At 66.9% G+C, this 95581-nt stretch carries 93 protein-coding genes and 2 tRNA genes; 55 read left to right on the top strand and 40 right to left on the bottom strand.

Features of this window, described 5'->3' with window-relative positions; all coding sequences use genetic code 11:
- Window positions 1-115 precede the first annotated feature (115 nt).
- Window positions 116-1294, top strand: coding sequence for a glycosyltransferase family 9 protein (locus tag C7H84_RS26660; RefSeq protein WP_121861579.1), 1179 nt, complete (start codon window positions 116-118; stop codon window positions 1292-1294).
- Window positions 1295-1469: 175 nt separating this feature from the next.
- On the opposite strand, the gene C7H84_RS26655 is transcribed toward C7H84_RS26660, so the two are convergent.
- The 3 genes from C7H84_RS26655 to C7H84_RS26645 form a co-directional block, all read right to left on the bottom strand.
- Window positions 1470-2750 carry an O-antigen ligase family protein gene (locus C7H84_RS26655; protein ID WP_121861578.1) on the bottom strand — a complete coding sequence of 427 codons (1281 nt, stop codon included), beginning with the start codon at window positions 2748-2750 and terminating at the stop codon, window positions 1470-1472.
- A gap of 136 nt (window positions 2751-2886) precedes the next feature.
- Complete coding sequence (locus C7H84_RS26650; RefSeq protein WP_121861577.1) at window positions 2887-3729, bottom strand: glycosyltransferase; 843 nt, start codon at window positions 3727-3729, stop codon at window positions 2887-2889.
- Between the two features lie 145 nt (window positions 3730-3874).
- Window positions 3875-4627: a glycosyltransferase family 2 protein gene (locus C7H84_RS26645; RefSeq protein ID WP_121861576.1), complete on the bottom strand. Its 753-nt coding sequence runs from the start codon at window positions 4625-4627 to the stop codon at window positions 3875-3877.
- A 224-nt stretch (window positions 4628-4851) separates the two neighbouring features.
- Between C7H84_RS26645 and msbA the strand changes: the two genes are divergently transcribed.
- Complete coding sequence (msbA, locus tag C7H84_RS26640; RefSeq protein ID WP_240462102.1) at window positions 4852-6603, top strand: lipid A export permease/ATP-binding protein MsbA; 1752 nt, start codon at window positions 4852-4854, stop codon at window positions 6601-6603.
- A gap of 114 nt (window positions 6604-6717) precedes the next feature.
- Here the strand turns inward: msbA and C7H84_RS26635 are convergent, their stop codons facing one another.
- The 15 genes from C7H84_RS26635 to upp all read right to left on the bottom strand — a co-directional run bounded on the left by C7H84_RS26635 (window position 6718) and on the right by upp (window position 20241).
- Window positions 6718-7296: an FUSC family protein gene (locus tag C7H84_RS26635; RefSeq protein ID WP_121861574.1), complete on the bottom strand. Its 579-nt coding sequence runs from the start codon at window positions 7294-7296 to the stop codon at window positions 6718-6720.
- A gap of 35 nt (window positions 7297-7331) precedes the next feature.
- Window positions 7332-8600 carry an MFS transporter gene (locus C7H84_RS26630; RefSeq protein WP_121861573.1) on the bottom strand — a complete coding sequence of 423 codons (1269 nt, stop codon included), beginning with the start codon at window positions 8598-8600 and terminating at the stop codon, window positions 7332-7334.
- Complete coding sequence (locus C7H84_RS26625) at window positions 8597-9568, bottom strand: PRC-barrel domain-containing protein (RefSeq protein ID WP_121861572.1); 972 nt, start codon at window positions 9566-9568, stop codon at window positions 8597-8599. The genes C7H84_RS26630 and C7H84_RS26625 overlap by 4 nt, the downstream gene beginning before the upstream one ends.
- Before the next feature lie 303 nt (window positions 9569-9871).
- Window positions 9872-11014, bottom strand: coding sequence for a collagen-like triple helix repeat-containing protein (locus C7H84_RS26620; protein WP_121861571.1), 1143 nt, complete (start codon window positions 11012-11014; stop codon window positions 9872-9874).
- Between the two features lie 472 nt (window positions 11015-11486).
- Complete coding sequence (locus C7H84_RS26615) at window positions 11487-11822, bottom strand: 50S ribosome-binding protein YggL (RefSeq protein WP_121861570.1); 336 nt, start codon at window positions 11820-11822, stop codon at window positions 11487-11489.
- Between the two features lie 315 nt (window positions 11823-12137).
- A tRNA-Met gene (locus C7H84_RS26610) sits at window positions 12138-12214 on the bottom strand.
- 130 nt (window positions 12215-12344) lie between these two features.
- On the bottom strand, window positions 12345-13814 hold the full coding sequence (rng, locus tag C7H84_RS26605) for a ribonuclease G (RefSeq protein ID WP_121861569.1): 1470 nt from the start codon (window positions 13812-13814) through the stop codon (window positions 12345-12347).
- An 8-nt stretch (window positions 13815-13822) separates the two neighbouring features.
- Window positions 13823-14455: a Maf family protein gene (locus tag C7H84_RS26600; protein WP_121861568.1), complete on the bottom strand. Its 633-nt coding sequence runs from the start codon at window positions 14453-14455 to the stop codon at window positions 13823-13825.
- Between the two features lie 52 nt (window positions 14456-14507).
- Window positions 14508-14978, bottom strand: a complete 471-nt coding sequence (rlmH, locus tag C7H84_RS26595) for a 23S rRNA (pseudouridine(1915)-N(3))-methyltransferase RlmH (protein WP_034208007.1) — start codon at window positions 14976-14978, stop codon at window positions 14508-14510.
- A 20-nt stretch (window positions 14979-14998) separates the two neighbouring features.
- Window positions 14999-15448 (bottom strand): ribosome silencing factor, encoded by a 450-nt coding sequence (gene rsfS, locus C7H84_RS26590; RefSeq protein ID WP_121861567.1) that lies wholly within the window; start codon window positions 15446-15448, stop codon window positions 14999-15001.
- Between the two features lie 4 nt (window positions 15449-15452).
- Window positions 15453-16160: a nicotinate-nucleotide adenylyltransferase gene (locus tag C7H84_RS26585; RefSeq protein ID WP_205611462.1), complete on the bottom strand. Its 708-nt coding sequence runs from the start codon at window positions 16158-16160 to the stop codon at window positions 15453-15455.
- Between the two features lie 35 nt (window positions 16161-16195).
- Window positions 16196-17116 (bottom strand): oxygen-dependent coproporphyrinogen oxidase, encoded by a 921-nt coding sequence (gene hemF / locus C7H84_RS26580; protein WP_121861565.1) that lies wholly within the window; start codon window positions 17114-17116, stop codon window positions 16196-16198.
- Window positions 17117-17246: 130 nt separating this feature from the next.
- A complete protein-coding gene (purD, locus tag C7H84_RS26575) occupies window positions 17247-18527 on the bottom strand; it encodes a phosphoribosylamine--glycine ligase (RefSeq protein WP_121861564.1) in 1281 nt (426 codons plus the stop codon).
- Window positions 18528-18632: 105 nt separating this feature from the next.
- A complete protein-coding gene (locus tag C7H84_RS26570; RefSeq protein WP_121861563.1) occupies window positions 18633-19361 on the bottom strand; it encodes a YebC/PmpR family DNA-binding transcriptional regulator in 729 nt (242 codons plus the stop codon).
- A gap of 229 nt (window positions 19362-19590) precedes the next feature.
- Window positions 19591-20241: a uracil phosphoribosyltransferase gene (gene upp / locus C7H84_RS26565; protein WP_006481871.1), complete on the bottom strand. Its 651-nt coding sequence runs from the start codon at window positions 20239-20241 to the stop codon at window positions 19591-19593.
- A 259-nt stretch (window positions 20242-20500) separates the two neighbouring features.
- Between upp and C7H84_RS26560 the strand changes: the two genes are divergently transcribed.
- The 16 genes from C7H84_RS26560 (at window position 20501) to C7H84_RS26480 (ending at window position 37850) form a co-directional block, all read left to right on the top strand.
- Window positions 20501-21280 carry an SDR family oxidoreductase gene (locus tag C7H84_RS26560; RefSeq protein ID WP_121861562.1) on the top strand — a complete coding sequence of 260 codons (780 nt, stop codon included), beginning with the start codon at window positions 20501-20503 and terminating at the stop codon, window positions 21278-21280.
- 63 nt (window positions 21281-21343) lie between these two features.
- Window positions 21344-21736: a methylglyoxal synthase gene (locus C7H84_RS26555; protein WP_048249296.1), complete on the top strand. Its 393-nt coding sequence runs from the start codon at window positions 21344-21346 to the stop codon at window positions 21734-21736.
- 147 nt (window positions 21737-21883) lie between these two features.
- Complete coding sequence (locus C7H84_RS26550) at window positions 21884-22858, top strand: quinone oxidoreductase (RefSeq protein ID WP_121861561.1); 975 nt, start codon at window positions 21884-21886, stop codon at window positions 22856-22858.
- A 337-nt stretch (window positions 22859-23195) separates the two neighbouring features.
- On the top strand, window positions 23196-23288 hold the full coding sequence (kdpF, locus tag C7H84_RS26545; RefSeq protein ID WP_121861560.1) for a K(+)-transporting ATPase subunit F: 93 nt from the start codon (window positions 23196-23198) through the stop codon (window positions 23286-23288).
- Window positions 23285-25090 carry a potassium-transporting ATPase subunit KdpA gene (gene kdpA / locus C7H84_RS26540; protein WP_121861559.1) on the top strand — a complete coding sequence of 602 codons (1806 nt, stop codon included), beginning with the start codon at window positions 23285-23287 and terminating at the stop codon, window positions 25088-25090. Before kdpF ends, kdpA begins: the two co-directional genes overlap by 4 nt.
- Window positions 25091-25144: 54 nt before the next feature.
- Entirely contained in the window at window positions 25145-27229 is a 2085-nt protein-coding gene (gene kdpB, locus C7H84_RS26535) for a potassium-transporting ATPase subunit KdpB (protein WP_121861558.1), read from the top strand.
- Between the two features lie 28 nt (window positions 27230-27257).
- Window positions 27258-27839, top strand: a complete 582-nt coding sequence (gene kdpC, locus C7H84_RS26530; protein ID WP_121861557.1) for a potassium-transporting ATPase subunit KdpC — start codon at window positions 27258-27260, stop codon at window positions 27837-27839.
- 163 nt (window positions 27840-28002) lie between these two features.
- Window positions 28003-30846: a sensor histidine kinase KdpD gene (locus tag C7H84_RS26525; protein WP_121861556.1), complete on the top strand. Its 2844-nt coding sequence runs from the start codon at window positions 28003-28005 to the stop codon at window positions 30844-30846.
- A complete protein-coding gene (kdpE, locus tag C7H84_RS26520; protein ID WP_121861555.1) occupies window positions 30839-31537 on the top strand; it encodes a two-component system response regulator KdpE in 699 nt (232 codons plus the stop codon). The genes C7H84_RS26525 and kdpE overlap by 8 nt, the downstream gene beginning before the upstream one ends.
- 168 nt (window positions 31538-31705) lie before the next feature.
- Window positions 31706-31990: a DUF333 domain-containing protein gene (locus C7H84_RS26515; RefSeq protein ID WP_121861581.1), complete on the top strand. Its 285-nt coding sequence runs from the start codon at window positions 31706-31708 to the stop codon at window positions 31988-31990.
- Between the two features lie 172 nt (window positions 31991-32162).
- Window positions 32163-32483 carry a quaternary ammonium compound efflux SMR transporter SugE gene (sugE, locus tag C7H84_RS26510; protein ID WP_121861554.1) on the top strand — a complete coding sequence of 107 codons (321 nt, stop codon included), beginning with the start codon at window positions 32163-32165 and terminating at the stop codon, window positions 32481-32483.
- Window positions 32484-32722: 239 nt separating this feature from the next.
- A complete protein-coding gene (locus C7H84_RS26505; RefSeq protein ID WP_057929256.1) occupies window positions 32723-33340 on the top strand; it encodes a DUF4126 domain-containing protein in 618 nt (205 codons plus the stop codon).
- 107 nt (window positions 33341-33447) lie between these two features.
- A complete protein-coding gene (locus C7H84_RS26500) occupies window positions 33448-35952 on the top strand; it encodes an FtsX-like permease family protein (RefSeq protein WP_240462101.1) in 2505 nt (834 codons plus the stop codon).
- Between the two features lie 42 nt (window positions 35953-35994).
- Window positions 35995-36405, top strand: coding sequence for a group II truncated hemoglobin (locus tag C7H84_RS26495; RefSeq protein ID WP_121861552.1), 411 nt, complete (start codon window positions 35995-35997; stop codon window positions 36403-36405).
- A 99-nt stretch (window positions 36406-36504) separates the two neighbouring features.
- Window positions 36505-37236, top strand: a complete 732-nt coding sequence (locus C7H84_RS26485; RefSeq protein WP_121861550.1) for an alanyl-tRNA editing protein — start codon at window positions 36505-36507, stop codon at window positions 37234-37236.
- Window positions 37233-37850, top strand: coding sequence for a DUF924 family protein (locus C7H84_RS26480; protein ID WP_121861549.1), 618 nt, complete (start codon window positions 37233-37235; stop codon window positions 37848-37850). Before C7H84_RS26485 ends, C7H84_RS26480 begins: the two co-directional genes overlap by 4 nt.
- A gap of 86 nt (window positions 37851-37936) precedes the next feature.
- On the opposite strand, the gene C7H84_RS26475 is transcribed toward C7H84_RS26480, so the two are convergent.
- The 11 genes from C7H84_RS26475 to C7H84_RS26425 form a co-directional block, all read right to left on the bottom strand.
- Window positions 37937-39832, bottom strand: coding sequence for a glycosyl transferase (locus tag C7H84_RS26475; protein WP_121861548.1), 1896 nt, complete (start codon window positions 39830-39832; stop codon window positions 37937-37939).
- A gap of 235 nt (window positions 39833-40067) precedes the next feature.
- The gene (locus tag C7H84_RS26470; protein WP_121861547.1) at window positions 40068-40829 is read right to left on the bottom strand and encodes an SDR family oxidoreductase; all 762 of its coding nucleotides are present in this window, start codon (window positions 40827-40829) and stop codon (window positions 40068-40070) included.
- 26 nt (window positions 40830-40855) lie between these two features.
- Window positions 40856-41437, bottom strand: a complete 582-nt coding sequence (locus C7H84_RS26465; protein WP_121861546.1) for a TIGR00730 family Rossman fold protein — start codon at window positions 41435-41437, stop codon at window positions 40856-40858.
- A complete protein-coding gene (locus C7H84_RS26460) occupies window positions 41437-42189 on the bottom strand; it encodes a TetR/AcrR family transcriptional regulator (RefSeq protein ID WP_121861545.1) in 753 nt (250 codons plus the stop codon). Before C7H84_RS26460 ends, C7H84_RS26465 begins: the two co-directional genes overlap by 1 nt.
- A gap of 203 nt (window positions 42190-42392) precedes the next feature.
- Complete coding sequence (locus C7H84_RS26455) at window positions 42393-42929, bottom strand: diacylglycerol kinase (RefSeq protein WP_121861544.1); 537 nt, start codon at window positions 42927-42929, stop codon at window positions 42393-42395.
- Complete coding sequence (locus C7H84_RS26450; RefSeq protein ID WP_121861543.1) at window positions 42926-43960, bottom strand: glycosyltransferase family 1 protein; 1035 nt, start codon at window positions 43958-43960, stop codon at window positions 42926-42928. The genes C7H84_RS26455 and C7H84_RS26450 overlap by 4 nt, the downstream gene beginning before the upstream one ends.
- Before the next feature lie 30 nt (window positions 43961-43990).
- On the bottom strand, window positions 43991-44926 hold the full coding sequence (locus tag C7H84_RS26445) for a UDP-2,3-diacylglucosamine diphosphatase (protein WP_121861542.1): 936 nt from the start codon (window positions 44924-44926) through the stop codon (window positions 43991-43993).
- A gap of 292 nt (window positions 44927-45218) precedes the next feature.
- Complete coding sequence (locus C7H84_RS26440; RefSeq protein WP_121861541.1) at window positions 45219-45728, bottom strand: RDD family protein; 510 nt, start codon at window positions 45726-45728, stop codon at window positions 45219-45221.
- A gap of 6 nt (window positions 45729-45734) precedes the next feature.
- Window positions 45735-46493: a DUF3106 domain-containing protein gene (locus tag C7H84_RS26435; RefSeq protein ID WP_121861540.1), complete on the bottom strand. Its 759-nt coding sequence runs from the start codon at window positions 46491-46493 to the stop codon at window positions 45735-45737.
- Between the two features lie 26 nt (window positions 46494-46519).
- On the bottom strand, window positions 46520-46960 hold the full coding sequence (locus C7H84_RS26430; RefSeq protein ID WP_121861539.1) for a DUF3619 family protein: 441 nt from the start codon (window positions 46958-46960) through the stop codon (window positions 46520-46522).
- A complete protein-coding gene (locus C7H84_RS26425; protein ID WP_014896488.1) occupies window positions 46957-47520 on the bottom strand; it encodes an RNA polymerase sigma factor in 564 nt (187 codons plus the stop codon). Before C7H84_RS26425 ends, C7H84_RS26430 begins: the two co-directional genes overlap by 4 nt.
- 352 nt (window positions 47521-47872) lie before the next feature.
- On the opposite strand from C7H84_RS26425, the gene C7H84_RS26420 reads away from it, so the two are divergent.
- The 6 genes from C7H84_RS26420 to C7H84_RS26390 all read left to right on the top strand — a co-directional run bounded on the left by C7H84_RS26420 (window position 47873) and on the right by C7H84_RS26390 (window position 54890).
- Window positions 47873-49636, top strand: coding sequence for an acetolactate synthase 3 catalytic subunit (locus C7H84_RS26420; RefSeq protein WP_121861538.1), 1764 nt, complete (start codon window positions 47873-47875; stop codon window positions 49634-49636).
- Window positions 49637-49747: 111 nt separating this feature from the next.
- Entirely contained in the window at window positions 49748-50239 is a 492-nt protein-coding gene (ilvN, locus tag C7H84_RS26415; RefSeq protein WP_034207977.1) for an acetolactate synthase small subunit, read from the top strand.
- Window positions 50240-50344: 105 nt separating this feature from the next.
- The gene (ilvC, locus tag C7H84_RS26410; RefSeq protein ID WP_121861537.1) at window positions 50345-51361 is read left to right on the top strand and encodes a ketol-acid reductoisomerase; all 1017 of its coding nucleotides are present in this window, start codon (window positions 50345-50347) and stop codon (window positions 51359-51361) included.
- A 139-nt stretch (window positions 51362-51500) separates the two neighbouring features.
- Window positions 51501-52145, top strand: coding sequence for a phosphatidylserine decarboxylase (locus C7H84_RS26405; protein WP_014896491.1), 645 nt, complete (start codon window positions 51501-51503; stop codon window positions 52143-52145).
- A gap of 15 nt (window positions 52146-52160) precedes the next feature.
- Window positions 52161-53033, top strand: a complete 873-nt coding sequence (gene pssA / locus C7H84_RS26400; RefSeq protein WP_121861536.1) for a CDP-diacylglycerol--serine O-phosphatidyltransferase — start codon at window positions 52161-52163, stop codon at window positions 53031-53033.
- A gap of 312 nt (window positions 53034-53345) precedes the next feature.
- Window positions 53346-54890, top strand: a complete 1545-nt coding sequence (locus C7H84_RS26390) for a 2-isopropylmalate synthase (RefSeq protein ID WP_121861535.1) — start codon at window positions 53346-53348, stop codon at window positions 54888-54890.
- Between the two features lie 79 nt (window positions 54891-54969).
- On the opposite strand, the gene C7H84_RS26385 is transcribed toward C7H84_RS26390, so the two are convergent.
- From C7H84_RS26385 to C7H84_RS26375, 3 genes are all read right to left on the bottom strand, one after another.
- Complete coding sequence (locus C7H84_RS26385) at window positions 54970-56520, bottom strand: SulP family inorganic anion transporter (protein ID WP_121861534.1); 1551 nt, start codon at window positions 56518-56520, stop codon at window positions 54970-54972.
- A gap of 40 nt (window positions 56521-56560) precedes the next feature.
- On the bottom strand, window positions 56561-57202 hold the full coding sequence (locus C7H84_RS26380; protein WP_121861533.1) for a carbonic anhydrase: 642 nt from the start codon (window positions 57200-57202) through the stop codon (window positions 56561-56563).
- A 387-nt stretch (window positions 57203-57589) separates the two neighbouring features.
- Window positions 57590-58102: a hypothetical protein gene (locus tag C7H84_RS26375; RefSeq protein WP_121861532.1), complete on the bottom strand. Its 513-nt coding sequence runs from the start codon at window positions 58100-58102 to the stop codon at window positions 57590-57592.
- A gap of 189 nt (window positions 58103-58291) precedes the next feature.
- On the opposite strand from C7H84_RS26375, the gene C7H84_RS26370 reads away from it, so the two are divergent.
- From C7H84_RS26370 to C7H84_RS26230, 28 genes are all read left to right on the top strand, one after another.
- Window positions 58292-59551, top strand: coding sequence for a branched-chain amino acid ABC transporter substrate-binding protein (locus C7H84_RS26370; protein ID WP_121861531.1), 1260 nt, complete (start codon window positions 58292-58294; stop codon window positions 59549-59551).
- A gap of 118 nt (window positions 59552-59669) precedes the next feature.
- The gene (rpsO, locus tag C7H84_RS26365) at window positions 59670-59939 is read left to right on the top strand and encodes a 30S ribosomal protein S15 (RefSeq protein ID WP_006398792.1); all 270 of its coding nucleotides are present in this window, start codon (window positions 59670-59672) and stop codon (window positions 59937-59939) included.
- Between the two features lie 291 nt (window positions 59940-60230).
- The gene (gene pnp, locus C7H84_RS26355; RefSeq protein WP_121861530.1) at window positions 60231-62378 is read left to right on the top strand and encodes a polyribonucleotide nucleotidyltransferase; all 2148 of its coding nucleotides are present in this window, start codon (window positions 60231-60233) and stop codon (window positions 62376-62378) included.
- Between the two features lie 143 nt (window positions 62379-62521).
- On the top strand, window positions 62522-63541 hold the full coding sequence (locus C7H84_RS26350; RefSeq protein WP_121861529.1) for an NAD(P)H-quinone oxidoreductase: 1020 nt from the start codon (window positions 62522-62524) through the stop codon (window positions 63539-63541).
- Window positions 63542-63682: 141 nt separating this feature from the next.
- A complete protein-coding gene (tpiA, locus tag C7H84_RS26345) occupies window positions 63683-64438 on the top strand; it encodes a triose-phosphate isomerase (RefSeq protein ID WP_121861528.1) in 756 nt (251 codons plus the stop codon).
- A gap of 72 nt (window positions 64439-64510) precedes the next feature.
- Window positions 64511-64888, top strand: a complete 378-nt coding sequence (gene secG / locus C7H84_RS26340; protein ID WP_047898610.1) for a preprotein translocase subunit SecG — start codon at window positions 64511-64513, stop codon at window positions 64886-64888.
- A 110-nt stretch (window positions 64889-64998) separates the two neighbouring features.
- Window positions 64999-65083, top strand: a tRNA-Leu gene (locus C7H84_RS26335).
- 154 nt (window positions 65084-65237) lie between these two features.
- Entirely contained in the window at window positions 65238-65597 is a 360-nt protein-coding gene (locus C7H84_RS26330; RefSeq protein WP_006398798.1) for an NADH-quinone oxidoreductase subunit A, read from the top strand.
- 62 nt (window positions 65598-65659) lie between these two features.
- Window positions 65660-66139 carry an NADH-quinone oxidoreductase subunit B gene (locus C7H84_RS26325; RefSeq protein ID WP_006398799.1) on the top strand — a complete coding sequence of 160 codons (480 nt, stop codon included), beginning with the start codon at window positions 65660-65662 and terminating at the stop codon, window positions 66137-66139.
- 21 nt (window positions 66140-66160) lie between these two features.
- A complete protein-coding gene (locus tag C7H84_RS26320; RefSeq protein ID WP_121861527.1) occupies window positions 66161-66763 on the top strand; it encodes an NADH-quinone oxidoreductase subunit C in 603 nt (200 codons plus the stop codon).
- Between the two features lie 9 nt (window positions 66764-66772).
- Entirely contained in the window at window positions 66773-68026 is a 1254-nt protein-coding gene (locus C7H84_RS26315; RefSeq protein WP_121861526.1) for an NADH-quinone oxidoreductase subunit D, read from the top strand.
- Window positions 68027-68206: 180 nt separating this feature from the next.
- Window positions 68207-68692 (top strand): NADH-quinone oxidoreductase subunit NuoE, encoded by a 486-nt coding sequence (gene nuoE, locus C7H84_RS26310; protein ID WP_121861525.1) that lies wholly within the window; start codon window positions 68207-68209, stop codon window positions 68690-68692.
- Window positions 68689-69999: an NADH-quinone oxidoreductase subunit NuoF gene (nuoF, locus tag C7H84_RS26305; protein ID WP_006756904.1), complete on the top strand. Its 1311-nt coding sequence runs from the start codon at window positions 68689-68691 to the stop codon at window positions 69997-69999. Before nuoE ends, nuoF begins: the two co-directional genes overlap by 4 nt.
- Window positions 70000-70083: 84 nt before the next feature.
- Complete coding sequence (nuoG, locus tag C7H84_RS26300; RefSeq protein WP_121861524.1) at window positions 70084-72414, top strand: NADH-quinone oxidoreductase subunit NuoG; 2331 nt, start codon at window positions 70084-70086, stop codon at window positions 72412-72414.
- Window positions 72415-73482, top strand: coding sequence for an NADH-quinone oxidoreductase subunit NuoH (nuoH, locus tag C7H84_RS26295; RefSeq protein WP_121861523.1), 1068 nt, complete (start codon window positions 72415-72417; stop codon window positions 73480-73482).
- Between the two features lie 15 nt (window positions 73483-73497).
- On the top strand, window positions 73498-73986 hold the full coding sequence (gene nuoI / locus C7H84_RS26290) for an NADH-quinone oxidoreductase subunit NuoI (protein WP_006398806.1): 489 nt from the start codon (window positions 73498-73500) through the stop codon (window positions 73984-73986).
- A 105-nt stretch (window positions 73987-74091) separates the two neighbouring features.
- Window positions 74092-74742: an NADH-quinone oxidoreductase subunit J gene (locus tag C7H84_RS26285; protein WP_121861522.1), complete on the top strand. Its 651-nt coding sequence runs from the start codon at window positions 74092-74094 to the stop codon at window positions 74740-74742.
- 18 nt (window positions 74743-74760) lie between these two features.
- Window positions 74761-75066, top strand: a complete 306-nt coding sequence (gene nuoK / locus C7H84_RS26280) for an NADH-quinone oxidoreductase subunit NuoK (RefSeq protein ID WP_004185739.1) — start codon at window positions 74761-74763, stop codon at window positions 75064-75066.
- 17 nt (window positions 75067-75083) lie between these two features.
- On the top strand, window positions 75084-77144 hold the full coding sequence (gene nuoL / locus C7H84_RS26275) for an NADH-quinone oxidoreductase subunit L (protein ID WP_121861521.1): 2061 nt from the start codon (window positions 75084-75086) through the stop codon (window positions 77142-77144).
- Between the two features lie 18 nt (window positions 77145-77162).
- Window positions 77163-78653, top strand: a complete 1491-nt coding sequence (locus C7H84_RS26270; protein ID WP_121861520.1) for an NADH-quinone oxidoreductase subunit M — start codon at window positions 77163-77165, stop codon at window positions 78651-78653.
- Between the two features lie 36 nt (window positions 78654-78689).
- A complete protein-coding gene (nuoN, locus tag C7H84_RS26265) occupies window positions 78690-80144 on the top strand; it encodes an NADH-quinone oxidoreductase subunit NuoN (protein WP_205611461.1) in 1455 nt (484 codons plus the stop codon).
- Window positions 80144-80440 carry a DUF2818 family protein gene (locus tag C7H84_RS26260; protein ID WP_121861518.1) on the top strand — a complete coding sequence of 99 codons (297 nt, stop codon included), beginning with the start codon at window positions 80144-80146 and terminating at the stop codon, window positions 80438-80440. The genes nuoN and C7H84_RS26260 overlap by 1 nt, the downstream gene beginning before the upstream one ends.
- A 42-nt stretch (window positions 80441-80482) precedes the next feature.
- A complete protein-coding gene (locus tag C7H84_RS26255; protein WP_121861517.1) occupies window positions 80483-81073 on the top strand; it encodes an NUDIX hydrolase in 591 nt (196 codons plus the stop codon).
- 136 nt (window positions 81074-81209) lie between these two features.
- Entirely contained in the window at window positions 81210-81632 is a 423-nt protein-coding gene (locus tag C7H84_RS26250; protein ID WP_121861516.1) for a DUF1178 family protein, read from the top strand.
- Between the two features lie 54 nt (window positions 81633-81686).
- Complete coding sequence (locus C7H84_RS26245) at window positions 81687-82883, top strand: acyl-CoA dehydrogenase family protein (protein WP_121861515.1); 1197 nt, start codon at window positions 81687-81689, stop codon at window positions 82881-82883.
- Between the two features lie 19 nt (window positions 82884-82902).
- Window positions 82903-84036: an acyl-CoA dehydrogenase gene (locus tag C7H84_RS26240; RefSeq protein ID WP_121861514.1), complete on the top strand. Its 1134-nt coding sequence runs from the start codon at window positions 82903-82905 to the stop codon at window positions 84034-84036.
- A gap of 35 nt (window positions 84037-84071) precedes the next feature.
- Window positions 84072-84533, top strand: a complete 462-nt coding sequence (locus C7H84_RS26235) for a MaoC family dehydratase (protein WP_121861513.1) — start codon at window positions 84072-84074, stop codon at window positions 84531-84533.
- Window positions 84530-85006 carry a MaoC family dehydratase gene (locus C7H84_RS26230; protein ID WP_121861512.1) on the top strand — a complete coding sequence of 159 codons (477 nt, stop codon included), beginning with the start codon at window positions 84530-84532 and terminating at the stop codon, window positions 85004-85006. Before C7H84_RS26235 ends, C7H84_RS26230 begins: the two co-directional genes overlap by 4 nt.
- Before the next feature lie 57 nt (window positions 85007-85063).
- Here C7H84_RS26230 and C7H84_RS26225 read toward each other — a convergent pair whose 3' ends face one another.
- On the bottom strand, window positions 85064-85756 hold the full coding sequence (locus tag C7H84_RS26225; protein WP_121861580.1) for a glutathione binding-like protein: 693 nt from the start codon (window positions 85754-85756) through the stop codon (window positions 85064-85066).
- Between the two features lie 173 nt (window positions 85757-85929).
- Complete coding sequence (locus C7H84_RS26220; RefSeq protein ID WP_121861511.1) at window positions 85930-86721, bottom strand: enoyl-CoA hydratase; 792 nt, start codon at window positions 86719-86721, stop codon at window positions 85930-85932.
- Window positions 86722-86930: 209 nt separating this feature from the next.
- Here C7H84_RS26220 and C7H84_RS26215 point away from each other — a divergent pair, with 209 nt between their 5' ends.
- Complete coding sequence (locus tag C7H84_RS26215) at window positions 86931-87587, top strand: glutathione S-transferase (RefSeq protein ID WP_121861510.1); 657 nt, start codon at window positions 86931-86933, stop codon at window positions 87585-87587.
- Between the two features lie 61 nt (window positions 87588-87648).
- Here the strand turns inward: C7H84_RS26215 and C7H84_RS26210 are convergent, their stop codons facing one another.
- Window positions 87649-88821: a pyridoxal phosphate-dependent aminotransferase gene (locus C7H84_RS26210; RefSeq protein WP_121861509.1), complete on the bottom strand. Its 1173-nt coding sequence runs from the start codon at window positions 88819-88821 to the stop codon at window positions 87649-87651.
- A gap of 33 nt (window positions 88822-88854) precedes the next feature.
- Entirely contained in the window at window positions 88855-89352 is a 498-nt protein-coding gene (locus tag C7H84_RS26205) for a putative toxin-antitoxin system toxin component, PIN family (protein WP_121861508.1), read from the bottom strand.
- A 57-nt stretch (window positions 89353-89409) separates the two neighbouring features.
- Between C7H84_RS26205 and yaaA the strand changes: the two genes are divergently transcribed.
- Both yaaA and C7H84_RS26195 read left to right on the top strand, forming a co-directional pair.
- Window positions 89410-90192 carry a peroxide stress protein YaaA gene (gene yaaA, locus C7H84_RS26200; RefSeq protein WP_121861507.1) on the top strand — a complete coding sequence of 261 codons (783 nt, stop codon included), beginning with the start codon at window positions 89410-89412 and terminating at the stop codon, window positions 90190-90192.
- Window positions 90193-90280: 88 nt separating this feature from the next.
- On the top strand, window positions 90281-91435 hold the full coding sequence (locus tag C7H84_RS26195) for a M14-type cytosolic carboxypeptidase (protein ID WP_121861506.1): 1155 nt from the start codon (window positions 90281-90283) through the stop codon (window positions 91433-91435).
- Between the two features lie 82 nt (window positions 91436-91517).
- Here C7H84_RS26195 and C7H84_RS26190 read toward each other — a convergent pair whose 3' ends face one another.
- From C7H84_RS26190 to C7H84_RS26175, 4 genes are all read right to left on the bottom strand, one after another.
- A complete protein-coding gene (locus C7H84_RS26190) occupies window positions 91518-92168 on the bottom strand; it encodes a hypothetical protein (protein ID WP_121861505.1) in 651 nt (216 codons plus the stop codon).
- A gap of 136 nt (window positions 92169-92304) precedes the next feature.
- On the bottom strand, window positions 92305-92979 hold the full coding sequence (locus tag C7H84_RS26185; RefSeq protein WP_121861504.1) for an energy-coupling factor ABC transporter permease: 675 nt from the start codon (window positions 92977-92979) through the stop codon (window positions 92305-92307).
- A 74-nt stretch (window positions 92980-93053) separates the two neighbouring features.
- The gene (locus tag C7H84_RS26180) at window positions 93054-93890 is read right to left on the bottom strand and encodes a response regulator transcription factor (protein ID WP_121861503.1); all 837 of its coding nucleotides are present in this window, start codon (window positions 93888-93890) and stop codon (window positions 93054-93056) included.
- 209 nt (window positions 93891-94099) lie between these two features.
- The gene (locus tag C7H84_RS26175) at window positions 94100-95317 is read right to left on the bottom strand and encodes a DUF2863 family protein (RefSeq protein WP_121861502.1); all 1218 of its coding nucleotides are present in this window, start codon (window positions 95315-95317) and stop codon (window positions 94100-94102) included.
- Window positions 95318-95581 lie beyond the last annotated feature (264 nt).

The following is a 95581-nucleotide window of genomic DNA, read 5'->3' as shown; positions in this document are numbered from 1 at the left end:
CCCCCCCCCCGCCCCCCGCCACCCCACGCCACTCGCCGCCACTCGCGCCACGCCACCCGCCGCAAAATCCTGTACATTGCGAGCCTTGTCCAGCCAGCTAGTCGGAACGATCGTCGTGGCCCTGTTTTCTTCCGCCCGCCCGCCCAGAACCATCCTCGTCGCCGCGCCGCGCCGTATCGGCGACGTGTTGCTGACGACGCCGCTCGTGCGTTCGCTGAAGGCGCGCTGGCCCGACGCGCAGATCGACATGCTGGTGTTTCGCGGCACCGAGGGCGTGCTCGAACACAACCCCGACGTGCGGCACGTGATCGTGGTCGCCCAGCGCGCGGGTTTCCGCGAACGGCTGCGTGACGCGCTGTCGATGTGGCGCCGCTACGATCTCGCGTGCGCGGCGCTGAGCTCCGACCGTCCGCGCTTCTATAGCTGGTTCGCCGGCCGCAAGCGCGTCGGCCTCGTCGATCCAAACCGCGTCACGTGGCTCACGCGGATGATGCTGAACGGGATCGCGATCAATCACCACGAGTCCGCGCATACGGTCGTCAGCACGCTCGCGCTCGCACCTGTGATCGGTATCGAGCCGGTCTCCGAAGTCGTCGCGCCGGGCATCGGCGACGATCCCGCGCGGCGCGCGCGCTTCGACGCGTGGCTCGCGGAGTCGCCGGCGATTCGCGCCGGCAAGCCGCTCGTCGTACTGCATCCGTACCCGATGTTCCGCTACAAGCAATGGCGCCTCGAAGGCTGGGTCGAGATGATCGAATGGCTGCGCGCGCAGGGGTTCGCGATCGCGCTGTCGGGCGGCCCGGCCGATCGCGAGCGCGAGTATGCGGAGCAGGTCGCGGCCGAGGCGGGCGGCGACGTGCTGAACCTGGTCGGCCGTCTGACGTTCGGCGAAAGCGCGGAACTGGTGCGGCGCGCGCGGCTGTTCATCGGGCCAGATACGGGCGCGACGCACGTCGCGGCCGCGACGGGCACCGACACGATCGCGCTGTTCGGCCCGTCCGACCCGGTGCGCTGGGGGCCGTGGCCGCAACACTGGCCGCCGACCGAGAACCCGTGGGCGCTGCGCGGCTCCGCGCGGCACGGCAACGTGTGGCTGCTGCAGGGTGAGGGCGACTGCGTGCCGTGCCGGCACGAGGGCTGCGAGCGCCATGTGGACAGCCGTAGCGACTGCCTCGTCAATCTCGGCACGCAGCGCGTGAAGGCGGCGGCGGCCGAGATGCTCGGGCTCAATCCGCCCGGTGCCGTCGACGCGGTTATCGACACGTCGCGGCTGCATCGCGCACGCTCGGACTGACGCACGAAAACCGGGCCTTTGCCGATCTGAACAGCGGGGAGTGGCGACGCGACGCGTCGAAGGCGCGTGTGCGCCGTTGAGCCGACCCGGCGACAGGCGGCCGCGGCGTACCGCGCACCGCCCGCCGGCCCGGCGGGTGTTTCGGGTGTTCCCGGTGTGTTCCCGGTGTGTTCCGTTACGCGCTGCGCCGGATCGCCGACGTCTCGCGCGGCAGCGCTTCGCCGCGCGTGCCGCAGCCGAGCAGGATGCCGGCGAGCAGCACGATCAGATGCCCTTCGGCGAAGTCGAGCAGCAGCGAATTCGCGAGGCTGCCGATCGCGAAGATCGCGAGCCACCCGAGCAGCAATTGCTGCGAACGCGGATCGAGCGCGCGGCTGCCGCGCGCGATCTGCACGATCAGGTTCAGGAACAGCAGGACGCCGACCGTGCCGAGCTGCACGGCCATCAGCAGGTATTCGTTATGCGGATTCGACGTGAGCTGGCCTTCCGCGGCCGTCTTGCCGGCCGTGAGCTTCTCGAACTCGGATTCGAGACCGCCGGCGCCATAGCCGATCACCGGGCGCTGGCGATACAGCTCGAGCCCCTTCTTGTACCACTCCAGACGCAGACCGGTCGACGTGACCGCATCGCTCTGCCGGTACTGCTGCACTTCCGACACGACCTTCACGAGCCGGCCGTTGTGCACGGTGCACGCGGCAGCGACGAGCGCGACGCCGGCCAGGACCAGCGCCCCGGCGGCGAGCCCCGCGCGCAGCGCCGACTGACGGCGCAGCAGCAGCACGAAGCGCACCGCGACGACGAGAATCAGCAGCAGCGCGATGACCTGCCCGGTTCGTCCCTGCAGCATCACGAACACGTTGAGCAGCGCCCATGCGGCGACGCCGGCATACGCGGCGCGCGATAGCGCGGTGCGGGCCGACAGCGCGAGGTCGGCCGCCTGGTAGAACAGCAGCGCGCCGAACATGCCGGCCGCGATGTGGTTCTTGAATACCCACGCGCGCGACAGCGGCAGCTCGCTCGAATGGGCCGGCCCGATCGCGGTCAGTCCGAGATAGTTGGTCGTCGACAGCAGCAGGATCACGCACAGCGTGCCGAACCACGCGCGCCGCACGATCGGCGCCCAGTTCGAGTGGCGGAACGCGAGCGCGGCAAACGGCAGCAGCAGCAGCTTGTCGTACTTGGCGACCCAGTTCCACGCCTTCGGATGCGGCGCGACCGTATAGGCGACGCTCGCGGTCAGCGCCGCGAAGATCAGCAGCGCGGCCAGCGACGCCGGTTCGGTGACGAACGTGCGCAGGTCGCGCCAGAATTCGGGGGAGATGACGAGCGCGGCCGCGAACAGCCCGCAGAACACGTTGGTCAGCGCGGTCGAGACGGGCACCATGCAGAGCGCGATGACGGCGAAGGCGCGGGCGGCGGTCAGGCGCCGCGTGGCGGGAGCGGAAAACGAAAGCATCGGAACCTGTCGAATGGACGAATGCGGCATGCGGGCACCGTGCTGCGCGCCGCGCGCCCCGCGGCGGCAATGCCCGGGACGAAGCGCGCAGTATACGCGAAGCCGTGCGCGTTTCTGTGTCGTTTCCGGGGTGCGATCAGCTGAACGCGCGCTTGATCCGCGAGCGCAGCAGCGCGCGCTTGAGGCGGCCTTCGACGGCCGGCGTGTCGAGCGCGATACGGGAGCCGGCCGGCTCGCCGCGATGCAGGTAGTAGCGGTCGAACGTGGCCTGCGTCATGCCCCATTTGTTGAGGAACTGGCGGCGGCCGTCGTTCTTGACGATCTTGCCGGTGCTCTTCTGCTGGAAGTGATAGACGAGGCTGTCGCCGACGCCGACGAAGATCCGGCAGCCGGCGTCCCAGAATTTCATCGAGAAGTCGTTGTCGCTGCTCATCCCCGGCGACAGCTCGCTGCTGTAGCCGCCGATGCGGTTCCACCAATCGCGGTGCACGAGCGTGGGCGGCCAGGTCGAGCCGAGCCAGTCCGCGCGCACGAGCTTCGGCGTGGCCGCGACGAGGCCGGCCGCGTCGAACTGCTCGGCGTCGCGGCCGAAATTGCTGACGACGACGCACGGGTTGCGCGTGTCGACCGGCTCGACCATCGTGCCGGACAGCATGAACAGGTCGGTCGGCATCTGCTCGATGCGCCGCACCAGTGCCGCGTCCCAGCCGGGGCAGCAGTACATGTCGTCGTTCATGTAGACGACGTAGTCGCGCGTCGCGCGCGCGGCGGCCAGGTTCACCGCGTGGCAGATGCCGATGTTGGCCGGCGACGCGGTGTGCTCGATGCCTTCGTTGCGCACCCAGTCGAGCGTGCCGTCCGAGCCGTCGTTCACGTGCACGATGATCTGGTGCTCGTACACGGAATGCTGGCGCAGGCTGGCGACGACGAGCTTGAGGTACGGCAGGTTGTTCCAGGTCGGGATGATGATGGAGAACATGGCGGTCGGATTCGGTGGTCGTCGTGTCGGCGGCGCGTGGCGCGGCGCCGTGGGCGGGCACGCATGGCGCGCGGGCAGCCCGGCATTGTAACGCCGGGCCGGCCGCATGCCGGCGGCGTCGAGGTGCGGGGAGGGCGGTGCGCGTTCAGCGGGCTGGTTCGTGGCCGAGCTTCAGGAACCGGTAGTAGACGGTTTCCGCGTTGAACACCGCGATCATGAAGCCCGCGCGGCCGTCGAGAAAGCCGCGCCGCAGCACATAGGTGCGCACGAACGCCCACGCGCCGCGCGCGAGCGCCTTGCCGAAGCCGCCGCGCTGGCCGGCCGCGCGGCGCTGGCGCGCGCCGGCCGTCGAATACGCGTCGAGCTTGCGCACGACGGTTTCGAAATCCTCGTACGAGTAATGCATCAGCTTGCCCGTCAGCCGCTGCGCGGGCGTGTCGAACACGAGCCGTTCGTGCACCAGGTCGTCGGAAAAGCGCGCGGTGCCGCGGCGAAAGAGGCGCGGCACCCAGTCCGGATACCAGCCGCTGTGGCGGATCCACTGGCCGCAGAAGCTCGACAGCCGGTCGAGTGCGTAGACCTGCGCGGCCGGCGCGCGGATCGCGGCGCGAATCGACTGCGCGAGCTCCGGGCTCACGACCTCGTCGGTATCGAGCGACAGGATCCAGTCGGTGTCGAGCGCGTCGAGCGCACGGTTCTTCTGCGGGCCGAAGCCCGGCCAGTCGCGCTCGACGATCACGCGGGCGCCGTGCGCACGGGCGATCGCGACGGTATCGTCGGTGCTGCCGCCGTCGATCACGACGACGTCGTCGGCGAAGGTCAGCGCGTCGAGACACTGCGCGAGCCGCGCGGCCGCGTTGAGGGCGATGAGGGCGACGCCGAGGGTGGGTTCTGCCATGAAATCGTTGAAAAGGCCGAGAAAACGGTGAGCGGCAGTATACCCGCGCGCCGGCGGGCGGCCGCTTCGGCGATGGCCGTGCCCGCGGAGGCGGTCCAGCTATAATGTTGGGCCTTTTTCGGCACCCGCCGGACGGGGGCGAATCCCGGGCAGCCATGCCCCGGGCGCCGCGTCGCGGCTCAAGAAGGATTGCCTTGGAAACCCAGAACACTCTTCGCAAACCGATGGACGGCACCGGCACGTCGCCCGTCACGGTCCTCAAGCGCCTGTGGCCGTACATCCGGCCGCTCATCGGCATCGTGGTGCTCGCCGTGATGACGATGGGCGTCGTCGCGGCCACGGAAGCCGGGATCCCGGCGCTGCTCAAGCCGCTGCTCGACCACGGCTTCGGCTCGCACGGCAGCGACCGCGCGAAATGGTTCGTGCCGATCGCGGTGATCGGCCTCGCGCTCGTGCGCGGCGTATCGCAGTACGCGTCCAACTACCTGCTCAATTACGTGTCGAACCGCATCCTGCTGCAGCTGCGGCTCGAGATGTTCCAGCGGATGATCCACACCGGCGCGTCGTTCTTCCAGCGCGAGACCGCGAGCACCGTGATCAACGCGATCGTGTTCGAAGTCAACCAGATCCTGTCGGTGCTGACCGGCGTGATGGTCACGCTCGTGCGCGACTCGCTGACGGTGATCTTCCTGCTCGGCTACCTGTTCTACCTGAACTGGCGGCTCACGCTGATCGTCGCGGTGATCCTGCCGGGCATCGGCTGGCTCGTCAGCAAGATCAATCGCCGCCTGCGCCGCCTGAACCGCGAGCACCAGACGCTGACCAACGAGCTGTCGTACATCGTCGAGGAGACGGTCGGCGGCTACAAGGTCGTCAAGGTCCACAACGGCGAAGCGTACGAGACGGACCGCTTCACGACGATGAGCAAGCGCCTGCGCGGCTACGCGATGCGCATGACGATCTCGGGCGGCCTCGCGCAGCCGCTGACGCAGTTCCTCGCGTCGATCGCGCTCGCGGTCGTGATCACGATCGCGGTCGTGCAGTCGACCAACGACCAGACGACGGTCGGCGGCTTCGTCGCGTTCGTCACGTCGATGCTGCTGGTGATTTCGCCGCTCAAGCACCTGATCGACGTCAACCAGCCGCTGCAGCGCGGGATGACGGCCGCCGAGCTGATCTTCGGGCTGATCGACGAGCCGGCCGAGCCGCAGGGCGGCGGCCGTGCGCTGGCGAACGCGCGCGGCGAGATTGAATTCCGCGACGTGTCGTTCGACTACGGCGCGTCCGAGCGGCCGACGCTCGACCGCATTTCGTTCAAGGTCGCGCCGGGCGAGATGATCGCGCTCGCGGGGCCGTCGGGCAGCGGCAAGACGACGCTCGTGAACCTGCTGCCGCGCTTCTTCGACCCGACGGGCGGCGCGATCCTGGTCGACGGCGTGTCGGTGGCCGACTACGACCTCCACGCGCTGCGCGGCCAGATGGCGATGGTCAGCCAGGACGTCGTGCTGTTCAACGACACGATCGCCGCGAACGTCGCGTATGGCCAGACGCCCGACCGTGCCCGCGTGCAGGCGGCGCTCGAGGCCGCGAACCTCGCCGACGCGGTTGCCGCGATGCCCGACGGGCTCGACACCCTGGTCGGCGGCAACGGGATGCGTCTGTCGGGCGGCCAGCGGCAGCGGCTCGCGATCGCGCGGGCGATCTACAAGGACGCGCCGATCCTGATCCTCGACGAGGCGACCTCCGCGCTCGATTCCGAATCCGAACGGCACGTGCAGGCCGCGCTCGAGCGGCTGATGGAAGGGCGCACGACGCTCGTGATCGCGCACCGGCTGTCGACGATCGAGCGTGCGGACCGCATCCTCGTGCTCGAGGCCGGCAAGATCGTCGAATCGGGCAGCCACGACGAACTGCTGCGCCACGGCGGGCTGTACGCGCACCTCCACCGGATCCAGTACCAGCAGCAGGCGGCGTGACGTCGCGTGATGCGCGTGTGCTGGTCTCGGGCCCGTAACCGGTCCGTAGCCGGTCCGTAACGTTCCCCCGCTCATCGTTTCATCCGGCTGCCGGGCATGAGCCCGGCAGTCGCGTCACTCGTTCCTGGCCTGGTCCGCCGCTCGGCGAAACCAGTGTCGCTCGATCCGCGACATCGCCCAGCACACGCTCAGCGCGCATACGGTGCCGAGCGCCACTTCCCCGAGCCGCATCAGCGGAATGTCCCATAGCGGGCCGTTGCCCGGAAACAGCAGCACGATCGTCGCGGTCACGCCGCCCAGGCGTGCCGCGCTGCCGACATTCAGGCACCAGCACGCGACGATCGTGACCGCGACCGCGATCGCATAGGCGACGAGGCGGTCGCCGCCGAGCGCCGCCCCCGCGAAGCCGAGCAGCCCGCCGATCATCGCGCCGATGAACTGGTCGCGCGACAGCGACATCGTGTCCGAGTAGTTGTGCTGCGTGACGGCGATCGCGGTGATCGCCGCCCACACCGCTTGCTCGGTGTGCAGCGCGCGACCGATCGCGTACGCGAGGCACGCGCCGCAGACGGCCTGCAGCGCCATCAGCGCGCCTTGCGTGAGCCGTTCGCCGAAGGTCAGCCCCTTGAACAGGTCGAAGATCGACTGCTGGATCTGCTGGCGGGCTTCGTTGAGTGTCCTGATCGTATCCATCGTGTCGGGCCGGGAAGCAGCTGCGGGCGAGCGCGTCAGTGCGCGTGCTTGGACGACGCGGCAGCCGGCTCGTCCGCGGTCGCATCGCCGTTTTCGACGCGCGTTTCGGGCATCGCGAGCCAGACCAGCAGCACCGCGAGCGCGCCCGCGCCGGCAAGCCCGAAGAAGCTGATCGCGTTGCCGAAGTGATCGGCGACGTAGCCGGCCACGGCCGTGCTGAGCGTCGCGCCGATCCCGGCCGACAGACCGAACAGCCCGATGCACAGGTTGTAGCGGCCCTTGCCGGCCGCGACGTCGGCCGCGATCAGCGGCAGCATCACGCCGAACACCGCCGCGCTGATGCCGTCGAGCATCTGCACCGGCACGAGCAGGTACGGGCTGCTCACGCCGGCGAACAGCAGCGCGCGCACCGGCAGCGCGGAGAAGCCGAGCAGCAGGATCGGGCGGCGCCCCCAGCGTTGCGCGGAGCGGCCGACCCACGGCGACAGCATCGCGACGATCGCCTGCGGCACGATGATGCACGCGGCGATCACGAGCTGCACGTTCTCGCCCATCCCGGCCGTCACTTCGCCGGCTGCCAGGTTGAGCATCGCCGCGTTCGACAGGTGGAACAGCACGACACAGGCCGCGAAGGTCAGCATCCGGCGATCGCGCAGCAGCTCGAGCAGCGTCTCGCGTTCCTCGCCTTCGTCTTGATGGTCGCGATCGTCGGGCTTCGACGACTGCGGGATCACTTCGTGCGTCGGCTGGATCATCGCGAGCGCGAACAGCGCGGGCAATGCCAGCACGGCAGTCAGCCAGAACACCGCGCGCGCGGAGAAATACTCGCCGGTGAGCCCCATCAGGCCCGCCGCGACCGCGCTGCCGATCGACGCCCAGCGCGCGTTGCGGCCGAGCCGGTCGCCAAGGTCGGCGCGGCCGACCAGCGAGAACGAGATCGCGGCCATGGCCGGCACGAGCATGCAGCTCGCGAAGCCGTGGAACACTTCGGCCGCGATCACCGGCACGATCGTCGGGCTCGACGCGAGCAGCACCGCGGACAGGATGATCGCCGCGATCGCCCATGCGGCCGCGCCTTTCTTGTTCTTCAGCGCGTCGACGGCCGCGCCGCCCGGCACCTGGCTGACCATCGCGCTGATCGTGCCGATCGACAGCGCCATGCCGATCTCGCCCTGCGTCCACTTGTGCGACGCAAGGTAGGACGCGATGAACGGACCGAACCCGGTTTGAACGTTTGCAACGAAGAAGTTGAGCCAGTCGAGGGCCCGCAGACTGCGCACGCTGACGGAATGCTTGATCGTCATCGGGTAGCACTCGCAGACGAAGCCGGCGCGGCGGCGGCAGGCAGCGGCGGGGAAACCACGACGATCGGCTTGTCGGCCGCATAGGGCGGCGACGCCTTGATCTGCGCATCGTTCAGGTCGAGCTGCGGGTGCAGCGCCTTGTCGCGCGTGACGAAGCGCAGCGCGCCCCAGCTCGCGGCGATCGAACGGCGGTCGGTATTGACGAGGCCGCCGAGGTCGAGCACGACAGCCTGCGGCTGCGCGCCGCGGTCGATCAGCACGTCGACGACGCGGCCGATCTTCGTGCCGTTCGGGCGCTCGACGTCGCTGTCGAGCATCGGCAGGCGCGTCGCGGGCGACGCCGCGGCCGAACCCGACAGCGGCACCGCCTTGGGCCGCGCGGCCGGCGGCAGGTCGCCCGACGGCACGTCGAGCACGATCGGCTCCTGTTTGCCGCCCGGCGTGAAGCGGAACACGTTCCACGGGAAGATGACCTTGCGGTCGCCGACGCCCATGAATCCCTGCAGGTTGACGATCATCTCGCGCGGCTTGCCGCCCGCGTCGACCACCATGTCGACCGCGCGGCCGATCACCTTGCCGTTGCGGCGCGCGACTTCGCTGTCGAGCAGCGCATGGATCTGGCTGCGCTCGATCGGGCGCGTCGCGACCAGCGGGGGCGGCGGCGGAGGCGGCGGGGTCGGCGATTCGGGGCGCTGCACGGGTTTCGGCCGCGCTACCTCGCGGTGCGGCTTTTTCGGCGCTTCCGGTTCCTCGGGCTGCACGAGCGGCGGCACGGGCGGCATCGTCAGCGGCTCACCGGCGGTTTCCCCGACGGGTTCGACGAGCGCCTCGCTGATCGGCGCGGGCGGGCTCTGCGTCGGCAGCAGCAGCCCGCAGCCGGACAGCAGCGCGGCGGCCGCGAGAATCACGAAGACCGTCGAGGACGGGAACGACATGCGGGATGCGGGAAACGGAAGTCCGCCGCTCATTGACACTCACTCCATGGGTCGGGGGCGGGCACGCGGGCTCGCGGCTGGCGATGGATGGCGGGTGCGGGCGGCGCACCACGCGAGGTGAGAGTTTAACGTGTCTTCCTTTCAGGACCGATTTCTGCGGAGGATTGGGCGCGAGACGGCGGGACAAGGGTACGAAAGGGGACGGAAAAGGGCGGCAAAGGACAGGAAAGGGACGGGATCGATCGCCGGAGGGCGGGGCGGTGTCCGGTGCCGCAACGCACACGGCGCCCGACCGTCGATGACGGTGCGGGCGCCGCCCAGACTGCCGGCGTGACGTTACTTGACCAGCGCGCCGAGCGTCGTCGTCACCGGCGCGAGCAGGCTGCCGCCCGTCTTCGACAGCGCGCCGGTGCCGGTGCCGCCCGTCAGGCCACCGACCGGCGAGCTGCCGGCCGCGGCCGTCACGCTGCCGACCGCCGACGTGAGCGCGCCTGCCGGATTGCTGCCGCCGGTCACGCTGCCGAGTGCGCCGGTCGACAGCAGCCCCGTCACCGGCGCGAGCGGATTGGTCGCGGCCGCGCCGCCGCCGAACAGCGCGGTGCCCGCGGTGGCGACCGTATTGCCGGTCGCGGTCACGACGTTGCCGACGCCGGTCGTCACCGGATTGTTGCCGGTCTTCGCGAGCGTCGTGCCGGCGCTCGCGACGCCGTTGCCGACGGTCGTCACGAGGTTGGTCAGCGGTGCACCGAGCGGCGTGCTCGCCGCGGCCGTCTGCGTGAGCGAACCGACCGTCGTCGTGATCGGCGTGATCGCCGAGCTGACCGTGCCCGTCACTTGCGCGACCGGACCGCTCGACAGCTGCGTGCCGAGCGTCGCGCCGCTGCCGGCAATGGTGTTGCCGAGCGTCGTCACCGCACCGCCGACGGGCGACGTGACGGGCGCGAGCGGCGCCAGCGCCGAACCGCTGGCGCCGAGGCTCGACACGACACCGCCTGTGGCGGCGACAGCCTGCCCGAGATTCGTGACCACGCCCCCCGTGCTCGCGACCGTCGTGCCGACCGGATTCGACGACGCGCCGAGCTGGCCGAGACCCGAGCCGAGGCCGGTGCCGAGTGTCGTGACCGCCGCGCCGACGTCCTGCACGACCGTGCCGAGTCCCTGCGTCGTCGCTGGATTCGTGCCTGGCAGCGTTTGCGCCGCGATCGTCGTGCCGACGCCCGATACGGCGCCGCCGGCGGCGGTCACGATGTTGCTCGACGCCGCGGTCGTCTGTCCGACGCCGTTGGTCGACGTGCCGCTCGTGCCGCTGCCGGTGCCGCCGGTCGATGCCGTGGTGTCGCCGGACCCCGATCCGGAGCCGCCGGTGCCCTGGCTCAGCGAGCCGGAGCCGCCGCACGCGGACAGCGACATCAGCGCCGCGGCGCCGGCCGCGATCATGATCATTCGGAGTCCTGCTTGATGCGTGTTGGTCGTGTTCATGTCGTCCTCGTCTCGATTATGGAAATGGATCAGGCGGCCTTCGCGTGCGCCGGTCGGGCGTCGTGGCGAAAGTGAAGCGGCGGGCGCATCGTTGTTGTCCCCCTGATTGACCTGTCGCCGTGTCGCTTGTTTGCCTGAGTCGGAATCCGGAGCGCTTGCAGGACGCATTTGCATTCTTTCGTCTTGCTTGCCGATCGTGCCGGGAATCACCGGATTCGTGCGATCAGAGTAGGTCCGCCGACGCGAGACGTCTTTTAATGATCGTTAAATTGAAGTAAGCGTCCGATTCACTACCGGAGTCGGGGTAATCACGGTCGACGCGACGTAAATCGTGTGATGGGGGAGCTGAGCGAGAGAGGGGAAGGGACGTGCGGGAGGGGAGATGCGGAGGCAGGGAGGTGGCGCCCGCCGCGCCCGCCGATCCCGGCAGGCAGCGCGCGGGCGCCGCGCGACTCGCGAAGCGGTCGGAGCGTCAGGCTTCCGGATACCACGCGTCGCTGAATTCGCTGACCTGGACGTCCGTCAGCTCCGGACGTGCGGCGAGCCACGCGCGCACGTTCTCGCGGTCGGCGTCGGTCGTCGTGCCGCGCGGCGCGCCGGAGATCAGGTAGGCGCCGATCCCTTCGTCGGCGGATGCGACGGTCAGCAGGCCGTTCGCTTCGACGAAATCGATGAACGAATCGATCAGCTGGCCGCGCTCGAGATCGGACAGCTCGTTGCGGTATTGCGCGGTCGCGTTGAACGCGAGTTCCGTGAACTCGGCGATGTGGAGTTTCTTGCGCTGGCGGCGGTTGTGGCGTTTGCTCATGGTGTGTGACGAGTAATGACGGGTGGGAAAGGATAGCGCGGCGGCTGGTGCGGGCTCGATGTCGGCGTGCCGCGCAACCGGGGCACGCAGCGAAAGAGTCGAACGTTGCGCCGTCGCGATATCGGTTGTCGCGCGGTTGACCATGAAACCTGAGTCAAACGATCGATCGGCCGGGCTTTCGCGGTGTGCGTGGCCCGGCGGCTGATTGCACGCATGCCCGAATGATACAGGGATGGCGAGCCGCTTCGGCTTTGCCGAACGAATCCGCGAAATGCAAAAAGCCCGCTTGCTTGTGGCAGAGCGGGCTTCGGTGTTTGGTTGCGGGGATAGGATTTGAACCTATGACCTTCGGGTTATGAGCCCGACGAGCTGCCAGACTGCTCCACCCCGCGGCGCGAATTATAGTGTGGACTGCTGCGGTGCGTCAAACGATGAATGGCGCGCGCAACGAATATTTTTCCCGGCGCCCGCGCGGCAAGGGTTTGCGGCGATCTCCCCATTCGGAGATCGGCACGCATTACCCTACATCAGCACGATGTCGTACTGCTCCTGGCTCAGGTTCGATTCGACCTGTAGCGACACCGGCTTGCCGATGAAGTCGATCAGCATCGCGAGGTGCTGCGATTCCTCGTCGAGGAACAGGTCGATCACCTGCTGCGCGGCGATCACGCGGAACTCGCGCGGGTTGAACTGGCGCGACTCGCGCAGGATCTCGCGCAGGATGTCGTAGCACACGGTGCGCGACGTCTTCACCTGGCCCTTGCCCTGGCAGGTCGGGCACGGCTCGCACAGCACGTGCGCGAGCGATTCGCGCGTGCGCTTGCGCGTCATCTCGACGAGCCCGAGCTGCGAGAAACCGTTGACTGTCACGCGCGTGCGGTCGCGCGACAGTGCCTTCTTCAACTCCGACAGCACCGCGTCGCGATGCTCGGCGTTCTCCATGTCGATGAAGTCGATGATGATGATGCCGCCGAGGTTGCGCAGCCGCAGCTGCCGCGCGATCGTGTGCGCGGCCTCGAGGTTGGTCTTGAAGATCGTGTCGTCGAAGTTGCGCGCGCCGACGTAGCCGCCGGTGTTCACGTCGATCGTCGTCATCGCCTCGGTCTGGTCGATCATCAGGTAGCCGCCCGACTTCAGGTCGACGCGCCGCGACAGCGCGCGCTGGATCTCCGTTTCGATGTTGTACAGGTCGAACAGCGGCCGCTCGCCGGTGTAGTGGTGCAGCTTCGGGCTCACCGCCGGCGTGAACTCGCCCGCGAATTCCGAAAGGCGCTGGTACGTCTCGCGCGAGTCGACCTGGATGCGCGTCGTGTCGTCGTTCGCGAAATCGCGCAGCACGCGCTGCGCGAGGTCGAGATCCTGATACAGCAGGCTCGTCGCCGGCAGCCGCTGCGCTTGCGCGACGATCGTCGCCCACGTCTTGCGCAGGTAGGTGACGTCGCCGGCCAGTTCCTCCGAGGTGGCATCCTCGGCGATGGTGCGCACGATGTAGCCGCCTTTCTCGTCCGGCGGGATCACGGCGGTCAGCCGCGCGCGCACGGCCTCGCGCTCGGCCTCGCTCTCGATCTTCTGCGAGATGCCGATGTGCGGCTCCTGCGGCAGGTAGACGAGCGTGCGGCCCGCGATGCTGACCTGCGTCGACAGTCGCGCGCCTTTCGTGCCGATCGGATCCTTGATCACCTGGACCATCAGCGTCTGGCCTTCGAACACGATCTTCTCGATCGGCTGGTGCGGTGTGCCCGACTGCGGCTCGCCCGCGAGGCGCGGATGCCAGATGTCGGCAACGTGCAGGAATGCCGCGCGCTCGAGCCCGATGTCGATGAACGCCGACTGCATGCCGGGCAGCACGCGCACGACCTTGCCGAGATAGATGTTGCCGACCCGCCCGCGCGACAGCGTGCGCTCGACGTGAAGCTCCTGCACCGCGCCTTGCTGGACGAGGGCGACGCGCGTTTCCTGCGGCGTGAGGTTGATCAGGATTTCTTCGTTCATGGTGCGATTCAGAAGGCGACGCGCGCGGTGCGCAGCAGCGCGGCAGTCTCAAAAAGGGGCAGACCCATGATACCCGAATGGGAACCGTCGATTCGCTCGATGAATTCGGCCGCGCGCCCCTGGATCGCGTACGCGCCGGCCTTGCCGAACGGTTCGCGGGTGTCGACGTAGCGCGCGAACGCGTCGCGCGGTGCGTTTGAAAAGCGTACCGACGAGCGCGACAGCGCGGGCGGCAGCAGTTCGCCGTCGGCGCCGATCACGGCGACGGCAGTCAGGACTTCGTGTTCGCGGCCCGCGAGGCGGGTCAGCATCGCGAGCGCATCGTCGGCATCGGCCGGCTTGCCGAGGATCGCGCCGTCGATCGTCACCGTGGTGTCCGCAACGAGCACCGGCGCGGCCGGCTTGCCGCTCGCGACGAGGCGTGCACGCGCGGCCTCGGCTTTCGCGACGGTCACACGCCGCACGTACGCATCGGCGGCTTCGCCGGGCAACTCGGCCTCGAGCGCCTCGGCGTCCTCGTCCGGGCGCGGCAGCAGCAATTCGAAGCGCACGCCGATCTGCTGCAGCAGCTCCTGGCGGCGCGGGCTTTGCGAAGCGAGATAAAGGATTGGGAAAAGGGCGGAGGGCGGGCTGGACGGCATGGGTGTCGTTATCTCGTTGAGCGCGCGCGGCGCGCGTCCCGAGGACGACACGTCATGCGCGATGATAGGGGTGATTCTGCGTGATGCTCCACGCGCGGTAAAGCTGTTCGGCAAGCAACACGCGCACCATCCCGTGCGGCAGCGTCATGCTCGAGATGCGCAGCAGCACGTCGGCGCGCGCCTTGAGGTCCGGATCGAGCCCGTCGGCGCCACCGATCACGAACGCGACGTCACGACCGTCCTGCTGCCAGCCGGGCAGTGCCTGCGCGAGCTGCATCGTGGTCCAGTCGCGGCCGCGCTCGTCGAGCGCGACGATGCGCGCGCCCTTCGGCAGCGCGGCCTCGATCTTCTGCCGCTCGGCCGCCATCACGCTTTCCGCGCTGCGGCCGCCCGAACGCAGTTCGGGCTTGATCTCGCGCAGCTCGATGCGCAGCTCGGGCGGCATCCGCTTCGTATATTCGTCGAAGCCGGACGCGATCCAGCCGGGCATCTTGTGGCCGACCGCGAGGATGAAAAGCTTCATCGGGACGACTCGCTCGCGACTCAGCGGCGGCGCGCTGCCGTCTTGCGCGCCGGACGTGCGGGCGCTTCGTCGTCGCCTTCATCCTCGTCTTCGCTGGCGGTCGCGAAGCCGTTCGGGCCCTTGCCGCCGCCGAGCTTCATCCGCACGGGCTTGTCGCCCCAGATTTCCTCGAGGTTGTAGTACTGGCGCAGCGCCGGTTGCAGGATGTGCACGACCGCGTCGCCGCAGTCGACCAGCACCCATTCGCCGGTGTCTTCGCCTTCGGAGCTGACGATGTCGCCGCCGGCTTCCTTGACCTTGTCGCGCACGCTCGACGCGAGCGCCTTGGTCTGGCGGTTCGACGTGCCCGACGCGACGATCACGCGGTCGAACAGTTCGGTCAGGTGGCTGGTGTTGAACACCTTGATGTCTTGCGCCTTGATGTCTTCGAGAGCGTCGACGATCACGCGCTGCAGTTTGCGAATATCCATGGAATCAGGAATGGTAGAGACGATGTTGAAGAATATAGGCCCAGACGGCGGCCGGCACATGCTCGGCCGACGCATCGGGCATTTGCGCATGACGCGCGATGCATTCGCGCAGGTGCGCACGGATGTCGGTTGCGGCGATATCGAACGCCAGCGTCGTGTCGATCAGCAGGTGACCGGCCGGCGTGGCTTTCAGCAGGTCGGCACTAGCCCGGCGCCGCGCGATCTCCTGCGCGACTTCCGGCGGCGCCGCGCCGAGGTCGAAGCCCGGGCGCGTCGACGCGCACACGTGCGCGTAGTCGAACAGCTTGCGCCAGTCGCGCCACGTATCGAGCCGCACCAGCTGGTCGGCGCCGATCAGCAGCGATAGCGACGCATCGGGGCCGATCCGCTCGCGCCAGCGCGCGAGCGTGTCGACCGTATAGGTCGGCCCGGTGTGCTCGATCTCGTCGGTCGCGACGGTGACCGTCACGCCGGGCAGCGACAGCGCACCGGCAGCGGCGCGCGTCATCGCGAGCCGATGCTCGGCGGCCGACACGTCGCGCTTCTGGTACGGCTGGCCGGCCGGCAGCAGCGCGAGCTCGGTCAGGCCGAGCACGTCGGCGAACCGGCGCGCGAGCGCGAGGTGGCCGTCGTGGATCGGGTCGAACGTGCCGCCCAGCAAGCCGATACGACGTGACAGCGGCTGCGGGGCGGGGCGGGCGGTGGTGTCCAGAAAAACGTTCCTGTTCTTGAGGCGGCGCGGCGGGTTCAGACCCAGTCGCGCGGCACGAGGAAATCGGCGAGGCGCGCTTCCGGCGAGCCGGGCTCGGGCTGCCAGTTGTAGCGCCAGTTCGCGACCGGCGGCATCGACATCAGGATCGATTCGGTCCGGCCGCCGCTTTGCAGGCCGAACAGCGTGCCGCGGTCGAACACCAGGTTGAATTCGACGTAGCGGCCGCGCCGGTAAGCCTGGAAGTCGCGTTCGCGCTCGCCGTACGGCAGCGCGACGCGGCGTTCGACGATCGGCAGATACGCATGCAGGAACGCGTCGCCGACGCCTTGCATCATCTCAAACGAGCGTTCGAATCCGGGTTCGGAGAAATCGTCGAAGAAGATCCCGCCGATGCCGCGCGTCTCGTTGCGGTGCTTCAGGAAGAAATACTCGTCGCACCACGTCTTGAAACGCGGATAGAGCTCGGCGCCGAACGGCTCGAGCGCGTCCTTGCAGGTCTGGTGGAAATGACGCGCGTCGTCCTCGAACGGATAAACCGGTGTCAGATCCATCCCGCCGCCGAACCAGAAGATCGGCGCTTCGCCTGGCTTCGTCGCGATCAGCATCCGCACGTTCATGTGCACGGTCGGGCAGTACGGATTGCGCGGGTGCAGCACGAGCGACACGCCGAGCGCCTCGAAGCCGCGGCCGGCCAACTGCGGACGCGCGGCGCTCGCCGACGGCGGCAGCGCGTCGCCCGCGACGTCGGAAAAACCGATCCCCGCGCGCTCGAATACGCGGCCGCCTTCGAGAATCCGCGTGCAGCCGCCGCCGCGCAGGCGCTCTTCGGGCCCGCGCTGCCACGCGTCGGTCGCGAGCGGCGTGCCGTCGAGCGCGCCGAGAGCGTCGGCGATGCGTGTCTGCAGGCCCTGGAGGTACGTGCGCACGCGTGCCACGTCGTAGGTCGAATCGGTCATGTCTGAACTGGGTGCCTCCGCGCGAAGCGGGGGCCGTAAAAAAGGCATCTGCCGGGCATTCTAACGAACCCCGGCAGAGGAGGCCGCCGCCCGCGCGGGCAGGGCGGCGATCAGGGCAGCAAGCAGGGCCTCAGGCGCTCTTGCGGTTCAGCGCGCGGAAGCCGATGTCGCGGCGGTACTGCATGCCTTCGAAATTGATCTGGTTGATCGTGTCGTATGCATGCTGCTGCGCTTCGCGCACCGAATCGGCGAGGCCGACCACGCACAGCACGCGGCCGCCCGACGTGACGAGCTTGTCACCTTCGGCGAGCGTCGTGCCGGCATGGAACGTCACGGCCTGTTCGGTCTCGGCCGGGATCCCGTTGATGCGATCGCCCTTGCGCGGCGCGTCCGGATAGCCGTGCGCGGCCAGTACGACGCCGAGCGCGGTGCGACGGTCCCAATCGAGCTCGACCGTGTCGAGCGTGCCCGCGATCGCCTGTTCGACGACCTTCGAGAAATCGCTCTTCAGGCGCGCCATGATCGGCTGCGTCTCGGGGTCGCCCATCCGGCAGTTGAACTCCAGCGTGCGCGGATTGCCTTCCTTGTCGATCATCAGGCCCGCATACAGGAAGCCCGTGAAACGGATGCCGTCCTTCTCCATCCCGCGCACCGTCGGCATGATGATTTCGCGCATCACGCGAGCGTGCATCTGCGGCGTGACGATCGGCGCTGGCGAATAGGCGCCCATGCCGCCCGTGTTCGGGCCGCGGTCCGCGTCGAGCAGGCGCTTGTGGTCCTGGCTGGAAGCCAGCGCCAGCGCGTGCTTGCCGTCGACCATCACGATGAAGCTCGCTTCCTCGCCGTCGAGGAATTCCTCGATCACGACGCGCGCGCCGGCATCGCCGAGCTTGTTGCCCGACAGCATCATGTCGACCGCCGCGTGCGCTTCTTCCAGCGTCATCGCGACGACGACGCCCTTGCCGGCCGCGAGGCCGTCGGCCTTCACGACGATCGGCGCACCCTTCGCGTCGATATACGCGTGGGCGGCAGCCGCATCGGCGAAGGTTTCGTAGTCGGCGGTCGGGATGCCGTGGCGCTTCATGAACGCCTTCGCGAAATCCTTCGAGCTTTCGAGCTGCGCGGCTTCGCGGGTCGGGCCGAACACCTTCAGGCCGCGCGCGCGGAACAGGTTGACGATGCCGGCCGCGAGCGGCGCTTCCGGCCCGACGAGCGTGAACGCGACGCCTTCGCTTTCCGCGAAATCGGCCAGTGCGTCGAGCGACGTGATGTTCACGTTCTTCAGACGCTCGTCCTGCGCCGTGCCGCCATTGCCGGGCGCGACGTAGACCATCTGGACGCGCGGCGATTGCGCGAGCTTCCACGCCAGCGCATGTTCGCGGCCGCCGGAACCGACGACGAGTAGTTTCATGGGATTCCCCGCAGACTAGAAAACAGGGCGGCCGGCACGCTCAGGCGCGCCGGCCGCGAAATCGGGCGGGCCGCCGTCGCAACGCTGCGTACGGCGGCCGGCATCTCATTCCTCGACGATGACGGCGTTCGTATACACCTCCTGCACGTCGTCGAGGTTCTCGAGCGCGTCCAGGAGCTTCTGCATCTTCGCCGCATCGTCGCCGGTGAATTCGACTTCGTTCTGCGGCTTCATCGTCACTTCGGCGAGTTCGGCCTTGAAGCCCGCGGCCTCGAGCGCGTCCTTCACCGCCGAGAACGCCTGCCAGTCGCACAGCACTTCGATCGAGCCGTCGTCGTTCGTGCTGACGTCGTCCGCGCCGGCTTCGAGCGCGGCTTCCATCAGCGCGTCTTCCGACGTGCCCGGCGCGAACAGGAACTGGCCGACGTGATCGAACATGAACGCGACCGAACCGTCGGTGCCCATGTTGCCGCCGAACTTCGAGAACGCGTGGCGGACTTCCGCGACCGTGCGGGTGCGGTTGTCGGTCAGCGTGTCGACGATGATCGCCGCGCCGCTGATGCCGTAGCCTTCGTAACGGATTTCTTCGTAGTTCGCGCCGTCCGCGCCGCCGACGCCGCGGTCGATCGCGCGCTTGACGTTGTCCTTCGGCATGTTCGCGTCGGCCGCCTTGTCGACCGCGAGACGCAGGCGCGGGTTCGAGCTCGCGTCGCCGCCGCCGAGGCGGGCCGCGACCTGGATTTCCTTGATCAGGCGAGTCCAGACCTTGCCGCGCTTCGCGTCGGCCGCTGCCTTCTTATGCTTGATGTTGGCCCATTTCGAATGACCAGCCATACCTTTCTCCGTGCCCGGGCGTGCTCGCGCGGGCGATTGTGCCAATGTGTCGTTGAATCGGCGGCCGTGTCGGCGGGCGTGATGCCGCGGGGCCGCGCGTGTCGAGTGGAACGTGATTTTATCACGCGGCGACCGCCGCTTCGGGGCCGCCGCGCATGGCCGAACGGCCGGGCGGGCCGGCGCGGCATGCCGGGCCGCGCGGCCCGGCGGTGCATCCGGCCCGCTTTGGTCAGTTCTTGGTGCCGAACAGGCGGTCGCCGGCGTCGCCGAGGCCCGGCACGATGTACGCGTGCTCGTTCAGGTGCGAGTCGAGCGACGCGACGAACAGCTTCACGTCCGGGTGCGCGTCCTGGAACACCTGCACGCCTTCGGGCGCGGCCACCAGCGCGACGAACATGATGTTCGCGGCCGGCACGTTGCGGCGCTTGAGCACGTCGACCGCGTGCACGGCCGAGTAGCCGGTCGCGACCATCGGGTCGCACAGGATGAAGATGCGGTCTTCCAGGTCCGGCAGGCGCACCAGGTATTCGACCGGGCGATGGTCGTCGGCGCGGTACACGCCGATGTGGCCGACGCGCGCGGACGGCACCAGGTCGAGCAGGCCGTCCGACATCCCGATGCCGGCGCGCAGCACGGGCACGATCGCGAGCTTCTTGCCCGCGATCACCGGCGCGTCGACCGCCACCAGCGGGGTTTCGACCCGCTTGGTCGTGATCGGCAGGTTGCGGGTGATCTCGTACCCCATCAGCAGCGTGATCTCGCGCAGCAGCTCGCGGAACGTGCGCGTGGACGTGTCCTTGTCGCGCATGTGCGTGAGCTTGTGCTGGATCAGCGGGTGATCGGTGATGAAGAGATTCGGGAAACGGCTGTCCTGTTTCATGACGGGGTGCCTTGGCGGCAAAAGGGGATCGGGGGCGACGGCGGGCGCGATACCGGCTGCCGCTTATGGCCGCAATTTTACCAAGGCGCGCCGCGCGATCCGGATATTATCGACGTCTCACGACAATCCGCGCGCCGTCGGTGCTCATTCGCAGCCGTGCGCGACCGTCCGCCCGTCCGGCGACACGGTCGGCGATTCGGCCAGCAATCCGGCCAGCGACTCGGCCACGCCGGCGCGCGTCGCCACAAAGGAATCGACGATGGATCTCGGCATCGCAGGAAAGACCGCGCTCGTGTGCGCGGCGAGCAAGGGTCTCGGGCGCGGCTGTGCGGAAGCACTGGCCGCCGAGGGCGTGAACCTCGTGATCGTCGCGCGCACGCGCGACACGCTGGAGGAAACCGCGGAGGAGATCCGCGCCGCATCGAACGTGTCGATCACCGCGGTCGCCTGCGACATCACGACGCCCGAGGGCCGCGCGGCCGCGCTCGCCGCGTGCCCGCAGCCGGACATTCTCGTGACGAATGCCGGCGGCCCGCCGCCCGGCGACTTCCGCGATTTCTCCCATGACGACTGGATCCGCGCGCTCGAATCGAACATGCTGACGCCGATCGAGCTGATCCGCGCGACCGTCGACGGGATGATCGGCCGCGGCTTCGGCCGGATCGTCAACATCACGAGTTCGGCCGTGAAGGCGCCGATCGACGTGCTCGCGCTGTCGAACGGCGCGCGCTCGGGGCTGACCGGCTTCGTCGCCGGGCTGTCGCGCAAGGTCGCGGGGCAGGGCGTGACGATCAACAACCTGCTGCCGGGGCTGTTCGACACCGACCGGATCGCGACCACGCTCGCGGCGTCGGCCAAGGCGCAGGGCGTGACGGTCGACGAGATGCGCGCGCGGCGCGCGAAGGAGATTCCGGCCGGGCGCCTCGGCACGCGGGCCGAATTCGGTGCGGCGTGCGCGTTCCTGTGCAGCGTGCATGCCGGCTATATCACCGGGCAGAACTGGCTGCTCGACGGCGGCGCGTATCCGGGCACGTTCTGATGCGCTGACGCGCGCCGCGCCATTCACGATTACGACAAACACTGAACGACGAAGGAAACGGAGATGAGCAAACCCCGCATCGCCTTGATTGCGCACGACGCGAAGAAGGACGAGATCGTCGCGCTCGCGGGCCAGTATCGCGCGACGCTCGCGCAATGCCGGCTGGTCGCGACCGGCACGACGGGCGGCCGCATCGCCGCCGCGCATGGGCTCGAGGTCGAGCGCAAGCTGTCGGGGCCGCTCGGCGGCGACCTGCAGATCGGGGCGGAACTGGCCGACGGCCGCGTCGACGTCGTCGTGTTCCTGCGCGACCCGATGACCGCGCAGCCGCACGATCCGGACATCACCGCGCTGGTGCGCGCCTGCGACGTGCACGACGTGCCGGTCGCGACCAACGTCGCGACCGCGCGGATGCTGCTCGACGATCTGGCGCGGAACATGCAGGACGTGTGCTGATCGGCGGCCAGCCCGATTGCATCCGATTGCCCCTGCTGCCGAGAGGGCCATGCACGGGCGGCGGCGACGCGCGAGAATCGGGCGTCGCGGCGCGCGGGTCCGCGGCCCGACTATCCCCTGACCGATTCTGAAACGAGGAGCGAAACGATGCCGAAAGCAATCCGATACGACCAGCCGGGCGGCCCGGACGTGATGAAGTGGGTCGATGTCGAGGTCGGCGAGCCGAAGGCGGGCGAAGTCCGCATCCGGCAGCACGCGGTCGGGCTCAATTACATCGACGTGTATTTCCGCACGGGCCTGTATCCGCAGCCGCTGCCCGGCGGCCTCGGGATGGAGGCAGCGGGCGAGGTGACGGCCGTCGGCAGCGACGTGAGCGCGCTCAAGGTCGGCGACCGCGTCGCGTACGTCGGGCAGCCGCCCGGTGCGTATGCGCAGGAGCGCGTGATGCCGGCCGAGCGGCTCGTGAAGCTGCCCGACGGGATCAGCTACGACGACGCGGCATCGGTGATGCTGCAGGGCCTCACCGCACATTACCTGCTGCGCCGCACGTACCCGGTGAAGGCCGGCGACACGATCCTGATCCACGCGGCGGCCGGCGGTGTCGGCCTGCTCGTGTGCCAGTGGGCGAAGGCGCTCGGCGCGACCGTGATCGGCACGGTCGGCTCCGACGAGAAGGCCGCGCTCGCGAAGGCGCACGGCTGCGATCATCCGATCGTCTATACGCGCGAGAACTTCACGCAGCGCGTGAAGGAAATCACCAACGGCGCGGGCGTGCCGGTCGTCTACGATTCGATCGGCAAGGACACCTACATCGGCTCGCTCGACTGCCTCGCGCCGCTCGGCTACTTCATCAGCTTCGGCAGTGCGTCGGGCCCGCTGCCGGCGATCGACTCGAAGGAGTTCTCGTCGCGCGGCTCGCTGTTCTTCACGCGCCCGACGCTGTTCTCGTACATCGCGAAGCGCGCCGATCTCGAAGCCGCGGCCGCCGAGCTGTTCGACGTGATCCTGTCGGGCAAGGTGAAGACGAGCATCAACCAGCGCTATCCGCTCGCGGAAGTCGGCCGCGCGCATGCCGATCTCGAAGCGCGCAAGACGACCGGCTCGACGATCCTCTTGCCCTGACGCATCCCTTCGTGCCGGCATCACGCCGGCGCGCATCCTGGCGGGCGGCACCGGCGTGCCGCCCGTTCCGTCCCGCCCGACGTCCCGAAGTATCCCGTCCGACGCACCACTCGCGGCTCCCCCCGCCGCGCGTTTACGCGTTTTTTATACCCGCCCGATCACCTTTGACCCGTCCTTTACGCGCGTTGCCATAACGTTCGAGTTGTCTGATTTCGACGACGGAGAACACAAAAATGGATGGGGTTTTCATCGGCGCGCTGGTGCTGTTCACCGCACTGATCCTCGGTTTGCTTGCCGGTTGCGAGAAGCTCGTGCAATACGGCCGCGGGGGGCGCGCATGACCTGGATGCTTTGGCTGGCGGGTGCCGCGACGGCCCTGCTGTTCGCGTATCTCGTCTTTGCGCTGCTGCGCGCGGAGGACATCGAATGAACGCGAACAACCTGTTGCAGACGCTGCTGTTCATCGTCGTGCTGCTCGCGGCGGCCGTGCCGTGCGCGCGTTATCTGGCGAACGTGATGGACGGCAGCTCGCGCGTCGTGCGCGTGTTCGGGCCGCTCGAGCGCGCGCTGTACCGCATCGCCGGCGTCGATGCCGGCACCGAGATGAGCTGGAAGCGATACGCGCTCGCGACGATCGCGTTCAACGCGCTCGGCGCGCTGTTCCTGTACGGGCTGCTGCGCCTGCAGGGCCTTCTGCCCGGCAACCCGCAGCAATTCGGCGCGATGACGGCCGACGGCGCATTCAACACGGCCGTCAGCTTCGTCACCAACACCAACTGGCAGGACTACACGCCCGAGCAGACCGTCAGCTACCTGACGCAGATGCTCGGCCTGACCGTGCAGAACTTCCTGTCGGCGGCGACCGGCATCGTCGTCGTGATCGCGCTGATCCGCGGCTTCGCGCGCCACACCGCGCAGACGATCGGCAACTTCTGGGTCGACCTCACGCGCGTGACGCTATACGTGCTCGTGCCGATGGCGGTCGTGATCGCCGCGCTGCTGATGAGCCAGGGCGTGATCCAGAACATGAAGGCTTACCCGGACGTGCCGGTGCTGCAGACGAGCACCTATGCGGCGCCGAAGCTCGACGCGCAGGGCAATCCGGTGAAGGACGCCAAGGGCAATCCGGTGACGGTGCCGACGCAGCTGACGAAGCAGACGCTCGCGATGGGGCCGGTCGCATCGCAGGAAGCGATCAAGATGCTCGGCACCAACGGCGGCGGCTTCTTCAACGCGAACTCCGCCCACCCGTACGAGAACCCGACGCCGTTCGCGAACTTCCTCCAGATCTTCGCGATCCTGATCATCCCGGCCACGCTGTGCCTGGTGTTCGGCCGCATGATCGGCGATCGCCGGCAGGGCATCGCGGTGCTCGCGGCGATGACGGTCGCGTTCGTGGTCGCGATCGGCGTCGAGGTCACTGCCGAACAGGGCGGCAACCCGACGCTCGCCGCGCTGCATGTCGACCAGTCGGCGAGCGCGCTGCAGCCGGGCGGCAACATGGAAGGCAAGGAGACGCGCTTCGGGATCGCACAGACCGGCATCTTCACGGTCGCGACGACGGCCGCGTCGTGCGGCGCGGTCGACACGATGCACGATTCGCTGACGCCGCTCGGCGGCCTCGTGCCGATGCTGCTGATTCAGCTGGGCGAAGTGGTGTTCGGCGGGGTCGGCTCGGGCTTGTACGGGATGCTCGTGTTCGCGTTGCTCGCGGTGTTCGTCGCCGGCCTGATGATCGGCCGCACGCCCGAATACGTCGGCAAGAAGATCGAGTCGTACGAGATGAAGATGGTGTCGATCGTCGTGCTGCTCACGCCGCTGCTGGTGCTGCTTGGCACGTCGATCGCGGTGCTCGCCGATGCGGGCAAGGCCGGCATCGCGAACCCCGGCCCGCACGGCTTCTCGGAAATCCTGTACGCGTTCAGCTCGGCCGCGAACAACAACGGCAGCGCGTTCGCGGGCCTGACGGTCGGCACGCCGTTCTACAACTGGATGACCGCGATCGCGATGTGGTTCGGCCGCTTCGGCACGATCGTGCCGGTGCTGGCGATCGCAGGCTCGCTCGCCGCGAAGAAGCGCATCGCGGCGACGAGCGGCACGCTGCCGACGCACGGCCCGCTGTTCGTCGTGCTGCTGCTCGGGACCGTGATGCTGGTGGGCGCGCTGACCTACGTGCCGGCGCTCGCGCTCGGCCCGGGCGTCGAGCATCTGATGATGTGGCTGGGCGCGTGATGCGCGCCCGCATGGCGACACATTGACAAGACTGAAGAGATTGAAGAGATCGCAATGACTCAACATTCCGCAACACGGTCCATGTTCGATCCGGCGCTGCTGCGCCCGGCGATCGTGGATTCGTTCAAGAAACTCACGCCGCGCACGCAGTTTCGCAACCCGGTGATGTTCTGCGTGTACGTCGGCAGCATCCTCACCACGATCTTGTGGATCGCGGCGCTCGCCGGTCAGGCCGAGGCGCCGTCCGGCTTCATCCTCGCGATCGCGCTGTGGCTGTGGTTCACCGTGCTGTTCGCGAACTTCGCGGAAGCGCTCGCCGAAGGGCGCTCGAAGGCGCAGGCCGCATCGCTGCGCAGCGCGAAGAAGGACGTGATGGCGAAGAAGCTCAACGAGCCGCATCCGAAGTCGCCGATCCGCATCACCACCGCGTCCGACCTGCGCAAAGGCGACGTCGTGCTGGTCGAGGCGGGCGACGTGATTCCGGCCGACGGCGAAGTCGTCGACGGCGTCGCTTCGGTCGACGAATCGGCGATCACCGGCGAATCCGCGCCGGTGATCCGCGAATCGGGCGGCGACTTCTCGTCGGTGACGGGCGGCACGCGCGTGCTGTCCGACTGGATCGTCGTGACGGTCACCGCGAACCCCGGCGAGGCGTTTCTCGACCGGATGATCGCGATGGTCGAAGGCGCGAAGCGCAAGAAGACGCCGAACGAGGTCGCGCTGACGATCCTGCTCGTCGCGCTGACGATCGTGATGCTGCTCGCGACCGCGACGCTGCTGCCGTTCTCGATGTTCTCGGTCGACGCGATGAAGGCCGGCCACGTGGTGACGATCACCGCGCTCGTCGCGCTGCTGGTGTGCCTGATCCCGACGACGATCGGCGGCTTGCTGTCGGCGATCGGCGTGGCCGGCATGAGCCGCATGATGCAGGCGAACGTGATCGCGACGTCGGGCCGCGCGGTGGAGGCGGCGGGCGACGTCGACGTGCTGCTGCTCGACAAGACCGGCACGATCACGCTCGGCAACCGCCAGGCGTCGACTTTCGTGCCCGCGCCGGGCGTGACCGAGGAAGCGCTCGCCGACGCCGCACAGCTGTCGTCGCTCGCGGACGAAACGCCGGAAGGCCGCAGCATCGTGGTGCTGGCCAAGGAACGCTTCAACATCCGCCAGCGCGACATGGCGCAACTGCACGCGACGTTCATCGGCTTTTCCGCGCAGACACGGATGAGCGGCGTGGATCTGCCGGCCCGCGAGATCCGCAAGGGTGCCGCCGATGCGATTCGCCGCTATGTCGAGACGCACGGCAGCCGCTTCCCGGAAGAAGTGCGCCGTGCGGTCGACGACGTCGCGCGCCGCGGCAGCACGCCGCTCGTCGTGGCCGACCTGCAGGGCGGCGTCGCGCGCGTGCTCGGCGTGATCGAGCTGAAGGACATCGTGAAGGGCGGCATCAAGGAGCGCTTCGCCGAGTTGCGCAAGATGGGCATCAAGACCGTGATGGTGACGGGCGACAACCGGCTGACGGCCGCGGCGATCGCGGCGGAAGCGGGCGTCGACGACTTCCTCGCGGAAGCGACGCCGGAAGCCAAGCTCGCGACCATCCGCGAGCACCAGGCAGCCGGCCGGCTCGTCGCGATGACCGGCGACGGCACCAACGACGCGCCGGCGCTCGCGCAGGCCGACGTGGCGGTGGCGATGAACACCGGCACGCAGGCGGCGAAGGAAGCCGGCAACATGGTCGACCTCGATTCGAACCCGACCAAGCTGATCGAGATCGTGGAGATCGGCAAGCAGATGCTGATGACGCGCGGCTCGCTGACGACCTTCTCGATCGCGAACGACATCGCGAAGTACTTCGCGATCATCCCGGCCGCGTTCGTGACGACCTACCCGCAACTGCGCGTGCTCGACATCATGCACCTGAGCTCGCCGGCCTCCGCGATCCTGTCCGCGGTGATCTTCAACGCGCTGATCATCGTCGCGCTGATTCCGCTCGCGCTGAAGGGCGTGACCTACCGGCCGCTCGGCGCGGCGTCGCTGCTGCGCCGCAACCTGCTGGTGTACGGCCTCGGCGGCATGCTGCTGCCGTTCCCGTTCATCAAGCTGATCGACATGACGCTCGCCGCGCTCGGCTGGGCCTGATGCGCCGTACCAGAAAGGAACAACCATCATGAAATCGTTGATTCGCCCGCTCGTCGTGATCTTCGTCGTGCTGACCGCCGTGACGGGGCTCGCTTACCCGGCCGTGATGACCGTGTTCGGGCAGGCCGTGTTTCCGTCGCAGGCCAACGGCAGCCTGATCGAGCAGAACGGCAAGGTGGTCGGCTCCGCGCTGATCGGCCAGTCGTTCGATGCGCCGAAGTACTTCTGGGGCCGGCTGTCGGCCACGTCGCCGATGCCGTACAACGCGGCCGGCTCCGGCGGCTCGAACCTCGGCCCGCTGAACCCGTCGCTCGCCGATCAGGTGAAGGCGCGCATCGCCGCGCTGCGCGACGCGGGAACCGACCTGTCGAAGCCGGTGCCGGTCGACCTCGTGACGGCGTCCGCCAGCGGCCTCGATCCGGAGATCACGCCGGCCGCCGCCGCGTACCAGGTGGAGCGCGTCGCGAAGGCGCGGCAGCTCACGGCCGACGCGGTCGCGCTGCTCGTCGCCGCGAACACGACGGGCCGCCAGTTCGGTGTGCTCGGCGAGCCGCGCGTGAACGTGCTGAAGCTGAATCTCGCGCTCGACGCGGCGCAGGCCGCGCACTGAACGCGGGGCGGGGCAGCCCGGCGCGGCTTGTGGCGCACCGGGCACGACTTGATCGGCTTGATCGACTTCACCGACGGCGCATGCGCCGTCTTTGCCTTTTGCGGCGCTTTGGAACCACAATGCCTGTACTCGCGCGCCATCCGGCGCTTCGCCTCCGTCACGCATGAACCGCCCTGATCCCGACCAACTCCTCGACAAGCTGCAACGAGACGAAGCAAGGCAGCGGCGCGGCCAGCTGAAGATCTTCTTTGGCGCGTCCGCCGGTGTCGGCAAGACCTATGCGATGCTGCAGGCCGCGCGCCAGCGGCTGCAGGACGGCATCGACGTCGCCGTCGGCATCGTCGAGACCCATGGCCGCGGCGAAACCGCGGCGCTGCTCGACGGCTTCGACGTGCTGCCGCTCGCCCGCATCGAGTATCGCGGCCGCACGCTGTCCGAGTTCGATCTCGACGGCGCGCTCGCCCGCGCGCCGCAACTGATCCTGGTGGACGAACTCGCGCATTCGAACGTGCAGGGCGCGCGGCATCTGAAGCGCTGGCAGGACGTCTACGAACTGCTCGACGCGGGCATCGACGTGTACACGACGGTCAACGTCCAGCATCTCGAAAGCCTGAACGACGTGGTCGGCGCGATTACCGGCATCCGTGTGTGGGAAACCGTGCCCGACCGCGTGTTCGACGCGGCCGACGAAGTCACGCTGGTCGACCTGCCGCCCGAGGAGCTGCTCGCGCGGATGCGCGACGGCAAGGTGTATCTCGCGCAGCAGGCCGAGCGCGCGGTGCGCAACTTCTTCCGCAAGGGCAACCTGATCGCGCTGCGCGAACTGGCGCTGCGGCGCACGGCCGATCGCGTCGACGCGCAGATGCGCGAGTACCGCGCCGACCGTTCGATCCAGCGCATCTGGCAGGCGCGCGAGCGGCTGCTCGTGTGCGTCGGGCCCGGGCCCGAGGCGCCGACGCTCGTGCGTGCGGCCGCGCGGCTCGCCGCGAGCGTGAAGGCCGACTGGATCGCCGTGTACGTCGAAACGCCGCGGCTGCAGCGGCTGCCCGACGCGCGGCGGCAGCGCACGCTCGATGCGCTGAAGCTCGCTGCCGAGCTCGGTGCGGAGACGGCCACGCTTGCCGGCGACGATGCGCTCGCCGCGCTGATCGGCTATGCGAAGGTGCGCAACGTGTCGAAGATCGTCGCGGGCGGCTCGGCGAAGGTCGGCCTGGCACGCCGCTTCGCGCGGCCGTTCGGCGAACGGCTCGCCGAACGCGCGGGCGACGTCGACCTGATGCTGATCCGCGCGTCGGCGAGCGACGAAGTGCGCGCCACGCCGCTCGACGCGCGCGCGCGCGACTGGCGCGATGCGCTCGCGCAATTCGGCACGCGGCGCTCGCCGCCGCGTCACTACCTGTACGCCGCCGCGATCTGCGCGGCGATCACCGGCGTCGCGAACGTCATGTCCGCGCGGCTCGACCTGACGAACCTGGTGATGTTGTACCTGCTCGGCGTCGTGTTCTCGGCCGTGCGGCTCGGCCGCGGCCCGGGCGTGCTGCAGTCGTTCCTGTCGGTCGCCGCGTTCGACTTCTTCTTCGTGCCGCCGCGCATGTCGTTCTCGGTCAGCGACACGCAGTACCTGCTGACGTTCTTCGGCATGCTGCTCACGTCGCTCGTGATCAGCCACCTGACGTCGACGCTCACGCGCCAGGCGAGCATCGCGCAGCGGCGCGAGCGCCGCACCGGCGCGATCTACGCGATGGCGCGCGAGCTGGGCGCGGCGCTGACGACCGAGCAGATCGTCGAGATCGGCAGCCGCCACGTGGGCGAGGTGTTCCGCGCGCGCGTCGCGTTCCTGCTGCCCGACAGCGCGGACCAGGTGCGGCAGAAGATCGAGGAGCCCGACGCGGTCGTGACGCTGACCGGCGCGGCGCTCGACACCGACGTCGGCCAGTGGGTGTACGACCAGCAGAAGCCGGCCGGCCGCGGCACCGACACGCTGCCGGCCACTGCCGCGCTGTACCTGCCGCTGAAGGCGCCGATGCGCACGCGCGGCGTGCTGGCGGTCGCGGCGCGCGACCCGCGCGAATTCGAGGTGCCCGAGCAGTTGCGGATGCTCGACGCGTTCGCCGCGCAGATCGCGCTCGCGCTCGAACGCGTGCACTACGTCGAGATCGCGCGCGATGCGCTCGTCAACATGGAGTCCGAGCGGCTGCGCAACTCGCTGCTGTCGGCGATCTCGCACGACCTGCGCACGCCGCTCACGACGATCGTCGGCTTCTCGTCGATGCTCGCGAATGCGCGTTCGGCCGACCCGCAGACCGCGGCGGCCGAACGCTCCGCGCAGCGCGAAGGCGAGCTCGTCGATGCGATCCACGACGAGGCGCTGCGGATGACCGGCATCGTCACGAACCTGCTCGACATGGCGCGGCTGCAGGCCGGCAGCCTGCAGCTCAAGCGCCAGTGGTCGCTGCTCGAGGAAACCGTCGGCGCCGCGCTCGCCGCGTGCAAGCGCGTGCTCGCGCACCATCCCGTGCGCGTGTCGCTGCCGGCCGACCTGCCGCTGCTGCAGATGGACGCGGTGCTGATGGAGCGGCTCTTTACCAACCTGTTCGAGAACGCGGCGAAGTACACGCCGGCCGACGCGCCGCTCGACATCGGCGCCGAGCGCGTGACCGACGACGGCCAGCCGTTCGTCCGCGTGCACGTCGACGATCACGGCCCGGGCCTGCCGGCCGGGATGGAAGCACGCATCTTCGACAAGTTCACGCGCGGCGAGAAGGAGTCGGCGACGCCGGGCATCGGGCTCGGTCTCGCGATCTGCCGCGCGATCGTCGACGCGCACGGCGGTAGAATCGGCGCGCACAACCGTACCGGCCCCGACGGCCGCGTGACGGGCGCACGCTTCTGGTTCACGCTGCCGGTCGACACGCCGCCGGCCGTGCCGGCCGCACCCGACGACCTCGACGAAACCGGTGCGCCCGGCGCATCGCCCCCCTCCGAGCCCTTGCCAGACCATGAGTGAACCGAGCCTGACCGTCGTCCTGATCGAGGACGAAAAACAGATCCGCCGCTTCGTGCGCGCCGCGCTCGAAGAGGAGGGCATCGCGGTGTTCGAGGCGGAGACGGGCAAGCAGGGGCTGATCGACGCGGCGACCCGCCAGCCCGATCTCGTGATCGTCGACCTCGGGCTGCCCGATACCGACGGCCTCGACGTGATCCGCGAGCTGCGCGGCTGGTCGGAGGTGCCGGTGATCGTGCTGTCCGCGCGCACGCAGGAAGAGGAGAAGGTCGCGGCGCTCGACGCGGGTGCCGACGACTACCTGACCAAGCCGTTCGGCGTGTCCGAGCTGCGCGCGCGGATGCGCGCGCAACTGCGCCGGCGCAACCAGGCCGGCGCGAACGAATCGCCGAAGGTGAGCTTCGGCAGCGTGACCGTCGATCTCGCGCTGCGCCAGGTGTGGCGCGACGGCGAGATCGTGCACCTGACGCCGCTCGAATACCGGCTGCTCGCGACGCTCGTGCGGCACGCGGGGCGCGTGCTCACGCATCGCCAGTTGCTGCGCGACGTGTGGGGGCCGTCGCACGTCGAGAGTCATCACTATCTGCGCATCTACATGGCGCATCTGCGCCAGAAGCTCGAGCGCGATCCCGCGCAGCCCGAGCATATCGTCACCGAAACGGGCGTCGGCTACCGGCTCGTCGGCGCGGCGTGACAGGGTGCGGCCGTGCGCCGCATGTCGCGCGATGTGGCCGGAATGCAAGGCCGCGCATCGGTGAAGTTGCGTCGGCGCGACAGTGCGGCCGCCGGCGCCGGCCGCGCACACCGGCCGTGGATTCCCCGCTATGCTGACCGTTCCGCGAACGAAACCGAGGAGCGTGCAATGTCCGTCCGTCTGGTCGTCATCGCTGCGCTGGCGCTTGCTGCGTCCGGCGCGTTCGCGCAGCCGCTGCCGCCCGGGCAGCAACCCGCGGCGCCGCAAGCGGCGCTCGCCAATCCCGCGTCGGTCAATTGCGAGAAGCTCGGCGGCCGCCACGTGATCCGCAACCTGCCGAGCGGCCAGGTCGGCATGTGCGTGTTCAAGGACGGTCGCGTCTGCGATGAATGGGCGCTCTATCGCGACGACCGCTGCGTCGGTGGGGGCGGCGCCAAGCGCGTGTCGAACTGAGCGCGGCGAGTGCAGCGCGGCCCGGCCGTGGTCACGCCCTATTTGCGGTTCGCCGCAGGCCGCCTGATCGGGCCGGCCCGGAAGCATCTTGTTATACTCGGCGCCGCCCGCGGACGACCGCGGGTCATTCGCTTCAACGGGGACGGCCCCATCCGAGACGGAGTACGTCGAGATGGCGTGGGTATGGTTGCTGATCGCCGGTTTGCTGGAAGTGGCCTGGGCGGCCGGCATGAAATCGTCCGAGGGTTTCACGAAACTCGGGCCTTCGGTGTTCACGATCGTGACGGCGCTTGCCAGCTTCGGGCTGCTCGCGGTCGCGATGCGCCAGTTGCCGCTCGGCACGGCGTACGCGGTGTGGACGGGCATCGGCGCGGTCGGCGCGTTCGTGTTCGGAATCGTGATGATGGGCGAGGCGCTGACCGTCGCCCGCGTCGCGAGCGCGTCGCTGATCGTGCTCGGGCTGATCGGCCTGAAGCTGTCGTCGGCTGCCTGACGGCGGCTCGCCGGGCGCCGGCCCGGCGCCGGCACCCGCGCCCGTACCCGTACCCGTCTGACGCACTGCGGAATTGCGCCGGCCCTCCTGCCAGCCTGTCTATAATGGAACGTATTCGGGCCTGAATGCCGGTGCGCCGTCCGCGGCCATCGGCCCTGGTCGCCACGCGCCGCGCGGCCGGTCATACCGACTCGATCCGATCTATCGGCAAATCGCACGGAAAGTGCAAGGAGAGGGCCATGATCGAAGCCATTTCGCTCGGCGCGGGGCTCGCGTGGGCGAGCGGGCTGCGCCTTTACCTGACGGTGCTGATCGCCGGCGTGCTCGCGCGGGTCGGCTGGCTCCATCTGCCCGATACGCTTGCCGTCCTTACGTCCCCGTGGGTCATCGGCGCTGCCGCCGTGCTCGCCGTCACCGAATTCCTTGCCGACAAGATTCCCGCGTTCGACTCATTGTGGGACGCCGTGCACACCTTCATCCGCATTCCGGCCGGCGCGGTGCTCGCCGCCGGTGCGCTCGGCCATGCGGACCCGACCGTGCTCGCGGTCGCCGGGCTGGCCGGCGGTTCGCTCGCCGGTGCCGCGCACATCGCGAAGGCCGGCACACGCGCGCTGATCAACCTGTCGCCCGAACCGATCTCGAACTGGGTCGCATCGTCCACCGAGGACGGTCTCGTGTTCGGCGGCCTCGCCCTCGCGTTCTTCGTCCCGCTCGCGTTCCTCGTGCTGCTCGCCGCCTTCATCGCGGCGTCGGCCTGGGCGCTGCCGCGCCTGTGGCGCGGCGTGTCGGGCGGCTTCCGCGGGATGGCGAACCACATGGTGACGCGTCTCAACTCGATTGGGGGCAAGCGCGATTGAAGGCGCCGTCACCCGTCGAGCGGCAGCACGCCAGCCCGTCGCGGGCCGCGCGGTCCGCGCATGCCGGCCGCTTCGGCTGGCACGACCTGATCCGCCAGGCTGCGCGGATGACCGCACGCGACTGGCGTGCCGGTGAACTGACCCTCCTCGTGCTCGCATTGGTGCTCGCGGTCGCCGCGCTGACGAGCGTCGGTTTTCTCGCCGACCGGTTGCGCCAGGGCCTCGAGCGCGACGCGCGCCAGATGCTCGGCGCCGATTTCGTCGTGCGAGCCGACCGTCCGGTCGATCCGTCGTTCGATCGCGAGGCGCGCGCACTCGGGCTGCGCACCGCCACCACCGCGATCTTCCCGAGCATGGTCGCGGCGGCCGCCGGCGGGCAGGGGACCGGCGCGGCACCCGCGCGCCTCGCGGCCGTGAAGGCCGTGTCGTCCGCGTATCCGCTGCGCGGCGCGGTCGAGATCGTGCCGGCCGGTGCCACCGTCGCGCACAAGGCGACCGCCATTCCCGCACCCGGCACCGTATGGGCCGATCCGGTGCTGCTCGATGCACTGCATCTGAAGGCGGGGGACACCGTGCGCGTCGGACTGCGTACGTTCACCGTCGCCGCGTCGATCTCCCGCGAACTCGATCGCGGCTTCTCGTTCGTCAATTTCTCGCCGCGGCTGATGATGCGCGCGGACGAGCTCGCCGCGACGCGGCTCACCGGCTACGGCAGCCGCGTCACGTACCGGCTGCTCGTGGCCGGCGACACGCCGGCCGTCGCTCGCTTCGAGGCCTATGCGCACGATCGCGTCGACGGCGGCAAGCTGCGCGGCGTCGGGCTGGAGTCGCTGCAGGAAGGCCAGCCGCAGGTGCGCCAGACGCTCGATCGCGCGCGCCATTTCCTGACGCTCGTCGCGCTCCTGACCGCGCTGCTCGCGGCAGTCGCGATCGCGATGGCCGCGCAGCGCTACATGCGTCGCCACCTCGACGGCTGCGCGACGATGCGCTGTCTCGGCGTGAGCCGCCGCACGCTCGGCGCGCTGTTCGCGCTCGAATTCGCCGGCATCGGCATCGTGTCGGGCATCGCGGGCGCCGTGCTCGGTTATGGCGGCCACTGGGCGTTGCTCGCGGCGCTCGGCGGCCTGATCGACGTCGTGCTGCCGCCGCCCACGCCGTGGCCCGCGCTCGTCGGGATCGGCGCCGCGCTCGTGCTGCTGCTCGGCTTCGCGCTGCCGCCGCTCGTGCCGCTCACCCGCGTGCCGCCGGTGCGCGTGCTTCGGCGCGACTGGGGCGACGCGTCGCGCACCGCGTGGGCCGCGTACGCGATCGGTGTCGTGCTGTTCGCCGGGCTGCTGATCGTCGCGGCGGGCAACCTGAAGCTCGGGCTGATCGTCGCGGGCGGGTTCGCAGGCGCGCTGGTCGGCTTCGCGCTGATCGCGCGGCTCGTGCTGTACGCGGCGGCGCGTGCGGTGCGCAACGCGCGGGTGGCCGCGGGCATCGGCTGGCGCTACGCGCTCGCGTCGCTGCACCGGCGCGGCACGGCCAGCGCGCTGCAGATCACCGCGCTCGCCTTGGGCCTGATGTGCCTGCTGCTGATCGCGATCACGCGCAACGACCTGGTCGCCGGCTGGCGGCAGTCGACGCCGCCCGATGCGCCGAACCAGTTCCTGATCGACATCCAGCCCGACCAGCGCGACGACGTCGCGGCGTGGCTCGCCGCGCACGGCGTGCGCGACGCACTGCCGGCGCCGATGGTGCGCGGCCGGCTCGTCGCGATCAACGGCAAGCCGGTGAATCCCGATGCGTATCCGTCCGAAGAGGCGCGCCGGCTCGTCGACCGCGAATTCAACCTGTCGTATACGACCGAACTACCGTCCGACAACCGGATCGTCGCCGGCGACTGGTTCGGCAATTCGGCCAGGGCGCAGATCTCGATCGAGGCCGGGCTTGCAAAGACGCTGAACGTGAAGCCGGGCGATACGCTGCGCTTCGACGTGACGGGCCTGACGGTCGACGCGCCGATCACCAGCGTGCGCAAGCTCGACTGGGGCTCGTTCCGCGTCAACTTCTTCGTGCTGATGCCGCCGCCCGTGCTGAAGGATTTCCCGGCCGTCTACCTGACGAGCTTCCACCTGCCGGCCGAGCAGGCGGCGCTGCTCGATCCGCTGATCGCACGCTACCCGAACCTGACCGCGATCGACGTCGCGCCGATCCTCGCGCAATTGCAGCGGATGATGCTGCAGGTGGTCGGCGCGGTGCAGTTCCTGTTCGCGTTCACGCTCGCGGCCGGCTTGCTCGTGCTGTACACCGCGCTCGCCGGCTCGCGCGACGAACGCGTGCGCGAGGCCGCGCTGCTGCGCGCGCTCGGCGCGTCGCGTGCGCAGGTCAATGCGGTGCAGCGGGCGGAGTTCGTCGTCGTCGGCGTGCTGGCCGGGGCGCTGGCGTCGGCGGGCGCGATCGCGGTCGGCTGGGTGCTCGCGTCGCGCGTGTTCGACTTCCAGCTCGCCGTCGATCCGTGGCTCGTGCCGGCCGGCATTGCGGCCGGCGTCGCGTGCGCGGGTACGGCCGGCTGGCTGAGCCTGCATAATGTATTGCGGCGCCCGGCGCTGCAGTCGCTGCGCGACGCATGAGCGTCGCCGGCGGCCCCGACTATCCCGTTTTCGACTATCCGTATGACCGATGTGAATGATGAAGCGCCGTCACAGCCGACGGCGTTCGAGCTCGTGGGCGGCGAAGCCCGCGTGCGCGACATGGTGGACCGCTTTTACGACCTGATGGACCTCGAGCCCGAGTTCGCGGAGATTCGCGCGCTGCACCCGGCGTCGCTCGACGGCTCGCGCGACAAGCTGTTCTGGTTCCTGTGCGGCTGGCTCGGCGGCCCCGACCACTACATCGGCCGGTTCGGCCATCCGCGGCTGCGCGCGCGGCACCTGCCGTTCCCGATCGCATCGGTCGAGCGCGACCAGTGGCTGCGCTGCATGGCGTGGGCGATGGACGACATCGGGTTGCCCGAGCCGCTGCGCGAGCGGCTCATGCATTCGTTTTACGACACGGCCGACTGGATGCGTAACCGGCCCGGTTGAGCGACCGGTACGCTGCTGTCCGGGTGCCCGACGATCTGCGTCTGGGCGCCTGTCCGGTGCGGCGCGACACTGACCGTTTCCCCATCGATATGAGGCTCGATGATGACCCAGGCCCTGTTTCGCGAAGATGCATACCTGACGCAATGCGACGCCGTCGTCGCGGCCGTCGGCGATGACGGCATCCGCCTCGATCGCACGGTGTTCTATCCGCTCGGCGGCGGGCAGGCGGGCGACACCGGCACGCTGACGCTGCGCGACGGCAGCACCATCACGATCGCCGACACGCGCAAGGCCAAATTCGACGGGGCAACGCCGGATGACGCCGTGCACGTGCCCGCGGCGGGCCAGGAGGCGCAGCTTGCGGCGCTCGCGCCCGGCGCGCGCGTGGTCGCGGACATCGACTGGCTGCGCCGCTACCGGCACATGCGGTTGCATACGGCCGCGCACCTGATGTGCGCGGTGCTGCCGTACCCGGTCGACGGCTGCAGCGTGACGGCCGACTATGTGCGGCTCGATTTCGCGACGTCGGACGCGATCGACCGCGTCGACGTCGAACATCGTCTCGCGCGGCTGGTGCGCGGCGCGCATGCGGTCACGACCGAATGGATCACCGACGCGGAAATGGCCGAGCGGCCCGACCTCGTGCGCACGATGAGCGTGAAGCCGCCGATGGGGCTGGGCCGCGTCCGGCTGCTGCGTATCCACGGCGTCGATCTGCAGCCGTGCGGCGGTACGCACGTGCGCAACACGTCGGAAATCGGCGACCTGCGGGTCGCCAAACTTGAAAAGAAGAGCGCGCGGACACGGCGCCTCGTACTGGAGTTTGCATGACGGTCGACAACCTGACGGACAGCGCTGCCGCGCTCGATCCGCAAGCGCGCGAGATTCTGGATTTCTGGTTCGGCGCGCCGGATTCGGCCGAGTTCGGGCACAGGCGCAAGGTATGGTTCAACGGCGGCGCGGCGTTCGACGACGTGCTGCGCACGCGCTATGGCGCGTTGCTCGACGCTGCGTGCGAAGGTGCGTGCGATCGCTGGGCCGACACGCCGCTCGGCGCGCTCGCGCTGATCGTGGTCCTCGACCAGTTCTCGCGCAACATTCATCGCGGCACGCCGCGCGCGTTTGCCGCCGACCCGAAGGCGCTGGCGCTCGCACGACGCGTCGTGGCGGCCGGGTGGGACGCACAACTGCCGAGCGGCCATCACCGCGCGTTCGCGTACCTGCCGTTCGAGCATGACGAGTCGCACGAGAGCCAGCGCGAGGCGGTGCGGTTGTGCGCGGGCATTCGCGGCGAAGCCGGGTGCGAGAGCTATCACGCTTTCGCATTGCGCCACGCGGCCGTGGTCGAGCGCTTCGGCCGTTTCCCGCACCGGAATGCGATTCTCGGCCGGGCGTCGACCGACGAGGAAACCGCATTCCTGCGGCAACCCGGTTCGTCGTTTTGAGGGGAAGGGCGTGAAGTGGCGCTCGCGCACCGCCGGCATCATTCGCCGGACCTGACGACGGCGCCGTCGCGCGGCGCCGTCCGGCCTTACTGCATTTCGTGTTCTTCAGGCGTGCGCACGTAAACGCGCAGCAGTTCCTCGTTGTCCCCCGGGCGCGCGCCGGTCCAGAACAGCTTCCATTCGCTGCCCGGCGCCGGATCGACGGCCCGCACGCCCTGGACGATCATCCACGTGCAGCGCGTCGTCTTCGCATCGTCGATCGGCGTGTGCTGGATCCCCGAGAAGTAGTACAGCATCGGCGCTTCCGATTCGCCGAGCCCGTGCAGGCTCGCCATGCAGTCGCCGTCGCTCCATTCGAGCGCCAGATGTGCGTTCAGGTCGTCGAACACCGAGCGGTAGCTCTTCGCGACGTCGAGCCACGGCAGCAGCAGCGTATAGACGAGCCCCCACGCGACCAGCGCGCCGGCGCCCCACGACAGCGCGCCGCGCCACAGGCCCGTCGTGCGCAGCTTCGGCAGCAGCGACAGCCAGCCGACGGTCAGCACGAGCGCGCCGATCACGAGCCCGGGCTCGATCGGCATCGTCCAGTCGAGCGGCAGCCAGCGGCCCAGCACCGCGAGGTTCGCGCGCGATGCGCCGGGATCGGCCATCACGGCCCAGATCATCCACGCGAGCGCGACGACGGTACCGAACAACAGGCGGCTCAGGTAGTCCCACGCTAGATGCAGCCCGCGCGGCAGGCGGTCGATCGCCTGCGCGGCGACCAGCGCGAGCGGCGCGAAGAACGGCAGGATGTAGAGCTGGCGCGAGGTCGCGGACACTTGCAGCACCGCGAGGCCGACGCCGGCGAACAGCACGGGCAGCGCGATGCGCGGCGTGCGCCAGTCGCGCCATGCGCCGCGCACCAGTGCGACGATCGCGAGCGGCGCGACCGGGAAGCCGAGCAGCACGAACGCGCGCAGGATGAAGAACGGCTTGTCGTTTTCCGCGCCGAGCTCGGGCACCGAGAAACCGAAGAAGCGGCCGACGTTGTTGTCCCAGAACCAGGTCATGAACAGCGTCTCGGAGCGCAGGAACAGCGCGGTCGGCCAGATCAGCGCGAACGGCGCGAACACGAGCGCGGCGACGCCGAGCGAGCGTGCGAACGCGCGCGTCCGGCAGGCCGGGTAGAGCAGCAGCGCACCCGCGAGCGTGGCCGCGAACACGAGCGGCACGAACAGCCCCTTCGACATCAGCGCGATGCCGACGCCCGCGCCGAAGAGCGGCGCGGCCCAGCGGCCGGACGGCCGCACCGGCAGCCCGTGCTGCATCTGCCGCGCCCGCGCGACGTGCAGCATCACGAGTTCGAGCAGGCCGCAGAAGCCCATCGCGGTGCCGGCGAACAGTGCGACGTCCGTCATCATGTCGTGTACGTGCTTGATCACGACGAGCGTGCCGGCGCTCAGGACGACCGGGCCGATCACGCGCAGGTCGAGCGAGCTGTCGGCGCGGCTCGCACTGCGCGCCGCGCGCGCGATGAAGCCGAACGCAAGCGCCGCGAACAGCGCGCTCGCGAGCCGTGCCGCGTCGTGCAGCGGCATCACGCGCTGCAGCAGCCACGCGAGGCTCGTCGCGACCCACGCGTAGAGCGGCGGCTTTTCCATGAACGGCAGCCCCGCGTTGGTCGGCACGACGAAGTCGCCCGTCTCGAGCATGTGCTGGATGATGCCGAACGTATAAGTTTCGTCCTGCTTCCACGGATCGTGACCGAGCACGCCCGGCAGCGTATACGCGCAGACCAGCGCGGCGACCAGCAGCCAGACGCGCCAGCCGAGCCGCAGCACGCGATCGGCGGTTGCTGAGGTCGGCGCGGCGCTCGCCGCGCCAGGCGTGCCGGCGGCATTGAGCGTCGTGCCGAGGTCGGGATCAGCGGCTGAGCGGGTGTGATGAGCCGAAGCGGGCACGGACGTGCTTCGCCGGCCGGGCGCTGCGGTTCCTGGCATGGAAAAGATCTCGGGTCGGGGCGAGCCGGTCCGGCGGCATGGGCCGGGACCAATAAGGGTCGCATCAAGGCGAAATGACAGCCGGATGACCGACTGTTTGACTCGGCGCTAGTAGAGCACGGATCGATTACGAATGTTTACTGAAACCGTCACGAGATTGTAGAGATTTGTGGCGTCCTGACTACGGAGCGCTCGTTCGCCCCGTTTTGGTGCGTTTCTGCGTGCACTTGCCGGCCTATCGGCCGCCGCCGACGTCGAGCAGGGCGCCCGTCGTGTATGACGCCGCGTCGCCAAGCAGCCAGACGATCGCTTCGGCGATCTCCTGCGCTTCGCCCGCGCGGCCGAGCGGTGTCTGTGCGCCGAGGCGCGCGGCGCGGCCCGGCTGTCCGCCGCTCGCATGGATTTCGGTCTCGATCAGCCCCGGGCGTACTGCGTTGACGCGCACGCCGTGCGGGCCGAGTTCCTTCGCCAGGCCGATCGTCAGCGAATCGACCGCGCCCTTCGAGCCCGCGTAATCGACGTATTCGTTCGGCGAACCGAGCCGGGACGCGATCGACGACACGTTGACGATCGCGCCGCCGCGCCCGCCGCGGTCGGTGGACAGCCGGCGCGCGGCTTCGCGTGCGCACAGATAAGCGCCGAGCACGTTGGTGTCGAACATCCGCCGCAGCCGGTCGACCGGCATGTCGGCGAGCGGCAGCGACGGCGCGACGATCCCCGCATTGTTGACGAGCGCGTCGAGGCGCCCGAACGCAGCGGTGACGGTGTCGAACATCGCGATGACGTCCGCTTCGCTTGCGACGTCGCCGGCGACGATGCACGCCTGCCCGCCGGCGTCGCGCACGGCCCGGGCGGTCAGCTCGGCTGCCGCCGCGTCGTGCGCGTAGTTGATGCCGACGTCCCAGCCGCGCCGGGCCGCGAGCACGGCGGTCGCGCGGCCGATGCCGCGGCTCGCGCCGGTGATGAGGACGGCCTTGCGATCGGACGGTGCGGGCATCGCGTGCGGCTCCCGGTGAGCGGTCGTTACTTGGCCGCGTCCGGCGCCCACTTGTCGCGGGCCGGCGGCTGGTAGCGGCGCAGCTGTTCGATCAGCGCGACCGGTTCGGCGTCGACGCACAGCGCGTCGAAGTAGGCCGGACGCATGAAACCTTCGTCGACCGTGTGGCGCAGCAGCGCGATCAGCGGATCGTAGAACGAATCGATGTTGTACAGCGCGACCGGCTTGCGGTGATAGCCGAGCTGCGCCCACGTATAGACCTCGAACAGTTCCTCGAGCGTGCCGGCGCCGCCGGGCATCGCGACGAATGCGTCGGCGAGGTCGGCCATCATCTTCTTGCGGTGATGCATGTCGGGCACGACGTGCAGTTCGGACAGCCCGGTATGGCCGACTTCCTTGTCGAGCAGCAATTCGGGGATCACGCCGACCGCACGGCCGCCGGCCGCCATCACTTCATCGGCGATCGTGCCCATCAGGCCGACGCGGCCGCCGCCGTAGACGAGCGTCAGGTCCGCATCGACGAGGGCACGGCCGAACGCGCGCGCGGCGTCCGCATAGACGGGGCGCACGCCCGACGACGACCCGCAATAAACACAGACTGCCTTCATTATTTCGGATCCTTCGCGGCGGCCCTGACCGCGACCGGGCTGCCCGCGGGGCGGGGCGAACCGTCGCGCGGCGGCAGGTAGTCGGTGAACTGGCGCTTGGGCAGCTTGCCGGACACGAGATCGTCGAACAGCTGGCGCGACCGGCCGCGCAGGTACGGAGCCATGACCGAGATCACGTGCATGCTCACCTGGTGCAGTTCTTCGCGAATCGCGTCCTGGTCGTTGTACTTGCGTGGGTGCATCACGTATTGATACGACAGCCAGTACGTCGAGATCACGGCCATGTTGGTGGCGATCACTTCGATCTCGGCGGGCGTCGCGACCATTTCCGCGTCGGACACGAGCAGTTCGCACATGTCGTGCGCGAAGCGCACCTTGTGGCTGATGATCTGCTTGAAGTGCGTCTCGAGCGTGCGGTTGCGTGCGAGCAGGTCGTTGAGGTCGCGATACAGGAACCGGTAGGTCCACATGAAATCGGCCATGTACTGCAAGTACGACCAGGTTTCGTCGATCGTCGGACGGTGATCTTCGGGGAAGCGCAGCCGCCGTTCGATCTGCTGCTCGAACTGCGCGAAGATGCTGTTGATGATGTCGTCCTTGTTGCGGAAATGGTAGTACAGGTTGCCTGGACTGATTTCCATTTCCTCGGCGATCGTCGTGGTGGTGACGTTCGGCTCGCCGATCTCGTTGAAGAGTTTCAACGACAACTCGAGAATCCGTTCGCGCGTGCGGCGGGGAGGTTTCGCTTCCATGTCGTCCGGCCCTGTGTGTGCCGGACGGCGGGCGCTGCAATCGATGCTGCGAGATTCGTCCGGCGCGGGTTGCTGTTCTGAGTCTAGCGGACGATTATAAACCGCTGTTTCCTTGCATCGGGCGCATTTCGTGTACGCAATGCACGCGGCGGCGTGCTGCACCGCCGCACGCGAGCGCCGCGGGGCGCGGCCGCCGGAAACCCCTAGAAGCCGAGCCAGCCCGCAACGACCGGCCCGAGCACGAAGCCCCACGTCGTCACGCACGCGAACAGCGCGACCGTGACCGCCGCGCTGCCGAGGTCCTTCGCGCGCTTCGACAATTCGTGACGCTCGAGCGAGATGCGGTCGATCGCGGCCTCGACGCTCGAGTTCAGCAGCTCGACGATCAGCACCAGCAGCACCGATGCGATCAGCAGCGCGCGCGACGCGGCCGGAACCGGCGAGAACGCCCCGATCGGCAGCATCAGCGCGGCGAGCGTGAGCTCCTGGCGAAACGCGCTCTCCTCGCGGATCGCGACGCGAAACCCGTTCAGCGAATGCTTGAGCGCGTACCACGCGCGCGTGATGCCGCGGTGGCGCTTGTACGGGTTCGGCGGCAGCGGCGCCAGGCGGTCGTCGGGGCCGAGCGGTTCGTGCGGGTGCACGTCCGCGTCGGCATGCGGCTCGTCTTCGTCGAACGGACGATGCAGTTGTGCCGTGGCGGCAGGGGGCGGGATCTTGTCGTTCAGGTCTCGTTTCAAACGGCGGCACCTTCGGGGGGCGAGTACGCGGTCTTCGGCAGCGGCTTCAGATGCGACACGAACTGCTCGGACGCCGCGCGCCACGAGAAGCGTTCGGCCCACGCGCGGGCCGTCTCGCGTTCGATCTTCAGCGCCTCGAGGCAGGCCTCCTGCAGGTCGTCGTGCATCGCGCCGGCGTCGCCTCCGGCGAGCACGTCGATCGGACCCGTCACGGGGTACGCGGCAACCGGCGTGCCGCACGCGAGCGCCTCCAGCAGCACGAGGCCGAACGTGTCGGTGCGACTCGGGAACACGAACACGTCGGCCGCAGCATACACCTTGGCGAGCTCGGCTTGGGACAGCACGCCGAGATAGTTCGCTTCCGGATAGCGCGACTTCAGCTCGGCAAGCGCCGGACCTTCGCCCGCGACCCATTTCGAGCCGGGCAGGTCGAGGCGCAGGAACGCCTCGACGTTCTTCTCGATCGCGACGCGGCCCACGTACAGGAAGATCGGCCGCGCGGTATTGAGGACCTTCGACTCCATCGGCCGGAAGATGTCGAGATCGACGCCGCGCGTCCACAGCACGACGTTCGTGAAGCCGAACTTCTCCAGATCCTGCTTCACGACCGGGGTCGGCGCCATCACCGCCAGCGACGGGCCATGGAACCAGTGCAGGAACTTGTAGGTCGCCGACAGCGGGATCCCGAAGCGCGCCTGCACGTATTCCGGAAAGCGTGTGTGATACGCGGTCGTGTACGGCAGCTTGCGCGAGCGCGCATAGCGTCGCGCGGCAAGGCCGAGCGGGCCTTCGGTCGCGATGTGCAGCGCATCGGGTGCGAACGCATCGATCCGCGCGCGCAGCTTGCGGTACGGCAGGATCGACAGGCGGATCTCGGGGTAGGTCGGGCAGGGCACCGTGCGGAATTCCAGCGGCGTCAGCATTTCGACGCGGTGGCCGAGCGCGGTGAGTTCGCGGGAGGTGCTCTTCAGCGTGCGCACGACGCCGTTGACCTGCGGTTCCCACGCGTCGGTGACGATCATGATCTTCATCGCGGCATGTGTCCTGTAAGTGGGGTTGTGTCAGGCAGTGGCCTTGGCCTTGCGCGACGGGGCGGCGGACGGCGCGGTGCGCATCGCCGTCCAGTAGACGATCTTCAGTTCGCCTTCCATCGTTTCGACCAGCGCGGACAGGCTCTCGACCCAGTCGCCGTCGTTGCAGTACAGCACGCCGTCGATGTCGCGGATCTCCGCCTTGTGGATGTGTCCGCACACGACGCCGTCGCAGCCGCGGCGGCGCGCCTCGTCGGTCATCACGGTCTCGAACTGCGAGATGAAGTTCACCGCGTTCTTCACCTGGTGCTTCAGGTACTGCGACAGCGACCAGTACTGGAAGCCGAGCCGGCTGCGGATCCGGTTGAACCAGCGGTTCAGCACGAGGATCAGCGTGTAGAGCGTGTCGCCGAGATACGCGAGCCATTTCGCGTGCTGGATCACGCCGTCGAACAGGTCGCCGTGCACGATCCACAAACGTTTGCCCGCGAGCGTCGTGTGAAACGCCTCGCCGCGCACCTGGATGTCGCCGAACGCGAGGTCGCAGAACTGCCGCGCGCCTTCGTCGTGGTTGCCCGGGATGTAGACCACCTGGGTGCCCTTGCGCGCCTTGCGCAGGACCTTCTGCACGACGTCGTTGTGCGCCTGCGGCCAGTACCAGCCCTTTTTCAGCTGCCAGCCGTCGATGATGTCGCCGACGAGGTACAGGTACTCCGAATCGTTGTGGCGCAGGAAGTCGAGCAGGTACGGCGCCTGGCAGCCGCTCGAGCCGAGATGGATGTCGGACAGCCAGATCGTGCGGTAGCGATGCGTGGACGGTTCCGGATCGTCATGCATCGCGTGCGCGGCCGTCGGCTCGCGCGACGACAGCGCATCGGCCGCGGCCGAGTCGGACAGGAAGGCGGTGACGGCGCGGGCGCCGAGCGGTTGACGAAACAGGGAGGTCGCGGACGTTTTCTGGCCCATGCATGACTCGCGCCGATTTGACATGACAGGCATTGCGCCATGCGGGCGTGACCATGCCATGACAGTCACGAGACGTTCTTATTACTGTCGCTGCGACGTGTTTAGCAGTGAATGCGGCGGGGTTGCGTAACCTGTCGAACCGACAGGCGCGCGATTGCCGGGCAAGCCACGCGGGGCGGTCGTGCGGGTGGTTTCGACGGATTTCGTCAGATGGATGCGCCGCTGCGCGCGGCCGGGGCGGCGCCGGCCGACGGTGCGGCTGCGGTTGCCATTGCGCGGGCCGCGCGGCGGCTCAGCGGGGAATCGCGACGATGCGCGTGCGCGCGATGCGGTCGTGCGGGAACTGGCGATCGGCGTGCAGCCGGGCGGCGCCGGCCCACGCTGCGATCCACGCGGCGGTGAGTGCGAGCGTGACGGGTACCGACAGGCCGAACAGCGGATGCAGCGCGAGCGGCGGCAGGAACCACAGCCAGCCGAGCGCATAGCGGACGAGCGCGTGACCGGCGTTCAGCGGCCGGCCGCTCGATGATTCGAGCCGCAGCCGCCAGGTCTTCATCGGCAGCGTCTGGCCGCCATGGGTCCAGAACCACACGAAGTACGCGCCGACGACGAGCGCGATCCATGCAGCGAGAAGGTTGTGATGGACGAGGCCGTTGCGCTGCTGCGTCGCGAGGCTGAACGCGAGGCCCGCGAAGAACACGACGCCGAACAGCAGCACGGCTTCGTACAGCATCGCCGCGAGGCGCCGTCGCACGGACGGCACGGCGACGGCTGGCGCTGCGGAGGCCGGCGTGCTTGCCACGGTCGCTCAGGAGCCCTTGAACATCGACGGCGCGTCGGCCGGCGACACGGGGGTGACGACGGACGGCGCGGGTGCGGGCGCGGTGCCCGACGTGGACGAGGCGGCGGGCGGCGTGCCGACGCCGGGCGAGGCGGGCACCGGTGCCGCGGCGACGTTGCTCGCCGGATGCTCGTGCGAATTGACGAGGCGGCGCACGTCGCGGTCGGCGACGGTCGGCGGCGCGCTGACGACGCTCGGCTTGCGCCGGCGCTCGGTCGCGGCGAGGCGCTGCTTCTGCTCTTCGGGCAGTTGCTGGTAGGCCCTCCACGCGCGCTCGCGCGCCTGCGCGGACAGCTCCTTCGCGCTCTGGTAATTCTCGCGTGCGACGCGGCGCTGCTCGGGTGTCATCCGCGCCCACTCGGACATCCGGTCCTGCAGGTGTTTTTGCGCATCGGGCGTCAACTTCGCGAAACGCGACGCGATCTTCAGCCATTTGCGCTTGCGCGCATCACTGAAGCCATCCCATTGATCGGCGAACGGCGCGAGCGCCTCGCGTTGCGCGGGCGTCAGGCGCGCCCACGACAGCGGGCCGTTGGCGGTCGGCAAAGGCAGCGGCGGGAGCTCGGTGGCCAGCCCGGCCGCGGCCGAGGTCGGCGCGGGTGCGCTGCTGGCCGCGGCGGAGACCGTCGAGGGGGGCGGGTTGAATCGGGAGTAGGTGGCGACGTACGAAACGGCAATCGCGATCACGCATCCGAAAAATACGGCCAGGCCGCGTTTCTGACTCACCCGTGCGATCCCCTCGTTATTGTCTGTTAGCGTGCGTGCGAAAGATACGCGTTGAACCCGTGATCGAGATACGCGTTGAGCGGCAGGTCGTCGCTGAGCATCGCCGCGTCGATGTCGGCGAGTTCGGCGGTGCGCTGCATGTCTTCCCAATACGCGATGCCGACGAGCCCCGCGAGCAGCAGCGCGAGCGGCCACGCGCGCAGCAGGCGGCGCGCGAACGACACGGGCGGGCGGCCGGCCTGCGCGAGACCCGCGGGCGGCGTGCCGTACGCGCCGGCGGCACCGGCGAACGCGGGCACGAACACCGGCGCGGTCGCGGGTTCCGGCTTCTTGCGCGCGAGCGCGGCCCGGCGCGCGACGGCCAGACGGTCGGTGGTCGCGTCAGGCAGCGCCGCGGCACGTTCGTCCAGCGCGCGGCGAACCTTCAGCGCGAATTCGAGTTCTCGATTTACGGGAGCGGAGCTCATAGCGTGATTCCTTTGGCCTTGAGCGCTTGCGCCAGGGTGTGGGTGGCTCGTGAGCAGTGCGTCTTGACGCTGCCTTCGGAGCACCCCATTGCGGCGGCAGTCTCGGCGACATCCATATCTTCCCAATAACGCATCAGGAACGCTTCCCGTTGACGCGTCGGAAGTTTCTGGATTTCTTCGTCGATCAGGGCCAGAACCTGTTCCCGCTCGAGGCGGTGCTCGGTGCTCTCGACACCCGCATTGTCGTCCGCGGATTCGAGCGTTTCCAGTGGATCGAAGTCGTCGTCGTCCGTGTTGTTGAGCGACGAGAACAGCGTGACCCAGGTATTGCGGACCTTCTGCCGGCGGAACCAGTCGTGGATCGCGTTCTGCAGGATCCGCTGGAACAGCAGCGGCAGCTCGGCCGCCGGCCGGTCGCCATATTTCTCCGCCAGCTTGATCATCGCGTCCTGCACGATGTCGAGCGACGCATCGTCGTCACGCACGGCGTACGCAGCCTGCTTGAACGCGCGCCTTTCGACGCCCGCCAGAAAGTCGGCGAGTTCCTTGTCTGATGCCATTCCGTAAAGGTATGCGCTGCGGACTGCGGCGTGTGAAAGGTCGAAAAATTTCGTAAAACCCGCGGATGCTAACAAATTTTCGCGCGACTTGGCACCGGTTGCAGCACGGTACGTTGCGTGCCAGCAGCGTGCGCGGGCCGCCGGGCGGGGCGGATGATGCGCTGCGGGATATTTTGCTTGACGGCCCAATCGCGACCCGCTATCGTCAGCGATTCGCAACATGAAGTGATGGTCTCATTTGAGGCTGGCCCAAGAAGCCCGCCCTTCAAACTGGACGCGCCGCTTGAACCCGAGCCACAAGCCCGGCAGAGAGCACCCGATCAATTTTTTGCCGAAAATTCGAAAGGTCAAAATGAACATGCCCAGCGCGGAATTCTCCACGTCGGAACCCCTTTCCCCTCCCGATAGCGACTCCATCGGCGCCACCGTGCTCATGAAGGCACTGGCCGACGAGAACGTCGAATTCATCTGGGGCTATCCCGGCGGCTCGGTACTTTACATCTACGACGAGCTTTACAAGCAGGACAAGATTCAGCACGTGCTGGTGCGCCACGAACAGGCGGCCGTGCACGCAGCCGATGCGTATGCGCGTTCCACCGGCAACGTCGGCGTCTGTCTCGTGACGTCCGGCCCCGGTGTCACCAATGCGGTGACCGGCATCGCAACGGCCTACATGGATTCGATCCCGATGGTCGTGATCAGCGGCCAGGTGCCGACTGCCGCGATCGGCCAGGACGCATTCCAGGAATGCGATACGGTCGGCATCACGCGTCCGTGCGTGAAGCACAACTTCCTCGTGAAGGACGTGCGCGACCTCGCGGAAACCGTCAAGAAGGCGTTCTACATCGCCCGCACCGGCCGTCCCGGCCCGGTTCTGATCGACATTCCGAAGGACATCTCCAAGACCCCGTGCCAGTACGAGCCGGTCAAGAGCGTGTCGCTGCGGTCGTACAACCCCGTCACGAAGGGCCATTCGGGCCAGATCCGCAAGGCCGTGTCGCTGTTGCTGTCGGCGAAGCGTCCTTACATCTACACGGGTGGCGGCATCATCCTCGCCGACGCGGCGCGCGAACTGAACCAGTTCGCCGACCTGCTCGGCTACCCGGTCACGAACACGCTGATGGGCCTCGGCGGCTATCGCGCGTCGGACAAGAAATTCCTCGGCATGCTCGGCATGCACGGCACCTACGAAGCGAACATGGCGATGCAGCACTGTGACGTGCTGATCGCGATCGGCGCCCGCTTCGACGACCGCGTGATCGGCGACCCGGCGCACTTCGCGTCGCGTCCGCGCAAGATCATCCACATCGACATCGACCCGTCGTCGATCTCGAAGCGCGTGAAGGTCGACATTCCGATCGTCGGCGACGTGAAGGAAGTGCTGAAGGAGCTGATCGAGCAGCTGCAGACGGCCGAGCATGGCCCCGACACCGAAGCGCTCGCGCAATGGTGGAAGGACATCGAAAGCTGGCGCTCGAAAGACTGCCTGAAGTTCGACCGCGAAAGCGAGATCATCAAGCCGCAGTACGTGGTCGAAAAGGCGTGGGAGCTGACGGACGGCAACGCGTTCGTGTGCTCGGACGTCGGCCAGCACCAGATGTGGGCAGCGCAGTTCTACCGTTTCAACAAGCCGCGTCGCTGGATCAACTCCGGCGGCCTCGGCACGATGGGCTTCGGCCTGCCGGCAGCGATGGGCGTCAAGATGGCGCACCCGGACGACGACGTGCTGTGCATCACGGGCGAAGGCTCGATCCAGATGTGCATCCAGGAACTGTCGACCTGCCTGCAGTACGACACGCCCGTGAAGATCATTTCGCTGAACAACCGCTATCTCGGCATGGTTCGCCAGTGGCAGCAGATCGAATACAGCAAGCGCTATTCGCATTCGTACATGGATGCGCTGCCTGACTTCGTGAAGCTCGCCGAGGCGTACGGCCATGTCGGCTTGCGGATCGAAAAGACCTCGGATGTGGAGCCGGCGCTGAAGGAAGCGCTGCGCCTGAAGGACCGCACCGTGTTTCTCGACTTCCAGACCGATCCGACCGAAAACGTCTGGCCGATGGTACAGGCCGGCAAGGGCATCACCGAGATGCTGCTCGGATCGGAAGATCTGTAACGGCGCGACGCGCGCGAGGCCCCCAGCGGCCGCCTTCACGAAGGGCGGTGCGGCAGCGGGCGGCGCGCGGCGCGAGTGAATCGACACGGACACATTCTGGAAGAAGCGAACATGAGACACATCATTTCCGTCCTGCTGGAAAACGAACCGGGCGCGCTGTCGCGCGTGGTCGGTCTGTTTTCCGCACGCGGCTACAACATCGAAACCTTGACGGTGGCGCCGACCGAAGACCAATCGCTGTCGCGGCTGACCATCGTTTCCATTGGCTCGGACGACGTGATCGAACAGATCACGAAGCATCTGAACCGCCTGATCGAGGTGGTGAAAGTGGTGGACCTGACCGACGGTGCACACATCGAACGCGAGCTGATGCTGATCAAGGTACGTGCAGTGGGCAAGGAGCGCGAAGAAATGAAGCGGATGTCGGATATTTTCCGCGGCCGCATCATCGACGTGACCGAAAAGACCTACACGATCGAATTGACGGGCGCGAGCGACAAGCTCGACGCATTCATCCAGGGGCTGGACGCCACCGCGATCCTCGAGACCGTGCGTACCGGCAGCTCCGGCATCGGACGCGGCGAGCGCATCCTGAAGGTGTGATGCCGATATAGCCAAAAAAGGCACGCCGGGTGCGCCGTCATGTCCCGGCCCGCAGTACCCAATCCGAACGAATTGTTGAATTTTTGAATTAGCGAAGGAACCATCATGAACGTTTTCTACGACAAAGACGCTGACCTCTCCCTCATCAAGGGCAAGCAAGTCACGATCATCGGCTACGGCTCGCAAGGCCATGCACACGCACTGAACCTGAAGGACAGCGGCGTGAACGTGACGGTCGGCCTTCGCAAGGGCGGCGCGTCGTGGAGCAAGGCTGAAAATGCCGGCCTGTCGGTCAAGGAAGTCGCGGAAGCGGTGAAGGACGCGGACGTCGTCATGATGCTGCTGCCGGACGAGCAGATCGCCGACGTGTACGCGAAGGAAGTGCACGCGAACATCAAGCAGGGCGCCGCACTGGCATTCGCACACGGCTTCAACGTCCACTACGGCGCGGTGATCCCGCGCGCGGACCTCGACGTGATCATGATCGCGCCGAAGGCACCGGGCCACACCGTGCGCGGCACGTACTCGCAAGGTGGCGGCGTGCCGCACCTGATCGCGGTTGCGCAGAACAAGTCGGGCGCGGCACGCGACATCGCGCTGTCGTACGCAGCGGCGAACGGCGGCGGCCGTGCCGGCATCATCGAGACCAACTTCCGTGAAGAGACCGAGACCGACCTGTTCGGCGAACAGGCCGTGCTGTGCGGCGGTACGGTCGAGCTGATCAAGGCAGGTTTCGAGACGCTGGTCGAGGCAGGCTACGCGCCGGAAATGGCTTACTTCGAGTGCCTGCACGAGCTGAAGCTGATCGTCGACCTGATCTACGAAGGCGGCATCGCGAACATGAACTACTCGATCTCGAACAACGCCGAGTACGGCGAGTACGTGACGGGCCCGCGCATCGTCACGGAAGAGACGAAGAAGGCGATGAAGCAGTGCCTGACCGACATCCAGACGGGCGAGTACGCGAAGAGCTTCATCCTCGAGAACAAGGCAGGCGCCCCGACGCTGCAGTCGCGCCGCCGCCTGACGGCCGAGCACCAGATCGAGCAGGTCGGCGGGAAGCTGCGCGCGATGATGCCGTGGATCGCGAAGAACAAGCTCGTCGACCAGACGAAGAACTAAGCACGCATAGCAGCAAAACGTGCTGTTCCGGCCCTTCGAGTGGAGGGTCGGTATCAAAAAGCCGTCCGAAGGCAGCAGTGCCCCGGGCGGCTTTTGCTATCCTACGGGCTTTGCAATTCACCGAACACCGAACGAACCCATGAACTATCCTCATCCGATCATCGCGCGCGAAGGCTGGCCGTTCATCGCGATTGCAGCCGTCATCGCGTTGTTGATCCACGCCATCGGGGGCTTCGGCTTCGCGTGGCCGTTCTGGCTGCTGCTCGTTTTCGTCGTCCAGTTCTTCCGCGATCCGCAGCGCCCGATCCCGGCGCAGCCGAACGCGGTGCTGTGCCCGGCGGACGGCCGCATCGTCGCGGTCGAGACCACGCAGGACCCTTACGCGAACCGCGAAGCGCTGAAGATCAGCGTGTTCATGAACGTGTTCAACGTCCACTCGCAGCGTTCGCCGGTCGACGGCGCGATCTCCAAGGTCGAGTACTTCCCGGGCGCGTTCCTGAACGCGGCGATCGACAAGGCATCGACCGAGAACGAGCGTAACGCGGTCGTGATCCAGACGGCGAGCGGCAAGACCGTCACCGCGGTGCAGATCGCCGGCCTCGTCGCGCGCCGGATCCTCTGCTACGTGCGTGCCGGCGAGCCGCTGTCGCGCGGCCAGCGTTACGGTTTCATCCGCTTCGGTTCGCGCGTCGACGTCTACCTGCCGCTCGGCAGCCGCGCGAAGGTGTCGATCGGCGAGAAGGTCTACGCGTCGTCGACGATCCTCGCCGAGCTCGAACAGTAAGCGGCGGGACGCACCATGGCCGCATTCAAGCCGCGCCGGCCGCGCAATGGCACCAGCCAGACGCCGCGCCCGTTCCGCCGCAACAAGGTGATGGCACCCGATTCGGTGCCCAGCGAAAGCCGCCGCGCCGCGCGCCAGCGGTTCCTGAAGACGCGGGGCATCTATCTGCTGCCGAACGCATTCACGACCGCCGCGCTGTTCTGCGGCTTCTTCGCGGTCGTGCAGGCGATGAACGTGCGCTTCGAGATTGCCGCGATCGCGATCTTCGTCGCGATGGTGCTCGACGGGATGGACGGCCGCGTCGCACGGATGACCCATACGCAAAGCGCGTTCGGCGAACAGTTCGACAGCCTGTCCGACATGGTGTCGTTCGGCGTCGCCCCGGCGCTCGTGATGTACGAATGGGTGCTGAAGGATCTCGGCCGCTGGGGCTGGCTCGCCGCGTTCGTCTACTGCTCGGGCGCGGCGCTACGTCTCGCGCGCTTCAACACGAACATCGGCAGCGTCGACAAGCGATTCTTCCAGGGGCTGCCGAGCCCGGCCGCCGCCGCGCTGATTGCCGGCTTCGTGTGGCTCGCGACCGACAACCGCGTGCCGATGAAGCTCGGCTGGCTGCCGTGGGTCGCGTTCGCGCTGACGATCTACGCGGGCGTGACGATGGTGTCCAACGCGCCGTTCTACAGCGGCAAGGCGCTCGACGTGCGACATCGCGTGCCGTTCGCCGCGATCCTGCTGGTCGTCGTCGCGTTCGTGCTGGTGTCGTCCGATCCGCCGCTGATGCTGTTCTGCCTGTTCGTGCTGTACGGGCTGTCCGGCTACGTGTTCTGGGGTTACCAGGCCATGCGCGGGCGGGCGAATCCCGCGCGCTCGTCGCAGCGCGATCACTGACGCGCGATCGACGCGAAAACGGCGGCCTCGGGCCGCCGTTTTCATTGGCCCCTTTTTCGCGTGGACGTCCCGTCATCCCGGGTGCCGTCCGATTGCGCACCCAGCGGAATGCCGCTATAGTCTCCGGCATGACCGCATTTCCCCGCCTCTCCCTCCTTCTAGCCGGTGCGCCGCTACGCGCGCTAGCTTTGGCGCGCCTGCCGCGCTGACCGTTCTCGCCCTCCGTCAAGCCTCGTCTGTTGTTGAGCGTCGCCAGCGGTGGCGCGATCTCATTGCGTTTGATTCCCGTATAAAGAGCCCCTGGAGCCCCCCATGACAGACAAGCTGATCATTTTCGATACGACGTTGCGTGACGGTGAACAGTCGCCCGGCGCGTCGATGACGAAGGAAGAGAAAATCCGCATCGCGAAGCATCTCGAGCGGATGAAGGTCGACGTGATCGAGGCCGGCTTCGCGGCCAGCTCGAACGGCGACTTCGACGCGATCCACACGATCGCCGGTCTCGTGAAGGACAGCACGATCTGCTCGCTGGCGCGCGCCAACGACAAGGACATCCAGCGTGCGGCCGACGCGCTGAAGCCGGCCAACAGCTCGCGGATCCACACGTTCATCGCGACGTCGCCGCTGCACATGGAAAAGAAGCTGCGCATGACGCCGGACCAGGTGTTCGAGCAGGCGCGTCTCGCGGTGCGTTTCGCGCGCAAGTTCACCGATAACGTCGAATTCTCGCCGGAAGACGGCAGCCGTTCGGACCTCGACTTCCTGTGCCGCGTGCTGGAAGCCGTGATCGCCGAAGGCGCGACGACGATCAACATCGCCGACACGGTCGGCTACGGCGTGCCGGAACTCTACGGCAATCTCGTGAAGACGCTGCGCGAGCGCATTCCGAACTCGGACAAGGCGATCTTCTCGGTGCACTGCCACAACGACCTCGGGATGGCGGTGGCGAACTCGCTCGCCGGCGTGAAGATCGGCGGTGCGCGCCAGATCGAGTGCACGATCAACGGCCTCGGCGAGCGCGCGGGCAACACGTCGCTCGAAGAAATCGTGATGGCCGTGAAGACCCGCAAGGATTACTTCGGCCTCGACGTCGGCATCGACACGACGCAGATCGTGCCGACGTCGAAGCTCGTGTCGCAGATCACCGGTTTCGTCGTGCAGCCGAACAAGGCCGTGGTCGGCGCGAACGCGTTCGCGCACGCGTCGGGCATCCACCAGGACGGCGTGCTGAAGGCGCGCGACACCTACGAGATCATGCGCGCGGAAGACGTGGGCTGGACCGCGAACAAGATCGTGCTCGGCAAGCTGTCGGGCCGCAACGCATTCAAGCAGCGCCTGCAGGAGCTTGGCGTGTCGCTCGACAGCGAAGCCGAACTGAACGCCGCGTTCATGCGCTTCAAGGACCTCGCCGACCGCAAGTCCGAGATCTTCGACGAAGACATCATCGCGATCGTGTCCGAGGAGTCCGCGCTGGCGCAGGAGCAGGAACACTTCAAGTTCGTGTCGCTGTCGCAGCGCTCGGAAACCGGCGAGCAGCCGCAGGCGAAAATCGTGTTCGCGGTCGAAGGCAAGGAAGTGACCGGTGAAGCGCGCGGCAACGGCCCGGTCGACGCGACGTTCAACGCGATCGAAGGTGAAGTGGGCAGCGGTTCGGAGCTGCTGCTCTACTCGGTGAACGCGATCACGACCGGCACGCAGGCGCAGGGCGAAGTGACGGTGCGTCTGTCGAAGAGCGGGCGGATCGTGAACGGCGTCGGCACCGATCCGGACATCGTCGCGGCTTCCGCGAAGGCGTACATTGCCGCGCTGAACAAGCTGCATTCGAAGGACGACAAGCTCAATCCGCAGCGCTCGTAAGCGCTGCGCGTCGAGCGCCTTAAGTATCTGAAACGCCCCGGGCGGCCTTGAGCCGCCCGGGGCGTTTTTCATGCGCCGCTCATTCGGCAGCCGGCGTGCGCATCAGCCAGCGGCGCGTGGCCGGCCTTGCCGTCGGGCTGCGCCGGCGGAATTCGACCGTGATCCCGCGCCGAGGCGCGTCGTCGATGAACGCGTCGAGCAGCTCGAGCACGTCGTGGTCGATGTAGTCGGCGCGCGTCGCGTCGATGATCACGGCCGCGCGGTCCGGAATATGGCGCAGGTGATGCTTGACCTGCACCTTGCCGAGGAACGATACGTCCTTGCGGAACGACAGCAGGAAGTGGTCGTCGTGCTGCGCGAGCGTGACGGGGCTTTTCAGGTTGGCAACGGCGACCGCGAGCACGCTGCATGCGAGGCCCAGTGCGATGCCGAACAGCAGGTCGACCGCGAGCACACCCGCGATCGTCGCCGCGAACGGCACGAACGCGGCCGGGCCTTGCTTCATCACCGAGCGGAACAGCGCCGGTTTCGCGAGCTTCAGGCCGGTGTGGATCAGGATCGCGGCCAGGCTTGCGAGCGGGATCAGGTTGATCAGGCCGGTGAGCGCGAACACGCTCGCGAGCAGCAGGATTCCGTGCACGATCGCCGACATCCGGCTTTGCGCGCCGGCGTTGACGTTGGCCGAACTGCGCACGATCACCGACGTGATCGGCAGGCCGCCCACGGCGCCCGCGACGAGGTTGCCGACACCCTGCGCCTTCAGCTCGCGGTCGGGTTGCGTCGGCCGCCGCTTCGGATCGATCTGTTCGACCGCTTCGAGGCACAGCAGCGTCTCGAGGCTCGCGACGACCGCGAGCGTGATCGCGACGCGCCATACGTCCGGATTGGCCAGTTGCGCGAAATTCGGGCCGAGCTCCGCATGCTTGAGCGACGCCGCGAGCGCTGCGAACGAGTCGAATTCGGGAAGCGTGACGCGATGCGCGGCGCCCGGTGCGGCCGCCGGTGCGATCGCGCCGAGCACGAGCGTCGCGCCGATGCCCAGCACGACGACCGCGAGCGGCGCGGGCATCGAGCGCACCCACGCGAAGCGCTTGAGCGCCGGCGTGTCCCACGCGATCAGCAGCCCGAGCGACGCAACGGCGATCGCCGTGGCGGCCCATGCGGTCGGCAGGTCCGCCCACGAAGCAAACGATTGCGCGGCCGGGCCGCCGATCCCGAATGCGAACGGAATCTGCTTCACGATCAGCAGCACGCCGATCGCGGCGAGCATGCCCTTGATGACCGGCGACGGCACGTACGCTGCGAAGCGGCCGGCGCGCAGCATGCCGAAGCCGAACTGCAGTACGCCGGACAGCAGCACCGCGAGCAGGAACGCGGAGAAGCTGCCGAGTTGCGCAATGCCTTCGACGACGATCACGACGAGGCCGGCGGCCGGCCCGCTGACCGACAGCGACGAACCGCTCAGCAGTGCGACGACGATGCCGCCGACGATGCCGGACACGAGCCCGGCGAACGGCTCGACGCCGGACGCATTGGCGATGCCGAGACAGAGCGGTAGCGCGACGAGGAAAACGACGATGCCGGCGACGATGTCGCGCGGCAGGGTGGACAGGCGCTCGTTCAGTTTCATGGTTGGGGTGATTTCATTGGCTTGAGGGGAGGGGCGCGGGTCAGCAGAGTGCGGCGGCCGTCGCGGCCTGCTCCGGTTCGGTGGCGGCCGGCGGTGCCGTGTAGCCGGAGTCGAGCTCCTTCAGGCGGCCGTCCGCGAGCGAAAAGATCCAGCCGTGCACGAGCGGCGGCCTCGCTCGGCCGTGCACGATCGGCGATGCGCGCAGCAGCCGCACCTGTTCGAGCACGTTCAGCTCGGCCAGGCGGTCGGCGGCGGCCGTGTCGTCGAGCCCGTCGAGCGTGTCGCGATGGCGCCGCGCGAGCGAGCAAAGCGGCGCGATGCGGCGCGCGACGTGCGGCAGGTCGGCGGGTGGCGGCAGCAGCGATGCGCGTACGCCGCCGCATCCGTAGTGCCCGCACACGATCACGTGGTCGACTTCGAGCACGCGCACCGCGTACTCGAGCACGCTCGCGGAATTGTCGTCGTCGGGATGGAACAGGTTCGCGATGTTGCGATGGACGAACAGCTCGCCGGGCACACTATGCGTGATGGTTTCGGCCGGCACGCGGCTGTCCGAGCAGCCGATCCACAGCACGCGCGGATTCTGGCCGCGCGCAAGCGCGTCGAAGAAGCCGGGCGTGTGATCGCGCGTTTCGCGGGCCCAGGCGATGTTGGCAACCAGCATGCTCTTGGGGCGGTTCATGAGGACTCCTTTCTGATAAAGGCAAACAAATACCGGGCGAAGTGGAGCAATAAGATGCTTTCTAAATTGAAAGGTTCAATTTCGACTGATATTAGGGGTATGCCCTAGCATCCGGTGTCACTGATACAAATTGTTTCAAGTAGTGCCGGCGCGGTGCATTCATTGCACCAATGCAACGCATGACATGCATCGTGCATGCCTGTTTCCCGCCCGCGGCCGCGCTGCAAGGCGGCGCGCGTGACGGCGCCCAACGCGTCGCCAACCGGAAAGGATTGCCGCCCGAATGTGGGAGTTAATCGAATATTGCGGAAAAAATGGAATGGCCATTCATGAAGGATGCGTGAATGGCCAGCGGGATAATTGCGCGTAAATGCGCAATCGATCGGATCAGAACAGATTGCGGCGATCGGGATCGTGCAGCGGGTCGGGGGTTTTCTGCGTGGTACGCAGGATGCCCTGCGGATCGAAGTAGAAGCTGTACATCATGTACCAGACGTTGTCTTCGAGATACCGGTAGGTCCACACCTCGCGCTTCATCAGCGGGAAGTAGGACGTCTCGACCGGGCGGCCGAAATTGACGAGCACGTCGGTCTTGGTCCATGTGCCGATTTCCGCGCGATAGAACTCGCTCGGCTGCAGCACCTGGCGCACGTTGACGATCCGGTGCGCCGCGTCGACGTCGGCCGCGACGGTGATCTCGCCCATCGGCTGGGTCGGCCACATCAGGCGCTTGCCGCCGTCGGGCAGATCGTAGATCTCGCGCGGCGGCCCCATGCGCGCGACGATCGCCGATTCGTCCTGACCGGCGTGGTATTGCTGCCACGGTTGCGCGCAGCCAGCGAGCAGCGCCGCCGCGCAGGCGACCAGCAGCGGCAGGCGCGCGGGAATGCGAATGCGCATGGGATTCTCCAGAGCGTGCTAATCGGTGAGTTGTATCACGGACGGCGCACGTCGGTGCATCGCATCGAAAAAATCGGTGCGGATCACGGTTGGCGGGGGGCGGGGCGTTACCGTGTGCCGTGCTTGCAGCCGGCGGCGCCCGCAGCCTATGATCCGCGCTTCTCGGACAGATCGAAGGGCAGGTAATCGATGCAGCTGTGGAAACAGTGCGCGCTCGCGGTGAGCGCGGGGTGGATGCTGGCGTCGTCCGCGTTCGCGGCCGGCGAGCCGGTGCGGATCGCGCTGATCGAAGGGATGTCGGGCCCGTTCGCGAATGCGGGCGCGGCGGTCGAGCGCAATCTTCGCTTCGGCGTCGAACAGGTGAACGCAGCGGGCGGCGTGAAGCTGCGCGATGGGGCGCATCCGCTCGAGCTCGTCGTGCTCGACAGCCGGGGCAGTCCGGAAGAGGCGCTCGTGCAGTTGCGCGCGGCGGCGGACCGGCACATCGGCTTCGTCGCGCAGGGCAACAGCTCGGCAGTCGCGGCCGCGCTCGTCGCGGCGCTCGACAAGCTGAATGCGCGCAATCCGGACAGCCGGATGCTGTTCCTCAACTATTCGGCCGACGATCCGGCGCTGACCGGCGCGCGCTGCAGCTTCTGGCATTTCCGCTTCGACGCGCACGCTGGGCTGCGGATGGCCGCGCTGGCGGACGTGATGGCGCGCGACCGCGCGCTGCACAAGGTCTACCTGTTGAACCAGGACTACAGCTTCGGCCACGACGTCAGCACGCTGGCGCGGCAGGCGCTGGCCGAGCGCCGTCCGGACGTGACGATCGCCGGCGACGAGTTCCACCCGATCGGCCGCATCAAGGATTTCTCGCCGTACCTCGCGAAGATCCGCGCAAGCGGCGCGGACGCCGTCGTGACCGGCAACTGGGGCAACGACCTCACGCTGCTCGTGAAGGCGGCGCGCGAGCAGGGGCTGAACGCGAAGTTCTATACGTTCTACGGCAACAGCCTCGGCGCGCCGGCCGCGCTCGGGGATGCGGGCGTCGGGCGGGTGGTGGCGGTCGCGGACTGGCATCCGAACGCGGGCGGCGCGAATTCCGACGCGTTCTACCGGGCGTTCCGAACCCGTTTTCCCGCCGCGCAGGACGACTATCCGGTGCGCCGCATGAGCCTGATGATCGAGATGCTCGCCGCGGCGATGAGCCGCGCCGGGTCGGCCGACCCCGTCGCGGTGGCGCGCGCGCTGGAGGGCCTGTCGTTCGACGACGGCTTCCATCCGTCGACCATGCGCGCGCAGGATCATCAGTTGATCCAGCCCCTTTATGTGATGGAAATGGACAAGGGCGGCACGCCGGGCGTGCGCTTCGACAACGAGGGCTCGGGCTACGGTTTCCGGACCGTTCTTGCGGTGCCCGCGCAGCGCACGCAGATGCCGTCGACGTGCTCGATGACGCGCCCGTGACAGGGGGCGGTAGGAAAGGCGTGCAGTTGTGCTACAATGCCCGCCGGTTGTAAGTCACGGCACGGCCATTCTTCCGTGTCCGCCTGTTAGCTAGCAAGTAGGAAACCAAGGAAATCACATGTCTGTTGCAGATATCAAGAAGTCGGAAGTCGTTGCTCAGTTCGCCCGCGGTACCAACGACACGGGTTCGCCCGAAGTCCAGGTCGCACTGCTGACCGCACGTATCGTCGAACTGACGGGTCACTTCAAGACCCACGCGAAGGACCACCACAGCCGCCGCGGCCTGCTGCGCATGGTGAGCCGCCGCCGCAAGCTGCTCGACTACCTCAAGGGCAAGGATGCCGACCGTTACCGCGCGCTGATCGAGAAGCTGGGTCTGCGTAAGTAATCGACGCGATTGCCGTCAGCAAGATGCCTGTGTCAGTCCGCTGATGCAGGCATTTTGTTTTTGCGCGGTGCGTAGCGTCACGCGCACCGCAGGTCGTCCGGCACATGCGTGCCGGGCTGCCGGAACGGCTGATACCGGGGTCGGGATTTGTGTCATTCCAGCGCGTCGCTCGCCGAGCGCCGCACTGGAATGGCATAAAAAACACACCTTGCTCCGGGTGATTCGGTCGGGACGCCGCCGCGCGGGATGGCCCGCACGGCGAATGAAATGAATGAATACAAAGGAGCAACCATGTCCATGTTCAACAAGGTCGTGAAGGAATTCCAATGGGGCCAGCACAAGGTGCGCCTCGAAACCGGTGAAGTCGCTCGCCAGGCGAGCGGTGCCGTGATCGTCGACGTGGAAGACACCGTCGTGCTGGCAACCGTCGTCGGCGCGAAGTCGGCGAAGCCGGGCCAGGATTTCTTCCCGCTGACCGTCGACTACCTCGAAAAGACCTACTCGGCCGGCAAGATCCCGGGCGGCTTCTTCCGTCGCGAAGGCCGTCCGTCGGAACACGAAACGCTGACGTCGCGCCTGATCGACCGTCCGCTGCGCCCGCTGTTCCCGGAAGGCTTCTACAACGAAGTCCAGGTCGTGATCCACGTGCTGTCCGTGAACCCGGAAATCCCGGCGGACATCCCCGCGCTGATCGGCGCATCGGCTGCGCTCGCCGTGTCGGGCCTGCCGTTCAACGGCCCGGTCGGCGCCGCGCGCGTTGCCTACATCGACAATGCATACGTGCTGAACCCGACGCGTGACCAGCTCAAGGCATCGAGCCTCGACCTCGTCGTCGCCGGTACGGAACGTGCCGTGCTGATGGTCGAGTCGGAAGCCGATCAACTGTCGGAAGACGTGATGCTGGGCGCCGTGGTGTTCGGCCACGAGCAAATGCAGGTCGCGATCGACGCGATCCACGAACTGGTGCGCGAAGGCGGCAAGCCCGAATGGGACTGGCAGCCGGCGCCGAAGAACGAGGCGCTGATCGCGCGCGTGACCGAACTGGCACAGAACGACCTGCTCGCCGCTTACCAGCTGCGCGACAAGCAGGCACGTTCGACGAAGCTGAAGGAAGTCTACGCGGCGACCGCGGCGAAGCTCGAGGAAGACGCGCTGGCAGCCGGCACGGTCGCGGCCGACAAGGCCACCGTCGGCAACGTGCTGTTCGACATCGAAGCGAAGATCGTCCGTTCGCAGATCCTGAACGGCGAGCCGCGCATCGACGGTCGCGACACGCGCACCGTGCGTCCGATCGAGATCCGCACCGGCGTGCTGCCGCGTACCCACGGTTCGGCGCTGTTCACGCGTGGCGAAACGCAGGCGCTGGTCGTCGCGACGCTCGGCACGAAGGGCGACGAGCAGATCATCGACGCGCTCGAAGGCGAATACCGCGAGCGCTTCATGCTCCACTACAACATGCCCCCGTTCGCGACCGGCGAAACGGGCCGCGTCGGCTCGCCGAAGCGTCGTGAAATCGGCCACGGCCGTCTCGCGAAGCGCGCGCTGGTCAAGTGCCTGCCGAGCGCCGACGAATTCGGCTACTCGATCCGCGTCGTGTCGGAAATCACCGAATCGAACGGTTCGTCGTCGATGGCATCGGTGTGCGGCGGCTGCCTCGCGCTGATGGACGCCGGCGTGCCGATGAAGGCGCACGTCGCGGGCATCGCGATGGGCCTGATCCTCGAAGGCAACAAGTTCGCGGTGCTGACCGACATCCTCGGCGACGAAGATCACCTCGGCGACATGGACTTCAAGGTGGCCGGCACGGAACAAGGCGTGACGGCGCTGCAGATGGACATCAAGATCCAGGGCATCACGAAGGAAATCATGCAGGTCGCGCTCGCGCAGGCGAAGGAAGGCCGCATGCACATCCTCGGCAAGATGACCTCGGCGGTGTCGGGTGCGAACACGCAACTGTCGGAATTCGCGCCGCGCATGATCACGGTCAAGATCAACCCGGAAAAGATCCGCGACGTGATCGGCAAGGGCGGTTCGGTGATCCGCGCGCTGACCGAAGAAACCGGCACGACCATCGACATCTCGGATGACGGCGTCGTGACGATCGCGAGCACGAACAGCGAAGGCATGGCCGAAGCGAAGAAGCGCATCGAGCAAATCACGGCCGAGATCGAAGTCGGCCAGGTGTACGAAGGCACGGTGCTCAAGCTGCTCGATTTCGGCGCGATCGTGAACCTGCTGCCGGGCAAGGACGGCCTGCTGCACATCTCGGAAATCGTCAACGAGCGCGTGAAGGACATCAACGACTACCTGAAGGAAGGCCAGCAGGTGAAGGTCAAGGTGATCCAGACGGACGAGAAGGGTCGCGTGCGTTTGTCGGCAAAGGCGCTGCTGAACGAAGCAGCGGCCGGGTCGCACTCGGATACGCCGCCGCAGCAGTAAGCGGACAGGCGTGAAAACGGCCGGCAGTGCGAAAGCGTGCCGGCCGTTTTTTCTGTAGCATCGTTGTGCGGCGCAGCAGCGCCGGCGAGGCGCCCGTGCCGCGCACGGGTGCGCCACCCGATTCCGATCCTGGAGCGACCACCATGAAAGCCATCGAAATCACCGAATTCGGCGCCCCCGACGTGCTGAAGCTTGCGGAGCGTCCGCGCCCCGAACCGAAGCGCGGCGAGGTGCTGATCAAGGTGGCGGCTTCCGGCGTGAACCGGCCCGATGTATTCCAGCGCAAGGGCGCGTATGCGCCGCCGCCGGGCGCGTCGGACCTGCCGGGCCTCGAGGTCGCGGGCGAGATCGTCGGCGGCGACCTGTCGGACGCCGCGTCGAACCCGTTCGGCCTGAAGCTCGGCGATCGCGTGTGCGCGCTGCTCGCGGGCGGCGGCTACGCCGAGTATGCGGTCGCGCCGCTGCCACAATGCCTGCCGGTGCCTGACGGGCTCACCGACATCGAAGCCGCGTCGTTGCCCGAAACGTTCTTCACCGTGTGGAGCAACGTGTTCGACCGCGCGCTGCTCGGCGCGGGCGAGGGCGGCGAGCAGGAAACGCTGCTGGTGCAGGGCGGCTCGAGCGGGATCGGCGTGACGGCGATCCAGATCGCGCATGCGCTCGGCTTTCGCGTGTTCGCGACGGCCGGGAACGAGGACAAATGCCGCGCATGCGAGGCGCTCGGCGCCGAGCGTGCGATCAACTACAAGACCGAGGACTTCGTCGAGGTCGTCAAGTCGCTGACGCACGATCGCGGCGTCGACGTGATTCTCGACATGGTCGCGGGCTCGTACGTGCCGCGCGAGCTGTCGGCGCTCGCGGACGGCGGCCGCCTCGTGCTGATCGCGCTGCTCGGCGGCGCGAAGGCCGAGGTCAACCTGAACGAAATCCTGCGCCGCCGGCTGACGGTCACGGGCTCGACGCTGCGCCCGCGTCCGGTCGAATTCAAGGCGCGGATCGCCGCGCAGCTGAAGGCGCGCGTCTGGCCGCTGCTCGCGGATGGCCGCATCAAGCCGGTGATCTACCGTGTGCTGCCGGCCGGCGAGGCCGCGCAGGCGCATGCGCTGATGGAAAGCGGCGAACACATCGGCAAGATCGTGCTCGATTGGGGTACGAACGCGTAACGGCCCGCGCAGCGGCGCTTGACATGTGCGGTTTGACCGGTTCAAGCCGCGCGCAGTAAAATCGTGGGTTTGCTTCGCCAGATCAAACCAGACGGCCGGTCTCCGGCGCGTCAATGACACGATAGTGACGAGACGGACACGATGTCGAAACAACGAACAAAGCGAGTGATCGGCAACTGGAAGATGCACGGCCGGCTGGCCGGCAACCAGGCATTGCTGAGCGAAGTGGTGCAGGGCGCGGGCGCGGTGGCGGCTGAGACGTCGATCGGCGTGTGCGCGCCGTTCCCGTATCTCGCGCAGCTTCAGGCGCAACTCGGCGGCGGCCGTGTCGCGTTCGGCGCGCAGGACGTGTCCGCGCACGAGCAAGGTGCGTACACCGGTGAAGTGGCGGCTGCGATGGTGGCGGAGTTCGGCGCGCAGTATGCGATCGTCGGTCACTCGGAGCGTCGCGCGTATCACGGCGAGCGCAACGAGACGGTCGCTGCGAAGACGCAGCGCGCGCTCGCGGCGGGCCTCACGCCCGTCGTGTGTGTCGGCGAAACGCTCGACGAGCGCGAAGCGGGCTCGACCGAGCAGGTGGTCGGTGCGCAGCTCGACGCCGTGCTGGCCGTGCTGACGGCTGACGAGGCGGCACGCATCGTCGTCGCGTACGAGCCGGTGTGGGCGATCGGCACGGGCAAGAGCGCGAGCTCGGCGCAGGCGCAGGACGTTCACGCATTCCTGCGTGCGCGTCTCGCGGCGAAGGGTGCGGCGGACGTATCGGTACTGTACGGCGGCAGCGTGAAGCCGGACAACGCGGAAGAGCTGTTCGCGCAGCCGGACATCGACGGCGGCCTGATCGGCGGCGCATCGCTGAAGGCGGAAGATTTTCTGGCGATCTGCCGGGCTGCGCGTTGAGCGGTCCGGGATCGAATTGAACCATGATGGCGGCCGGTCGGTCCGGTCGCCTGATCCAATCGGGTGGGTGTGATGCTGTTATTCAAGACGCTGATTATTGTGGTGCAGGTGCTGTCCGCACTCGGTGTGATCGGGCTCGTGCTGCTGCAGCACGGCAAGGGTGCCGACATGGGCGCCGCATTCGGCAGCGGCGCGTCGGGCAGCCTGTTCGGTGCGACGGGCTCCGCGAACTTCCTGTCGCGCACGACGGGCATTCTCGCGACGATCTTCTTCGTCGCGACGCTCGCGCTGACGTACCTCGGTTCGTACAAGTCGACGCCGTCGGCAGGCGTGCTCGGCGCGGCTGCGACCGCGCCGGCATCGGCGCCCGCGGCGTCGGCTCCGGCTGTTGCGGCGTCCGCTGCGGCGGGTTCGGCTGCGAGCGCGCCGGGCCAGGACGTCCCGAAATAAAAAGTTAAATTTTTTCGGTTTGTGCGTTGAACAAATCCGGAACTCGGGTTAGAATTTAATTCTTGAAGCGATTCGCGGGAACAAGCAGTACAACCCGAGTTGCATGCAGTGCCGACGTGGTGAAATTGGTAGACACGCTATCTTGAGGGGGTAGTGGCGAAAGCTGTGCGAGTTCGAGTCTCGCCGTCGGCACCAAAGTTACTCAATGCCAGCCGCTTCTAGTGGCTGGCATTTTTCATTTGTGGGGTGTGTCTTGCGATTGTCTTGTGATCGCAGGCACTCCGAAATGATTCCTTCCGCCGGAAGTGGTATTCTCCGGACGCTCAGAACCAACCGATAGAGGATTGCCTTGAACCTCGCAGCCTATTACCCCGTCTTGTTGTTCCTCCTCGTGGGCACTGGTTTAGGTATAGCGCTGGTCAGCATCGGCAAGCTCCTTGGTCCCAACAAGCCGGACGTCGAGAAGAACGCACCATACGAGTGCGGCTTCGAAGCCTTTGAAGACGCCCGGATGAAATTCGACGTCCGGTACTACCTCGTCGCCATCCTGTTCATCATCTTCGATCTCGAAACCGCATTCCTGTTTCCGTGGGGCGTCGCGCTCCGGGACATCGGCTGGCCGGGTTTCATCGCAATGATGATTTTTCTGCTCGAATTCCTGCTGGGCTTTGCCTATATCTGGAAGAAAGGCGGGCTCGACTGGGAGTGATGGGTTAATCGCCGGTTTGCATGGGTGGCCACGCTGGGCCGCTCGTCTGGAGTGGAAAGCAAATGAGTATCGAAGGGGTCTTGAAGGAAGGGTTTGTCACCACGACGGCTGACAAGCTGATCAACTGGACGCGTACTGGCTCGCTGTGGCCGATGACGTTCGGACTCGCGTGTTGCGCCGTCGAGATGATGCATGCGGGCGCGGCCCGTTACGATCTGGACCGGTTCGGGGTCGTGTTCCGTCCGAGCCCGCGTCAGTCGGACGTGATGATCGTCGCCGGCACGCTGTGCAACAAGATGGCGCCCGCGCTGCGCCGCGTGTACGACCAGATGGCCGAGCCGCGCTGGGTGATCTCGATGGGGTCGTGCGCGAACGGTGGTGGCTACTACCACTACTCGTACTCGGTGGTCCGCGGTTGCGACCGGATCGTGCCGGTCGACGTCTACGTGCCGGGCTGTCCGCCCACGGCCGAGGCGCTGGTCTACGGCGTGATCCAGCTTCAGGCGAAGATCCGCCGCACCAATACCATCGCCCGTCAATAAAGCCCCGAGCGTCCCCTCAATATGGCAAGCAAAATCGAGACCCTCAAGGCAAACCTCGAAGCCGCGCTCGGCGCGCGCGTGGTAAGCCTCACCGAAGCAATCGGTGAACTGACGCTCGTCGTGAAGGCGAGCGATTACCTCGAAGTCGCAAAGACGCTGCGCGACGATCCGAAGCTCCGTTTCGAGCAGCTGATCGACCTCTGCGGCGTTGACTACCAGACCTTCGGCGACGGCGCCTACGACGGCCCGCGATTCGCGGCCGTGTCGCACCTGCTGTCGGTCACGAACAACTGGCGCCTGCGCCTGCGCGTGTTCGCGCCGGACGACGATCTCCCGATCGTGGCGTCGCTCGTCGACACCTGGAGCTCCGCGAACTGGTACGAGCGCGAAGCGTTCGACCTGTACGGCCTCGTGTTCGAAGGCCACCCCGACCTGCGCCGCATCCTCACCGACTACGGCTTCATCGGCCACCCGTTCCGCAAGGACTTCCCGGTGTCGGGCTACGTCGAAATGCGTTACGACCCGGAAGAGAAGCGGGTCGTGTACCAGCCGGTGACGATCGAGCCGCGCGAAATCACGCCGCGCGTGATCCGCGAGGATCGCTATGGCGGTCTGAAACATTAAGGGGGCGTCATGGCAGAAATCAAGAACTACACGCTCAACTTCGGCCCGCAGCACCCGGCAGCGCACGGCGTGCTGCGCCTCGTGCTCGAGCTCGACGGCGAAGTCATTCAGCGTGCCGATCCGCACATCGGCCTGCTGCACCGCGCGACCGAAAAGCTCGCGGAATCCAAGACCTTCATCCAGTCCGTGCCGTACATGGACCGTCTCGACTACGTGTCGATGATGGTCAACGAGCACGGCTACGTGCTCGCGATCGAAAAGCTGCTCGGCATCGACGTGCCGGAGCGCGCGCAGTACATCCGCGTGCTGTTCGACGAGATCACGCGCGTGCTGAACCACCTGATGTGGATCGGCGCGCACGCCCTCGACGTCGGCGCGATGGCCGTGTTCCTGTACGCGTTCCGCGAGCGCGAAGACCTGATGGACGTGTACGAAGCGGTGTCCGGTGCCCGGATGCACGCGGCGTACTATCGCCCGGGCGGCGTCTATCGCGACCTGCCTGACGCAATGCCGCAATACAAGGCGTCGAAGATTCGCAACGAGAAAGCGCTCGCGAAGATGAACGAAGCGCGCAGCGGCTCGGTGCTCGACTTCATCGATGACTTCTTCTCGCGCTTCCCGAAGTGCATCGACGAGTACGAAACGCTGCTGACCGACAACCGGATCTGGAAACAGCGTCTGGTCGGGATCGGCGTCGTCAGCCCGGAACGTGCGCTGCAGATGGGCCTGACGGGCCCGATGCTGCGCGGCTCGGGTATCGCCTGGGATCTGCGCAAGAAGCAGCCGTACGAAGTGTACGATCGCATGGATTTCGACGTGCCGGTCGGCGTGAACGGCGACTGCTACGACCGCTATCTGGTGCGCGTCGAAGAAATGCGCCAGTCGGTCCGTATCGCGAAACAGTGTATTGAGTGGCTCCGCAAGAATCAGGGCCCCGTGATGACCGACAATCACAAGGTTGCGCCGCCGTCGCGCGTCGGCATGAAGACCAACATGGAAGACTTGATTCACCACTTCAAGCTCTTCACCGAAGGTTTTCACGTGCCGGAAGGCGAAGCGTACGCAGCAGTCGAGCATCCGAAGGGCGAATTCGGCATCTACCTCGTCTCGGATGGTGCCAACAAGCCGTATCGCCTCAAGATCCGCGCACCGGGCTTCGCGCATCTCGCGTCGCTCGACGAAATGGCGCGCGGTCACATGATTGCCGACGCCGTCACGATCATCGGTACGCAGGACATCGTGTTCGGCGAAATCGATCGCTAATGGTTGCGCCGCCTGCGCGAGCGGGCGGCGAGCAGTCGGTCACACGCGAAGTCACATGCGGTATGCGCCGAACCGGCGCGGCTTCGCAAGCTGTCAACAGTGAGCGCCAGGTCTGCCGTCCATGCACAGCAGTGCGGCAGGTTGTTCGTTCGGTAGGAATTGAAAGAGTCGTGTCTGAAAATGATCTCAGCTGAAGGCCTGAAGGAAATCGATCGCGCGTTGACGAAGTATCCCGCCGATCAGAAACAGTCCGCCGTGATGTCGGCGTTGGCCGTCGCTCAGGAAGAGCACGGCTGGCTGTCGCCCGAACTGATGCAGTTCGTCGCGGACTATCTCGGCATGCCGGCCGTCGCCGTGCAGGAAGTCGCGACGTTCTACACGATGTACGAGCTCAAACCGGTCGGCAAGCACAAGATCACGCTCTGCACGAACCTCCCGTGCCAGCTCGGTCCGCACGGCGGCGCCGAGGCGACGGCCGACTACCTGAAACAGAAGCTGGGCATCGGCTTCGGCGAGACCACGCCCGACGGCAAGTTCACGCTGAAGGAAGGCGAATGCATGGGCTCGTGCGGCGATGCGCCGGTGCTGCTGGTGAACAATCACAGAATGTGCAGCTTCATGAGCCGCGAGAAGATCGACCAGCTGCTTGAGGAGCTTTCGCAATGACGTCCCTCCACGACCGTCACATCAAACCGCTGATCCTCGCTGGTCTGAACGGCGAGAACTGGCATCTCGAAGATTACGTTGCGCGCGGCGGCTACAAGCAGCTGCGCCGCATTCTCGAAGAAAAGATTCCGCCGGAGCAGGTGATCGCCGACGTGAAGGCGTCGGGCCTGCGTGGCCGTGGCGGTGCGGGCTTCCCGACCGGCCTGAAGTGGAGCTTCATGCCGCGTCAGTTCCCGGGGCAGAAGTACCTCGTCTGCAACTCGGACGAAGGCGAGCCGGGCACGTTCAAGGATCGCGACATCCTGCGCTGGAACCCGCATGCGCTGATCGAAGGCATGGCCATCGGCGCGTACGCGATGGGCATCACCGTCGGCTACAACTACATCCACGGCGAAATCTTCGAAGTGTATCGACGCTTCGAGGCCGCGCTCGACGAAGCGCGTGCGGCGGGTTTCCTCGGCGACAACATCATGGGCTCGGAATTCTCGTTCCAGCTGCACGCGCACCACGGTTACGGCGCGTACATCTGCGGCGAGGAAACGGCGCTGCTCGAGTCGCTCGAGGGCAAGAAGGGCCAGCCGCGCTTCAAGCCGCCGTTCCCGGCGAGCTTCGGCGTGTACGGCAAGCCGACCACGATCAACAACACCGAGACGTTCGCCGCGGTGCCGTTCCTGCTGTCGATCGGGCCGCAGAATTACCTCGAGATCGGCAAGCCGAACAACGGCGGCACGAAGATCTTCTCGGTGTCGGGCGACGTCGAGCGTCCGGGCAACTATGAAGTGCCGCTCGGCACGCCGTTCGCGACGCTGATGGAGCTCGCCGGCGGGATGCGCGGCGGTCGCAAGATCAAGGCCGTGATTCCGGGCGGTTCGTCGGCACCGGTGATCCCGGGCGACATCATGATGCAGACCGATCTCGATTACGACTCGATCGCGAAGGCCGGCTCGATGCTCGGCTCCGGCGCGGTGATCGTGATGGACGAGACGCGCTGCATGGTGCGTTCGCTGCTGCGCCTGTCGTACTTCTATTACGAGGAATCGTGCGGCCAGTGCACGCCGTGCCGTGAAGGCACCGGCTGGCTGTATCGCGTCGTGAATCGTATCGAGCACGGCGAAGGGCGCCAGGAAGATCTGGACCTGCTGAATTCGGTTGCCGAGAACATCATGGGCCGCACGATTTGCGCGCTCGGCGATGCAGCGGCGATGCCGGTTCGCGGGATGCTCAAGCATTACTGGGACGAATTCGCGTACCACGTCGAGCACAAGCACTGCATGGTCGGCGGCCACGCGCACGCGGCGGCAGCCTGAAGCGAAGCACCGGTTGCGGAATTTGAGCGCACGGTCGGGCAAACGCGCGAACGGGCGGAAATAGGTTAAGGACCATTCACCATCATGGTTGAACTTGAAATAGACGGCAAGAAGGTCGAGGTGCCCGAAGGCAGCATGGTGATCCAGGCTGCGCACAAGGCGGATACGTACATTCCTCACTTCTGCTATCACAAGAAACTGTCGGTTGCGGCCAACTGCCGGATGTGTCTCGTCGAAGTCGAGAAGATGCCGAAGGCCGTGCCTGCCTGCGCGACGCCCGTGTCGGCCGGCATGATCGTGCGCACGCAGTCGGACAAGGCCGTGAAGGCCCAGCAGTCGGTGATGGAATTCCTCCTCATCAACCACCCGCTCGACTGCCCGATCTGCGATCAGGGCGGCGAATGCCAGCTGCAGGATCTGGCGGTCGGCTACGGCAAGTCGTCGTCGCGCTACTCGGAAGAAAAGCGCGTGGTGTTCCACAAGAACGTCGGCCCGCTGATCTCGATGGAAGAAATGTCGCGCTGCATCCACTGCACGCGCTGCGTCCGCTTCGGCCAGGAAGTCGCCGGCGTGATGGAGCTCGGCATGCTGGGTCGCGGCGAGCATTCGGAAATCACGACGTTCGTCGGCAAGACGGTCGACTCCGAGCTGTCGGGCAACATGATCGACCTGTGCCCGGTCGGCGCGCTGACCAGCAAGCCGTTCCGCTACAGCGCCCGTACGTGGGAACTGTCGCGCCGCAAGTCGGTGAGCCCGCACGATTCCGTCGGCGCGAACCTCGTCGTGCAGGTGAAGAACAATCGCGTGATGCGCGTGCTGCCGTTCGAGAACGAAGCGATCAACGAATGCTGGATCTCGGACAAGGATCGTTTCTCGTACGAAGGGCTGAACAGCGAAGAGCGCCTGACGAAGCCGATGCTGAAGCAGGGCGGCCAGTGGATCGAAACCGACTGGCAGACCGCACTCGAATACGTCGCGAAGGGCCTGAAGGGCATCGCCGCGGATCACGGCGCGAACGCGCTGGCGATGCTCGCGAGCGCGCACAGCACCGCTGAAGAGCTGTTCCTCGTGAAGCAGCTCGCCAACGAACTGAAGACGCCGAACGTCGACTTCCGTCTGCGTCAGCAGGATTTCTCGGCGCCGGTCCAGGGCGCACCGTGGCTCGGCATGCCGATCGCCGAGCTGTCGAACGTGGATGCCGCGTTCGTCGTCGGTTCGTTCCTGCGCCGCGATCACCCGCTGTTCGCCGCGCGCCTGCGTCAGGCCGCGAAGAACGGCGCGAAGCTGCACTTCCTGCACGCAACCGCCGACGACTCGCTGATCCCGACCGCGAAGCGCATCGTCGCCGCGCCGTCGGCATGGCTCGACGAACTGGCCGGCATTGCCGCCGCCGTCGCGCAATTGCGCGGCGTCGCGCTGCCGGACACGCTCGCGGGTGTCACGGCTTCGGCCGCTGCGCAGGCCGTCGCCCAGTCGCTCGCGAACGGCGAGCGCCGCGCGGTGCTGCTCGGCAACGTGGCCGTCCGTCACCCGCAATTCGCGAAGCTGCACGCCGTCGCGCAGTGGATCGCCGAGAACACCGGCGCCACGTTCGGCTTCCTGACGGAAGCGGCGAACACGGTCGGCGCGCACGTCGTCGGCGCACTGCCGGGCGAAGGCGGCCTGAACGCTCGCGAAGCGTTCGCACAGCCGCGCAAGGGCTACGTGCTGCTGAACGTCGAACCGGAATTCGACACGGCCGATCCGGCGCAGGCGCTTGCCGCGCTGAACCAGGCCGAAATGGTCGTCGTGATGTCGCCGTTCAAGCACGGCCTCGATTACGCCGACGTGCTGCTGCCGATCGCGCCGTTCACGGAGACGGCCGGTACGTACGTGAACGCGGAAGGCTCGGTGCAGAGCTTCAACGGCGTCGTGCGCCCGCTCGGCGACACGCGTCCGGCCTGGAAGGTGCTGCGCGTGCTCGGCAGCCTGCTCGGCCTGCCGAACTTCGAATACGAGACCGCGGAAGACGTGCGTGTCGCGGCGCTCGGCGACGCAGGCGTCGCGAGCCGCCTGTCGAACCGGGCGTCGGTCGCGCCGGCCCGCGTCGCGGCCGCTGCCGCGAACGGCAGCTTCGAGCGCCTTGCCGACGTGCCGATCTATCATGCCGACGCACTCGTGCGCCGCGCGGATGCGCTGCACCTGACGGCCGCCGCGAAGGTCGCGAACGCCGCAGGCCTGCCGGCCGCGCTGTTCGACAAGCTGGGCTTGAAGGAAGGCGACGCGGTGCGCGTGCGCCAGGGCGAGCGTGCGGTGCAGTTGCCGGCCGTGCGCGACGCGAATCTTGCGGAGACGGTCGTTCGCGTGTCGGCGGCAACGCCTGCCGGCGCAGCGCTCGGCAGCCTGTCCGGTGAACTGGTGGTGGAGAAGGCGTAAATGAGCTTGTTCGATACGATCAACGCGGGCGGCGCCCAGCTGCTCGGCTTCGCGTGGCCGACGGTGTGGGCAGTCGTGCGCATCCTCGTCGTCTCCGTCGTCATCCTGCTGTGCGTCGCGTACCTGATTCTGTGGGAACGCAAGCTGATCGGCTGGATGCACGTGCGTCTCGGCCCGAACCGCGTCGGCCCCGCCGGCCTGCTGCAGCCGATCGCCGACGTGCTGAAGCTGCTGCTGAAGGAAGTCATTCAGCCGAGCGCCGCCAGCCGCTGGCTGTACCTGATCGCGCCGGTGATGACCGTCGTGCCGGCATTCGCCGTGTGGGCGGTGATCCCGTTCCAGGCCGAAGCCGTGCTCGCGAACGTGAACGCGGGCCTGTTGTACGCGATGGCGATCTCGTCGATCGGCGTGTACGCGGTGATTCTCGCCGGCTGGGCGTCGAACTCGAAGTACGCGTTCCTCGGCGCGATGCGTGCCGCGGCGCAGATGGTCTCGTACGAAATCTCGATGGGCTTCGCGCTGGTGCTCGTGCTGATGACGGCCGGCAGCCTGAACCTGTCGGAAATCGTCGGCTCGCAACAGCACGGCTTCTTCGCCGGCCACGGCGTGAACTTCCTGTCGTGGAACTGGCTGCCGCTCTTGCCGGCGTTCGTCGTCTACTTCGTGTCCGGCATCGCCGAAACGAACCGCCACCCGTTCGACGTGGTGGAAGGGGAGTCGGAGATCGTCGCGGGTCACATGATCGATTACTCGGGCATGGCGTTCGCGCTGTTCTTCCTCGCCGAGTACATCAACATGATCGTGATCTCGGCGCTGGCTTCGACGCTGTTCCTCGGTGGCTGGGACGCACCGTTCGAATTCCTGTCGTTCATTCCGGGCATCTTCTGGCTGGTGCTGAAGGTATTCGCGCTGCTGTCGGTGTTCATCTGGGTGCGCGCGACGTTCCCGCGCTACCGTTACGACCAGATCATGCGCCTGGGCTGGAAGGTGTTCCTGCCCGTCACGGTGATCTGGGTGGTCGTGGTCGGCTTCTGGATGATGTCGCCGCTCAACATCTGGGTGAAGTAAAGATCGGACGAAATCATGACGGCAATCCAACACTTCTTTAAGACCTTCTTCCTGACGGAGCTGCTGAAGGGGCTCGCGCTGACCGGTCGTTACACGTTCCGGCGCAAGTTCACCGTGCAGTTCCCGGAAGAGAAGACCCCGATCTCGCCGCGTTTTCGCGGGCTGCATGCACTGCGCCGCTATGAAAACGGCGAAGAGCGCTGCATCGCGTGCAAGCTCTGCGAGGCCGTGTGCCCCGCGCTCGCGATCACGATCGAATCGGAAACGCGCGCGGACAACACGCGCCGCACGACGCGCTACGACATCGACCTGACGAAGTGCATCTTCTGCGGTTTCTGCGAAGAAAGCTGCCCGGTCGATTCGATCGTCGAGACGCAGATTCTCGAGTACCACGGCGAGAAGCGCGGCGACCTGTATTTCACGAAGGAAATGCTGCTCGCGGTGGGCGATCGCTACGAGAAGGACATCGCCGCGGCGAAGGCTGCCGACGCGCCGTATCGTTGATTGTGTTTGCAGTGCCGGCCCGGCAAGAACGGGCCGAGCCGCCGCGACGGGTGCGGGCGTCCCGCAAGCCGCGCCTGACTATGGCCTAACGATGAACCGGTAATCATGGAATTCACGACCGTACTGTTCTACATCTTCGCGCTGCTCCTGGTGGTATCAGGGCTGAAGGTGATCACTTCGCGCAACCCGGTGGCGTCTGCGCTTTTCCTTGTGCTGGCGTTCTTCAACGCCGCCGCGATCTGGATGCTGCTGGAAGCGGAGTTCCTCGCGATCCTGCTGGTGCTGGTGTACGTGGGCGCCGTGATGGTGTTGTTCCTGTTCGTCGTGATGATGCTGGACATCAACATCGATTACCTGCGCCGCGACTTCAAGCGCTTCGTGCCGATGGCAACGGTCGTGGGCGCGATCATCGTGGTCGAGACCGCGCTGATCCTGTGGCGCGGCTACGGCGACACGCACACGGTGCACGCGATGGCGACGGGTGCGATGGCCGACTGGTCGAACACGCGCCTGATCGGCAAGGTTATCTACACCGACTACATCTTCGCGTTTGAAATCGCCGGCCTGGTGCTGCTGGTCGCGATCATCGCCGCGATCGGGCTGACCGAGCGCAAGGGCAAGGACAGCAAGCGCCAGCGCGTGTCGGATCAGGTCAAGGTGCGCCGCAACGACCGCGTGCGCCTCGTGAAGATGGAAGCGGAAAAGCCGCAGCCGGAAACGGCGCAGAGCGAAGCCGGTTCGAGCACCAACGGCTAAGCGGAGGAAAGGAAAACCATGCTGACTCTTGCTCATTACCTCGTGCTCGGCGCGATCCTCTTTGCGATCGCGATCGTCGGGATCTTCCTGAACCGCCGCAACATCATCATCATCCTGATGGCGATCGAACTGATGCTGCTGGCGGTGAACACCAACTTCGTCGCGTTTTCGCACTACCTCGGCGACGTGCACGGCCAGATCTTCGTGTTCTTCGTGCTGACCGTCGCCGCAGCGGAAGCCGCGATCGGTCTCGCGATTCTGGTGACCCTGTTCCGCAAGCTCGACACGATCAATGTCGAGGATCTCGATCAGCTCAAAGGTTAATTTCAGGCAACGCTGTTATGTCAACGACACTCAATGAAAACCTGCTGCTGGCGATTCCGCTCGCTCCGCTGGCCGGCTCGCTGATTGCGGGGCTGTTCGGGAACGCAGTGGGGCGCAAGGGCGCACACCGGATCACGATCCTCGGCGTATTGATCGCGTTCCTCCTGTCGGCGAAAGTCTTCTTCGACGTGATGGGCGGCGCGAGCTTCAACGCGACCGTCTATGAATGGATGAACGTCGGCTCGCTGAAACTCGAGGTCGGCTTCCTCGTCGATTCGCTGACCGCGATGATGATGGTCGTCGTGACCTTCGTCTCGCTGATGGTGCACGTGTACACGATCGGCTACATGTCGGAAGAAGACGGCTACCAGCGCTTCTTCTCGTACATCTCGCTGTTCACGTTCTCGATGCTGATGCTCGTGATGAGCAACAACTTCCTGCAGCTGTTCTTCGGCTGGGAAGCGGTGGGCCTGGTGTCGTACCTGCTGATCGGCTTCTACTTCACGCGTGAGAGCGCGATCTACGCGAACATGAAGGCGTTCCTCGTGAACCGCGTGGGCGACTTCGGCTTCCTGCTGGGCATCGGCCTGCTGCTCGCGTTCGCGGGTTCGATGAACTACGGCGAAGTGTTCGCGAAGCGCGCGGAACTCGCGAGCCTGCACTTCCCGGGCACCGACTGGGGCCTGCTGACCGTCGCCTGTATCTGCCTGTTCATCGGCGCGATGGGCAAGTCGGCGCAGTTCCCGCTGCACGTGTGGCTGCCTGACTCGATGGAAGGCCCGACGCCGATCTCCGCGCTGATTCACGCGGCGACGATGGTGACCGCCGGCATCTTCATGGTGTCGCGCATGTCGCCGCTGTTCGAACTGTCGGATACCGCGCTGTCGTTCATCACGGTGATCGGCGCGATCACGGCACTGTTCATGGGCTTCCTCGGGATCATCCAGAACGACATCAAGCGCGTGGTCGCGTATTCGACGCTGTCGCAGCTCGGCTACATGACGGTCGCGCTCGGCGTGTCCGCGTACCCGGTCGCGTTGTTCCACCTGATGACGCACGCGTTCTTCAAGGCGCTGCTGTTCCTCGGCGCGGGCTCGGTGATCATGGGCATGCATCACGACCAGGACATCCGTAACATGGGCGGCCTGCGCAAGTACATGCCGATCACGTGGATCACGTCGCTCGTCGGTTCGCTGGCGCTGATCGGTACGCCGTTCTTCTCGGGCTTCTACTCGAAGGACTCGATCATCGACGCGGTGAAGCTGTCGCACCTGCCGGGTTCGGGCTTCGCGTACTTCGCGGTCGTCGCGAGCGTGTTCGTCACGGCGCTGTATTCGTTCCGCATGTACTTCCTGGTGTTCCACGGCGAAGAGCGCTTCCGCAATCCGAAGCATCCGGAATCGCCGATGGGCATGGCCGCTGCACATGGCCACGACGATCACGGCCACGACCATGGCCACGGTCATGACGACCACGCGCACGAGCCGCACGAGACCCCGTGGGTCGTGTGGGTGCCGCTGGTCCTGCTGGCGATCCCGTCGGTCATCATCGGTGCGGTCGCGATCGGCCCGATGCTGTTCGGCGACTTCTTCCAGCACGGCGTCGCGTTCGACAAGGTGATCTTCATCGGCGAAAACCACCCGGCACTGGCCGAGATGGCCGAAGAGTTCCACGGCTGGGTCGGCATGGGCCTGCACTCGGTGTCGGGCCTGCCGGTGTGGCTGGCGCTCGCCGGCGTCGTCGTCGCATGGTTCCTGTACCTCAAGCGTCCGGAGCTGCCGGCGTCGATCCGCCGCGCGTTCGGTCCGATCTACACGCTGCTCGACAACAAGTACTACATGGACAAGATCAACGAAGTGGTGTTCGCCCGTGGTTCGGTGGCGATCGGCCGCGGCCTGTGGAAGGAAGGCGACGTCGTCGTGATCGACGGCCTCGTCAACGGCAGCGCCCGGTTCATCGGCTGGTTCGCCGGTGTGATCCGCTTCCTCCAATCCGGTTACATCTATCACTACGCGTTCGCCATGATCATCGGCATGCTGGGGCTCCTGACCCTGTTTGTAACGCTCGGCGGCAAATAAGGCGGGGAGACAACACTAATGCACGCTTTTCCGATTCTCAGTACCGCGATCTGGCTGCCGATCGTCTTCGGCCTCCTCGTGCTCGCGGTGGGTAACGACAAAAATCCGGGGACGGCCCGCTGGGTCGCGCTGATCGGTTCGCTGCTCGGCCTCGCGGTCACGATCCCGCTGATCACGGGCTTCGACTCCAGCACGGCTGCGCTCCAGTTCGTCGAGCAGTCGACCTGGATCGAACGCTTCGACATCTCGTACCACCTCGGCGTCGACGGCATCTCGATGTGGTTCGTCGTGCTGACCGCGCTGATCACGGTGATCGTCGTGATCGCCGCGTGGGAAGTGATCACGGAGAACGTCGGGCAGTACCTCGCGGCCTTCCTGATCCTGTCCGGGATCATGATCGGCGTGTTCTCGGCGGCCGACGGCCTGCTGTTCTACGTGTTCTTCGAAGCCACCCTGATTCCGATGTACATCATCATCGGCGTGTGGGGCGGCCCGAACCGCGTGTATGCGGCATTCAAGTTCTTCCTGTACACGCTCGCCGGCTCGCTGCTGATGCTGGTCGCGCTGATCTACCTGTACACGCAGACGCATTCGTTCGACCTCGCGACGTGGCAGAACGCGAAGATCGCGATGACGCCGCAGATCCTGCTGTTCATTGCATTCTTCCTCGCGTTCGCGGTGAAGGTGCCGATGTGGCCGGTCCACACCTGGCTGCCGGACGCGCACGTGGAAGCGCCGACGGGCGGCTCGGTCGTGCTGGCGGCGATCATGCTGAAGCTCGGCGCGTACGGTTTCCTGCGCTTCTCGCTGCCGATCACGCCTGACGCAAGCCACTTCCTGGCACCGGTCGTGATCACGCTGTCGCTGATCGCGGTGATCTACATCGGCCTCGTCGCGATGGTGCAGGCCGACATGAAGAAGCTGGTCGCGTATTCGTCGATCGCGCACATGGGCTTCGTCACGCTCGGCTTCTTCATCTTCAACCAGCTCGGCGTCGAAGGCGCGATCATCCAGATGATCTCGCACGGCTTCGTGTCGGGCGCGATGTTCCTGTGCATCGGCGTGCTGTACGACCGCGTGCATTCGCGCCAGATCGCCGATTACGGCGGTGTCGTGAACGTGATGCCGAAGTTCGCGGCATTCGCGATGCTGTTCTCGATGGCCAACTGCGGCCTGCCGGGTACGTCGGGCTTCGTCGGCGAGTTCATGGTGATTCTCGCAGCCGTCCAGTACAACTTCTGGATCGCCTTCGGCGCGGCATTCACGCTGATCCTCGGCGCTGCCTACACGCTGTGGATGTACAAGCGCGTGTACTTCGGCGCGGTCGCCAACGATCACGTTGCCAAGCTGAAGGACATCGGCCGTCGCGAATTCGTGATGCTGGCCGTGCTCGCCGCGTTCACGATGCTGATGGGCCTGTATCCGAAGCCTTTCACCGACGTGATGCACGTTTCCGTGGAAAACCTCCTCTCCCACGTCGCGCAGTCGAAGCTGCCGCTGGCCCAGTAATCGCGAGCGGAGGAACTCAAGATCATGAACGCTCCTATGAATGTCCTGTTGCCTGACGCGCTGGTGATGGTCGCCGTCGTCGTCGCATGGCTGAACGACACCTTTACCGGTGCCGCTGGCCGCCGCCTGACCTATCTGATCGCGGTGGTTTCGTCGGTCGTCGCCGGCGTGTGGTTCGCCGTGCAGGCGCTGGACCCGCACCAGTACTACTTCTTCTCGCGGATGATCGTCGTCGATTCGTTCGCGAGCACGATGAAGGCCGTCGTGTCGCTCGGCTTCGCGGTCACGCTCGTCTATTCGCGCAAGTACCTCGAAGACCGCGACATGTTCCGCGGCGACGTGTTCCTGCTGGGCATGTTCTCGCTGCTCGGCCAGCTGGTGATGGTGTCGGGCAACAACTTCCTGACGCTGTACCTCGGCCTCGAACTGATGTCGCTGTCGCTGTACGCGATCATCGCGCTGCGCCGCGATGCCGCGCAGTCGAGCGAAGCCGCGATGAAGTACTACGTGCTGGGCGCACTCGCGTCGGGCTTCGTGCTGTACGGCATCTCGATGCTCTACGGCGCGACCGGCTCGCTCGAGCTGGGCGAGGTGTACAAGGCGGTCGGCGGCAACACCGATGCGGCCGTGCTGATGTTCGGCGTGATCTTCATCGTCGCCGGTATCGCGTTCAAGCTCGGCGCCGTGCCGTTCCACATGTGGGTGCCGGACGTCTACCAGGGCGCACCGACCGCGATGACGCTGTTCGTCGGCGGCGGCCCGAAGGTTGCCGCGTTCGCGTGGGGCCTGCGCTTCCTGGTGATGGGCCTGCTGCCGCTCGCACAGAACTGGCAGACCGCGCTCGTGATCCTCGCCGCGCTGTCGCTGATCGTCGGTAACATCACCGGTATCGTCCAGCGCAACATCAAGCGGATGCTCGCGTACTCGGCGATCTCGAACATGGGCTTCGTGCTGCTGGGCCTGCTCGCCGGCATCGTGCAGGGCGACGCGACCGCTCCGGCGAACGCGTACAGCTCGGCGATGTTCTACGCGATCGTCTACCTGATCACGACGCTCGGCTCGTTCGGCGTGGTGATGCTGCTCGCACGCCGCGATTTCGAAGCGGAAACGATCGACGATTTCAAGGGCCTCAACAAGCGCAGCCCGGTGTTCGCGTTCGTGATGATGGTCATGATGTTCTCGCTGGCCGGTATTCCGCCGACCGTCGGCTTCTACGCGAAGCTCGCGGTGCTCGAGGCGACCGTCAACGCGGGCCTCACGTGGCTGGCCGTGCTGGCCGTGATCACGTCGCTGTTCGGTGCGTTCTACTACCTGCGCATCGTCAAGCTGATGTACTTCGATGCACCGCAGGATACGGCTCCGATCGCCGGCGATTTCTGCAAGCGCACGCTCCTCGTGCTGAACGGCATCGCGGTCGTCGTGCTCGGCCTGATCCCGAGCCCGCTGCTGACGGCCTGCCTGCAGGCGATTCGTCACACGCTGCCGCTGTAATGTCGGCAGCCGGCTGGTTCATCGTGCTGTTGGCGCTCGTGTGCGCCAACGTGCCGTTCCTGAACCAACGCCTCTTCGCGTTCGTGCCGTTCGGTGCGACGAAGAAGAGCGCGTGGGTTCGGATCGGCGAGCTGATCGTGCTGTATTTCGTGGTCGGCGCGCTCGGCTTCTGGCTCGAGTCGCGCGCCGGCAACCGCTTCGAACAGGGCTGGCAGTTTTACGCGATCACGTTCAGTCTCTTCGTCGTATTCGCGTTCCCCGGCTTCACGTTCCAGTACCTCGTCAAACGACGCTGACGGCTTCGGCCGTCGCGTGCTCACTTCTCCCGGAGCCCGCCGATGGCCGAACTACCCAATCACGACGCCGCACTGACCGAAACCTGCCTCGAGAGCGAGGCGATTTTCGAAGGCTCGTTCCTCAAGCTGAAGCGCGATACCGTCCGTCTGCCGGACGGCAAGCGCGCCACGCGCGAATACGTCCAGCACCCGGGCGCGGTGATGGTGATCCCGCTGTTCGACGACGGCCGCGTGCTGATGGAAAGCCAGTATCGATATCCGATCGGCAAGGTGATGGCCGAATTCCCGGCCGGCAAGCTCGACCCGAACGAAGGCGCGCTCGCCTGCGCGGTGCGCGAACTGCGCGAGGAAACCGGCTACACGGCACGCGAATACGTGTTCCTGGCCCGGATTCACCCGATCATTTCCTACTCGACCGAATTCATCGACCTGTATCTCGCGCGCGGGCTGACGGCCGGCGAGCGCAAGCTCGACGAAGGCGAATTCCTCGAAACCTTCACCGCGACGCAAGCCGACCTGCAGGAATGGGTGCGCACGGGGCAGATCACCGACGTGAAGACGATCATCGGCACCATGTGGCTCGACAAGGTGCTGTCCGGCACCTGGCCGCTCGGCCCGGCCGAGCAGCCGTGACCGCGCGTCAGCGGCGGGTGGGGCGCCGCGTTACAATCCGGTGACGCGCCGCCGTCCGGCCGCGCGATCCTGATTTAGCACGATCGTTCTCAAAAGTGCATTTTGCGCTACACTCGTCACACGCCCTGATTCAAGCATGAAGGTCCTCGATTTACAGTGCCCGCACGGTCATCGGTTCGAAGGCTGGTTCGCTTCAGCCGATGAGTTCGAAGCGCAGTTGTCCCGCAAGCTGGTCGAATGTCCGGTGTGCGGGGCGACCGAGATCAACCGGATGCCGTCGGCGCCGCGCCTGAACCTGTCGGGCGCGACGCAGGCCCAGCCGGCTGATGCGCGTGCGTTGCAGGCGCAGGTGATGCGCGCACTGCGCGAGGTGCTGGAGAAGACCGAGAACGTGGGCGAGCGCTTCGCCGAGGAAGCGCGGCGCATCCATTACAACGAGGCGCCGGCACGCAGCATTCGCGGCGTCACGACGCCGGAGGATGCGCAATCCTTGGCCGAAGAAGGCATCGACGTGATGCCGCTGCCGATTCCAGCCGCGCTGAAAGAACCGCTGCAATGACGTACGCAGTGTGTCCTTGACGGGCCGGACGGCCGCGGTCAGGAGACACTGCGCATGGATCTGGATTATTCCCCCGCCGACGACGCGTTCCGCGTTGACGTCCGCGCCTGGCTCGAGGCCAATCTGCCTCATGCACTGCGCGCCAAAGTACTCGATCACAAACGACTCGACCGCGAGGATTTCGCGAGCTGGCACCGGATTCTCGGTCAGCGCGGCTGGTCCGCGCCCGCGTGGCCGGCCGAATACGGCGGCCCCGGCTGGAACGCCACCCAGCGGCACATCTGGGACGAGGAGTGCGCACGCATCGGCGCGCCGACCGTGCTGCCGTTCGGCGTGTCGATGGTCGCTCCGGTACTGATGAAATACGGCAGCGAAGCGCAGAAGCGCCACTACCTGCCGCGCATTCTCGACGGCACCGACTGGTGGTGCCAGGGCTATTCGGAGCCCGGCTCCGGCTCGGACCTCGCGTCGCTGCGCACGCGCGCCGAACGCCACGGCGATCACTACGTCGTCAACGGCCAGAAGACGTGGACGACGCTCGGCCAGTATGCGGACATGATGTTCTGCCTCGTGCGCACCGATCCGGCGGCGAAGAAGCAGGAGGGCATCTCGTTCCTGCTGATCGACATGAGGGCGCCCGGCATCACCGTGCGCCCGATCATCACGCTCGACGAGGACCACGAGGTCAACGAGGTGTTCTTCGAGGACGTGAAGGTGCCCGTCGAGAATCTCGTCGGCGACGAGAACCGCGGCTGGACCTATGCGAAATACCTGCTGGGCCACGAGCGCACCGGCATCGCGCGCGTCGGCGCGTCGAAGCGCGAGCTCGCATTCCTGAAGCGCGTGGCATCGAACCAGCGCAAGAACGGCAAGCCGCTGCTCGCCGATCCCGTGTTTGCCGCGAAGGTCGCGGCGCTCGAAGTCGAGTTGATGGCGCTCGAAGTGACGGTGCTGCGTGTCGTGAGCCGCGAGTCGAGCGGCAAGGGGCCCGGCCCCGAAGCGTCGATGCTGAAGATCAAGGGGACCGAGGTGCAGCAGGCGCTCACCGAGCTGATGTTCGAGGCGATCGGGCCGCTCGCCGCGCCGTTCGACGTGCCGTTCCTCGACGGCAAGCGCGAGCACAGCATCGCCGGCGACGACGATGCGGCGCCGCTCGCCGCGTATTACTTCAATTATCGGAAGACGTCGATCTACGGTGGCTCGAACGAGATTCAGAAGAACATCATCGCGCAGATGATCCTGGGGCTGTGATCAGGGAACGGAGACAACCATGGATTTCAGCTTTACCGATGAGCAGCAACAATTCGCCGATGCGCTGCGCCGTTATCTCGGCGAACAATACGGTTTCGACGCGCGCCAGGCCATCGTGAGCAGCGATGCGGGCGTGTCGGACACGCAATGGAGCGCGTTCGCGGAACTCGGCCTGACCGCGCTTCCCGTGCCGGAACTACAAGGCGGCTTCGGCGGCGGCCCGGTCGACATGCTGGTCGCGATGCAGGAGCTCGGTCGCGCACTCGTGGTCGAGCCGTACTGGGCGACGGCGGTCGGCATCGAGGCGTTGCGGATCGCCGGCTCCGGCACAGACGATGACGCCGCGTTGCTGGAGGCGGTCGCGCAGGGGCAAAAGCGCGTGGCGGTCGCGTTCCACGAGCCGCAGGCGCGCTACGACCTGTACGAACTCGCCACGCACGCGCACGAGCAGGGCGGCACATACCGGTTGTCCGGCACCAAGTCGGTCGTGCAGCACGGCGCCCAGGCGCACGTTTGGGTCGTGCCCGCGCGGGTCGACGGCGGCGGCATCGGCCTCTTCGTCGTCGAACGCGATGCGGCCAACGCGAAGGCGGTCGACTACCGGACCATCGACGGCCAGCGTGCCGCGACGATCACGTTCAACGATACGCCGGCCCGACTGCTGACCGGCGGTGCGCGCGATGCGGCCGCGCTCGAGCAGATCGCCGATTACGCGACCTTCCTGCTGTGCGCGGAGGCGGTCGGCGCCCTCGATGAACTGAACCGCGCGACGGTCGAATACACGAAGACGCGCGAACAGTTCGGCGTGCCGATCGCGCGTTTCCAGGCACTGCAGCACCGGATGGTCGAGATGCTGATTCACGCCGAGCAGGCGCGTTCGCTGACGTACCTTGCCGCGGTGCGTTACGCTGGCGGCGATGCCGATGCGCGGCGCAAGGCAGTGTCGGCCGCGAAGGCGCGGGTGGGCGCGGCCGCCCGCTTCGTCGGCCAGCAGGCCGTGCAACTGCACGGCGGCATGGGCGTAACCAACGAGGTTGCGGCCGCGCACCTGTTCAAGCGGCTGTCGATCATCGAGACGACCCTCGGCGACACCGATCATCACCTTGCGCGCATCGCGGCCCTGCCGGATTTCGCGCAGGCCGACGTGGCATGACGGCGACGCGCGAGCGCGCCACAGGAGACAAACAAGTGGGTATCAGCTACGAAGATCTGGAAGTCGGCAGCACGACCGAAATCGGCCGCTACACGTTCGAGGCGGACGACATCAAGGCGTTCGCGCAGCGCTACGATCCGCAACCGTTCCACGTCGACGAGGAAGCCGGCAAGGCGTCGCCGTTCGGCGGGCTGGTCGCGAGCGGCTGGCATACGTGTTCGGTATTCATGAGCCTGCTCATCAAGAAGCTCGGGCCGGATTCGACCAGCATGGGCTCGCCCGGCATCGACTCGATCCGCTGGCTCAAGCCGGTGCGTGCCGGCGACACGATCACGATGTACCAGAAGGTCCACGACAAGCGCGTGTCGGCGAGCAAGCCCGATCGCGGCATCGTGTCGACGGAATGGATCGGCATCAACGGCGCCGGCGACACGGTCATCACCGTGCAGACCAAGGTGATTTTCGGGCTGCGTCATCCGCAAGGAACGGGCGCATGACGGACGTGAAGTTGCCGCTGATCGCGTCGGCGCACGCGCTGCATGCGCGGGTCGGCGCGGAACCGCTTGCAAGCGGCTGGGTCGAGATCGACCAGCAGCGAGTCGACGGTTTCGCCGACGCGACCGGCGATCACCAGTGGATTCACGTCGATCCCGAGCGTGCGCGGCGCGAGTCGCCGTTCGGTGGCCCGATCGCGCACGGGTTCCTGACGCTGTCGCTGATTCCCGCGCTGATGACCGATGCGATGCGCTTCGAGCAGCAGATGGGCGTGAATTACGGACTGAATCGCGTGCGATTCCTGAAGCCGGTGCCGGTCGGTGCACGCGTGCGCGCGCTGTTCGCGGTGAAGGAAACGGCCGAGGCCGCGCAGGGCGGCGTGCAGGTGACGTGGTCGGTGTCGGTGCAGGCCGAGCGGCCCGACACGCCGCTGCTCGTGTGCGCGGCCGAATTCATCACGCTGCACTACTTCTGATGCGCGCGGCGGCATCGACGGATGCCGCTGCGTGATACGTCGACGTCGCGTGCGCGCTCAGTGCTTCGCGTATTGCGTCGCGCCGAACAGTATTTCGCGCGCCTTGTCGTCCTGCAGCGCCTTGCGCAGCGATGCGAGGACTTCGACGCCGCGCTGCACGGCCGGGCGCGCGGCAATCGCTTCGTGCCAGCGCTTCACGTTCGGCAGTTCGTCGAGCACGATCCCCTGGTTCTGCCACGAACGCGTCCACGGGAACGTCGCGATGTCCGCGATCGTATATGCGTCGCCCGCGAGATACTCGGATTCGCCGAGACGCTTTTCCATCACGTTGTACAGCCGCTTCGCCTCGTTCGTGTAGCGATTGACCGCGTACTCGATCTTCTCCGGCGCATACATGCGGAAGTGGTGCGCCTGTCCGAGCATCGGGCCGACACCGCCCATCTGGAACATCAGCCATTCGAGCGTCGCGTAGCGCGCGGCCGGGTCGGTCGGCAGGAACTTGCCGGTCTTTTCGGCCAGGTACACGAGGATCGCGCCCGATTCGAACAGCGAGATCGGCTTGCCGCCGGGGCCGTCCGCGTCGACGATCGCGGGAATCTTGTTGTTCGGGCTGATCTTCAGGAATTCGGGCTTGAACTGGTCGCCCGCACCGATATCGACCGGATGCGCACGATACGCGAGGCCGGTTTCCTCGAGCATGATGTGAACCTTGTGGCCGTTCGGGGTCGCCCAGCTGTAGACGTCGATCATCGTCAACTCCTTCGTTGCATGCGCGAACACGGCGCCGGCAGGGCGCCGCGACAGGCGGTCATTAGAGCATGGATCGACGCGGGCTGCAGACGGCGGGAATGCACGGCCGAGCACCGCACGCAGGTGTCGGCGCGGCGTCGGAAACGCCGCTCGAACGGTGCGATCGCGGCGGGTCAGCGCTTGTAGCGCGGCTGGCGTTTCTCGAGGAACGCGGTGATGCCTTCGAACGCATCGGCGTGATGCAGCGACGCGACGAAGTGATCGCGCTCGGTGCCGAGATGGACGTCGAGCGGCTGCGCGGTCGCATCGTCGAGCAGCGACTTGATGCGCGTGAGCGCGTTCGGCGAGATGCCGGCAAGCGAGTCGGCCCACGCGAGCGCATCGGACAACGCGGCACCGGGCACGGCGAGCCGATTGACGACACCGAGCGCATGCAGGCGTTCGGCCGCGACGGGCTTGCCCTCGAACAGGATTTCGGCAGCCAGCGCGCGCGGCAGTGCGCGCGCGAGGAACCACGAGCCGCCGCCGTCAGGCGTGAGGCCGACACGCGCGTACGACATCACGAACTTCGCATCGTGCGCGGCCACGATCAGGTCGCACGCAAGCGCGAGCGAGAAACCCGCACCGGCCGCCGCGCCTTCGACCGCTGCGATCACGGGCTTCGTCGATGCGCGGATCGCCGCGACCCACGCGGCGAGCTGATCGATGCTGTCGGCCTGGTAGGACGGATCCTTCGAGCGGTTGTCGAGCAACCGGTTCAGGTTGCCGCCCGCGCAGAAGAAACGATCGGCGCCCGTGAGCACGACGGCGCGAATCGCGGGATCGCGCTCGGCGGTGGCGAGCGCTTCGACGCCGGCCGCGTACATGTCGGGATGCAGCGCGTTGCGCGCGCCGGGATTGGACAGCGTGAGGACGAGCGTCGATTCGCTCTCGGGCGGACGCGAGGCCAGCAGTTCAGCACTCATGCGAGCGTGTCTCCATCGGATGGCGAGGCTGCGGCGCCACGCGTTGCAGGGAATTGCGCAACCCCGTGAGGGCGCTGCCGCAGCGGATGCATTGTTGTCGTGACGGACGCGAAACTGCTTTAGACTAGCACGAACGTGCTTTTCAGCGCGACGAATCCCGATGCGGCCGGCGACGCTGCGGCCGCGCTTCAGCAAGGAAGGAGACCCCGATGCTACAGCTGTGCGGTATTCCGTTGTCCAACTACTACAACAAGGTGAAGTTCGTCCTGCTCGAACACGACATCCCGTTCGAGGAAGCGTCATGCAGCCTGCCGGTCAGCGATCCGAAACTGCTCGCCGATTCGCCGCTCGGCAAGATTCCGTTCGTGAAGACGGAAGAGGGCGCGCTGTTCGAGTCACAGGTGATCATCGAGTATCTCGCCGCACGTTATCCCGACAGGGCCATTTTCCCGCCGGGGGCGTTCGCGGCCGCGAAGGTGCGCGAACTCGTCGAGACGCTCGAGCTGTATCTCGAATGGACCGCGCGCGAGGTCTATACGGAAGCGTTTTTCGGCGGCAAGGTCAGCGACGCGATGAAGGCGCACGTCGAGAAGCGTCTGCCGCGCGCGATCGATGCGTTCAAGCGGATGTCACGCTTTTCGCCCTACGTGCTCGGAGACACGTTCAGTCTCGCGGATATCGCCGCATCGATCCATCTGCCGGTGATCGGCTTGGCGACGAAGGCCATCTTCGGCCGCGATTTCCTGCTCGATGCGGGCATCGATTGGAAAGCGCACGGAAAGCTGGTCGGGGAGCGGCCGGCCGCGCAGCGCGTGGCGGCCGATCGCAAGGCCTATATCGAAGCAACGGGCACCGCGCGTTCGTAAGCGCCACACGTTGTGAGACGCGGGCGCGGCACCGGGCCGCGCGTCGCTGCCCGCGCCGGATTTACAGGCGCGCGAGCCGTTCGAGTGCGGACGCGAGCGTGCTCTCCTGTTTCGCGAAGCAGAAGCGCACGACGCCCGATTCGTGCGGCTCGTGATAAAACGCCGACACCGGAATCGCCGCCACGCCGATTTCCGCGGTGAGCCACTTCGTGAATTCCGCTTCGGGCAGATCGTTGATCGCCGAATAGTCGACGCACTGGAAGTACGTGCCCGTGCAAGGCAGCAGCTTGAAGCGCGTGCGCTCGAGGCCGGCGCGGAAGAAGTCGCGCTTCTTCTGGTAGAAGTCGGGCAGCGTCAGGTACGGTGCCGGATCGCGCAGGTAGTCGGCGAGGCCGATCTGCATCGGCGTGTTCACCGTGAACACGTTGAACTGGTGCACCTTGCGGAACTCCGCGGTCAGCGCCGCCGGCGCCGCGACATAGCCGACCTTCCAGCCCGTCACGTGATAGGTCTTCCCGAAGCTCGACACGATGAAGCTGCGCTCGGCGAGTTCCGGGTAGCGCGCGACGCTCTCGTGCCGCGCGCCGTCGTAGACCATGTGTTCGTACACTTCGTCCGACAGGATCAGCACGTTGGTGCCGCGCACGATCTCCTCGAGCTTGCGCATGTCCGCGTCGCGCCACACGGTGCCGGTCGGGTTGTGCGGCGTGTTGATCAGGATCATCCGCGTCTTCGGCGTGATCGCGGCCGCGAGGCGGTCGAACGGGATCGCGTAGTCGGGCGCTTCCAGCGTGACGAACACGGGCTTGCCGCCGGCGAGCTCGATCGACGGCAAATAGCTGTCGTAGGTCGGTTCGACGACGATCACCTCATCGCCCGGATGCACCGCGCACAGGATCGCGGTCAACAATGCCTGCGTCGCGCCGGCCGTCACCGTGATCTCGGTGGCCGCGTCGTAGCGCCGGCCGTAGACCTGCGCGATCTTGTCGGCGATGGCGTCGCGCAGCGGTGCGACGCCGGCCATCGGCGGATACTGGTTATGACCGTTGCGCATCGCGGCCGCGACCGCATCGACGATGCGCGGGTCGCAGTCGAAATCCGGGAAGCCCTGGCCGAGGTTCACGGCGCCTTTCTCGGCGGCGAGCGCGCTCATGACCGTGAAGATCGTCGTGCCGACATTCGGCAGGCGCGAAGGGAAGACGGGAGTCGTAGGCATGTCGGAAGGAGCGTTCATCGATACGGTCGCAAGCGGGTGGCGCCGGGCCCGTCAGGCCGGCATGGTGGTAGGGGCCGGCGCGGCATCGAGCGCGCAGGCTTCGGTAAACGGCGCGGGCTGCGCGATCCTGAAGCCGAAGTCGCGTGCGGTGCGTTTCGCGAGCTTGAGCAGCGCGCGGTCCTTCGACACGAGCCAATCGGCCTGCGCGGCCCGGGCGAGCTCGAGAAACTTCTGATCGTCGCGGTCCTTGCACTTCGGCAGCGGCGGCGCGTCGCCATCGACGGGCGGCGGCTCGACGAGAGTCGTCAGGCGGGCGACGATCGCGAGTGCTTCGGCCTTGTCGATCGCGCGTGACTGGAATTGCGGATAGTCGAGCACGAGCGTGAGTTCATTCAGGCAGCGGCTGTCGATCACGGCGGCCAGCGTGCCGCGTTCGAGTGCCGCGCGGATCGGGCGCGTGGCAGGGTCGTCGAATACGAGTATGTCGATCCAGACGTTCGAGTCGAGCACGACGCGAAGTGCGTCATGCGGGGCGAGTGAGCGGGTCATTCGTTACAATCGGTGGTTTTCGTCTGACCGCAAGGCACGGCGTGCCAGCGAGCCTCTATGATAATCGTTCTCTCTCCAGCCAAATCCCTCGACTACGATACGCCCGCCCACGTCCCGTCTTACACGAAGCCTGCATTCGTCGACGACGCGTCGGAACTGATCGACGGCCTGCGCAAGCTGTCCCCGCAAGATATCGCGACGCTGATGGACATTTCCGACCCGCTCGCGCGCCTCAACTTCCAGCGCTACGCCGACTGGTCGCCGACTTTCACGCCGGCCAACGCGAAGCAGGCCGTGCTCGCGTTCAACGGCGACGTGTACGAAGGGTTCGATGCGAAATCGCTGTCGGCGGCCGATCTCGACTACGCGCAGCAGCACGTGCGTGTGCTGTCGGGCCTCTACGGGCTGCTGCGCCCGCTCGATCTGCTGCAGCCGTACCGTCTCGAGATGGGCACGCGTTTCGCGAACGCGCGCGGCAAGGATCTGTACGCGTTCTGGGGCGACCGGATCACGCGGGCACTGAACGAGCAGCTCGAGACGCGCAGCGGCGCCGCGCGCGTGCTGGTCAATTGCGCATCGACCGAGTACTTCAGCTCGGTCAAGCCGAAACTGCTGGCCGCACCGGTCGTCACGCCGGTGTTCGAGGACTGGAAGGGCGGCCGCTACAAGATCATCAGCTTTCACGCGAAGCGCGCGCGTGGCCTGATGGCGCGCTATATCGTCGAGAACCGCGTCGCGGATCCGGCGGCGCTGAAGGACTTCGCGCTGGAAGGCTACGCGTTCGACGCCGCCGCATCGAACGACTCGACCTACGTATATCGCCGGCGAATCGGCGAGTGACCCAACCGGCCGTTCACGAGACGGCCGGCGCATGCAAGAGGCCGGACCCGCGGCAAACCGCCCGATCCGGTCGCACCTGGAGAGACAGATGACCCTTTCGATCACCAGCAATTTCGACGCGGGCGCGATCGACGTCGTATCGTGCGACAGCGCGGACGCGATCCGGCTGCGCGTACGCGGCGACAGCCGCTCGGAATTCGCGCAATGGTTCTACTACCGCCTGACCGGCGCGCGCGGCGAGCGGTGCGTGATGTCGTTCGAGAATGCGGCCGAATGCGCGTATCCGTCGGGATGGCGCAACTACAGCGCGGTCGCGAGCTACGACCGCGTCGACTGGTTCCGCGTGCCGACGACGTTCGACGGCAAGACGATGACCATCGACCATATGCCCGAGTTCGACAGCATCTACTACGCGTATTTCGAGCCGTACTCGGAGGAGCGTCATGCGGCGTTCCTCGGCGCGGTCCAGCAGTTGCCGCAGGCGAACGTCGTCGAGCTCGGCCGCACGGTCGAAGGCCGTCCGATGTCGCTGCTGACGCTCGGTACACCGGAACTCGACGGTGTGCCGAAAAAGAAGGTGTGGATCATCGCGCGCCAGCATCCCGGCGAGACGATGGCCGAGTGGTTCGTCGAAGGGCTCGTCAAGCGGCTGGCCGGATGGGGCGACTGGGCGGGCGATCCGGTGGCGCGCAAGCTGTACGATCGCGCGACGTTCTACATCGTCCCGAACATGAACCCGGACGGCAGCGTGCACGGCAACCTGCGCACCAACGCGGCCGGCGCGAACCTGAACCGCGAGTGGATGGAGCCCGATGCCGAGCGCAGCCCCGAAGTGCTGGCGGTGCGCGACGCGATCCATGCGATCGGCTGCGACATGTTCTTCGACATTCACGGCGACGAGGATCTGCCGTACGTGTTCGTCGCGGGTTCGGAGATGCTGCCGAGCTTCACCGAGCAGCAGGGCAAGGAGCAGACCGCGTTCATCGACGCGTTCAAGGTCGCGAGCCCGGATTTCCAGACCGAGCACGGCTATGCGGCGAGCAAGTACAAGGAAGACGCGCTCAAGCTCGCATCGAAGTACATCGGCCATCAGTTCGGTTGCCTGTCGCTGACGCTCGAGATGCCGTTCAAGGACAACGCGAACCTGCCGGACGAGCGCGTCGGCTGGAACGGCGAACGCAGCGCGGCGCTCGGCGCTGCGATGCTGGCGGCAATCCTGGTGCACGCCGAGACGTTCGCGTAAGCGCATCGTCATCGATATGAAAAAGCCGGCGCATCATGCGATGCGCCGGCTTTTTCGCTTGTGTCGTTGTCGCTCCGTCGTATCAGGACTTCTTCGCGGTTTTCTTCTTCACGGCTTTCTTCTGGCCGCTTGATTTCTTCGTGGCGACGGCGTTCTTGCCGGTGCGCCCGGATGCCTTGGCCTTCACCTTGCCGCGGTGCGACTTGCCCTTGAATTTCTTCGTCGACGACGAGCGCTCGACGCGCGGCTTCAGCGGCGGCACCGGATCGTTCCAGCTGAATGCAAGCATTTGCTGGCCGACATAGCCGCAGCGGAACTTGAGCGGCGTCGGGTCGCTGCCGTCGCTGTGGATGCCGAGGCCGTCCACGGTGACGATGTTGTCGACTTTCACGCGCTGCTTGCCCTGATCGAACGAATCGTTCCACGGCGTGATCGTTGCGTTGCCGCTTTCGAACGCGTTCGGCGCGAAGTCGACGCGGTCGAAGGCGGACGACGTGCTGGCGATGAAGCTGCCGTGCGCCGCGCAATCGGCGGCGATCGGATCGGCATGCATCTCGTTGACGAATTTGTTGATCAGTTCGGAGCGCTGGTCGAGCAGGTCGGCGAATACCGGTGCCGGAAGCGCAAGCGACAGGCCCGCGACACAGGCCGCCAGCTTGCCGAGCGCCCGGAAAAACCGGAGCGAGGCAGGAGAGCTGTCCATCTGGTTATTGGTGAGGAGCGAATGAGGCATCGGGCACATATAGATGCCCGATGAAGAGCAGGAGTTCAATCTTAGCGTAAAAAAGTTGTGCGGCAGTAGATGTCGCACTCTCCCGCGCTGCGCCAACGGACCGTCGCGCGCACCGCAGGCATCGGGCCGGACGCAATCAGGCGCGCGGGCCGCCGAGACGATAGCGTCGCACGTCGAACGTCGTGACCCATGCCGGACGATAGACGGCGATGAGCGCGGTGGCCATGCCGGTGAACCACGCTTCGCCCAGCGCGAGCAGTGCGGTGTTCAACAGGTAGCCGGGGGGAATCACGACGGGCACGCCGTTCGCGAGTGCGAGCTGAACACCGGCCCCGGCCGCGGCGACCGTGACGATCGCGATGGCCGGCGACAGGAAGCCCTGACCGATGATGAACGACGCGAGGTTGTGCGGAAGCCACGCGATGGCGGCGCGCTGCAGCAACGCGGATACGGCCACCGGTAGCGCGCCGTAGATCAGATAGGTGAGGCCGACGCCTTCCCAGGAAGCATCGAACACGACCGCCGCGATGGCCGTGACGGCGCCCATCGCGATGAGCGCGAGCGTCCAGTCGAACAGCGTGACGAGCAGCGTCGCGCCCAGCAGGTGCATGACGATGCCGTCGTCGAGCCACGCATTCGAGGCCCAGAGAACCGTGATCGCAGTGACGAGCGCGAGCCACACGTGCTGGAGCGTCGCGTCCTGCAGGCGGACGAACGGACGCTTCCAGAGCGCGAGCGCGAGCAGGGCTACGGCGGCGATCCAGCCACCGATGCCGACCCAGAGCGGAAGCGGTATGAAAAGAAAACCCATGCGTCCATATTACTCGTTGAGCATCACAGGTGGGAATCCGCACATGCCGACCGTCGCGATATCGACACTGCCGGCTAGCGTTCGCGCCGGAACCGCGCGGTGGGCTCCGCCGCGAGCGGCAGGTCGCTGGTGCCGGTGTTCGCGGTCGGCAACGGGTACGGGCGGTCCTTCCGTTGCGTGCGCAGCGGAACGGGACCACGTTCACCGATGGCCGGCTTGGTTGCCCGATCGCGGTTCGCGAGCAACACCTCCAGATGCGGCGACAGCCAGCCGTTGTAGATCGCGACCGCGGCGGCGCGGTTCGCCGCACCCAACTGCTGAAAGATGCTGGCGAGGTGGATCTTCACGGTGCCTTCGCTGATGCCGAGCGTGCGCGCGATCATCTTGTTGGTGCTGCCCATGTGGACGAAGCGCATGATTTGCGCCTGTCTCGGCGACAGGAGGCTGCTTGGCGGACGGCGCGGCAACGACCCGGCCAGCGTCTGGAAATGGGCGTCGTGGCGCGCCGCGGCGGCCGATGGCAGCAGGCTGAGCGCGATGGGCGGGATGTAATGTCCGCCGAGCAGAACCATTTCGAGCGCCCGCACGATCAGGTGCGGGCGGGTGGAGTGCGGGATCACGCCCGCGACGCCGTAGTTGTAGAAGCGCTGGATCGCTGCCGGCGTGGATTCGTCGATCAGTACCGCGGCGGGCGTCGGCGAGCAGGCGCTGCACAGCGCCTGGAGTTCGCAGAGCCGGCCGACGTCCAGCCAGTCGATCGCAACGAGGTCGAAACGCTGGGTGCGCAGCAGCCGGCGCGCCTGGAAACCATCCGGCGCATCGTTGATGCTGGCGTGACGGTCGATCTGCCGCAGCAGGGCCTTCAGCCCGTCACGCCGTTCGGCGTCTGAGTTCAGCACCAGGAACCGCATATTCAACCTCCATAAGGTGAGTCATTGAGCTGCCGTCGGCATGCGTTGAAGCCGATAATGACAAAAACCTTACACGATGTCTGCTTGGCTGAAAGGCTTAGGAAAAGTCTGAAATTTCAGATGACGGAAATGCGGACGAGAAAAAAGCCGCTCCGGCTGGAACCGGGAGCGGCTTCGTCGGGCAGGCCCGGCAGGCCTGCGGTGTGCGATCAGTGGAAGTGCGGTTGGGCGGGCGATGCGTCTTCGGGCATTTCCGCGTGCACGATTTCGCCGAGCGGATCCGCATAGAGCGGCACGCCGCAGTCGTCGCAATACTCGGGTTCGAAGCGGCCCGCGTGCCGGCGGACGTCGGTTACGCCGCATTCCTTCAGCAGACTCACGATTTCCTCGAGCGGCCCTTCGATCGGTGCTTCGCCTTCGAGCGTCGCGCTGTCGACCGACACGTCGCCGTTCTCACGGCCGTAGAGCGGCCACACGACGCCGTAGATCACGTCGTTGCTCGCGCGTCGCGTGAAGCCGACGCGATACTCGTCGATCCGGCGTTCGCCGAAGCCGGCAACCACCGCGCGCAGCTCCTGCGGTGCCGCACCAAGTGTGTCGAATAGATAACGGATGGCCGTTCGGACCGTGTGCGGACGCACGCGTTCGTCCGCATCCCGGCAGGCCGAATAGTACGCGTCCGGAAGCAGACATTCGAATTCGCAGCCGGGCAGCGCGACCGCCAGGCTGGGGCCGCCCTGGGCGGTCCATTGCTCGAGGCACTGGCCGCGTTCGATCCGGTTGCCGTGCTCTTCCTCCTGCCAGCGGAACAGCGGTGCACCGGCCGGCGCGGCGACGACGGCGAGCAGGAAGCGCGGGTCGGCCAGGATCGGCGAGGTTTCGGGCAGGTCGCCGAAGCCGAGCTTGGCGGCGTGCTGGCCGATTGCCGCATGCGCGAGTTGCTGGGCGAGCCGGTACGTCTCGACGTGGTGGCGCGGCAGCTGGTCGATGCTGTACAGGAACGGCGCCAGGCCGACGAGCGTTCCGCCGGCGAGCACGTGCGCCTGCAGCTGCGTGCGCAGCGCGTCGGCGACGTCACCTTTCAGCGGGCCCGACGGAATCATGTAGCGCGTCCACGCGAGCACGGGAACGGCGACCAGCAGCGCGTCGTATGGCTGGCCGTCGTGCTCGATCACCATCGACTCACTGTGCGTCTCGGCCATGTCGGCGAGCGCGCCATAGGCGTCGGGGTGGTTCTGCTGCAAATGATCGAGTGCTGCGTCGAGCGTGGTCTGGTTGCCGTTGCGAACGATCTTGGCGAGCAGCGCATCGAGCTTCGCTTCCCAGAAGCGATCCTCAATGCGGCTGCCCGAGGCGAAGAGCGCAAGCGACAGGCCGACCAGTTTGTCGGCGTCGGGGGGGAGGCGTTTGGCGATTCGCTGGCGCATATTAAATACGTATAGAAAGAGGCGAAGAACCTCACATTCTAGTCCGTTCTTTGCGCCATAAGCGCTCTCGTGCTCAGGCATGGCCGGAAGGCCGAATCCGACGGGATTAAAAAAATTCGCCGAACCCCTTGCGCGATGGACGAGCGGTGCTTAGAATCACGCCTCTTTCGCGCTAACGGAAACGCGGCGCGAGGGAAGAAGGGAAGTGGTGATGTTGGGGACAGGTTGTAGAGCCCCGGCGCGCACGGAGTTGAACCCCAGCCG

It is taken from the genome of Burkholderia sp. Nafp2/4-1b, assembly GCF_003635165.1.
Taxonomy (GTDB): domain Bacteria; phylum Pseudomonadota; class Gammaproteobacteria; order Burkholderiales; family Burkholderiaceae; genus Burkholderia.
Note: the sequence above shows the minus strand (reverse complement) of the source record. Positions and strands in the feature narration are given on the sequence as shown.

What these genes read in the sequence shown, in the direction of transcription:
- C7H84_RS26225 (WP_121861580.1), bottom strand. Translation starts at nt 85,756, where the DNA reads ATGATCGACGTCTACAGCTGGGCGACCCCGAACGGCCACAAGGTTCAC.
- tpiA (WP_121861528.1), top strand. Translation starts at nt 63,683, where the DNA reads ATGTCGAAACAACGAACAAAGCGAGTGATCGGCAACTGGAAGATGCAC.
- C7H84_RS26620 (WP_121861571.1), bottom strand. Translation starts at nt 11,014, where the DNA reads ATGAACACGACCAACACGCATCAAGCAGGACTCCGAATGATCATGATC.
- nuoL (WP_121861521.1), top strand. Translation starts at nt 75,084, where the DNA reads ATGTCAACGACACTCAATGAAAACCTGCTGCTGGCGATTCCGCTCGCT.
- C7H84_RS26255 (WP_121861517.1), top strand. Translation starts at nt 80,483, where the DNA reads ATGGCCGAACTACCCAATCACGACGCCGCACTGACCGAAACCTGCCTC.
- C7H84_RS26495 (WP_121861552.1), top strand. Translation starts at nt 35,995, where the DNA reads ATGACCGATGTGAATGATGAAGCGCCGTCACAGCCGACGGCGTTCGAG.
- C7H84_RS26220 (WP_121861511.1), bottom strand. Translation starts at nt 86,721, where the DNA reads ATGAGTGCTGAACTGCTGGCCTCGCGTCCGCCCGAGAGCGAATCGACG.
- C7H84_RS26195 (WP_121861506.1), top strand. Translation starts at nt 90,281, where the DNA reads ATGACCCTTTCGATCACCAGCAATTTCGACGCGGGCGCGATCGACGTC.
- hemF (WP_121861565.1), bottom strand. Translation starts at nt 17,116, where the DNA reads ATGACCGATTCGACCTACGACGTGGCACGCGTGCGCACGTACCTCCAG.
- C7H84_RS26450 (WP_121861543.1), bottom strand. Translation starts at nt 43,960, where the DNA reads ATGAAGATCATGATCGTCACCGACGCGTGGGAACCGCAGGTCAACGGC.
- kdpA (WP_121861559.1), top strand. Translation starts at nt 23,285, where the DNA reads ATGAACGCGAACAACCTGTTGCAGACGCTGCTGTTCATCGTCGTGCTG.
- C7H84_RS26485 (WP_121861550.1), top strand. Translation starts at nt 36,505, where the DNA reads ATGATGACCCAGGCCCTGTTTCGCGAAGATGCATACCTGACGCAATGC.
- pnp (WP_121861530.1), top strand. Translation starts at nt 60,231, where the DNA reads ATGTCCATGTTCAACAAGGTCGTGAAGGAATTCCAATGGGGCCAGCAC.
- C7H84_RS26380 (WP_121861533.1), bottom strand. Translation starts at nt 57,202, where the DNA reads ATGAACCGCCCCAAGAGCATGCTGGTTGCCAACATCGCCTGGGCCCGC.
- pssA (WP_121861536.1), top strand. Translation starts at nt 52,161, where the DNA reads ATGGCCGCATTCAAGCCGCGCCGGCCGCGCAATGGCACCAGCCAGACG.
- nuoK (WP_004185739.1), top strand. Translation starts at nt 74,761, where the DNA reads ATGCTGACTCTTGCTCATTACCTCGTGCTCGGCGCGATCCTCTTTGCG.
- kdpB (WP_121861558.1), top strand. Translation starts at nt 25,145, where the DNA reads ATGACTCAACATTCCGCAACACGGTCCATGTTCGATCCGGCGCTGCTG.
- C7H84_RS26625 (WP_121861572.1), bottom strand. Translation starts at nt 9,568, where the DNA reads ATGAGCGGCGGACTTCCGTTTCCCGCATCCCGCATGTCGTTCCCGTCC.
- kdpE (WP_121861555.1), top strand. Translation starts at nt 30,839, where the DNA reads ATGAGTGAACCGAGCCTGACCGTCGTCCTGATCGAGGACGAAAAACAG.
- nuoI (WP_006398806.1), top strand. Translation starts at nt 73,498, where the DNA reads ATGACGGCAATCCAACACTTCTTTAAGACCTTCTTCCTGACGGAGCTG.
- C7H84_RS26560 (WP_121861562.1), top strand. Translation starts at nt 20,501, where the DNA reads ATGGATCTCGGCATCGCAGGAAAGACCGCGCTCGTGTGCGCGGCGAGC.
- purD (WP_121861564.1), bottom strand. Translation starts at nt 18,527, where the DNA reads ATGAAACTACTCGTCGTCGGTTCCGGCGGCCGCGAACATGCGCTGGCG.
- C7H84_RS26270 (WP_121861520.1), top strand. Translation starts at nt 77,163, where the DNA reads ATGCACGCTTTTCCGATTCTCAGTACCGCGATCTGGCTGCCGATCGTC.
- C7H84_RS26615 (WP_121861570.1), bottom strand. Translation starts at nt 11,822, where the DNA reads ATGAGCAAACGCCACAACCGCCGCCAGCGCAAGAAACTCCACATCGCC.
- nuoF (WP_006756904.1), top strand. Translation starts at nt 68,689, where the DNA reads ATGACGTCCCTCCACGACCGTCACATCAAACCGCTGATCCTCGCTGGT.
- C7H84_RS26430 (WP_121861539.1), bottom strand. Translation starts at nt 46,960, where the DNA reads ATGAGCTCCGCTCCCGTAAATCGAGAACTCGAATTCGCGCTGAAGGTT.
- C7H84_RS26645 (WP_121861576.1), bottom strand. Translation starts at nt 4,627, where the DNA reads ATGGCAGAACCCACCCTCGGCGTCGCCCTCATCGCCCTCAACGCGGCC.
- kdpC (WP_121861557.1), top strand. Translation starts at nt 27,258, where the DNA reads ATGAAATCGTTGATTCGCCCGCTCGTCGTGATCTTCGTCGTGCTGACC.
- C7H84_RS26460 (WP_121861545.1), bottom strand. Translation starts at nt 42,189, where the DNA reads ATGGAAGCGAAACCTCCCCGCCGCACGCGCGAACGGATTCTCGAGTTG.
- C7H84_RS26385 (WP_121861534.1), bottom strand. Translation starts at nt 56,520, where the DNA reads ATGAAACTGAACGAGCGCCTGTCCACCCTGCCGCGCGACATCGTCGCC.
- rsfS (WP_121861567.1), bottom strand. Translation starts at nt 15,448, where the DNA reads ATGGATATTCGCAAACTGCAGCGCGTGATCGTCGACGCTCTCGAAGAC.
- C7H84_RS26635 (WP_121861574.1), bottom strand. Translation starts at nt 7,296, where the DNA reads ATGGATACGATCAGGACACTCAACGAAGCCCGCCAGCAGATCCAGCAG.
- C7H84_RS26655 (WP_121861578.1), bottom strand. Translation starts at nt 2,750, where the DNA reads ATGCTTTCGTTTTCCGCTCCCGCCACGCGGCGCCTGACCGCCGCCCGC.
- C7H84_RS26185 (WP_121861504.1), bottom strand. Translation starts at nt 92,979, where the DNA reads ATGGGTTTTCTTTTCATACCGCTTCCGCTCTGGGTCGGCATCGGTGGC.
- C7H84_RS26550 (WP_121861561.1), top strand. Translation starts at nt 21,884, where the DNA reads ATGCCGAAAGCAATCCGATACGACCAGCCGGGCGGCCCGGACGTGATG.
- C7H84_RS26570 (WP_121861563.1), bottom strand. Translation starts at nt 19,361, where the DNA reads ATGGCTGGTCATTCGAAATGGGCCAACATCAAGCATAAGAAGGCAGCG.
- C7H84_RS26630 (WP_121861573.1), bottom strand. Translation starts at nt 8,600, where the DNA reads ATGACGATCAAGCATTCCGTCAGCGTGCGCAGTCTGCGGGCCCTCGAC.
- C7H84_RS26240 (WP_121861514.1), top strand. Translation starts at nt 82,903, where the DNA reads ATGGATTTCAGCTTTACCGATGAGCAGCAACAATTCGCCGATGCGCTG.
- C7H84_RS26505 (WP_057929256.1), top strand. Translation starts at nt 32,723, where the DNA reads ATGATCGAAGCCATTTCGCTCGGCGCGGGGCTCGCGTGGGCGAGCGGG.
- msbA (WP_240462102.1), top strand. Translation starts at nt 4,852, where the DNA reads ATGGACGGCACCGGCACGTCGCCCGTCACGGTCCTCAAGCGCCTGTGG.
- C7H84_RS26325 (WP_006398799.1), top strand. Translation starts at nt 65,660, where the DNA reads ATGAGTATCGAAGGGGTCTTGAAGGAAGGGTTTGTCACCACGACGGCT.
- C7H84_RS26390 (WP_121861535.1), top strand. Translation starts at nt 53,346, where the DNA reads ATGACAGACAAGCTGATCATTTTCGATACGACGTTGCGTGACGGTGAA.
- nuoE (WP_121861525.1), top strand. Translation starts at nt 68,207, where the DNA reads ATGATCTCAGCTGAAGGCCTGAAGGAAATCGATCGCGCGTTGACGAAG.
- C7H84_RS26370 (WP_121861531.1), top strand. Translation starts at nt 58,292, where the DNA reads ATGCAGCTGTGGAAACAGTGCGCGCTCGCGGTGAGCGCGGGGTGGATG.
- C7H84_RS26205 (WP_121861508.1), bottom strand. Translation starts at nt 89,352, where the DNA reads ATGACCCGCTCACTCGCCCCGCATGACGCACTTCGCGTCGTGCTCGAC.
- C7H84_RS26175 (WP_121861502.1), bottom strand. Translation starts at nt 95,317, where the DNA reads ATGCGCCAGCGAATCGCCAAACGCCTCCCCCCCGACGCCGACAAACTG.
- kdpF (WP_121861560.1), top strand. Translation starts at nt 23,196, where the DNA reads ATGACCTGGATGCTTTGGCTGGCGGGTGCCGCGACGGCCCTGCTGTTC.
- C7H84_RS26215 (WP_121861510.1), top strand. Translation starts at nt 86,931, where the DNA reads ATGCTACAGCTGTGCGGTATTCCGTTGTCCAACTACTACAACAAGGTG.
- C7H84_RS26320 (WP_121861527.1), top strand. Translation starts at nt 66,161, where the DNA reads ATGGCAAGCAAAATCGAGACCCTCAAGGCAAACCTCGAAGCCGCGCTC.
- nuoH (WP_121861523.1), top strand. Translation starts at nt 72,415, where the DNA reads ATGAGCTTGTTCGATACGATCAACGCGGGCGGCGCCCAGCTGCTCGGC.
- C7H84_RS26210 (WP_121861509.1), bottom strand. Translation starts at nt 88,821, where the DNA reads ATGAACGCTCCTTCCGACATGCCTACGACTCCCGTCTTCCCTTCGCGC.
- nuoN (WP_205611461.1), top strand. Translation starts at nt 78,690, where the DNA reads ATGAATGTCCTGTTGCCTGACGCGCTGGTGATGGTCGCCGTCGTCGTC.
- C7H84_RS26470 (WP_121861547.1), bottom strand. Translation starts at nt 40,829, where the DNA reads ATGCCCGCACCGTCCGATCGCAAGGCCGTCCTCATCACCGGCGCGAGC.
- C7H84_RS26230 (WP_121861512.1), top strand. Translation starts at nt 84,530, where the DNA reads ATGACGGACGTGAAGTTGCCGCTGATCGCGTCGGCGCACGCGCTGCAT.
- C7H84_RS26515 (WP_121861581.1), top strand. Translation starts at nt 31,706, where the DNA reads ATGTCCGTCCGTCTGGTCGTCATCGCTGCGCTGGCGCTTGCTGCGTCC.
- C7H84_RS26600 (WP_121861568.1), bottom strand. Translation starts at nt 14,455, where the DNA reads ATGCCGTCCAGCCCGCCCTCCGCCCTTTTCCCAATCCTTTATCTCGCT.
- ilvC (WP_121861537.1), top strand. Translation starts at nt 50,345, where the DNA reads ATGAACGTTTTCTACGACAAAGACGCTGACCTCTCCCTCATCAAGGGC.
- C7H84_RS26425 (WP_014896488.1), bottom strand. Translation starts at nt 47,520, where the DNA reads ATGGCATCAGACAAGGAACTCGCCGACTTTCTGGCGGGCGTCGAAAGG.
- C7H84_RS26525 (WP_121861556.1), top strand. Translation starts at nt 28,003, where the DNA reads ATGAACCGCCCTGATCCCGACCAACTCCTCGACAAGCTGCAACGAGAC.
- rlmH (WP_034208007.1), bottom strand. Translation starts at nt 14,978, where the DNA reads ATGAAGCTTTTCATCCTCGCGGTCGGCCACAAGATGCCCGGCTGGATC.
- C7H84_RS26375 (WP_121861532.1), bottom strand. Translation starts at nt 58,102, where the DNA reads ATGCGCATTCGCATTCCCGCGCGCCTGCCGCTGCTGGTCGCCTGCGCG.
- nuoG (WP_121861524.1), top strand. Translation starts at nt 70,084, where the DNA reads ATGGTTGAACTTGAAATAGACGGCAAGAAGGTCGAGGTGCCCGAAGGC.
- C7H84_RS26315 (WP_121861526.1), top strand. Translation starts at nt 66,773, where the DNA reads ATGGCAGAAATCAAGAACTACACGCTCAACTTCGGCCCGCAGCACCCG.
- C7H84_RS26555 (WP_048249296.1), top strand. Translation starts at nt 21,344, where the DNA reads ATGAGCAAACCCCGCATCGCCTTGATTGCGCACGACGCGAAGAAGGAC.
- C7H84_RS26500 (WP_240462101.1), top strand. Translation starts at nt 33,448, where the DNA reads ATGACCGCACGCGACTGGCGTGCCGGTGAACTGACCCTCCTCGTGCTC.
- C7H84_RS26285 (WP_121861522.1), top strand. Translation starts at nt 74,092, where the DNA reads ATGGAATTCACGACCGTACTGTTCTACATCTTCGCGCTGCTCCTGGTG.
- C7H84_RS26260 (WP_121861518.1), top strand. Translation starts at nt 80,144, where the DNA reads ATGTCGGCAGCCGGCTGGTTCATCGTGCTGTTGGCGCTCGTGTGCGCC.
- C7H84_RS26250 (WP_121861516.1), top strand. Translation starts at nt 81,210, where the DNA reads ATGAAGGTCCTCGATTTACAGTGCCCGCACGGTCATCGGTTCGAAGGC.
- C7H84_RS26480 (WP_121861549.1), top strand. Translation starts at nt 37,233, where the DNA reads ATGACGGTCGACAACCTGACGGACAGCGCTGCCGCGCTCGATCCGCAA.
- C7H84_RS26445 (WP_121861542.1), bottom strand. Translation starts at nt 44,926, where the DNA reads ATGGGCCAGAAAACGTCCGCGACCTCCCTGTTTCGTCAACCGCTCGGC.
- C7H84_RS26350 (WP_121861529.1), top strand. Translation starts at nt 62,522, where the DNA reads ATGAAAGCCATCGAAATCACCGAATTCGGCGCCCCCGACGTGCTGAAG.
- yaaA (WP_121861507.1), top strand. Translation starts at nt 89,410, where the DNA reads ATGATAATCGTTCTCTCTCCAGCCAAATCCCTCGACTACGATACGCCC.
- ilvN (WP_034207977.1), top strand. Translation starts at nt 49,748, where the DNA reads ATGAGACACATCATTTCCGTCCTGCTGGAAAACGAACCGGGCGCGCTG.
- rpsO (WP_006398792.1), top strand. Translation starts at nt 59,670, where the DNA reads ATGTCTGTTGCAGATATCAAGAAGTCGGAAGTCGTTGCTCAGTTCGCC.
- upp (WP_006481871.1), bottom strand. Translation starts at nt 20,241, where the DNA reads ATGAAACAGGACAGCCGTTTCCCGAATCTCTTCATCACCGATCACCCG.
- C7H84_RS26420 (WP_121861538.1), top strand. Translation starts at nt 47,873, where the DNA reads ATGAACATGCCCAGCGCGGAATTCTCCACGTCGGAACCCCTTTCCCCT.
- C7H84_RS26475 (WP_121861548.1), bottom strand. Translation starts at nt 39,832, where the DNA reads ATGCCAGGAACCGCAGCGCCCGGCCGGCGAAGCACGTCCGTGCCCGCT.
- C7H84_RS26190 (WP_121861505.1), bottom strand. Translation starts at nt 92,168, where the DNA reads ATGCCTCATTCGCTCCTCACCAATAACCAGATGGACAGCTCTCCTGCC.
- secG (WP_047898610.1), top strand. Translation starts at nt 64,511, where the DNA reads ATGCTGTTATTCAAGACGCTGATTATTGTGGTGCAGGTGCTGTCCGCA.
- sugE (WP_121861554.1), top strand. Translation starts at nt 32,163, where the DNA reads ATGGCGTGGGTATGGTTGCTGATCGCCGGTTTGCTGGAAGTGGCCTGG.
- C7H84_RS26180 (WP_121861503.1), bottom strand. Translation starts at nt 93,890, where the DNA reads ATGCGGTTCCTGGTGCTGAACTCAGACGCCGAACGGCGTGACGGGCTG.
- rng (WP_121861569.1), bottom strand. Translation starts at nt 13,814, where the DNA reads ATGAACGAAGAAATCCTGATCAACCTCACGCCGCAGGAAACGCGCGTC.
- C7H84_RS26245 (WP_121861515.1), top strand. Translation starts at nt 81,687, where the DNA reads ATGGATCTGGATTATTCCCCCGCCGACGACGCGTTCCGCGTTGACGTC.
- C7H84_RS26465 (WP_121861546.1), bottom strand. Translation starts at nt 41,437, where the DNA reads ATGAAGGCAGTCTGTGTTTATTGCGGGTCGTCGTCGGGCGTGCGCCCC.
- C7H84_RS26405 (WP_014896491.1), top strand. Translation starts at nt 51,501, where the DNA reads ATGAACTATCCTCATCCGATCATCGCGCGCGAAGGCTGGCCGTTCATC.
- C7H84_RS26650 (WP_121861577.1), bottom strand. Translation starts at nt 3,729, where the DNA reads ATGTTCTCCATCATCATCCCGACCTGGAACAACCTGCCGTACCTCAAG.